At 68.8% G+C, this 111,173-nt stretch carries 113 protein-coding genes and 1 tRNA gene (2 of these 114 running past the window's edge); 53 read left to right on the top strand and 61 right to left on the bottom strand.

Features of this window, described 5'->3' with window-relative positions; genetic code table 11:
• Window positions 1–740 carry the 5' portion of a copper-containing nitrite reductase gene (gene nirK / locus AT699_RS10815; RefSeq protein WP_006384283.1) on the bottom strand. It extends 343 nt beyond the left edge of the window, so the window shows 740 of its 1,083 coding nt (coding positions 1–740); its start codon is at window positions 738–740; its stop codon lies off the left edge, out of view.
• Window positions 741–922: 182 nt separating this feature from the next.
• On the opposite strand from nirK, the gene AT699_RS10810 reads away from it, so the two are divergent.
• Complete coding sequence (locus AT699_RS10810; RefSeq protein WP_024068471.1) at window positions 923–1,771, top strand: Crp/Fnr family transcriptional regulator; 849 nt, start codon at window positions 923–925, stop codon at window positions 1,769–1,771.
• Here AT699_RS10810 and AT699_RS10805 read toward each other — a convergent pair.
• Window positions 1,666–2,493 (bottom strand): formylglycine-generating enzyme family protein, encoded by an 828-nt coding sequence (locus AT699_RS10805; RefSeq protein WP_054444158.1) that lies wholly within the window; start codon window positions 2,491–2,493, stop codon window positions 1,666–1,668. The two genes, AT699_RS10810 and AT699_RS10805, sit on opposite strands and share 106 nt — an antisense overlap.
• A 175-nt stretch (window positions 2,494–2,668) precedes the next feature.
• On the bottom strand, window positions 2,669–4,954 hold the full coding sequence (locus AT699_RS10800; RefSeq protein ID WP_006384280.1) for a nitric-oxide reductase large subunit: 2,286 nt from the start codon (window positions 4,952–4,954) through the stop codon (window positions 2,669–2,671).
• Window positions 4,955–5,179: 225 nt separating this feature from the next.
• Between AT699_RS10800 and AT699_RS10795 the strand changes: the two genes are divergently transcribed.
• Window positions 5,180–5,635: a MarR family winged helix-turn-helix transcriptional regulator gene (locus AT699_RS10795; protein ID WP_006384279.1), complete on the top strand. Its 456-nt coding sequence runs from the start codon at window positions 5,180–5,182 to the stop codon at window positions 5,633–5,635.
• 21 nt (window positions 5,636–5,656) lie between these two features.
• Window positions 5,657–6,385 (top strand): aspartate/glutamate racemase family protein, encoded by a 729-nt coding sequence (locus AT699_RS10790; RefSeq protein WP_024068469.1) that lies wholly within the window; start codon window positions 5,657–5,659, stop codon window positions 6,383–6,385.
• A gap of 9 nt (window positions 6,386–6,394) precedes the next feature.
• On the opposite strand, the gene AT699_RS10785 is transcribed toward AT699_RS10790, so the two are convergent.
• On the bottom strand, window positions 6,395–7,105 hold the full coding sequence (locus AT699_RS10785; protein ID WP_024068468.1) for a Crp/Fnr family transcriptional regulator: 711 nt from the start codon (window positions 7,103–7,105) through the stop codon (window positions 6,395–6,397).
• A gap of 195 nt (window positions 7,106–7,300) precedes the next feature.
• Here AT699_RS10785 and AT699_RS10780 point away from each other — a divergent pair, with 195 nt between their 5' ends.
• The 5 genes from AT699_RS10780 (at window position 7,301) to AT699_RS10760 (ending at window position 13,516) form a co-directional block, all read left to right on the top strand.
• Window positions 7,301–8,938, top strand: coding sequence for an acyl-CoA synthetase (locus tag AT699_RS10780; protein WP_024068467.1), 1,638 nt, complete (start codon window positions 7,301–7,303; stop codon window positions 8,936–8,938).
• A 34-nt stretch (window positions 8,939–8,972) separates the two neighbouring features.
• The gene (locus tag AT699_RS10775) at window positions 8,973–10,742 is read left to right on the top strand and encodes an acyl-CoA dehydrogenase (protein ID WP_006384275.1); all 1,770 of its coding nucleotides are present in this window, start codon (window positions 8,973–8,975) and stop codon (window positions 10,740–10,742) included.
• 217 nt (window positions 10,743–10,959) lie between these two features.
• On the top strand, window positions 10,960–11,973 hold the full coding sequence (locus tag AT699_RS10770; RefSeq protein WP_024068465.1) for an ABC transporter substrate-binding protein: 1,014 nt from the start codon (window positions 10,960–10,962) through the stop codon (window positions 11,971–11,973).
• A complete protein-coding gene (locus AT699_RS10765) occupies window positions 11,970–12,788 on the top strand; it encodes an ABC transporter permease (RefSeq protein ID WP_024068464.1) in 819 nt (272 codons plus the stop codon). The genes AT699_RS10770 and AT699_RS10765 overlap by 4 nt, the downstream gene beginning before the upstream one ends.
• Window positions 12,776–13,516: an ABC transporter ATP-binding protein gene (locus AT699_RS10760; RefSeq protein WP_024068463.1), complete on the top strand. Its 741-nt coding sequence runs from the start codon at window positions 12,776–12,778 to the stop codon at window positions 13,514–13,516. Before AT699_RS10765 ends, AT699_RS10760 begins: the two co-directional genes overlap by 13 nt.
• 19 nt (window positions 13,517–13,535) lie before the next feature.
• Here the strand turns inward: AT699_RS10760 and AT699_RS10755 are convergent, their stop codons facing one another.
• Complete coding sequence (locus tag AT699_RS10755; RefSeq protein ID WP_024068462.1) at window positions 13,536–14,795, bottom strand: MFS transporter; 1,260 nt, start codon at window positions 14,793–14,795, stop codon at window positions 13,536–13,538.
• Between the two features lie 116 nt (window positions 14,796–14,911).
• On the opposite strand from AT699_RS10755, the gene AT699_RS10750 reads away from it, so the two are divergent.
• Window positions 14,912–15,370, top strand: a complete 459-nt coding sequence (locus tag AT699_RS10750) for a winged helix-turn-helix transcriptional regulator (RefSeq protein WP_006384392.1) — start codon at window positions 14,912–14,914, stop codon at window positions 15,368–15,370.
• 52 nt (window positions 15,371–15,422) lie between these two features.
• Here AT699_RS10750 and AT699_RS10745 read toward each other — a convergent pair whose 3' ends face one another.
• From AT699_RS10745 to AT699_RS10730, 4 genes are all read right to left on the bottom strand, one after another.
• Window positions 15,423–16,415, bottom strand: a complete 993-nt coding sequence (locus AT699_RS10745; RefSeq protein WP_006384391.1) for a pyridoxamine 5'-phosphate oxidase family protein — start codon at window positions 16,413–16,415, stop codon at window positions 15,423–15,425.
• A 35-nt stretch (window positions 16,416–16,450) separates the two neighbouring features.
• Window positions 16,451–17,080, bottom strand: coding sequence for a glutathione S-transferase family protein (locus AT699_RS10740; protein WP_024068461.1), 630 nt, complete (start codon window positions 17,078–17,080; stop codon window positions 16,451–16,453).
• Between the two features lie 102 nt (window positions 17,081–17,182).
• On the bottom strand, window positions 17,183–18,070 hold the full coding sequence (locus tag AT699_RS10735; protein WP_081004625.1) for a LysR family transcriptional regulator: 888 nt from the start codon (window positions 18,068–18,070) through the stop codon (window positions 17,183–17,185).
• A 76-nt stretch (window positions 18,071–18,146) separates the two neighbouring features.
• Window positions 18,147–19,028, bottom strand: coding sequence for a LysR substrate-binding domain-containing protein (locus AT699_RS10730; RefSeq protein ID WP_024068458.1), 882 nt, complete (start codon window positions 19,026–19,028; stop codon window positions 18,147–18,149).
• 123 nt (window positions 19,029–19,151) lie between these two features.
• Between AT699_RS10730 and AT699_RS10725 the strand changes: the two genes are divergently transcribed.
• Window positions 19,152–19,814, top strand: coding sequence for a flavodoxin family protein (locus tag AT699_RS10725; RefSeq protein ID WP_006384388.1), 663 nt, complete (start codon window positions 19,152–19,154; stop codon window positions 19,812–19,814).
• Here AT699_RS10725 and AT699_RS10720 read toward each other — a convergent pair.
• The 8 genes from AT699_RS10720 to AT699_RS10685 all read right to left on the bottom strand — a co-directional run bounded on the left by AT699_RS10720 (window position 19,723) and on the right by AT699_RS10685 (window position 27,721).
• Window positions 19,723–20,661, bottom strand: coding sequence for an alpha/beta hydrolase family protein (locus AT699_RS10720; RefSeq protein ID WP_024068457.1), 939 nt, complete (start codon window positions 20,659–20,661; stop codon window positions 19,723–19,725). The genes AT699_RS10725 and AT699_RS10720 overlap by 92 nt on opposite strands.
• Window positions 20,662–20,781: 120 nt before the next feature.
• Window positions 20,782–21,660: an AraC family transcriptional regulator gene (locus tag AT699_RS10715; RefSeq protein WP_024068456.1), complete on the bottom strand. Its 879-nt coding sequence runs from the start codon at window positions 21,658–21,660 to the stop codon at window positions 20,782–20,784.
• A 63-nt stretch (window positions 21,661–21,723) separates the two neighbouring features.
• Window positions 21,724–22,683 (bottom strand): proline dehydrogenase family protein, encoded by a 960-nt coding sequence (locus AT699_RS10710; protein ID WP_024068455.1) that lies wholly within the window; start codon window positions 22,681–22,683, stop codon window positions 21,724–21,726.
• A gap of 80 nt (window positions 22,684–22,763) precedes the next feature.
• Window positions 22,764–23,678, bottom strand: a complete 915-nt coding sequence (locus AT699_RS10705; protein ID WP_006384384.1) for a DMT family transporter — start codon at window positions 23,676–23,678, stop codon at window positions 22,764–22,766.
• A 141-nt stretch (window positions 23,679–23,819) separates the two neighbouring features.
• Window positions 23,820–25,067, bottom strand: coding sequence for a D-amino acid dehydrogenase (locus AT699_RS10700; protein ID WP_058207284.1), 1,248 nt, complete (start codon window positions 25,065–25,067; stop codon window positions 23,820–23,822).
• Window positions 25,068–25,248: 181 nt separating this feature from the next.
• A complete protein-coding gene (locus AT699_RS10695; RefSeq protein WP_020927101.1) occupies window positions 25,249–25,686 on the bottom strand; it encodes an Rrf2 family transcriptional regulator in 438 nt (145 codons plus the stop codon).
• A gap of 19 nt (window positions 25,687–25,705) precedes the next feature.
• Window positions 25,706–26,923, bottom strand: coding sequence for an NO-inducible flavohemoprotein (gene hmpA, locus AT699_RS10690; protein WP_024068453.1), 1,218 nt, complete (start codon window positions 26,921–26,923; stop codon window positions 25,706–25,708).
• Between the two features lie 99 nt (window positions 26,924–27,022).
• A complete protein-coding gene (locus AT699_RS10685; protein ID WP_024068452.1) occupies window positions 27,023–27,721 on the bottom strand; it encodes a 4'-phosphopantetheinyl transferase family protein in 699 nt (232 codons plus the stop codon).
• Window positions 27,722–27,844: 123 nt separating this feature from the next.
• Between AT699_RS10685 and AT699_RS10680 the strand changes: the two genes are divergently transcribed.
• From AT699_RS10680 to AT699_RS10605, 16 genes are all read left to right on the top strand, one after another.
• Entirely contained in the window at window positions 27,845–28,543 is a 699-nt protein-coding gene (locus tag AT699_RS10680) for a beta-ketoacyl synthase chain length factor (protein WP_227739908.1), read from the top strand.
• The gene (locus AT699_RS10675) at window positions 28,540–29,427 is read left to right on the top strand and encodes a lysophospholipid acyltransferase family protein (protein WP_024068451.1); all 888 of its coding nucleotides are present in this window, start codon (window positions 28,540–28,542) and stop codon (window positions 29,425–29,427) included. The genes AT699_RS10680 and AT699_RS10675 overlap by 4 nt, the downstream gene beginning before the upstream one ends.
• Window positions 29,408–29,668: a phosphopantetheine-binding protein gene (locus AT699_RS10670; protein ID WP_006384538.1), complete on the top strand. Its 261-nt coding sequence runs from the start codon at window positions 29,408–29,410 to the stop codon at window positions 29,666–29,668. The genes AT699_RS10675 and AT699_RS10670 overlap by 20 nt, the downstream gene beginning before the upstream one ends.
• A gap of 16 nt (window positions 29,669–29,684) precedes the next feature.
• Window positions 29,685–29,945, top strand: coding sequence for an acyl carrier protein (locus AT699_RS10665; protein WP_006384537.1), 261 nt, complete (start codon window positions 29,685–29,687; stop codon window positions 29,943–29,945).
• A complete protein-coding gene (locus tag AT699_RS10660) occupies window positions 29,942–30,493 on the top strand; it encodes a COG4648 family protein (RefSeq protein WP_024068450.1) in 552 nt (183 codons plus the stop codon). Before AT699_RS10665 ends, AT699_RS10660 begins: the two co-directional genes overlap by 4 nt.
• A gap of 3 nt (window positions 30,494–30,496) precedes the next feature.
• Window positions 30,497–32,191 carry an AMP-binding protein gene (locus tag AT699_RS10655; RefSeq protein ID WP_024068449.1) on the top strand — a complete coding sequence of 565 codons (1,695 nt, stop codon included), beginning with the start codon at window positions 30,497–30,499 and terminating at the stop codon, window positions 32,189–32,191.
• On the top strand, window positions 32,178–32,930 hold the full coding sequence (locus AT699_RS10650; protein ID WP_024068448.1) for a glycosyltransferase family 2 protein: 753 nt from the start codon (window positions 32,178–32,180) through the stop codon (window positions 32,928–32,930). Before AT699_RS10655 ends, AT699_RS10650 begins: the two co-directional genes overlap by 14 nt.
• Window positions 32,927–33,850, top strand: coding sequence for an LpxL/LpxP family acyltransferase (locus AT699_RS10645; protein WP_024068447.1), 924 nt, complete (start codon window positions 32,927–32,929; stop codon window positions 33,848–33,850). Before AT699_RS10650 ends, AT699_RS10645 begins: the two co-directional genes overlap by 4 nt.
• 33 nt (window positions 33,851–33,883) lie before the next feature.
• On the top strand, window positions 33,884–34,480 hold the full coding sequence (locus AT699_RS10640) for a LolA family protein (protein WP_024068446.1): 597 nt from the start codon (window positions 33,884–33,886) through the stop codon (window positions 34,478–34,480).
• Window positions 34,464–36,803 (top strand): MMPL family transporter, encoded by a 2,340-nt coding sequence (locus tag AT699_RS10635; RefSeq protein WP_024068445.1) that lies wholly within the window; start codon window positions 34,464–34,466, stop codon window positions 36,801–36,803. Before AT699_RS10640 ends, AT699_RS10635 begins: the two co-directional genes overlap by 17 nt.
• A 157-nt stretch (window positions 36,804–36,960) precedes the next feature.
• Complete coding sequence (locus AT699_RS10630) at window positions 36,961–37,521, top strand: hypothetical protein (protein WP_080747543.1); 561 nt, start codon at window positions 36,961–36,963, stop codon at window positions 37,519–37,521.
• Window positions 37,518–38,720 carry a beta-ketoacyl-ACP synthase gene (locus tag AT699_RS10625; RefSeq protein ID WP_024068443.1) on the top strand — a complete coding sequence of 401 codons (1,203 nt, stop codon included), beginning with the start codon at window positions 37,518–37,520 and terminating at the stop codon, window positions 38,718–38,720. Before AT699_RS10630 ends, AT699_RS10625 begins: the two co-directional genes overlap by 4 nt.
• Complete coding sequence (locus tag AT699_RS10620) at window positions 38,717–39,172, top strand: ApeP family dehydratase (protein ID WP_020927089.1); 456 nt, start codon at window positions 38,717–38,719, stop codon at window positions 39,170–39,172. The genes AT699_RS10625 and AT699_RS10620 overlap by 4 nt, the downstream gene beginning before the upstream one ends.
• Window positions 39,169–39,900, top strand: coding sequence for a 3-oxoacyl-ACP reductase FabG (gene fabG / locus AT699_RS10615; RefSeq protein ID WP_024068442.1), 732 nt, complete (start codon window positions 39,169–39,171; stop codon window positions 39,898–39,900). The genes AT699_RS10620 and fabG overlap by 4 nt, the downstream gene beginning before the upstream one ends.
• Complete coding sequence (locus AT699_RS10610; protein WP_024068441.1) at window positions 39,900–41,123, top strand: beta-ketoacyl-ACP synthase; 1,224 nt, start codon at window positions 39,900–39,902, stop codon at window positions 41,121–41,123. The genes fabG and AT699_RS10610 overlap by 1 nt, the downstream gene beginning before the upstream one ends.
• A 93-nt stretch (window positions 41,124–41,216) precedes the next feature.
• The gene (locus tag AT699_RS10605; protein WP_006386619.1) at window positions 41,217–41,678 is read left to right on the top strand and encodes a GatB/YqeY domain-containing protein; all 462 of its coding nucleotides are present in this window, start codon (window positions 41,217–41,219) and stop codon (window positions 41,676–41,678) included.
• 2 nt (window positions 41,679–41,680) lie between these two features.
• Here the strand turns inward: AT699_RS10605 and dinB are convergent, their stop codons facing one another.
• The gene (gene dinB / locus AT699_RS10600; RefSeq protein WP_006386618.1) at window positions 41,681–42,763 is read right to left on the bottom strand and encodes a DNA polymerase IV; all 1,083 of its coding nucleotides are present in this window, start codon (window positions 42,761–42,763) and stop codon (window positions 41,681–41,683) included.
• Between the two features lie 170 nt (window positions 42,764–42,933).
• Here dinB and AT699_RS10595 point away from each other — a divergent pair, with 170 nt between their 5' ends.
• The gene (locus tag AT699_RS10595) at window positions 42,934–43,359 is read left to right on the top strand and encodes a PaaI family thioesterase (protein WP_006386617.1); all 426 of its coding nucleotides are present in this window, start codon (window positions 42,934–42,936) and stop codon (window positions 43,357–43,359) included.
• A 68-nt stretch (window positions 43,360–43,427) separates the two neighbouring features.
• Here the strand turns inward: AT699_RS10595 and AT699_RS10590 are convergent, their stop codons facing one another.
• Window positions 43,428–43,883, bottom strand: coding sequence for a BPTD_2524 family lipoprotein (locus tag AT699_RS10590; RefSeq protein ID WP_006386616.1), 456 nt, complete (start codon window positions 43,881–43,883; stop codon window positions 43,428–43,430).
• A gap of 163 nt (window positions 43,884–44,046) precedes the next feature.
• On the opposite strand from AT699_RS10590, the gene AT699_RS10585 reads away from it, so the two are divergent.
• Complete coding sequence (locus tag AT699_RS10585) at window positions 44,047–45,954, top strand: S9 family peptidase (RefSeq protein WP_370445616.1); 1,908 nt, start codon at window positions 44,047–44,049, stop codon at window positions 45,952–45,954.
• On the opposite strand, the gene AT699_RS10580 is transcribed toward AT699_RS10585, so the two are convergent.
• Complete coding sequence (locus AT699_RS10580) at window positions 45,944–47,173, bottom strand: sensor domain-containing diguanylate cyclase (protein ID WP_024068439.1); 1,230 nt, start codon at window positions 47,171–47,173, stop codon at window positions 45,944–45,946. The genes AT699_RS10585 and AT699_RS10580 overlap by 11 nt on opposite strands.
• A 605-nt stretch (window positions 47,174–47,778) precedes the next feature.
• Here AT699_RS10580 and pgaA point away from each other — a divergent pair.
• Genes pgaA through pgaD form a run of 4 tightly spaced genes read left to right on the top strand, consistent with a single transcriptional unit; the run spans window position 47,779 to window position 54,059 of the window.
• Window positions 47,779–50,241, top strand: a complete 2,463-nt coding sequence (pgaA, locus tag AT699_RS10575) for a poly-beta-1,6 N-acetyl-D-glucosamine export porin PgaA (protein WP_058207283.1) — start codon at window positions 47,779–47,781, stop codon at window positions 50,239–50,241.
• A gap of 7 nt (window positions 50,242–50,248) precedes the next feature.
• Entirely contained in the window at window positions 50,249–52,282 is a 2,034-nt protein-coding gene (gene pgaB / locus AT699_RS10570; RefSeq protein WP_024068437.1) for a poly-beta-1,6-N-acetyl-D-glucosamine N-deacetylase PgaB, read from the top strand.
• Window positions 52,279–53,616, top strand: coding sequence for a poly-beta-1,6-N-acetyl-D-glucosamine synthase (gene pgaC, locus AT699_RS10565; protein WP_024068436.1), 1,338 nt, complete (start codon window positions 52,279–52,281; stop codon window positions 53,614–53,616). Before pgaB ends, pgaC begins: the two co-directional genes overlap by 4 nt.
• On the top strand, window positions 53,613–54,059 hold the full coding sequence (gene pgaD / locus AT699_RS10560) for a poly-beta-1,6-N-acetyl-D-glucosamine biosynthesis protein PgaD (protein ID WP_024068435.1): 447 nt from the start codon (window positions 53,613–53,615) through the stop codon (window positions 54,057–54,059). Before pgaC ends, pgaD begins: the two co-directional genes overlap by 4 nt.
• Before the next feature lie 60 nt (window positions 54,060–54,119).
• Here pgaD and AT699_RS10555 read toward each other — a convergent pair whose 3' ends face one another.
• Window positions 54,120–55,370 carry an MFS transporter gene (locus tag AT699_RS10555; RefSeq protein WP_024068434.1) on the bottom strand — a complete coding sequence of 417 codons (1,251 nt, stop codon included), beginning with the start codon at window positions 55,368–55,370 and terminating at the stop codon, window positions 54,120–54,122.
• A gap of 165 nt (window positions 55,371–55,535) precedes the next feature.
• Here AT699_RS10555 and AT699_RS10550 point away from each other — a divergent pair, with 165 nt between their 5' ends.
• Window positions 55,536–56,342, top strand: a complete 807-nt coding sequence (locus tag AT699_RS10550; protein ID WP_024068433.1) for an AraC family transcriptional regulator — start codon at window positions 55,536–55,538, stop codon at window positions 56,340–56,342.
• 215 nt (window positions 56,343–56,557) lie between these two features.
• Window positions 56,558–59,242 carry a penicillin-binding protein 1A gene (locus AT699_RS10545; RefSeq protein WP_024068432.1) on the top strand — a complete coding sequence of 895 codons (2,685 nt, stop codon included), beginning with the start codon at window positions 56,558–56,560 and terminating at the stop codon, window positions 59,240–59,242.
• Window positions 59,243–59,370: 128 nt separating this feature from the next.
• Here AT699_RS10545 and AT699_RS10540 read toward each other — a convergent pair whose 3' ends face one another.
• Window positions 59,371–60,090: a metallophosphoesterase gene (locus AT699_RS10540; RefSeq protein WP_024068431.1), complete on the bottom strand. Its 720-nt coding sequence runs from the start codon at window positions 60,088–60,090 to the stop codon at window positions 59,371–59,373.
• Window positions 60,091–60,275: 185 nt separating this feature from the next.
• Between AT699_RS10540 and AT699_RS10535 the strand changes: the two genes are divergently transcribed.
• Together AT699_RS10535 and AT699_RS10530 are read left to right on the top strand one after the other, a co-directional pair.
• Window positions 60,276–61,451 carry a PepSY-associated TM helix domain-containing protein gene (locus AT699_RS10535; protein ID WP_020927075.1) on the top strand — a complete coding sequence of 392 codons (1,176 nt, stop codon included), beginning with the start codon at window positions 60,276–60,278 and terminating at the stop codon, window positions 61,449–61,451.
• Window positions 61,448–61,648 carry a hypothetical protein gene (locus AT699_RS10530; protein WP_006386604.1) on the top strand — a complete coding sequence of 67 codons (201 nt, stop codon included), beginning with the start codon at window positions 61,448–61,450 and terminating at the stop codon, window positions 61,646–61,648. Before AT699_RS10535 ends, AT699_RS10530 begins: the two co-directional genes overlap by 4 nt.
• A gap of 73 nt (window positions 61,649–61,721) precedes the next feature.
• On the opposite strand, the gene AT699_RS10525 is transcribed toward AT699_RS10530, so the two are convergent.
• Window positions 61,722–62,549 (bottom strand): aldo/keto reductase, encoded by an 828-nt coding sequence (locus AT699_RS10525; protein WP_045953102.1) that lies wholly within the window; start codon window positions 62,547–62,549, stop codon window positions 61,722–61,724.
• A 293-nt stretch (window positions 62,550–62,842) separates the two neighbouring features.
• Between AT699_RS10525 and AT699_RS10520 the strand changes: the two genes are divergently transcribed.
• Both AT699_RS10520 and AT699_RS10515 read left to right on the top strand, forming a co-directional pair.
• A complete protein-coding gene (locus AT699_RS10520) occupies window positions 62,843–64,645 on the top strand; it encodes an ABCB family ABC transporter ATP-binding protein/permease (RefSeq protein WP_024068430.1) in 1,803 nt (600 codons plus the stop codon).
• A 51-nt stretch (window positions 64,646–64,696) separates the two neighbouring features.
• Window positions 64,697–65,083, top strand: a complete 387-nt coding sequence (locus AT699_RS10515; protein WP_006386601.1) for a Rieske (2Fe-2S) protein — start codon at window positions 64,697–64,699, stop codon at window positions 65,081–65,083.
• A 4-nt stretch (window positions 65,084–65,087) separates the two neighbouring features.
• On the opposite strand, the gene AT699_RS10510 is transcribed toward AT699_RS10515, so the two are convergent.
• Window positions 65,088–66,074, bottom strand: a complete 987-nt coding sequence (locus tag AT699_RS10510) for a bile acid:sodium symporter family protein (RefSeq protein WP_024068429.1) — start codon at window positions 66,072–66,074, stop codon at window positions 65,088–65,090.
• 108 nt (window positions 66,075–66,182) lie between these two features.
• Here AT699_RS10510 and AT699_RS10505 point away from each other — a divergent pair, with 108 nt between their 5' ends.
• The gene (locus tag AT699_RS10505; RefSeq protein ID WP_024068428.1) at window positions 66,183–67,025 is read left to right on the top strand and encodes a LysR family transcriptional regulator; all 843 of its coding nucleotides are present in this window, start codon (window positions 66,183–66,185) and stop codon (window positions 67,023–67,025) included.
• Between the two features lie 42 nt (window positions 67,026–67,067).
• Here AT699_RS10505 and AT699_RS10500 read toward each other — a convergent pair whose 3' ends face one another.
• The 8 genes from AT699_RS10500 to AT699_RS10465 form a co-directional block, all read right to left on the bottom strand.
• Entirely contained in the window at window positions 67,068–67,598 is a 531-nt protein-coding gene (locus AT699_RS10500) for an OsmC family protein (RefSeq protein WP_006384667.1), read from the bottom strand.
• 76 nt (window positions 67,599–67,674) lie between these two features.
• Window positions 67,675–69,165 carry a c-type cytochrome gene (locus tag AT699_RS10495; protein ID WP_223308644.1) on the bottom strand — a complete coding sequence of 497 codons (1,491 nt, stop codon included), beginning with the start codon at window positions 69,163–69,165 and terminating at the stop codon, window positions 67,675–67,677.
• Entirely contained in the window at window positions 69,159–69,944 is a 786-nt protein-coding gene (locus AT699_RS10490; protein WP_006388029.1) for an ABC transporter ATP-binding protein, read from the bottom strand. The genes AT699_RS10495 and AT699_RS10490 overlap by 7 nt, the downstream gene beginning before the upstream one ends.
• On the bottom strand, window positions 69,938–70,957 hold the full coding sequence (locus AT699_RS10485; RefSeq protein ID WP_006388028.1) for an ABC transporter permease: 1,020 nt from the start codon (window positions 70,955–70,957) through the stop codon (window positions 69,938–69,940). The genes AT699_RS10490 and AT699_RS10485 overlap by 7 nt, the downstream gene beginning before the upstream one ends.
• Complete coding sequence (locus AT699_RS10480) at window positions 70,944–71,975, bottom strand: ABC transporter substrate-binding protein (protein ID WP_020927069.1); 1,032 nt, start codon at window positions 71,973–71,975, stop codon at window positions 70,944–70,946. Before AT699_RS10480 ends, AT699_RS10485 begins: the two co-directional genes overlap by 14 nt.
• 149 nt (window positions 71,976–72,124) lie before the next feature.
• Entirely contained in the window at window positions 72,125–72,445 is a 321-nt protein-coding gene (locus AT699_RS10475; RefSeq protein WP_024068426.1) for a hypothetical protein, read from the bottom strand.
• 146 nt (window positions 72,446–72,591) lie between these two features.
• A complete protein-coding gene (locus tag AT699_RS10470; protein WP_024068425.1) occupies window positions 72,592–73,470 on the bottom strand; it encodes an N-formylglutamate amidohydrolase in 879 nt (292 codons plus the stop codon).
• Between the two features lie 2 nt (window positions 73,471–73,472).
• Window positions 73,473–74,462 carry a Bug family tripartite tricarboxylate transporter substrate binding protein gene (locus AT699_RS10465; RefSeq protein WP_006388024.1) on the bottom strand — a complete coding sequence of 330 codons (990 nt, stop codon included), beginning with the start codon at window positions 74,460–74,462 and terminating at the stop codon, window positions 73,473–73,475.
• Between the two features lie 149 nt (window positions 74,463–74,611).
• On the opposite strand from AT699_RS10465, the gene AT699_RS10460 reads away from it, so the two are divergent.
• Window positions 74,612–75,553, top strand: a complete 942-nt coding sequence (locus AT699_RS10460) for a LysR substrate-binding domain-containing protein (RefSeq protein WP_024068424.1) — start codon at window positions 74,612–74,614, stop codon at window positions 75,551–75,553.
• 89 nt (window positions 75,554–75,642) lie between these two features.
• Here AT699_RS10460 and AT699_RS10455 read toward each other — a convergent pair whose 3' ends face one another.
• The 5 genes from AT699_RS10455 to AT699_RS10435 form a co-directional block, all read right to left on the bottom strand.
• Window positions 75,643–75,858 carry a hypothetical protein gene (locus AT699_RS10455; RefSeq protein ID WP_006388022.1) on the bottom strand — a complete coding sequence of 72 codons (216 nt, stop codon included), beginning with the start codon at window positions 75,856–75,858 and terminating at the stop codon, window positions 75,643–75,645.
• Window positions 75,859–75,960: 102 nt separating this feature from the next.
• Window positions 75,961–77,067 (bottom strand): AGE family epimerase/isomerase, encoded by a 1,107-nt coding sequence (locus AT699_RS10450; RefSeq protein WP_024068422.1) that lies wholly within the window; start codon window positions 77,065–77,067, stop codon window positions 75,961–75,963.
• A gap of 149 nt (window positions 77,068–77,216) precedes the next feature.
• Complete coding sequence (locus tag AT699_RS10445; RefSeq protein ID WP_006218759.1) at window positions 77,217–77,429, bottom strand: hypothetical protein; 213 nt, start codon at window positions 77,427–77,429, stop codon at window positions 77,217–77,219.
• A 364-nt stretch (window positions 77,430–77,793) separates the two neighbouring features.
• Entirely contained in the window at window positions 77,794–78,018 is a 225-nt protein-coding gene (locus AT699_RS10440; protein WP_006388020.1) for a hypothetical protein, read from the bottom strand.
• 42 nt (window positions 78,019–78,060) lie between these two features.
• Complete coding sequence (locus AT699_RS10435; protein ID WP_026385316.1) at window positions 78,061–78,966, bottom strand: DMT family transporter; 906 nt, start codon at window positions 78,964–78,966, stop codon at window positions 78,061–78,063.
• A 160-nt stretch (window positions 78,967–79,126) separates the two neighbouring features.
• Here AT699_RS10435 and AT699_RS10430 point away from each other — a divergent pair, with 160 nt between their 5' ends.
• Window positions 79,127–79,597 carry an Lrp/AsnC family transcriptional regulator gene (locus AT699_RS10430; RefSeq protein WP_006388018.1) on the top strand — a complete coding sequence of 157 codons (471 nt, stop codon included), beginning with the start codon at window positions 79,127–79,129 and terminating at the stop codon, window positions 79,595–79,597.
• A 112-nt stretch (window positions 79,598–79,709) separates the two neighbouring features.
• A complete protein-coding gene (locus tag AT699_RS10425) occupies window positions 79,710–79,943 on the top strand; it encodes a hypothetical protein (RefSeq protein ID WP_020927062.1) in 234 nt (77 codons plus the stop codon).
• 87 nt (window positions 79,944–80,030) lie between these two features.
• Here the strand turns inward: AT699_RS10425 and AT699_RS10420 are convergent, their stop codons facing one another.
• The 3 genes from AT699_RS10420 to AT699_RS10410 all read right to left on the bottom strand — a co-directional run bounded on the left by AT699_RS10420 (window position 80,031) and on the right by AT699_RS10410 (window position 82,208).
• Window positions 80,031–80,624 carry a BPSL1445 family SYLF domain-containing lipoprotein gene (locus AT699_RS10420; RefSeq protein ID WP_006388016.1) on the bottom strand — a complete coding sequence of 198 codons (594 nt, stop codon included), beginning with the start codon at window positions 80,622–80,624 and terminating at the stop codon, window positions 80,031–80,033.
• Window positions 80,625–80,870: 246 nt separating this feature from the next.
• A complete protein-coding gene (locus AT699_RS10415) occupies window positions 80,871–81,125 on the bottom strand; it encodes a hypothetical protein (RefSeq protein ID WP_006388015.1) in 255 nt (84 codons plus the stop codon).
• 219 nt (window positions 81,126–81,344) lie between these two features.
• A complete protein-coding gene (locus tag AT699_RS10410) occupies window positions 81,345–82,208 on the bottom strand; it encodes a MurR/RpiR family transcriptional regulator (protein WP_026385315.1) in 864 nt (287 codons plus the stop codon).
• 150 nt (window positions 82,209–82,358) lie between these two features.
• On the opposite strand from AT699_RS10410, the gene AT699_RS10405 reads away from it, so the two are divergent.
• Window positions 82,359–83,360 (top strand): Bug family tripartite tricarboxylate transporter substrate binding protein, encoded by a 1,002-nt coding sequence (locus tag AT699_RS10405; protein WP_024068419.1) that lies wholly within the window; start codon window positions 82,359–82,361, stop codon window positions 83,358–83,360.
• Between the two features lie 9 nt (window positions 83,361–83,369).
• The gene (locus tag AT699_RS10400; RefSeq protein WP_006388012.1) at window positions 83,370–84,323 is read left to right on the top strand and encodes a M14 family metallopeptidase; all 954 of its coding nucleotides are present in this window, start codon (window positions 83,370–83,372) and stop codon (window positions 84,321–84,323) included.
• Between the two features lie 89 nt (window positions 84,324–84,412).
• Here AT699_RS10400 and AT699_RS10395 read toward each other — a convergent pair whose 3' ends face one another.
• From AT699_RS10395 to AT699_RS10385, 3 genes are all read right to left on the bottom strand, one after another.
• Window positions 84,413–84,847 carry a GNAT family acetyltransferase gene (locus tag AT699_RS10395; RefSeq protein WP_006388011.1) on the bottom strand — a complete coding sequence of 145 codons (435 nt, stop codon included), beginning with the start codon at window positions 84,845–84,847 and terminating at the stop codon, window positions 84,413–84,415.
• 290 nt (window positions 84,848–85,137) lie between these two features.
• On the bottom strand, window positions 85,138–86,055 hold the full coding sequence (locus AT699_RS10390; RefSeq protein ID WP_024068418.1) for a PhzF family phenazine biosynthesis protein: 918 nt from the start codon (window positions 86,053–86,055) through the stop codon (window positions 85,138–85,140).
• 135 nt (window positions 86,056–86,190) lie between these two features.
• Window positions 86,191–86,496, bottom strand: a complete 306-nt coding sequence (locus AT699_RS10385; protein ID WP_006388009.1) for an NIPSNAP family protein — start codon at window positions 86,494–86,496, stop codon at window positions 86,191–86,193.
• A gap of 172 nt (window positions 86,497–86,668) precedes the next feature.
• On the opposite strand from AT699_RS10385, the gene AT699_RS10380 reads away from it, so the two are divergent.
• From AT699_RS10380 to AT699_RS10355, 6 genes are all read left to right on the top strand, one after another.
• Window positions 86,669–87,067: a VOC family protein gene (locus tag AT699_RS10380; RefSeq protein ID WP_024068417.1), complete on the top strand. Its 399-nt coding sequence runs from the start codon at window positions 86,669–86,671 to the stop codon at window positions 87,065–87,067.
• 59 nt (window positions 87,068–87,126) lie between these two features.
• Complete coding sequence (locus AT699_RS10375; protein ID WP_024068416.1) at window positions 87,127–87,402, top strand: hypothetical protein; 276 nt, start codon at window positions 87,127–87,129, stop codon at window positions 87,400–87,402.
• A 64-nt stretch (window positions 87,403–87,466) separates the two neighbouring features.
• Window positions 87,467–88,144: an NUDIX hydrolase gene (locus AT699_RS10370; RefSeq protein ID WP_024068415.1), complete on the top strand. Its 678-nt coding sequence runs from the start codon at window positions 87,467–87,469 to the stop codon at window positions 88,142–88,144.
• Window positions 88,145–88,160: 16 nt separating this feature from the next.
• Window positions 88,161–89,555, top strand: a complete 1,395-nt coding sequence (locus tag AT699_RS10365; protein ID WP_024068414.1) for an MFS transporter — start codon at window positions 88,161–88,163, stop codon at window positions 89,553–89,555.
• Window positions 89,556–89,834: 279 nt separating this feature from the next.
• On the top strand, window positions 89,835–89,993 hold the full coding sequence (locus tag AT699_RS10360; protein WP_006388004.1) for a DUF6726 family protein: 159 nt from the start codon (window positions 89,835–89,837) through the stop codon (window positions 89,991–89,993).
• A 209-nt stretch (window positions 89,994–90,202) separates the two neighbouring features.
• Window positions 90,203–90,640, top strand: a complete 438-nt coding sequence (locus AT699_RS10355; RefSeq protein WP_024068413.1) for a hypothetical protein — start codon at window positions 90,203–90,205, stop codon at window positions 90,638–90,640.
• Between the two features lie 93 nt (window positions 90,641–90,733).
• On the opposite strand, the gene AT699_RS10350 is transcribed toward AT699_RS10355, so the two are convergent.
• From AT699_RS10350 to AT699_RS10305, 10 genes are all read right to left on the bottom strand, one after another.
• Window positions 90,734–90,810: transfer RNA gene (locus tag AT699_RS10350), tRNA-Pro, on the bottom strand.
• 291 nt (window positions 90,811–91,101) lie between these two features.
• Window positions 91,102–91,533, bottom strand: coding sequence for a MerR family transcriptional regulator (locus AT699_RS10345; protein ID WP_006388002.1), 432 nt, complete (start codon window positions 91,531–91,533; stop codon window positions 91,102–91,104).
• 57 nt (window positions 91,534–91,590) lie between these two features.
• Complete coding sequence (locus AT699_RS10340; RefSeq protein WP_006388001.1) at window positions 91,591–91,929, bottom strand: integration host factor subunit alpha; 339 nt, start codon at window positions 91,927–91,929, stop codon at window positions 91,591–91,593.
• Window positions 91,930–91,932: 3 nt separating this feature from the next.
• Window positions 91,933–94,350 carry a phenylalanine--tRNA ligase subunit beta gene (gene pheT, locus AT699_RS10335; protein ID WP_006388000.1) on the bottom strand — a complete coding sequence of 806 codons (2,418 nt, stop codon included), beginning with the start codon at window positions 94,348–94,350 and terminating at the stop codon, window positions 91,933–91,935.
• Between the two features lie 13 nt (window positions 94,351–94,363).
• Window positions 94,364–95,386, bottom strand: coding sequence for a phenylalanine--tRNA ligase subunit alpha (gene pheS, locus AT699_RS10330; RefSeq protein WP_006387999.1), 1,023 nt, complete (start codon window positions 95,384–95,386; stop codon window positions 94,364–94,366).
• 77 nt (window positions 95,387–95,463) lie between these two features.
• Entirely contained in the window at window positions 95,464–95,823 is a 360-nt protein-coding gene (gene rplT / locus AT699_RS10325) for a 50S ribosomal protein L20 (RefSeq protein ID WP_024068411.1), read from the bottom strand.
• 17 nt (window positions 95,824–95,840) lie between these two features.
• Window positions 95,841–96,038 (bottom strand): 50S ribosomal protein L35, encoded by a 198-nt coding sequence (gene rpmI / locus AT699_RS10320; RefSeq protein WP_006387997.1) that lies wholly within the window; start codon window positions 96,036–96,038, stop codon window positions 95,841–95,843.
• Between the two features lie 456 nt (window positions 96,039–96,494).
• Window positions 96,495–98,057: a YifB family Mg chelatase-like AAA ATPase gene (locus AT699_RS10315; RefSeq protein WP_049051311.1), complete on the bottom strand. Its 1,563-nt coding sequence runs from the start codon at window positions 98,055–98,057 to the stop codon at window positions 96,495–96,497.
• Window positions 98,058–98,142: 85 nt separating this feature from the next.
• Entirely contained in the window at window positions 98,143–98,394 is a 252-nt protein-coding gene (locus AT699_RS10310) for an accessory factor UbiK family protein (protein ID WP_024068408.1), read from the bottom strand.
• A gap of 289 nt (window positions 98,395–98,683) precedes the next feature.
• Entirely contained in the window at window positions 98,684–99,118 is a 435-nt protein-coding gene (locus AT699_RS10305) for a DUF5339 family protein (protein WP_024068407.1), read from the bottom strand.
• Window positions 99,119–99,661: 543 nt separating this feature from the next.
• Here AT699_RS10305 and AT699_RS10300 point away from each other — a divergent pair.
• Window positions 99,662–100,000: a P-II family nitrogen regulator gene (locus AT699_RS10300; protein ID WP_006218735.1), complete on the top strand. Its 339-nt coding sequence runs from the start codon at window positions 99,662–99,664 to the stop codon at window positions 99,998–100,000.
• A 31-nt stretch (window positions 100,001–100,031) separates the two neighbouring features.
• Window positions 100,032–101,270: an ammonium transporter gene (gene amt / locus AT699_RS10295; RefSeq protein WP_006387995.1), complete on the top strand. Its 1,239-nt coding sequence runs from the start codon at window positions 100,032–100,034 to the stop codon at window positions 101,268–101,270.
• A gap of 219 nt (window positions 101,271–101,489) precedes the next feature.
• Here amt and ptsP read toward each other — a convergent pair whose 3' ends face one another.
• The 7 genes from ptsP to rfbD form a co-directional block, all read right to left on the bottom strand.
• Entirely contained in the window at window positions 101,490–103,184 is a 1,695-nt protein-coding gene (gene ptsP / locus AT699_RS10290) for a phosphoenolpyruvate--protein phosphotransferase (protein ID WP_026385254.1), read from the bottom strand.
• A 124-nt stretch (window positions 103,185–103,308) separates the two neighbouring features.
• Window positions 103,309–103,578 carry an HPr family phosphocarrier protein gene (locus AT699_RS10285; protein WP_006387993.1) on the bottom strand — a complete coding sequence of 90 codons (270 nt, stop codon included), beginning with the start codon at window positions 103,576–103,578 and terminating at the stop codon, window positions 103,309–103,311.
• A 110-nt stretch (window positions 103,579–103,688) separates the two neighbouring features.
• The gene (locus tag AT699_RS10280) at window positions 103,689–104,090 is read right to left on the bottom strand and encodes a PTS sugar transporter subunit IIA (RefSeq protein WP_006387992.1); all 402 of its coding nucleotides are present in this window, start codon (window positions 104,088–104,090) and stop codon (window positions 103,689–103,691) included.
• Window positions 104,091–104,107: 17 nt separating this feature from the next.
• Window positions 104,108–105,085, bottom strand: a complete 978-nt coding sequence (gene gshB / locus AT699_RS10275; protein WP_026385253.1) for a glutathione synthase — start codon at window positions 105,083–105,085, stop codon at window positions 104,108–104,110.
• A 163-nt stretch (window positions 105,086–105,248) separates the two neighbouring features.
• Window positions 105,249–105,800 carry a translation initiation factor IF-3 gene (infC, locus tag AT699_RS10270; RefSeq protein ID WP_076410237.1) on the bottom strand — a complete coding sequence of 184 codons (552 nt, stop codon included), beginning with the start codon at window positions 105,798–105,800 and terminating at the stop codon, window positions 105,249–105,251.
• Between the two features lie 20 nt (window positions 105,801–105,820).
• Window positions 105,821–107,773 carry a threonine--tRNA ligase gene (gene thrS, locus AT699_RS10265; protein ID WP_006387989.1) on the bottom strand — a complete coding sequence of 651 codons (1,953 nt, stop codon included), beginning with the start codon at window positions 107,771–107,773 and terminating at the stop codon, window positions 105,821–105,823.
• A gap of 342 nt (window positions 107,774–108,115) precedes the next feature.
• Entirely contained in the window at window positions 108,116–109,030 is a 915-nt protein-coding gene (gene rfbD / locus AT699_RS10260) for a dTDP-4-dehydrorhamnose reductase (RefSeq protein WP_006387988.1), read from the bottom strand.
• Window positions 109,031–109,322: 292 nt separating this feature from the next.
• Here rfbD and AT699_RS10255 point away from each other — a divergent pair, with 292 nt between their 5' ends.
• Window positions 109,323–110,057, top strand: coding sequence for a response regulator transcription factor (locus tag AT699_RS10255; RefSeq protein ID WP_006387987.1), 735 nt, complete (start codon window positions 109,323–109,325; stop codon window positions 110,055–110,057).
• A 54-nt stretch (window positions 110,058–110,111) separates the two neighbouring features.
• Here the strand turns inward: AT699_RS10255 and hemN are convergent, their stop codons facing one another.
• Window positions 110,112–111,173: the 3' portion of an oxygen-independent coproporphyrinogen III oxidase gene (hemN, locus tag AT699_RS10250; RefSeq protein WP_006387986.1), read on the bottom strand. It continues 366 nt past the right edge of the window; only the last 1,062 of its 1,428 coding nucleotides appear in the window; the start codon falls outside the window, past its right edge; its stop codon occupies window positions 110,112–110,114.

The raw sequence follows: 111,173 nt of genomic DNA, 5'->3' as shown, positions 1-111,173 counted from the left end.
CCGGTCAGCGCGCCGACCTTGCCATTGAAGACGATGTGCGACGGCGTCAGCGTGCGCATCACCTGCACCGTGTCGCCATAGCTTTCGGCCAGCGTGGCGTAGTCCTTGTACTTGCCGTCCGGGCCCTTGGGGATGTACAGGTCGAACTCGCCGATGGTGTAGGCGCGGTCGTAATGCAGCGGCTTGCCCTGCGGATCCTTCAGGCCGTCTCGCGGCAGCACCATCAGCGTGCCGCTCATGCCCGACACCACGTGCCAGGGCACCATGCCTTCGGGCGCGCAGTGGTAGACGAAGGTGCCGCTGCGGTCGGCCTTGAAGCGCAGCGTGGCCTGCTCGCCAGGGTTGACGTTGGTGAGCTTGGCGCCGCCCAGCGCGCCGGTGGCGCCGTGGAAGTCGACGTTGTGCGGCATGGCGTTGGTGGCCGGGTTGACCAGCGTCAGCTGGACGTAGTCGCCCTCGTGCACCACCAGCGTGGGGCCGGGCATGGAGCCGTTGAACGTCATGGCCTGCAGCGTCGTGCCCTTGTCGTCGATCACCATCTTCTTTTCCTCGATGGTCATGGTGAATTCGACGACTTTGGGGCCCGACTTGGTCGCCTGCTCGTGCGGATGCACCTGGGGCGGAGCGACCAGCGTGACCTTGGTATGGGGCAGCTTGTCGGCGTCCTGCGCCCAGGCGGTCCCGGCGGCCATCGTAAAAGCCAGCGCCGCCGCCAGCAAAGTGGGCCGTAATGCGTTCATGTCCAGCTCCTTATCGGGTTTTCAACTGCCGTGTAGGTCGGCAACCCTATTGAATGGCGCATGCCCTTCCCGTTCTTTGCTGTAGCGCAAACTCGGCGCCAGCCTGGCGCCGCGCGCGCATTGCCACGGCCGGGTGGCGGTGCCACCATGAAAGCGCAATCCCCCCATGCCAGGAGCCCGTGATGCCGTCGCCCCTTTGTCATGCCCTGCTGCGCAATCTGGATCTCTTCAAGCCCTTGTCCGATGCGCAGCTGGAATCCGCGCTGCGCGGCGCGCAGCCCTGCCGGCTCGAAGTTGGCGCCGTGGTCTACCACCAGGGCGCCAGCGCCGCGCATTTCTTCGTGCTGCTCAGCGGCTGCCTGAAAGTGGCGCAGGTCACGCCCGAAGGCGGCCAGGTGGTGGTGCGCTACGTCAATCCCGGCGATCTTTTCGGCCTGGCGTGCGCCATGCGCCAGCCGCGTTATCCCGCCACCGTGCTGGCGGTGCAGGAAAGCGTCTGCCTGGCCTGGCCCGATGCGCTCTGGGAGCATTTCACCAATCACCACCCGCAGCTGGCCGCGCAGGCCCTGCAGACGATGGGCCGGCGGCTGCAGGACGCGCACCTGCGCATCCAGGAACTGTCCAACGACGAGGTCGAGCAGCGCGTGGCCCGCGCCCTCCTGCGGCTGGTGGACAGTGCCGGCGAACCCACGGCCGACGGCATCGGCATCGCCTTTCCCATCACGCGCCAGGACATCGCCGAGATGACCGGCACCACCCTGCACACCGTCAGCCGCCTGCTCAGCGGCTGGAAACAGCGCGGCATCGTCGACAGCGGCCGCAAGCGCATCGTGCTGCGCTCGCCCGCCGCGCTGGCGCGGGTGGGCGCGCACGCGGCGGCGCCGACCTGTGCGGGCTGCACATCCTGTATCGACGGGCCGCCGCCTCAGGCCGGGCCGTCCTCCCGCACCAGCCTCAGCCCCAGGTTGGCCGGCGGCACGCCGACCGAGCAGGCGCCGCCCTTGGGGTCGCGGATGAAGTCGGGCAGATAGGCGATGTGCCGCCCCGCCGCGACGCGGATGCCGCAGTTGCGGTCGGCGCCGTCGTCAGGGCCGGCTGTCCCCGCCTCGCCGCCCTGCGTGAGCGCCAGGATGCGCCGCGTGTAGCAGTCATCGGTCCATTCCCACACGCTGCCCGCCATGTCCATCAGCCCGGTGGCATTGGTGCCATAGGCGCCGAACGGGCGCACCTCGGTGGCTTCCTGGCCGCGCCGGGTCTGCGCGTCGTACTCGGCCAGCCAGCGCTGCGCCGGATCGGCGTCCGAGGCGGGCAGCGGCGTTTCCTCGCGGTAGGCCTCGCCGGCCGCATAGACCCATTCGGCATACGTCGGCAGGCGCCAGTGCTGCCCGCTGCGGTCCGACAGCCAGGCGGCGTAGGCCGAGGCGTCGCTCCAGCTCAGGCCGATCGCGGGCAGGTCCGGCGCATCCAGGTCCCGGAAGCCGGGATCCAGCGGCTTGCAGGCGCCGGCGCGGACACAGGCCGCATACTCGGCCTGGCTGACCTGGCGCGTCATGATGACGACGCCGCGAGCCAGCTCCGCGCGCAGCGGCGCCGGCGACACCGGATAGCCGTTGCGCAGCGTCTCGCCCGGCGGCAGGTAGGCTACCTGCCCCGGCGGCAGCCGCGACACGTCGGGGGAAAGGGAACGGGCCCGCTCGGCGGGCCCGCAGGCGGTCAACAGGACCAGGAAGACAGCGGCCAGCGGGCGGCGCATGGATGGCGCTCCGGTTGCGCCCGGGGTCACGATGCCCCGGGATCCGCTGTCATTGGAACGCCGCCCGGCCTGGTCCTCTTTGCGCTGGCGCAATGAGCGCAATGGACCGGGCTCAAACAGCAGGCCGCCGCCCCGTGGATGCGCCTGCCGCGCGCATCCACGCCGGACCCGCAAGCTAGCGGCGCGCGGGCTCGGCCCGCAGCACCGGCTCGGCCGCGGCGGGTTTGCCGCTGAGCAGGCCCAGGATGACCTGCACCACCATCGCCAGCGCCCCCAGCAGGAACACCACGTCGCCGAATGTGCGGCCCCAGCGCAGGGTCTTGAGGATGTCCTGCTGCATGAAGGCCTCGCTGCGCGCGTACCACATGCCTTCGCTGACGCTGGCATGGAACTGGATCAGGCCGATCGGCAGCAGGCTGGTGAAGATCATCAGCGCCAGGCCCAGGTTCAAGCCCCAGAAGGCCAGCTTCATCAGGCCGGGGCTGAGCGCGTACTGCGGCCGGATGTAGCGCAGCACCAGCAGCGTGAAGCCCAGCGCCAGGAAGCCGTAGACCCCGAACAGCGCGGCGTGCGCGTGCACCGGCGTGGTGTTCAGGCCCTGGATGTAGTACAGCGACACCGGCGGGTTGATCATGAAGCCGAACACGCCCGCGCCCAGCATGTTCCAGAAGGCCACCGCCACGAAGCACATCAGCGGCCACTTCAGGTTTTCCATCCACGGCGCGCGCGTCTTCAGGCGCCAGTTCTCCCAGGCTTCGTGGCCCAGCACGATCAGCGGCACCACTTCCAGCGCCGAGAAGCTGGCGCCCACCGCCATCACCGGCGTGGTGGTGCCGGCGAAATACAGGTGGTGGAAGGTGCCGGGAATGCCGCCCAGCATGAACAGCGAGGCCGAGGCCAGGCTGGCGGTGGTGGCCATGCGGCGCGACACCAGGCCCAGCGTCGAGAAGATGAAGGCCAGCGCGGTGGTGGCGAACACTTCGAAGAAGCCTTCGACCCACAGGTGCACGATCCACCAGCGCCAGTACTCCATCACGGTCAGGTGGGTGCGCTCGCCGTAGAAGAAGCCGGCGCCGTAGAACAGGCCGATGGCGCCGACCGACGCGGTCAGCAGCGCCAGCAGGTTCTTGTCGCCGCCCGGCGTGCGCAGCGCCGGCACGATGCCGCGCAGCATCAGCACCAGCCAGAAGCAGATGCCGGCGAACTTGCCGATCTGCCACAAGCGGCCCAGGTCGACGTATTCATAACCCTGGTGGCCCAGCCAGAAATTCAGGTCCGGCGGCATGATCTGCGCGATCGCCAGGTAGTTGCCGGCGAACGAACCGACCACCACCAGCACCAGCGCCCAGAACAGGATGTCGACCCCGGCCTTCTGGTACTTCGGATCGCGCCCGCCATTGATCAGCGGCGCCAGGAACAGGCCAGCGGCCAGGAAGCCGGTGGCGATCCAGAACAACGCGCTCTGGATGTGCCAGGTGCGCACCAGCGAATAAGGGAACCACTGCGACAGGTCGATGCCATAGAACTTCTGCCCCTCGACCGTGTAGTGCGCGGTGAAGCCGCCCAGCAGCACCTGAAAGCCGAACAGCGCCACCACCAGAAACAGGTATTTGCCCAGCGCCCGCTGCGAAGGCGTGAGCGCGAAGGTGGTGAGCGGGTCGCGCGCGGGGGCCGGCGGCTCGTCCTCTTCCTTGCCGCGCAGGAAGGCCCAGGCCCAGATCAGCAGGCCGATGCCGGCCAGCAGCACCACCACGCTGATGATCGACCACATCACGTTTTCACTGCTGGGGTGGTTGCCGATCAGCGGTTCGTGCGGCCAGTTGTTGGTGTAGGTGACCGAGGTGCCCTCGCGCTCGGTGGCGGCGGCCCAGGCGGTCCAGAAGAAGAAGTGCGTCATCTGCCGGCGACGGTTGGCGTCCGGCAGGGTGTTCTCCTTCATGGCGTAGTTTTCGCGGCTGCGATGCAGCGCCGGCGCGTCCGAGAACAACTGGTCGTAGTAGGCCTCGGTCTGCGCCACGGCCTGCGCCCGGCGCGGGCTGAGCGTGAGCTTGCCGCCGGCCGCGTCCGCGCGGTTGGCGCGGTACTCGGCCTTGAGCTGCTCGCGCAGCGCGGCCTGGGCCGGCGCGTCGAGCTGGCCGTAGTCGCGGCCGTGCGCATCGCGCGCCGCCAGATCGAGCCAGGCCATCAGCTCGCGGTGCAGCCAATCGGCGGTCCAGTCGGGCGCCTGGTAGGCGCCATGGCCCCAGATCGAGCCCAGCTGCATGCCGCCGATGGACTGCCAGGCGGTCTGGCCATCGAGAATGTCGTCGCGGCCGAACAGGCGCGTGCCGTCGGCGCTGGCGACCTCCTCTGGAATGGGCGGCGCCTGTCGGTAGACTTCACCGCCATAGAAGCCGAGCAATGCGAACGTGACCGCCAACACGGCGATCAACGTGAACCATAACCTTCGATACGGGCCCATGATGGGAACACCCTCCTGTGTTGCGTTGTGGGGTATGCCCTCCCATGCGAAATTCGTGCCAGGGAAAAAACCAGGAAAATCAGCAACTTGAAACAGGGCCGGTGCTTTCTACCCGAACCTGGCAGGGTATAAAGAACCGGCATGCGGTGATTTCCACCCTGCCAGCGGCGGTCCGGGCCTCTACAATCCGGGCTGCGAAATCTCTAGACAAAAGGAAGCGACCGCATGGCCACGGGCAAGCCCGACGCGTGGAGCCTCTTCCTGACCGCGCATGCGCTGGTGGTGGAAGAGATCGAGAAACGACTGTCCGCCGCCGGCCTGCCGCCGCTGGCGTGGTATGACGCGCTGTGGGCACTGGAGCGCGCGCCGCAAGGCACCGCGCGCATGTTCGAGGTGGCCGAGCGCATGGTCATCGCGCGCTACAACCTGACGCGCCTGATGGACCGCATCGAGGCCGCCGGGCTGGTCGAGCGCTTCCGTTCCGACGAGGACCGCCGCGCCACCTATGCCCGCATCACGCCGGACGGCCTGGCGCTGCGGCGCAAGATGTGGAAGGTCTACGGCCCGGCCATCGACGAATTGTTCCTGTCGCAACTGCCGCAAGCGCAGCAGGACGCCATGGCCGAACAATTCCGCCAGATCGCCCGCCATGCGCGGGCCTTGTCCAAACCTGCCGCCTGACCCGGCCGCCACGGAGTCCGCATGTCCGCCCGTCCGCCCCTGCACATCGGCATCGTCGCCTGCTCGGCGGAAGGCGCCGCGCTCTGCTACCGCACGATCTGCGCCGAGGGCGCCCAACGCCTGGGGCCGCACGCGCACCCCGAGGTGTCGTTGCACAGCCTGTCGCTGGCGGACTACGTGGCGTGCCTGGAACGCAATGACCTGGCCGGCGTGGGCGCGCTGATGCTGACCTCCGCGAACCGGTTGGCGCGCGCCGGCGCGGATTTCCTGGTCTGCCCCGACAACACCATCCACCAGGCGCTGGACCACGTGCTGCCGCGCTCGCCCCTGCCCTGGCTGCACATCGCCGAGGAAGTCGCCGCCGTGGCGGCCGCGCGCGGCCTGCGCCGCATCGGCCTGCTCGGCACTCGCTGGCTGGTCGACAGCGCGGTCTACCCCGACAAGCTGCGGGCGCGCGGGCTGGACTACGTGCGCCCGGCGCCAGACGACCGCGACCTGCTGGCGCGCGTCATCATGGACGAACTGGTCTACGGCGTCTTCAAGCCCGAATCGGTGGCCTTGCTGCAAGGCGTGGTGGCGCGGCTGCGCCACGCCGGTTGCGACGCGGTGGTGCTGGGCTGCACCGAATTGCCGCTGGTGCTGGACGACGCCAACTGCGCGCTGCCGACGCTGGACTCCACCCGCATCCTGGCGCGCGCGGCCCTGGATCGCGCCCTGAACGCGCCTACGCCGCCGCGCGCGGCGGCCTGAGGCGCGCGTTCAGAGCTGGTCCAGCCCGTACTGGCGCAGACGATCCAGCGCCAGCACCTTGATCTGGTTGTACGACAGCGCCAGCACGCCCTGGTCCGCCAGCGTCTGCAAGGCCTGGTTGACGCGCTGGCGCGACAGGCCCGTCAGGTAGCCCAATTCTTCCTGTGAAATCGCCAGCGTCAGGTCGGTGGACGGATACAGCTGCGGGTTGAACAACTGCGCCAGCGACTGCGCCACGCGCGCATCGGCGTCCAGCAGGCGATGGTTCTGGATCGAGGCGATGAACTCGCCCATGCGGTCGTTCAGCTGGCCGATGACGAAATGCGAGAACGGCAGGCTGGCCGCCAGCAGCGCATGAAAGGTGGCGGCCGGCACCAGCAGCACCAGCGACGGCTGGATCGCCACCACGTCGTACTTGCGCAGCTCGCGCTTGATGACGCTGCCCTCGCCGAACCAGCCGCCCGGCGGCACCCCCGAGAACGTGCAGCTGCGCCCCGACTCGTTGTAGATCGCCAGTTTCAGCAGGCCGCTATGCACCCCCAGCCAGTAATCCGACGGCGCATTGCGGCGCGCGATCCAGGCGCCGCTGACCACGTGTTCGGCGCGCGCCGTGGCCAGCACCAGGTCCTGGTGCGGCGCGTCCAGCGCGGCGAACCAGGCGCAGCCGCGTAGCAGTTCGGCCAGCTCGGTCTGGGAAACAATGTTTGAAACATCGGACATGGAAAGAACCGTGTAAAACTGCGGGTTGGACGCCCGAAAAAAGGTCTGTCATGCAGGCGACAGACACCATTTTCCGGCGGCCGATAAGCTCTAGCAAGCAGCGGGATCCCTGCCAACGATCAACCCCGGCGATCCAGATCAAGTTTCCCGCACAAAAGCATATCCGGGCGCACTCGCGCCCCACAGGAGACAAGCATGAGCAGCCTGTTCGACCATGGCCTGGCACGCCGTGACGCCAACTACGAACCCCTCACCCCGGTCGACTTCATCGCCCGCGCCGCGCAGGTCTATGGCGACCGCCTGGCCGTGGTGCACGGCGCCGTGCGCCGCACCTGGGCCCAGACCTACGAACGCGCGCAACGCCTGGCCGGCGCGCTGGCCGCCGCCGGCATCCAGCGCGGCGACACGGTGGCGGTGATGCTGCCGAACATCCCCGCCATGGTCGAGGCGCATTTCGGCGTGCCGATGCTGGGCGCCGTGCTCAACACCCTCAACACCCGCCTGGACACGCCCAGCGTGCTGTTCATGCTGGGCCACGGCGAAGCCCGCGCGCTGATCGTCGACACCGAATACGCCGAGGTCGCGCAACGCGCCCGCGCCGAATTCCCGCACCTGAAAGTGATCTCGGTGCACGACCTGGACGGCGCCCCGGCCACCCTGCCCGGCGCCACCGACTACGAGGCCTTCCTGGCCGCCGCCCCCGCCACCTTCGACTGGCGCCCGCCGGCCGACGAATGGGACGCGATCGCGCTGAACTACACCTCGGGCACCACCGGCGATCCCAAGGGCGTGGTCTACCACTACCGCGGCGCGTACCTGAACGCCGTCAGCAACATCCTCGAATGGGACATGCCCAAGCACCCGGTCTACCTGTGGACGTTGCCGCTGTTCCACTGCAACGGCTGGTGCTTCGCCTGGACCGTGGCGGCGCGCGCCGGCGTCAACGTCTGCCTGCGCAAGTTCGACCCCAAGACCGTGTTCGACCTGATCCGCGCCGAGGGCGTCACCCACTACTGCGGCGCGCCCATCGTGCAGAGCGCGCTGGCCAACGCCCCGGCCGAGCTGCGCGCCGGCATCACCCATACCGTGCGCACCATGGTGGCCGGCGCCGCGCCCGCGCCGGCGGTGATCGCCAAGATGAAGGAAATCGGCTTCGAACTGACCCACGTCTATGGCCTGACCGAGGTCTACGGCCCGGCCGCCGTGTGCGCCCCGCAGGACGCCTGGAACGACCTGGAAGACGAACAGCGCGCCCTGCTGACCGCGCGCCAGGGCGTGCGCTACCACCTGCAGGCCGGCGTCTCGGTGCGCAACCCCGACACCATGGAGGAAGTGCCGGCCGACGAGCAGACCGTGGGCGAAATCATGTTCCGCGGCAACATCTGCATGAAGGGCTACCTGAAGAACGAGCGCGCCACCGACGAGGCCTTCGGCGGCGGCTGGTTCCACACCGGCGACCTGGGCGTGATGACGCCCGACGGCTACATCCGCATCAAGGACCGCAGCAAGGACATCATCATCTCGGGCGGCGAGAACATCTCCAGCATCGAGGTCGAGGATGCCCTCTACCGCCATCCGGCCGTGGCCGCCGTGGCGGTGGTGGCCATGCCCGACCCGAAATGGGGCGAGACGCCCTGCGCCTTCGTCGAACTCAAGCCCGGCCACAGCGCCACCGCCGAAGAGATCATCGCCCACTGCAAGCTGCTGCTGCCCGGCTTCAAGGTGCCGCGCGCGGTGCGCTTCGGCGAACTGCCCAAGACCTCGACCGGCAAGATCCAGAAATTCGAACTGCGCGCCGCGGTGGGTTCCACCCGCGCCATCGACGCCACCTGATTCCCTCTCATCCAGACCTCGGAGCTCCGACGCCATGACGTACCAAGCCCCCGTGAAAGACATGCTGTTCGTGCTGAACCACCTGGCCGGCCTGCCGCAGGTGGCCGCGTTGCCGCAGTTTGCCGAAGCCACGCCCGACACCGCCCAGGCCGTGCTGGAGGAAGCCGCCACCTTCGCCGCCGACGTGCTGGCGCCGCTGAACCACCCCGCCGACCGCGAGCCCAGCGCCTGGCGCGATGGCGCCGTCACCACCTCGCCCGGCTTCAAGCAGGCCTTCCGCCAGTACGCCGAGGCCGGCTGGCAGGGCATGACGCATCCGGCCGAATACGGCGGCCAGGGCCTGCCCGGCCTCCTGGGCGCGCCCTGCTCCGAAATGCTCAACGCCGCCAACCTGTCGTTCGCCCTGTGTCCGCTGCTGACCAACGGCGCCGTCGAGGCGCTGCTGACGGCCGGTTCGCCCGAACTGCGCGAACGCTTCATCGGCCCGATGCTGTCGGGCCAGTGGACCGGCACCATGAACCTGACCGAGCCGCAGGCCGGCTCCGACCTGGCGCTGCTGCGCAGCCGCGCGCAGCCGGTCGGCGACGGCACCTACCGCATCTCGGGCACCAAGATCTTCATCACCTACGGCGAGCACGACCTGGCCGAGAACATCATCCACCTGGTGCTGGCGCGCCTGCCCGACGCGCCCGAGGGCGTCAAGGGCATCTCGCTGTTCCTGGTGCCCAAGTTCCTGGTCAATGACGATGGCTCGCTGGGCGCGCGCAACGACGTTACCTGCGTGTCGATCGAGCACAAGCTGGGCATCAAGGCCAGCCCCACCGCCACGCTGCAGTTCGGCGACGCGGGCGGCGCCATCGGCTACCTGGTGGGCCAGGAAAACCGCGGCCTGGACGCCATGTTCATCATGATGAACGCGGCCCGCTTCGCTGTCGGCGTGCAGGGCATCGCGGTGGCCGACCGCGCCTACCAGCACGCCCTGGCCTATGCCGCCGAACGCGTGCAGAGCCGCCCGGTGGACGGCTCCTCGCGCGACGCCGTGCCCATCATCCAGCACCCGGACGTGCGCCGCATGCTGGGCACCATGCGCGCCCTGACCGAGGCCGGCCGCGCGCTGGCCTACTACACCGCCGGCCACGCCGACCTGGCCCACGCCAGCGCCGACCCGGCGGCGCGCGCCCGCCACCTGGCGGTGCAGGAATTCCTGGTGCCGATCGTCAAGGGCTGGTGCACCGAAGCCTCCATCGACGTCGCCAGCCTGGGCGTGCAGGTGCACGGCGGCATGGGTTTCATCGAAGAGACCGGCGCGGCCCAGTACTACCGCGACGCCCGCATCCTCACCATCTACGAAGGCACCACCGCGATCCAGGCCAACGACCTGGTCGGCCGCAAGACGCTGCGCGACGGCGGCGCGGTGGCGCAGGCGCTGATCGAGGAAATCCGCAAGACCGAGGAAGCGCTGCAGGCGCGCAGCGAGCCGGCCGCGCGCCTGGTGCTGACGCCGCTGCGCCAGGGCCGCCTGGCGCTGGCCAACACGGTCGACTTCGTGGTGGCCAACGCCGCCGCGCATCCCAACGCGGTGTTCGGCTCGGGCGTGCCCTACCTGCTGCTGGCCGGCACGGTGCTGGCCGGCTGGCAGATGGCGCGCGCGCTGCTCGCGTCGCTGGACCGCCTGGACGAAGACCCGGCCTTCCACCAGGCCAAGATCGCCACGGCCCAGACCTACGCGCTGCACAAGCTGACCCAGGCGCCGGGGCTGGCGGCGGTGGTGGCCGGCTCGATCGAGTATGCCGTGCAGCCCTGAAGCCGCGCCGGTCGCCGCGACGGCGACCCTGGCTTCCTTTCTGAAAGACCGCCACGGCGGTCTTTTTTCATGGAACACGGCCCCGTTAAGCATATAACCAGAAAGAATAATGAAAAGACATAAACATATCTAAAATTATTAAGCGGATCCGGGAAACCCGGCCCCGCGGGCAAGCCGCCAGCCGCACCAAGGCGCCGTCGTTCAGGACATTTCCCTCATGCTCCGCAAGCTGTTCACCGCCGCGCTCGTCGCCACCGCCACATCCTTCGCCCCCGTCCACGCCGCGCCGCCCGCGCTCGAAATCGGCTACCTGCCGATCCTGCCGGACGCGCAGTTGTTCGTGGCGCTGGAAGAAGGCACCTTGCAGGCCAAGGGCGCGCCGGCCCCCAAGCTGGTGTCGTTCCAGAGCGGTCCGGCGCTGACCCAGGCGCTGCTGGCCGGGCAACTGGACGTCGCCTACGTCGGCATCGGCCCGGCCCTGGTGGCCAGCGCCAAGGGCGCCGGCATCAAGGTGGTGGCTTCCAACATCGTCGAGCAGGTCAACGTGGTCGCGCTGGGCGCGCTGGCGCCGTATTTCGCCTCGGGCGATCCGGCCACGGCGTTCGCCCGCTTTGCCAAGGACAAGGGCAGGAAACCCGTCATCGCCAGCTACCCCAAGGGCGCCGTGCCCGAGGCCGCGCTGCAATACTGGCTGCGCAACCGCCTGAAGGCGGACCCCGCCAGCCTGGACCTGATCTACCAGGGCGAGGCGCAGATCCAGCAATCGCTGCTGACCGGCGCCATCGACGGCGCCGCCATCCTCGAACCCACCGTCACCACCGTGCTGACCCGCGCCCCCGAATCGCGCGTGGTGGCGCGCGGCTCGCAACTGTTCCCGAACCAGCCCGGCGCCGTGCTGCTGGTGCGCGACAAGCTGATCGCCGAGCACCCCGAGGCCGTGCAGCAACTGGTCGACGCCCAACTGGCTGCCACCGCCCTGCTGCGCGATGACCCGGCGCGCGCCGCGGCGCACGTGCAGAAATACGTCGGCGGCGGCCGTCTGGACCGCGCGCTGGTGGAAAAGGCCATTCGCAATTCGCATGACCAGTTCGTGGCCGACCCGCACGCCATCGTCGACGCCACCGCCGAGCTGCAGACCTTCCAGGCCAGCCTGGGCACGGTCGAGGCCGCCAAGGTCGACGTCAAGCAGCTGTTCGACACCCGTTTCTACGACAAGGCCAAGAAACCATGAGCCAGACCGCCCCGGCCCTGGCCGCCCCCGCGCCGCGCGCGCGCAAGGGCACGCCGCCCTGGTTCGCCGCCGCGCGCCGGGCGGCGTACGGCATCGGCGGGCTGGCCATCTTCATCGCCATCTGGAAGGCCGCGTTGATCTGGCAATGGGCGCCCCCGGGCACCCTGCCCGACCCATTCGCGCTGCCCGCCACGCTGGTCCAGGAATGGCAATCGGGCCGCCTGCTGCCGGCCATCGGCTCGAGCCTCGTGCATTACTTCTGGGGCCTGGCCGCCGGCACCGCGCTGGGTTTTGCCGCCGGCCTGGCGGCCGCCACGCTGCCGCGCTTCGACCTGGCGCAAGCCTACCTGGCGCGCATCCTGCGGCCGATCCCGCCGCTGGCCTGGGTGGTGTTCGCCATCGCCTGGTTCAAGGTCAGCCACGCCGGCGCCGCCTTCGTCATCGCCATCGGCGTGTTCTGGGTCAACTATTTCGCCACCTACGGCGCGGTGCGCAACGTCGACCCGCGCTACTACGAACTGGCGCGCGCCTTCGGCCATGGCGGCTACCTGGCGCGCGCGCTGGGCGTGACGCTGCCGGCCATCGCCCCCGGCGCGCTGGCGGGCGTGCGCACCGGCATCGGCCAGGCCTGGATGACGCTGATCGCGGCCGAACTGCTGGGCGTGCCGGGCATGGGCCAGGAAATGAACGCCGCCGCCGGCGTCGGCGCCTACGACGCGGTGGTGGTCTACATGCTGATCATCTCGCTGGTCTACACGCTCTGCGACCTGGCGTTCTCGGCGGTCGAAAGCAAGGTGCTGCAATGGCGTCCGTGATCGAATTCTCGAAACTCTCGTACCGGCATCCGGGCGCCGACGCGCCCGTGATCCAGGGCCTGTCGCTGGCGATCGAGGCGGGCAGCTTCGTGGCCGTGGTGGGCGGTTCGGGCGTGGGCAAATCCACGCTGCTGCGCGCGGCGGCCGGCCTGGCCGATCCCGCCGGCGGCGAGGTCCGCTTCCAGGCGCCCGCGCGCCCCGGCCGCCGCAGCCGCGCCGTGGTGTTCCAGGACAGCCGCCTGATGCCGTGGCGCACGGTCGGCGGCAACGTCGGCTACGGCCTCGAAGGCCTGGGCCTGGATCGGCAGGAACGGCAGCAGCGCATCGACGCCGCGCTGCAATTGACCGGCCTGGGCGACTACGGCCGCCGCTGGCCGCACCAGTTGTCCGGCGGCCAGGCGCAACGCGTCGGCATCGCCCGCGCGCTGGCGGTCAAGCCCGACCTGCTGCTGATGGACGAGCCCTTCAGCGCGGTCGATGCCATCACGCGGCGCAACCTGCAACAGGAACTGATCCGCGTCTGGCAGGCATCGGGCGCGGCGGTGCTGTTCGTCACCCACGACATCGAGGAAGCCGTGTTCCTGGCCGACAAGGTGGTGGTGCTGGGGGGCCGCCCGGCCAATATCGCCGGCAACTACGACATCGACCTGCCGCGCCCGCGCGACCGGGCGGACCCGGCCTTCGCGCGGCAAGTGGCGGCAATCGCCCACACGCTGGAACATCACTGAACCCGGGAGACGCGCCGGCTCAGGCCCGGCGCGGCGCCACGCCGCCCGGCGCCGTCCTGCGCGGCAGCGTCAAGGCCCAGAACGCCGCCGCCACCAGGCTCAGGCCGGCGCCCAGCGCGCACACGCCCAACCAGCCGGCCCGCGCATACACGAACGTCGAGGCAATCGACCCGAGACCGCTGCCGGCCGCGTAGAACATCATGTAGCCGCCCACCAGCCGGCTGTGCGCCTGCGCGCCGATGGCGAAAATCATGGTCTGGTTGGTGACGTGCAGCGCCTGCGCGGCGATGTCCAGCAGCAGCACGCCCAGCGCCAGCGCCCACAGGCTCTGGTCCAGGAAGGCGATCGGCACCCAGGCCAGGCACAGCAGCGCCAGCCCCGCCCCCGTGGTGCGCTGGCCATGGCCGCGGTCGGCCAGGCTCCCGGCGCGCGCGGCCACCAGCACCCCCGCCACCCCCACCAGGCCGAAGGCCCCCACCGCCGTATGCGTCAGCGAATGCGGCGGCGCGCTCAGCGGCAGCACCAGCGCGGTCCAGAAGGCGCTGAAGACGGCGAACATCAACAGCGCGATCATGCCGCGCACCTGCAATACCCGTTCGGTCGCCAGCAGCGTGAACAGCGAACGCAGCAGCGCGCCATAGCGCAGGTTGGCCGTCGGCAACGCGCGGCGCGGCAGCCACAGGTTCAGCGCCAGCGCCAGCGCCGCCGCCAGGCCGGCGGACACCAGGTAGACCGCGCGCCAGCCCCACAGGTCGGCCACGGCGCCGGCCAGCGTGCGCGCCAGCAGCAGGCCGATCACCACCCCGCCCTGCGCCGCGCCCACCACGCGCCCGCGTTCGGCCGGGGCCGCCAGCGCCGCCGACAGGGCCAGCAAGCCCTGCGTCATGGCGGTGCCGAGCAGGCCCAGCCCCAGCATGCCGGCCAACAGCCAGGGCGCGGCGGACGCCGCCGCCACCACCACCAGCGCCATGACCAGCAGCCCCAACTGCGCCAGCATCAGGCGGCGGCGGTCCAGCAGGTCGCCCAGCGGCACCACCAGCAACAGCGCCAGCGCGCTGCCGAGCTGGGTGGCGGTGACGATGATGCCCACCGCGGCCTCGTCCAGGCCGAACTCGCGCCCCATGGCGTCGAGCAGGGGCTGCGCGTAGTACACGTTGGCCACGCTCACCGCGCAGGCCACGGCCAGCAGCAGCACCACGGCGGTGGGCAGGGGCGCGGCGGATTCGGTTGGAGCAATGGCGGCGGCAGGCGCCGCGGATGAATCGGATCGGTCAGGCATGACGGCCTCAAATGGTTTTATAACGAAACCAGAATGCTAGGCGCACAGGTTTTATAATGCAACCACAAATTCGCAATTTCCCCCCCGCCGCGAACGTCGGCAAAGGTCAGGACGATATGGTCAAACGCACCAGTCTCGAAGGCGCCGCCTGCCCGGTGGCGCGCGCCCTGGACGCCATCGGCGACTGGTGGTCGCTATTGATCGTGCGCGACGCGTTCGACGGCGTGCGCCGCTTCGGTGAATTCCAGAAAAGCCTCGGCGTGGCCAAGAACATCCTCAGCGACCGCCTGCGCACCCTGGTGGCGCACGACATCCTGGCGGCCGTGCCGGCGTCCGACGGCAGCGCCTATCAGGAATACGTGCTGACGCAAAAGGGCCAGGCGCTGTTTCCCGTCATCGTCGGCCTGCGCCAGTGGGGCGAAGACCACTACTACGGCCCCGCCGAGCCGCACTCCACGCTCATCGACCGCAAGCGCGGGCAAGCGGTGCAACGCCTGGAAATCCGGGCGCAGGACGGCCGCGTGCTGGCGCCGGACGACACGGTCGTGCGCCGCGTCGGCGGCGACCGCGCCTAGCCCGGCGCCCTATTGCGCGCCTGGGCGCGGCGTCTTTGAATGCCGCTTCGTCCTAGGAACGCCCCTGCCCCGAAGCGCCCGGCCATTGCCCCGTGGCCAGCGCGGTCGGCGCATAGTTGCCGAAGCGCCAGCGCAGGGCCAGCGCCCCCGGCCGCGACCGCACTCGCCGCACGTGCACCCGCCACAGGCGTTCGGCCCCGGCGAACGTCTCGATCTCCGGGCTGTCCAGCACCACTTCGGCGCGGCCCGACACCTGCAGCACGTCGCCGCGCTCGAAGTCGATGAACAGCAGCCCCGCGCGCGGATTGAGCACCATGTTGCCGAGCGTGTTGAAAAAGCGGTTGCCGGAAAAATCCGGGATCGTCAGCGTGTCGCCGTCGATGCGCACGAACCCCGGCATGCCGCCCCGGTGCGAGACGTCGACGCGACGCCCGGCCGCCTCCGTGTCGGCATACGTCGCCACGAACAGCGTATCGGCGCGCGCGATCAACGCCCTGTCGGCCTCGCCCAGCCCCGTGCGCTCGCGCGGCGGCCCGGGAAAACGCAACGCCGGCGATCGCGAAAAATGGAAGTCGCGCGCCTGGATGTACTGCGGACAGTTGCCGAACGATTCCGCCACCGCCACGTCGAAACGCTTGCCATCCCAGGCGGCGATGCGTCCGTTCATGCGGTTGCGCCGGCGCGTGTGCAGTTCGATTCCCAGCAGGCCCAGCGGCCGGTCCGGCCCCAGGCCATCGGCCAGCGGATCGTCGGCGTCCGGCATGGCGGCCACGCGCAGCGTCACGGGGTCCGGCGACAGGGCGAAACCGGGTTCGCCTTCCAGCGCCCCGGCCCAGGGATCGCCGCGCCCGTCGACGGCGCCGACCACCAGGAACGGCAGTTGCGCGAAAAAGAGGCGATGCTGGTCCGGCATGTAGTCGCGGATCACCTTGGCGCCGACCTGCGCCATGCGCTCGGCCATGCCGATGTGCGCCTGCAACTGGCGTTCGCCCGCGTGCCAGGGCGCGGCCGGGGCCGCGGGGGTGTCGAGAGGGGGAAGGCTCATGGCCGGCTCCTTGCGCAGCGTGGCGCCGCGGGCATTCAGGCGGCGCGCAGGCCGACCGGCGACTGGACCATCGGCACGAAGCGCGGCCAGGCCTCGATCCGTGCCAGCCATTCGCGCACTTGCGGATACGCCGCCAGCGACACATTGCCCTCCGGCGCGTGCGCCACGTAGGTGTAGCAGGCCACGTCGGCGATGGTCGGCGCCGCGCCGGCCAGGTAAGCGGCGGCGGCCAGTTCGCGCTCCATCACCGCCAGCAGGGCATGGGCGCGCGCCAGCGTGGCGGGCACGTCGTACGGAGCGCCGAACAGCGTCACCAGCCGCGCCGCGGCCGGGCCGCCGGCCAGCGGACCGGACGCGGCCGACAGCCAGCGCTGCACCGCCGCCGCGCCAACCGCGTCCTCGGGCAGCCAGGCCTGGCCACCGTAACGCTTGCACAGGTACACCAGGATGGCGGTCGAGTCGGCCACCACCACGCCGTTGTCGTCGATGACGGGCACCTGGCCGAAGGCGTTCAGCGCCAGGAATTCAGGCCGCTTCTGCGCGCCGCCGCGCAGGTCGACCTCGACATGGCGGTGCGGCACGTCCAGCAGGGACAGCATCAGGGCCACGCGGTGCGAATGGCCGGACAGGGGAAAACCGTAGAACGTCAGGGGAGCGGCGGACATGGCGGCATCTCGGAAGCGGAAACAGGCCCTCATGTTGGACCCTCGCCGCGCGCCCGTGAACAGCCACGCCGCGCAAGACACCATTGCCGCCGGTGAAAGAATTCACGCCGGCAGCGCGGCCAGGTCGCGGCGCAGCGCCTGGACGCAGAAATCGACGAAGCTGCGCACCTTGGCCGAGCTTTTGCGCCCCTCCGGGAACACCACGTGCACCGGCAGCGGCGGGGTTTCATAGTCGCGCAGCACCACCCGCAGGGCGCCGCTGGCCAGGTCGCGCGCCACCTGGTACGACACCACCTGGGTCAGGCCCCAGCCTTCGCACGCCGCCGCCACCGCGGCCTGGAACGACGTCACGGTCAATTGCGATTCCAGCGGCAGGCGCCGCAACTGGCCGTCCTGCAGGAAACGCCATTGGGAGCCGCGCCCCTCCATCGCCGCGGTGATGGTGCAAAAACGGGCCAGGGCGTCAGGGTTGTCGGGCGTGCCGTGGCGCCGCAGGAACTCGGGCGAGGCGCACACCACGCGCCGCACCTGCCCCACCGGCACCGCCGTCAGCGAGGAATCGGGCAGCGCGCCGATGCGCACCGCCACGTCCACGCCTTCGTCCAGCAGGTTCACCACGCGGTCCACCAGCAAGGCGCGCACCGACACCTCGCGATGCTGGCGCAGGTAGCCCAGCACCGCCGGCATCACATGCAGTTCACCAAAGCGCGCCGGCGCGGTAATGTGCAGCGACCCGCGCGGCGCGGCCATCGCGCCGGCGGCGGCATCATCGGCCTGCTCCACGGCCTCGAGGATGCGGCGGCAATCGGCCGCGTAGCGCTCGCCGGCTTCGGTCAGGCGCAGGCTGCGGGTGGTGCGCACCAGCAGCAGCGTGCCCAGCCGCCGCTCCAGCGCCGCGACGCTGCGCGTCACCGTGGGGGCCGACATCGCCAGCCGGCGGGCGGCGGCGGCAAACCCTTGCGCCTCGGCCACCGCCAGGAAAACGCTCATTTCATGGAACCGGTTCACGATGCGCGTCCCTCCGTGTCGCGTATGCCCGCCACGCTCTTCCACATGTCGATACCCCCTATTTGAATTCCTGCCGCAGCCATGCCAGGAACGCCTTGACCGGAGGATGGCGCTCGCGCCCCGGCGCGCACAGGGCAGTGTAGGCCGCGCCCGCCACGCTGACCTCGGGGCGCAGCGGCACCAGCGTGCCGGCCGCGACGCTGTCGGAGACCATCACGGAGCTGGCCAGCACCAGCCCCTGCCCCGCGATGGCCGCCTGCAAGGCGTAGTGTTCTTCCGCATAGGCGTGCACCGCCGCCGGCTTGCGCCAGGCCGGCAACGCGGCCGCCGCGCACCACTGCTGCCAGCCCTCGTCGTAGAGCGCCGAATCGCGCCAGCGCACGGTCACCAGCGCGGGCCGGGCGCGCCGCGCCTGCGCCACCACGGCGGGCGCCCCGTAGACGCCGAAACGCTCGTGCAGGGTGCAGGCCGCGTGCAGCATGGGATAGCGCTGGCGGCTGTAGCGGATCGCCACGTCGACGCTGGCGTCCTGCAACAGGTCGATCGTCTCGGCCTGCGCCTGCAGGCGCAACTGGTACTGCGGATACGCCTGGTAGAAGCGGCCGAGCCGCGGCACCAGCCACAGCGCCGCGAAGGAATGGGTGGTGGACAGGGTCAGGGCCCCGGCCGCGCTGGCCGGCCGCAACGCGTCCAGCGTCTGGGCGATGTCGAGCAAGGCGCCGTGCGCGCTGGCGAACAGCCGGGCGCCGGCGTCGGTCAGGCGCACGCCCTGCGGCACGCGATCGAACAGCGCCACGCCGGCGTGGCGCTCCAGCGCCTTGATCTGGTGCGAAACGGCGGTCGGCGTCACCGACAGTTCGGCCGCGGCCGCCTTGAAGCTGCGCAAGCGCGCGGCAGCCTCGAAGGCGCGCAAGGCGGTAACCGGCAGGGAGGCGAACATGGCAGGCCATCCAGATGAATTGAACTCATCTTAGCCAAGAAATCATCGTTTGTCCCGATGCCTATGGGTGCGTAAATTTTCCTTTGTTCGTTCCACATGTTCCACCCACCGAGGCATTCATACATGAATTCAGATCATCAATCCAAGCGCCTGCTGATCCTGGCCGGCAGCCCCCGCCGCGACGGCAACAGCGCCGCGCTCGGCGCGGCGGCCCAACGCGGCGCGCAGGCCGCCGGCAGCAACGCCACCCTGCTGTTCCTGGACGACTACATCAAGGGATTCCTGCCCGACCTGCGCCATGCGTCCGCGCCGGACGACCGCTACGCCGAGCTGTTCCTGGAACACTTCCTGCCGGCCGACGGCGTGCTGTTCTGCACCCCGCTCTACTGGTACGGCATGTCGGCGCAGACCAAGGCGTTCTTCGATCGCTCGTTCACGCATTACGCCGGCAGCGGCCCCGAGCCCGAGGCGGTCAAGGCCCGCATGGCCGGCAAGCGGCTGGCCCTGGCCGTGGCCTCCGAAGAAACCTATCCCGGCGCGATCCTGGGCGTGGTGCACCAGGTGCAGGAATTCGCCCGCTACACCCACGCCGATTTCGTCGGCGTGGTCCATGGCGCCGGCAACAGCCGCGGCGAAATCGCGGCGGATCCGCGCAACCCGCTGCGGGCGGCCGAGACGCTGGGCGCCGAGTTCTTCACGCGGAAATACTCGGACTATCGGCTAGAGACGCCACGCAGTCACAACGTATGGGCGTCGCCCCCGCCAGACGATGCTCGCCGCGACTGAGCCAGCCCAGCGCGATCGGCCACAGCGTGTCGCGAAAACGCTCGTGGAAAAAAGCGAAGTGGCCGATCCCGTCCAATCCCAGCGCAGCCGGCGCCAGGCGCAGATGGGTGCGGGCGCTGCCGGTGAAGTACGCCAGCAGCCGGCCGACCGCGGCCTCGGTGCCGAATTCGTCATCGGTGACGCTGAGCGCCAGGATCGGCGCCGTCACCGCCGCCATGGCGGCCACGCGGTGATCCGGCCCGCCCCGGCCCTCGAAGCGCGGGCCCATGAAGCTCCAGTCGCGCACCACGCCGCGCGGCGTGTCTTCCAGCCACCCCAGCCGGCGCCCCGGAAAATAACCCAGGCACGCCGCCAGCAGCGGCATCACGACATGCCATTTGGCCAGCATGCGCAGGCGCTGCCCGGCGGCGTAGTCGCGCCAGTAGGCGTATTGGGCGCCCATGGTGAAAATGCGGCGCAGCCCGCGCGCCGAGGGCGCCAGGCCGGTGACGAAACCGCCGATGCTGTGCGCCACCACGTCCACCGGCTGGCCGGGGAAATGGCTGCGCACATAACCCAGCACCGCCTCGAAGTCCTTTTCTCCCCAGTCCATCCACGATGCCTGGAAACCGCGCAGGGACGCGGGACGCGATTCGCCGATGCCACGGTAGTCGTAGGTCAGCACGTCGAAGCCGTGCTGGTGCAGGTAGGCCGCGAAACGCGCGTAGTAGCGGCAGCGCACCGACGTGGCGGCGTTGATGACCACCACGGGCCGCGGCCCGGCCGGATCGGGAGCGGCGTGCCGCCATGCATATCCCCCCAGCGCCACCCCGTCCGCGGCGCGCAGCGCGATGCGTTGCGAATCCATTTCACATTCCTCCCAATCAATCAACATGGCGCGAACAGCCACCGCATGAGTCGATTAAATCCCGCCAAATCGGCCGATTCAACCGATCATTCATCGCCCATTACATGATCCACAGGAATGTCATTGCGCCCGCTTGCGGGCCGCGGACCGGCGCAGCACGCCGGGCGGGCTGCCATACACCTGCTTGAATACCCGCGTCAGGTGGGCCTGGTCGGCAAAGCCTACGGCCAGCGCCGCCTCGGCCAGCGGCAGGCCGCCGCGCAGCAGCGCGCGGGCGCGCGCCACCCGCCAGTTGCGCAGCCACGCCTGCGGCGGCAGGCCATAGCGGCGCGCGAACTGCTTGACCAGCGTGCTGCGATGGCGGCCATCGGCCCGCGCCAGCGCCTCAAGATCAGGCGCGCAGGCGGGATCGGCGCGCATGCGCTGCAGCAACAGCTCGCAGACGTCGGCAACGGCCCCGGCCGGCGGGGCCGCGGGATCGGAGCCGCTCGAGCGGGCCGGCATCGGCCCGGCATCATCGGCTGCTTCGGCCGCCCCGCCCGCCGGCGCGCCATGCGCCGCCAGCAGCCGGAACAGGGCCGCCGACAACTGGGCGCGGCGCACCGCATCATCGGTGTCGTCGGGGGCCAGCGCCGCCAGCCATTGCGCGCACAAGGCCGCGTCGCCGATGACCGGCCCTGGCAGGCCCAGCCCGTCCTCGCGCAGGGCCCGCGCATGCTGCTGGAACCAGGCCGGCTCGATATATGCCATGCGGTAGGCGAGCAGGCCGGCCGAGGTGCCGCCGGTGTGCACCTGACCCGGGGCGATCACCACCAGGTCGCCCTCTCCCGCCTCGAACGGACGGCCGTGCACCGTGAAGGCGCAGCGCCCGCGCGCGATCGCGCCGATCGACCAGGCGTCGTGGAAATGCGCGTCGTACCGGTAGGCGCGCAGGTCGGCGATCAGCACGTCGCCGGGCAGCTCCGCGCCGCAATGCCAGATATGTTGGGAAACCGCCATGGAAAAACCGCCCGTCCGGAACGCTCGGGGTGCCGCCTCGGCACGCCCGGCCAATACGACAGGCTACCCGAAATACTCGCCGTCCGCGGCCAGCGAGCGCGCCAGCAACCAGGCGTTGCGTGGATTTTCGCCCACGCGGCGGACCGCGTAGGGCCACCAGTCGGCCCCGAACGGCAGGTACACCCTGACCGCGTAGCCCAGGCGCCGCAGCGCCAGCTGCCAATCGGGCCGCACGCCGTAAAGCATCTCGAATTCGAACTCATCGGGGGCCCAACCCTGCTCGCGCGCCAGCGCCATCACGGCACCGGCCAGGCGGTCGTCATGGGTGCCGAACACCGGCAGGAAGCCGGCGTCGCGCGCCCGCGGCGTCAGCATGAGGGTGGCCGCGTCCAGGTAGGCCTGGTCGATACGGGCCCGGCCCGCGTGATCCAGCGCGCGTTCCGGGAACGCCCCCTTGACCAGCCGCAACGAGGTGCGCTGGCCGACGACCTGGGCCAGGTCGACCAGGGTGCGGCGGCGGCGCGCCTGTAGCGTCAGGCCGGCCGGCAGCCCGTCCCGCAGCAGTTCGGCGTGCAGCGCGCAGGTGCGCTCGCGCAGGCCCGAATCCTCCATGTCCAGCACCACCCAGTCACGCCCGCCGCCCGCGGCCTGGCGCGCCGCCGCCGCGATGCGCCGGGCGTTCTCGCGCCCCAGCGCATCGTCGCGCATGTAGCCGATGGCGGTAGGGTCGATCGAGACATGCACGTCCAGCCCCGCGCCGCCCAGCGCGGCGCAGGCCTGCATCGCCTGCCGCGTGTTGTGCTCGATGGCCTCGGGGTCCGCCACGTACTCGCCCAGGTAGAACAGCGACGCGCGGATGCCGTGGACCTCGCGCAGCCGGGTGGCGGTGCGCACCGCCTCGGCGATATCCGCGCCGCCGACGAAGCGGCGCGCCAGCGAGCTGCGCGTGGCCAGGGCGCGCATGGCGCGGCCCGCGCCCGGACTGCGCGCCAGCGCAATGGCGGTTTTCTGGAAAAGGCTCATGGGCTCTCCGCTCAAAGAGAGCCACTATGCGGCGCCGCCCCCGCCCCGTCTTGAACGGGAGTGAACCGCGCCGGCGCCCGTCACGCCTTGCCGCAGGCCTGCGCGGCGGCGCGGCCATGGCCGAACAGCGGCCGCTGCACCGTCTGCGCCAACAGCACGCCCGCCAGTGTCACGGCGCCGCCCAGCAGGTGATACGAACGCAGCTGCTCGCGCAGCAGCACGAACGCGGCCAGCGCGGTGAACAGCGGCAGCAGGTTGATGAAGATGCTGCAGCGGTTCGGCCCCAGGCGATGCACGCCCTCGATCCACAGGAACGACAACAGCACCGACGAGAAAATGCCGGCGTACAGGATCAGCGGAATCGTCTTCATGTCGAGCGCCGCCTGCGCGGCCGGCACCCGCAGGTACAACGGCAGCATGTACAGCAGCGCGAAGATCGACTGCACGAAGGTCGATTGCCAGGCCGGCACCGGCACCTTCCAGTGGCGCAGCAGCACGCCATAGAGCGCGTAGGAGAAGGCCGCCATCAGCATCAGGCCGTCGCCGACGTGGATGCCATGCTGGAAGACGCTCAGCATGTTGCCCTGCCCCACCAGATACAGCAGGCCCAGGAACGACAGCGCGCCGCCGGCCGCCATGCCCAGGGTCAGCGGATCGCGCAGGATGACCACGCTCAGCAGCATGCTGAGCAGCGGGATCAGCGCGGTCAGGATGGCCATGTTGGTGGCGGTGGTGGTTTCGGCGGCGCGGTACGACAGCGCCTGGAACACCGCCGACGACAGGGCGCCATACAGCGCCAGCTTGGGCCAGTGGCGCAGGATGGTCTTGCGGTTGCGCCACACCGGCACGGCCGTGAACAGCCCCATGATCGCCAGCGCCAGGATCAGGCGGTAGAACGTGATGGCGGTGGGCGAGATGGCGCTGGCCGCCATCTTGGAAACGATGACATTGCCCGCCCAGAACAGAATGGCGAACAATGGAAACAGGTAGGACATGATGGGGTCACTCGCGGAAATGGGAATCGGCCACCGCCCGCGCGCGGGGCGCAGGGGCGGATGGCCGATATCCTATTGAGCGGTGAAGCGCCCGTCTGCCGATGAACAGGCAGCGACTATCGCAAAAGGGACAGCCCGCGATCAGGGCCGGAAGGGCAGCGCGTCCAGCGGCGCATCCAGCCCGTCCATCTGCGCGGTCAGGAGCGCGGCGCTGCCGCAGGCCAGCGTGAATCCCAGCGCGCCCTGGCCGATATTGAGCCACAGGTTGTCGGCCGCCGGGCTGCGCCCGATCAGCGGCTTGCCGGTGGGCGTGGCCGGGCGCAGTCCGGCCCAGGGAATGGCCTGCTCCAGGTCCAGCGCCGGAAAGGCCTCGCGCACCTGGCGCTTGAGCAGCGCGATGCGGGCCGGATCGATCTGCGCGCCTTCGCTGCCGATGTCCACCATGGCGGCAATGCGCAACACGCCGCCGACCCGCGCGTAGACGATGCGGCGTTCGTAGTCGGTGACGCTGATGCGCGGCGCCACGGCATCGTCATCGGCCAGCGGCACGGTCAGGCTGTAGCCCTTGAGCGGATAGAGCGGCACATCGTGTCCCAGCGGCCGCAGCAGCGCGCGCGTGCCGATGCCGGTGGCCAGCACCACGGCGTCGGCGCCGATATCGCCCTCTTGCGTGCGCACGGCGACGATGCGGCGGCCTTCGCGTTGCAGGCCGGCGACGGGGTTGGACATGGCGCACTGCACGTTGGACAGGCCGCGCAGCCGCTCGAACAGCGCCTGCGTGAACTGGCGGCAGTCGCCCGCCTCTTCGCTGGGGGTGTAGATGGCGCCGGCCAGGCTGGCGCCCATGCCGGCAAGCGCCGGCTCGCGCGCCAGCGTCTGGGCGGCGTCCAGCACCTGTTGTTCGGCGCCATGGGCGGCCTGGTACGCCACCAGCGCGCGCGCCTTGTCCAGCCAGGCCGGGCTGCGGTAGGCGATCAGCTTGCCGTTCCTGAGATGGCCGAATTCCAGGTTTTCCTGCTCCAGCAACGCATGCATGGCATCGCGGCTGAGGAACGACAGCGCCTGCAATTGCGCGGTGGACTCGCGCGCCACCGATGCGCGGCAGGCCAGCGCGAAACTCAGGCACCAGCGCCATTGGTGGGGATCGAGCCGCGGCCGGAAGCGCAGCGGCGAATCCTCGCGCAGCAGCCAGCCTGGCACGCTGGGCAGCACGCCCGGCCCGGCCAGCGGCGCGACATAGCTGTAGCTGAGCTGGCCGCCATTGGCGTAGCTGGACACCTCGGCCGGATGGGCGTGGCTGTCGACCAGCACGACGTCATGGCCCTGGCGCGCCAGGAAATACGCGGAGGTGACGCCCACGACTCCGGCACCGATTACGCAAACGCGCATACCCTGCATCCAAATAAGAAAATGGCAACGGTCTTATTCTGAGGCGGGGGACGGATGATCGCAAATCACCAAAGGCCCAGCACCCATAACCCGCCCTCATGGTCCGGCGTCATGGCCCCGACCCTCGGGGGCTGGCGTCACGGCCGGGCTACGCCGGCCGGCGCCGCAGTCGGCGCGGCCGTCAAGCGGCGCGGTGCAGCTTGATGATGGCGGCGGCGGTCGGATCGCGCACCAGGTCGGCCAGGGAATAGCCGTTGAGCGCCTCGTAGAACGCCTGCAGGGTCTGCGCCAGCACGCCCGACAGGCGGCAGGCGCCGTCCAGCGCACAGGGCGGTTCGCGGCAGTCGATCAGCGGCCCCTGCTGCTCCAGTTCACGCACCAGGTCGCCCAGGCGGTAATCACCGGCCGGGCGCGCCAGCGCCAGCCCGCCGCCCTTGCCGCGCGCCGTGCTGACCCAGCCGCGCTGCGACATGAAGTGCACCACCTTGACCAGGTGGTTGCGCGACAGGTCGAAGCGCGCGGCGATCTCCGGGATGGTGACCGCCGCGGGCCGGTCGCGGCACTGCGTCAGGTACATCAGTACCCGCAGGCCGAAGTCGGTGAATCGGGTCAGTTGCATGGCCGCCAGGATACACCGGTCAGGCCGGCGCGCCACCGCTGCCGAAGGCCTCGGCGTGGATCCGCTCGGGCGCCACGCCCAGCGCCAGCAGCGTTTCGCGCTGCGCCCGCATGAAGCCCGACGGACCGCACAGGTAGTAGTCGGCGCCCGGCACGATGGCCTCGTCGCGGATGGCGTTCAGGTCGACGCGACCGCTGTGGTCGTAATCGCGGCCCTTGCGGTCGCCGCTGCCGACCTCTTCGTAGAACACCGCCTTGCGCACGTTGCCGCGGCTCGCGGCGATGGCGTTGACGTGGTCTTTCATGGCATGCACCGCGTTGTTGCGACAGCCGTGCACGAAGCGGATCTGGCGGGGATCGTCGGTTGCCACCAGGTGGTTCAGGATGGAAACCATGGGGGTCAGCCCCACTCCGCCGCTGAGCAGCACCACGGGCGCGTCACTGTCCTCGCGCAGGTGGAAATCGCCCTGCGGCGGCGCCACGTCCAGCACCCCGCCTTCCTGCAGATGGTCGTGCAGCGCGTTGGACACGCGCCCGGCCGGGTTCTGCGCGCCGCCCGCCTCGCGCTTGACGGAAATCCGCAGCCGGCCCTGGCCGGGCGCGTCCGACAGGCTGTACTGGCGCGGCTGCATCAGGCCCAGTTCGGGCACGTAGACCCGCACCGACACATATTGGCCGGGGCGATACGCCGGGACCTCGCCGCCATCGGCGGGCGCCAGGTAGAACGAGGTGATCTCGGCGCTTTCGGGCTGCTTGCCGACCACGCGAAACGCGCGCCAGCCGGTCCAGCCACCCGGCTTGGTGGCCGACTCCACATACAGGCGCGCTTCTTCGGCGATCAACATGTCGGCCAGCTGTCCATAAGCGGCGGCCCAGGCGTCGACCAGCTCATCGGTGGCGGCCTCGCCCAGCACCTCGCGGATCGACGCCAGCAGGTGCTTGCCCACGATCGGATAGTGTTCGGGCCGGATGCCCAGGCTGACATGCTTGTGGACGATGCGCGTCACCACCGGCGCCAGCACCGAGGGATCGTCGATGTGCTCGGCGTAGGCCGCGACCGCGCCGGCCAGCGCCTGCTGCTGCTCGCCGCCCGCCTGGTGGCCCTGGTTGAAGACGTGCTTGAGTTCCGGATTGTGCTGGAACATGCGGGCATAGAAATGGCGGGTCAGCGCCACGCCATGGGTTTTCAGGACCGGGGCCGTGGCTTTGACCAGGGCGCGGATTTGCGGGCTCAACATCGACTGCTCCTTGCGCTGCGGATGGCGCCGAAGCCACCCTTTTTAAACATGCATTAATAATACATGTTTAAGTGCGGCGCACAAAATCCGCCCGTGCGCTCAAGCGCCGCGCCCCGCCCAGCGGCCCAATTCGCGCCGTTCGGGCCAAGCGCAGGAGAGCGCCGCGCGCCACTCGATGCGCGCCGCCCCGCCGCTGTCGGCGCGCCACACGGCCGCCGCCATCCAGTCTGCGCCAAGACGCCAGGCCGCCGCGTTCCAGTGGCCGGGCGGGGGACGCAGCTCCACCTGCCCCGACGCGTCCGGCGCCAGGCCGGCAGCTGCCATGTCCGCCGGAAAATCCAGGCCGGCCGCTTTCACAAAGGCTTCCTTGAGGGTCCACATCAGGTAGAAGCGCTCGAGCCGGACGGCGCCATCCGCCTGCCGCAACCAGGCCCGTTCGGGCTCGTCGCAGATCCAGTCGGCCAGGGCGGCCGTGGCGCGCGGCCGCATCCGTTCCAGGTCGACCCCCACGGCCCAGTCCGCCGGCGCCCGCGCGCACAGGGCGCGGCCGCCGCTGTGGCTGAGCGACAGCGTATGCGGCGCCGGCATCGCCTCCCGCACGCACTGCAGCAATGCGCGGCTGACCCGCCAGTCGCGGGTTGCCTTGGGCGAGCGTATGGCCGCGGCGCGCGCGGCATCCTCGGGCGAGAGGGCCTGGGTCCGATACGCGCCGACGGCGCCTTCGTCGGCCCACCACAAGGAAAGGGAGAGCCGGCTGGCGTCAATGCGGTCGGGCTGCACGTCGATCAGGAAAAACAAAAATAAGGGACAAATTAAGTTTTTTAGTGACGTTTTTGAATAATTTCAGGGTTTGCGATCGGTGTAAGATCGCGCGCTATGTTGACCTTCTCCATCGCGCAATGGCAGGGTTGGACATCGGGTATGCAAGACGCGGGCAGCTGGCTGCACTGGGCTGAACATCCTTATTGTCCCGTTGGTGAACCCAGCCCGCCGCGCCTCGAATTCCTGCCGCCGATGCAGCGCCGCCGGCTCAGCCCGATGGCGCGCGCGGTATTCGAGTGCGCCTGGCCGGTGGCCGCCGGCCAGCCGCCCATGCCGCTGGTATTCGCATCGCGGCACGGCGAGACCACCCGCAGTTTCGGCCTGCTGCAGGCGCTGGCGGCCGGCGAGCCGTTGTCGCCCACCGCATTCGGCCTGTCGGTGCACAACGCCATCGCCGGACAGTGGTCCATCATACGCCGCGAAACCGACGAGTCGGTCGCGCTGTCGGCCGAGGAAGACGGGCTGGAACTCGCGTTCCTGGAGGCCGGCCTGCTGCTGGCCGAAGGCCACGACAACGTGCTGGTGGTGCTGGCCGAAGAACGCCCGCCAGCGCCCTATTCGCCATGGATCGATGACGTGCCCTTTTCCTACGCGGCGGCCTTTCGCCTGCGCGCGGGGTGCGACTGGCGGCTCGAAAACAGCGCCGACCCGGCCTCCCGCCCGGACGGCACGGCCGCGGACAGCGCGGCGCCCGGCTGGCCCAACGCGCTGAACCTGCTGCGCCACCTGGCGCTGCGCACGCCGCGCTGGCTGCACGCCAACCGCGGCCGCCACTGGCTCTGGACCCGCTCGGCATGACGCCCGCCCCCCCCCAAGCGCGCCAGGATTTCTGGCTGTGGCGCCTGTTCGCCACCGGCATGGCCTTTACGTTGTTCGGCGTGGGCGGATTGCTGCTGCGGCTGCTGGTGTTTCCGCCGCAACGGCTGATTCCCGGCAGCGCCGCCGATCGCCAGCGCCGCGCGCGCCGGGCGCTCAACGGCACCTTCCGCTGCTTCATCCGCTTCATGGTGCGGGTCGGCATCCTGACGGTCGAATTCAAGGGCGCCGAGCGCCTGGGCCGTCCCGGCCAGATGATCCTGGCCAACCACCCGTCCCTGCTGGACGTGGTGTTCCTGGTGGGGCACGTCGGCAACGCCAATTGCATCGTCAAGCACGGCCTGGCGCGCAATCCGTTCATGCGCGGCCCCATCCGCAGCGCCGGCTATATCACCAACGACGAGAGCTTCGACATGTTCGACCGCGCCGCCGCCGTGCTGCGCGCCGGCGAGACCCTGATCGTATTCCCGGAAGGCACCCGCACCCCGCCCGACAGCCTGCCGCGCTTTCATCGCGGCGCCTGCGCCATCGCGCTGCGCGGCGCGCGCGTGGTGACGCCGGTGGTGATCCGCATGAATCCGCGCAGCCTGACCAAGGGCGAACCCTGGTATCGCATCCCGCCCTGCCGCATGCGATACACCATCCAGGTGGGCGAGGACCTCGATCCGGCCACCTGGTCCGATGCGCATCCACTGCCGATCGCAGGACGCAGGATGAACGATTATCTACATGCCTATTTCGAAGCCGAGCTGACGCGCCCCGCCGCGGCGGCCGGCGCCCCTGGGCCCGCCGCCGGGCCCGACAACGAACACGCGCAACAAGCGCCGCAAGTGGAGCCCGAACGGGATGAATCAACTGGAAACTGAGCTCAAGACGCTCGTCATCGAATCGCTGGGGCTGGAGGATATCGGCCCCGACGACATCGATCGCGAGGCCAACCTGTTCGGCGACGGACTGGGCCTGGACTCGGTGGACGCGCTGGAACTGGGATTGGCGCTGCAAAAGCGCTACGGCATCAGCATCGACCCCGAAACGCGCAATATGCGCGAGCACTTCGCCAGCATCGCCAACCTGGCCGAATTCGTCGCGGCGCAGCGCCGCAACTGAGGCAATGGAATTGACTATGCAGACCCGCGAGGAAATCTACAACACGCTGCGCGATACGCTCAACGAGTTGTTCGAGGTCGAGCTCGAACGCATCACACCGCAGGCCAACCTGTACACCGACCTCCAGATCGACAGCATCGACGCCATCGACCTGATCGACCAGGTGCGCCGCAAGACCGGCCGCAAGCTCGACGCCAACGATTTTCGCAGCGTCCGTACCGTTGACGACGTGGTGCAGGCCATGTACCAGAAGCAGCAACAGGACGCCGACGCATGAAACGCGGGGTGGCGTGCGTGCTGGCCGTGGCGGGCCTGGCCTATCCCTTCGTCGTGTATGCGACGCTGGGGCGGGTCAGCGCGGCCTGGCTGGCGCTGCCGTTGGCCCTGCTGTGGCTGGCGCGAGGCCTGGCGGCCGGACGCGGGGGCGAACCGGGCGGGCGCCTGCTGCCGCTGGCCGCGGTCGCGTTCTGCGTGGTGCTGGCGGCGACCAATTCGCCGGACTGGCTGCGCTGGTATCCGGTCATGGTCAACGGCATGCTGCTGGTCCTCTTTGGCGCCAGCCTGCATCGCGGGCGCCCCGTGGTCGAACGCCTGGCGCGCCTGCGCCACCCCGACCTGCCCCCCGCCGGGGTGCGCTACACGCGCGCGGTCACCCGGGTCTGGTGCGGCTTTTTCGCCATCAACGGCACGGTCGCGGCGATGCTCGCCGCCTGGGGCCCATGGAGCTGGTGGACCGCCTACAACGGCGCCATCAGCTACGTGCTGATGGGCCTGTTGATGGGCGCGGAATGGCTGCTGCGTCCCGCCGCGGCCAAGGCGGCCTGAACCGTGGCCTGGACCGCGCTCACACACCTGCTGCTGCCGCAGGCCGCGCCCGCCGGCGACGCGCGGGTCGCGGACGAGCCGGCGCTGTCGCGGCGGGAATTCGCCGCGCAATGCCTGGCCGTGGCCGGCGCCTTGCAGGCGCGCGGCGCGCGGCGCGCCGCGCTCTGGTTCGAAGATGCCGTCGCGCTCGCCATCGCCCTGTTCGCCTGCGGGCGGGCCGGCATCACCGCCGTGCTGCCGGCCGACGTACGGCCGGACACCTGCGCCGCGCTCGATGCCGACATCTGGTTGAGCGACGCCGCGGCGCTGCCTCCGGCGTGCCAGGCATGGCGCCTGGAGCAATTGCAGCACGCGCTGGCCCTGCCGCCCGCCGTCCTCGATCCGGCGCAGCGGCTGGTGTTGTGGACGTCCGGCTCCAGCGGCGCGCCCAAGGCCGTCGGCAAGAGCTGGGACCAGCTCATGCGCGAGGTCGAGGCGCTGCGGCAACAGTGGCCCGACGACGGCGGCCCGGTACTCGGCAGCGTGTCGGCGCAGCACATGTACGGCCTGCCCTATCGCGTACTGTGGCCGCTGTGCGCCGGCCGCCTCATCGACCGCCCGCAACGGCTCTATCCCGAAGAACTGCAACAGGCCAGCCTGCGCCATGCCACTTTCACCTGGATCGCCAGCCCGGCGTTGCTGCGCCGGCTGGGCGAGCGGCTCGACGGATCGCGCCTGCGCGGCCGGCTGGTCCGCCTGTACTGCGCGGGCGGGGTGCTGCCGCCGGACGTGGCCGAGCATATCGGCCGCCAGCTGGGCCAGCGCCCCATCGACATCTACGGCAGTTCCGAAACCGGATCGATCGCCTGGCGCTGCGGCGCGGACCCGTGGCAGCCCCTGGCCGGCGTCGAAGTCGGCCTGGACCCGCGCGGCGCGTTGCGCGTGGCGTCGCCATGGATCGATGCCGCCGACACCCTGACCGCCGACGCCGCGGAGATGGTCGAAGGCGGTTTCCAGCTGCTGGGCCGGCTGGACCGCATCGTCAAGATCGAGGAAAAGCGCGTCGCCCTGCCCATGCTCGAACAGGCGCTGGCCCGACATGCCTGGGTGACCGAGGCGCGCGTGGGCCAGGTCGCGGGCAATCCGCGCCTGACGGCGCTGGTGGCGCTGAGCGCGGCGGGCCTGCACATCCTGCGCAACCAGGGCCGGCGCGCGCTGGTGGACGCCCTGCGCCGCCACCTCGCCACGGGTTTCGAATCGCTGGCCATTCCGCGCGGCTGGCGGCTGTTGCGCCAGTTGCCGTACAACAGCCAGGGCAAGCTGACCCAATCCGATTTCGAGGCCGCGGCCGGCCCGCGTCCGCGCCAACCGGCGGCCACGCCGCTGCCGGCCGACGGGCCCGGCGAATGTCGCTACCGTATCGATGTTCCTTATGACCTGGCGCACTTCAGCGGCCACTTTCCCAGCGCGCCGGTGGTGCCGGGCGTGGCCCAGATCGGCTGGGCCATGGCGCTGGCGCAGCGCGACCTGCAGCCGGCCTTGCGCTTTGCCGGCATGGAGGCGCTCAAGTTCCAGCGCCTGCTGCGGCCTGGCGACACGGCCGAACTCACCCTGCGCTGGGACGCCGGCAAGCAAAAGCTGTACTTCACCTACACATTGGGCGACCAGCCCTGCTCGTCGGGCCGCGTGCTGCACGGAGACCGCCATGGCGCCGCATAGGCTGTGCGCGGTGATCCCGGTCTACGACCATGGCGCCACCGTGGCGGCGGTGCACGCGCAACTGGCGGCGCACGGATTGCCGTGCGTGCTGGTGGACGACGGGTCGGCCCCCGACTGCGCCGCCGTGCTCGATGCGCTGGCGCCCCTGCCAGGCACGCACCTGCTGCGGCGCGCGGGCAACGGCGGCAAGGGCGCGGCAGTGCAGGACGGGCTGCGCGCCGCGCGGCGCCTGGGCTATACCCACGCGCTGCAGGTGGACGCCGATGGCCAGCATGCGCTGGACGATGTGCCTGCCTTCGCCGAGGCGGCGCGGGCGCGGCCCGCGGCCGTCATCTGCGGCGCGCCGCGCTATGGCAGCGACGTCCCTCGCAGCCGGTTGTACGGCCGTTGGCTGACCCGCGTCTGGGTCTGGATCAATACCCTGTCGCTCGACATCCCGGACGCCATGTGCGGCTTCCGTATCTACCCGCTCGAATCCGTGCTGCGAGTGATCGACGGCGCGCAGGTGGGCCGCCGCATGGACTTCGACATCGCCATCCTGGTGCGCCTGCACTGGCGCGGCGTGCCCATGACCTGGCTGCCCACGCGCGTCGTCTACCCGGTTGGCGGCGTTTCGCACTTCAAGGCGCTGCGCGACAACCTGCTGATCAGCCGCATGCACGCGCGCCTGTTCTTCGGCATGCTGGCGCGATCGCCGGCGCTGCTGCTGCGCCGCCTGACCGCGGGACCGCGTCCATGACAGCCGCCGATCCGCACTGGGCCGGCCAACGCGAACGGGGCAACCCCGCGCTGCTGCGCCTGACCGCGTGGGCCGCGCGCCGCATCGGCCGGCGCGCGGTGGCGCCGGTGATATGGCTGGTGGTGCTGTATTTCTATGTCTTCGGACCGCGCGCCCGGCGCGCCATCGGCGCCTACCAGCGGCGCCTGGCGCGCGGCGGCGCGCTGGCCGCGCCGCTGCCCACGCCCTTCCCGGTCTATCGCCAGTACCTGGCCTTCGCGCAGGCGCTGCTCGACAAGCTCGACGTGTGGCAAGGCAGAATCACCCTGGCGGACCTGGACATCGACGACCCCGACGGCCTGCAGGCGCAGATGGGCGCCGGCCGCGGCCAGATCCTGGTGGGTTCGCACCTGGGCAACATCGAGGTCTGCCGCGCGCTGGCCGAGCAGTCCGGCCGGCTCCATTTGAACGTGCTGGTGCATACGCGGCACGCGGTGAACTTCGGCCGGCTGCTGGAAGAAGCCGGCGGCGGCCTGCGCATGATCCAGGTCAGCGAACTGGATGCCGGCGTCATGCTCGATCTGGCTCAACGCCTGGAACGCGGCGAATGGCTGGCAATCGCCGGCGACCGCGTGCCGCTCAAGGGCGATCGCAGCGCCCAGGTCGAACTGCTGGGCGATGCCGCCTTGCTGCCGCAGGGCCCCTGGCTGCTGGCCGGGCTGCTGCGTTGCCCCGTGAACCTGCTGTTCTGCACCCGCCATGGCGCGCGCCACCGCATGTCGATGGAGCGCCTGGCGGACGCCGTCGAATGGACCCGCGCCACGCGCCAGGCCGAGATCGCCCGCTGGGCCCAGCGCTATGCCGATCGCCTCGGCGCGCAGTGCCGCCAGGCGCCGCTGCAATGGTTCAATTTCTATCCCTTCTGGAAAAACGATGCGTGACCACCCCGTCCGCAACGCGCTGGAGTTGCCTGCATGAAACGCCTGCTTATCTGCCTGGCGCTGGCCGTCCTGCCCTGGAGCGCGCGGGCTTTCGATCTCGACGACCTGCAACGGCAATTGCGCGCCACCCCGGTGGTGCGCGGCCATTTCGTGCAGCAGAAGTTCCTGCGCTCGCTGCCACAACCCCTGACCAGCCGCGGCGATTTCACCCTGGCCGCCGGCCGCGGCCTGCTGTGGCTGCTGCGCAGCCCCATCGCCCAGGACCTGCGCATCAGCGCCGACGGCATCGCGCGCCGCGGCCCCGACGGCGCCTGGCAGGCGCTGCCGCAGCATGCCGGCGCCGGCCGTGAAAACCGCCTGTTCCTGGCGGTGCTGGCCGGCGACACCCGCGGCCTGCGCGAGAACTTCGACCTGACGCTGACGGGCGGCGCCGACGCCTGGCAGCTGGTGCTGCTGCCGCGTTCGGCGCTGCTGCGGCAGATCTTCGAGAACATCCAGATCAACGGCGGCAAGCTGGTCGACCGCATCGAACTGCGCGAAGTCCAGGGCGACCGCAGCGTGCTGCAGATGACCGACGCGTCCGCCGCCGACGCCCTGACGCCAGAGGAACAGCGTGCCTTCGCCGATTGAACGCTGGCTGCCACGGCTGTTCAAGCTGGGGCTGCTGCTGGTGCTGGCCCTGGGCGCCTGGCAGTGCCGCCACGGCTGGCCGGTATCGGCCAACCTGATGGAACTGGTGCCGCGGGCCCCGGCCGACGCCACCCGCGATCTGGCCGAAGCCCGCGTCCAGCAGCCGCTCAGCCGTGAATTGATCGCGCTGGTGGCGGCCCGCGACGACGGCGACAGCGCCGCGGCCGCGCGCCAATTGGCGCAACGCTGGCAGGGCAGCGGCCTGTTCGCGACCGTGCAAGTGGACATCGACGTCGACCTGCCCGATCTGCGGGCGCGCCTGCTGGCCAATCGCCTGGCGCTGCTGCCGCCGGCGCAACGCGAACAACTGCTGGCCGACCCGGCCGGTTACGCGCGCCAGCGCGCGCGCGAACTGGTCGACCCGTTCGCCGCCTCCAGCGCGGTATCGGTCGACCAGGATCTGTTCGGCCTGGCGCGGCGCGCCGAACAGGCGCTGCGTCCCGGCGGCGCGGTGCAATACGATGTGGCCACGGGTACGTTGCAGGCCGAAAGCGGCGGCCGCGCCTGGGTCCTGGTGCGCGCCAGCACCCGGGACGACGCCTTCGACGGCGCCGATCCCGGCCGCATCGCAGCGCAGATCGCGCAGGATCGCCAGGCCCTGGCCGGCGCCGACCTGCTGGTGGCCGGCGGCCCGCTCTATGCCGCCGCCGGCCGCGCCCAGGCCGCCGCCGAAAGTGGCTGGATCGGCGCCATCGCCATGGCCGGCATCGTGCTGGTATTGCTGTTGGCGTTGCGCCGCTGGCTGGCCCTGCTGGCGCTGGTCCCGGTGGCGGTCGGCCTGCTGGCCGGCACGGTCGCCTGTGTCGCGGTGTTCGGTTCCATTCACGCGCTGACGCTGGTGATCGGCGCCAGCCTGATCGGCGTTGCCGTCGACTTCCCGATGCACTGGCTGGGCAAGAGCTACGGCATGCCCGACTGGCGCGCCTGGCCGGCCTTGCGGCGGGTGCTGCCGGGCCTGACCATCAGCCTGGCGGCCAGCCTGGTCGGCTATGTCGCGCTGGCCTTCACGCCGTTTCCGGCGCTGACCCAGACCGCGGTGTTCTCCGCCGCCGGCCTGCTCGGCGCCTATGCCTGCACGGTGTGCCAGCTGCCCGCGTGGCTGGCGCGCTTCAAGCCCCGTCCCTGGCCACCGCTGCTGCGTTTCGCGCAGGCCGCGCTGCGCGCGCGGACCCGCCTGGCCGGGCGCCGCGCCGTGCTGTGGAGCGGCGCGCTGCTGCTGGCCACGGTCACCGCCGGCGGCATCGGCCGCCTGGACATCCGCGACGACCTGCGCCAATGGCTGAGCCTGCCCGCGCCGCTGCTGCAACAGGCGCGCCAGATCGGCGAAATCACCGGCTTCGTGCCGACCAGCCAGTTCTTCCTGGTGCGCGCGCCGGACGCCGACGAACTGCTGCGGCGGCAGGCGCGTGTCAGCCAGGCGCTGGATGCGCTGGTCGCCGCCGGCGGGCTGCGGGCCTACACCGCCTTGAGCCAGCGGGTGGCGCCGCAGGCCGACCAGCAGGCTTTCGCCGATGCGCTGGGGAACCTGGCGGACCGGCCCGAGGCCTGGCGCGCGCTGACCGATATCGGCGTGCCGGAAGCGGCCTTGCGACAGGAACTGCGGGCGCTGGCGGCGCTGCCGCCCATCCCGATCGAAAGCGCGCTGCAAGGCCAGATCGGCGAACGCTGGCGCACGCTCTGGCTGGGCCGGCATGACGGCGAAGTGGCTGGCATGATCACCCTGCTGGGCCTGCGCGATGCCGCCGCGCTCACGGCCATCGCGCAGGCCGCGCCCGGCGTCACGCTGGTGGACCGCAGCGGCGAATTGAACCGCATGTTCAGCGCCACCCGCGTCGAGGCCGCCGAACTCAAATTGCTCTCGTACCTGGTGGCGGCGGCGCTGCTGTGCCTGACGCTTGGACGCGCGGCCGCCTGGCGCATCCTGGCGGTGCCGCTGGCCGCCACCGCCTGCAGCCTGGCGGCGCTGGGTTATCTGGGCCAGCCGCTGACGCTCTTCAGCCTGTTTGGCTTGCTGCTGGTGTCGGCGATCGGGGTGGACTACGCCATTTTCATGTTCGAGCGCGTCGCCGGCGCGGCCGCCAGCCTGGTCGGCATCATGCTGGGCGCCCTCACCACCCTGCTGTCGTTCGGGCTGCTGGCCGTGAGCCGGACGCCGGCGATCGCCAATTTCGGCCTGGCGGTGGCGTTGGGCGTGGGATTCTCGCTGCTGTGGGCGCCCTGGGTGCAGCCGCGGCGCGGATCCGGCGCCGGGGACGCGACGTGAAGCCGGCGCACCGACTGCCGGCCTGCGCCCCGCGACCCGCGCAGCCTGGTCCGCGGCGGGTACACTGGGCACGCCGACCGCGCCCCCTTTGCCGGCGCCCGCGCTTGCCGGACCACGGCGCCGCGTGCGCGCCGCCCCGTGGTCGGCCAACCCTGCCATGATTCCTGCCCGCCTTTCCCTTCCGCCCGCCTTCGGGATCTCGCGCGCCGCGTTGGCGCTGGCCTTCCTGCTGGCCGGCTGCGCCGGGGCGCCGCCGACGCCCTCGGCGGCGCCCGCGTTCGCGTTGCCGCGCCAGTTGCACGTGGCCCAGTCGCGCCCCGGCCAGCCCGCGCAGGACACACTGCTGGTGGTGCAGCGCGAAGCCGCCGCCACGCGCTGGTCGTTGTTCGACCCCCTGGGCATACCGCAGGCACGGCAGATACTGGAACACGGCCGCTGGCGCAATGATGGCTTCCTGCGCCCCAACGGCCAGGCGCGCGACCTGTTCGCCGCGCTGGTGTTCGCCTGGACGCCCCTGGACGACCTGGACGCGGCCTATGGCGCCGGCGCCTGGCGCGCCACGGCCGCCGCCGACGGCAGCCCGCAACGCGAACTGCTGCGCCAGGGCGAACCGCGGTGGCGCGTCCGCTGGCCGCGAGACGCCGCGGCCGGCACGCTCGAGATCGAGTCCGGTGACGGCACCGTATGGCGGGTGGCGCCGCTCGGAGAGCGGCCATGACGACCACCTGGCTGAGCCCGCCTGGGGTGGTCTGCGCACTCGGGTCCGGCATCGAGGCCGTGGCCCGCGCCGCGTTCGCCGGCGACACCCGCGGCATGCGCCGCCAGGCCGGCTGGCTGGCCGACCGCGCGCTCACGCTGGGTGGCGTGGACGGGCCGCTGCCACGCATCGCCGACACGCTGCCCGCGCATCACCACAGCCGCAACAACCAGCTGCTGCTGGCCGCCGCCCTGCAGATCGAGGCGCGCCTGCGCGACGCGGTCGCGCGGCACGGCGCCCATCGCGTGGCGGTGATCGTGGGCACCAGCACTTCGGGCGTGAACGACAATGCGCCGGCATTCCAGGCCCTGGCGGCCAATGGCGCGTGGCCGCGCGACTACGACTACCGCCGCCAGGCGCTGTCGTCCCCGGCCGCGTTCCTGGCCGACTGGCTGGGCGCGACCGGCCCCGCCTACACCCTGTCCACCGCCTGCACCTCCAGCGCCCGCGCGCTGCTGTCGGCGCGCCGGCTGCTGGCCCTGGGCCTGTGCGACGCGGTGGTCTGCGGCGGCGCCGACACCCTGTGCCGGCTGACCATCAACGGCTTCGCCAGCCTCGACGCGGTGGACGAGGCCCTGTGCCTGCCGTTTTCGGCCAACCGCCGCGGCATCAACATTGGCGAGGCCGGCGCGCTGTTCCTGATGCAGCGCGAAGCCGCCGCCGACGACGCCGTGGCCCTGCTGGGCGGCGGCGCCAGTTCCGACGCCTGGCACATGTCGGCGCCGGAGCCCGGCGGCGCGGGCGCCCTGCGCGCCATGCGCGCCGCCCTGGACGCCGCCGGGGTGGCGCCCGCCGACATCGGCTGGATCAACCTGCACGGCACTGGCACCGCCCACAACGACGCGATGGAAAGCCTGGCCGTGCATACGCTGTTTCCCCAGGGCGTGCCGTGCGCCTCCACCAAGCCGCTGACGGGCCATGCGCTGGGCGCGGCCGGGGCGCTGGAAGCGGCGCTGGCCTGGATCACCCTGTCGCCCGCCAATACCGCGGGCCGGCTGCCGCCGCACGTCTGGGACGGCCAGCCCGACCCGGCGCTGCCGCGGCTGGATTTCAGCACCACCGGACATTGCTACGCGCCAGGCCGCCGGCGCCTGGCGATGAGCAACTCATTCGCCTTCGGCGGCAACAACACCTGCCTGGTCCTGGGAGCGGCGGCATGACGACCTGGCCCATCGCCAGCCTGCTGCCGCACGCCGGCGACATGATCCTGATCGACGAGGTGCTGGCCCACGACGCCGACAGCCTGCGGGCGCGCGCCGTGATCCGCCCGGGCCCCTACTCGCTGCCCGACGGTTCGCTGCCGCCGTGGCTCGGCCTGGAACTGATGGCGCAGGCCATCGGCGCCTGGGCCGGCTGCCAGGCCCGGCTGGCCGGCGCGCCGGTCAAGCTCGGCTTCCTGCTGGGCACGCGCCGCTACGATTGCCAGGTCGACGCCCTGCCGGCCGGCGCCACGCTGACCATCCAGGTGCAGCGCGGGTTCATGGACGACAGCGGCATGAGCGTCTTCGAATGCGAGCTGCGCGACGACGCCGGCCCGCTGGCCAGCGCCCGGCTCAACGTCTACCAGCCCGACGATCCCAACGTTTTCATCCAGGAACAGCCTCCCCTATGAGCGCCGCCCCGATTCTCGTCACCGGTTCCAGCCGCGGCATCGGCCGCGCCATCGCCCTGGCCCTGGCCGAAGCCGGCCATGACCTGGTGCTGCATTGCCGCCAGCAACGCGCCCAGGCCGAGGCGGTCCAGGCCGAAATCGCGGCCCGCGGCCGCCAGGCGCGCGTGTTGCAGTTCGACGTGGCCGACCGGGCGCAATGCGCCGCCGTGCTGCAGGCCGACGTCGACGCCCACGGCGCCTACTATGGCGTCGTGCTCAACGCCGGCCTGACCCGCGACGGCGCCTTCCCCGCCCTCACGGGCGACGACTGGGACCAGGTGCTGCGCACCAACCTGGACGGCTTCTACAACGTCCTCGGCCCGCTGGCGATGCCGATGATCCGCCGCCGCGCGCCCGGCCGCGTGGTCTGCATGGCCTCCGTCTCGGGACTGATCGGCAACCGCGGCCAGGTCAACTACAGCGCGTCCAAGGCCGGCCTGATCGGCGCCGCCAAGGCCCTGGCGGTGGAACTGGCCAAGCGCCAGATCACGGTCAACTGCGTGGCGCCCGGCCTGATCGACACCGACATGATCGACGCCCACGTGCCGGTCGAGGAAATCCTGAAGGCCGTGCCCGCGCAACGCATGGGCCGTCCCGAGGAAGTCGCGGCCACCGTCGCGTTCCTGATGTCGCCGGGGGCCGCCTACATCACGCGCCAGGTCATCGCCGTCAACGGAGGACTGTGCTGATGCATCGCGTCGTCGTCACCGGCATGGCCGGCATCAGCGCGCTGGGATCCGACTGGGTCGGCATCCGGCGCGCCTTCGAGGATGGCCGCAGCGCCATCCGCGCCATGCCTGAATGGTCGCGCTACCAGGAGTTGAACACCCGCCTGGCCGGACCGATCGAGGACTTCCAGGCGCCCGCGCACTGGACCCGCAAGCAATTGCGCAGCATGGGCCGGGTCTCGCAACTGAGCGTGCGCGCGGCGGAACAGGCGCTGGACGACGCCGGTCTGCTGGGCGATCCGTGCATTGCCGACGGCCGCATGGGCGTGGCCTGCGGCTCGTCGATCGGCAGCACCGCCGAAATCCGCGCCTTCGGCAACATGCTGCTCAACGGCGTCACCGACGACCTGAACGCCAACTCCTACGTCCGCATGATGCCGCACACCACCGCGGCCAATATCGGCATTTTCTTCGAACTCAAGGGCCGCATCATTCCGACCTCCAGCGCCTGCACCTCGGGCAGCCAGGGCATCGGCTACGCCTACGAGGCGGTCCGCTACGGCCGCCAGGCGCTGATGCTGGCCGGCGGCGCCGAAGAACTCTGCCCCAGCGAAGCCATGGTGTTCGACGCCCTGTACGCCACCAGCCAGAAGAACGACACGCCCGGCCTCACGCCGCGTCCCTACGACCGCGACCGCGACGGCCTGGTGATCGGCGAAGGCGGCGGCATGCTGGTGCTGGAATCGCTGGAACATGCGCAGGCGCGCGGCGCGCGCATCCACGCCGAAATCGTCGGCTTCGGCAGCAACTCGGACGGCACCCACATCACCCGTCCCGACGCCCGCACCATGCGCATCGCCATGGAACTGGCTCTGGCCGACGCCGGCCTGCCGCCGCAGGCGATCGGCTACGTCAATGGCCACGGCACCGCCACCGAACAGGGCGACATCGCCGAGACCGAGGCCACCCACGGCCTGTTCGGCAACCGCATGCCCATCAGCTCGCAAAAGAGCTATCTGGGCCACACGCTGGGCGCCTGTGGCGCGCTGGAATCGTGGTTCAGCATCGAAATGCTGCGCAGCGACTGGTACGCCCCGACCCTCAACCTGCGGCACGTCGATCCGCGCTGCGGCGAGCTGGACTACCTGGTCGAGGGCCGCCACATGAGCCACGAATACGTCATGAACAACAATTTCGCCTTCGGCGGCATCAACACCTCGCTGATATTCCGCCGCTGGCCCTGACGGCCGCCCGCCCGACCCGGCCCGGATGCCATCGCGGGAAGGCCCGGCCACGGTTACACTGCCGTTTTGACGCAACAACACAAAGGTTTCCCCATGAGCACCGCTACGCTCAAGACCCGCCTCTCCGACGCCGTCAAGGACGCCATGCGCGCCAAGGCCACCGAGCGTCTCGCCACCCTGCGCTTCCTGCTGGCCGCGGTCAAGCAGAAGGAAGTGGACGAGCGCCGCGACCTGAGCGACGCCGAGATCACCGCCATCATCGAAAAGCAGGTCAAGCAACGCCGCGAGTCCATCGCCGCGTTCGAACAGGCCGGCCGCACCGAAACCGCGGAACAGGAAAAGGCCGAACTGGTGGTGTTGCAGGAGTTCCTGCCGCAGGCCGCCACGCCCGAGGAAGTGGCCGCCGCCATCGACGCGGCGCTGGCCGAAGTGGCCGCCCAGGGCGTCACCGGCGCGCCCGCGATGGGCAAGGTCATGGCCTTGCTCAAGCAGTCGCTGGCCGGCCGCGCCGACATGACCGCGCTGTCGCAGCAGGTCAAGGCCAGGCTCGCCTGAAGTCAGAACGCCCCGCCGAACAGGTCCGGCTGGCGTGATTGTTCCTGGGGATCGGCGAAATTGCTCATGCCGACCCCCGCCAGCCGGTACAGCGTCTGCGCCGGCAGGTCGACCCGCTCGCACAGCAGCCGGGCCATGGTCGCCAGCTCGGCGGCCGAGGCCGGCGGATTGGGATTGGTCTGGCTGCGCGTCAGGATGCGGAAGCGGTCGGTCTTGAGTTTGAGCACCACCGTGCGGCCCAGCGCGCCCTTCTTCAAGGCCTGGCTCCAGACCTTGTCGGCCATGCGGTCCAGGGCCTCGCCGACCGCCTCCAGCCGCACATCTTCCGAAAACGTGGTTTCCGCCGACACCTGCTGCAACGGCTGGTCGGTCTGCACCTCGCGGTCGTCGATGCCGCGCGCCAGCTCGTACAGGCGCCGGCCGTAACGGCCGAAGTAATGCTCCAGTTCCTGCGCGGCGTGCGTGGCCAGGTCGCCCACCGTATGGATACCCAACTGCTCCAGGCGCGCCTGCATCACCTTGCCCACGCCGGGCACCTTGCGCACGGGCAGCGGCTGCAGGAACTCCAGCACCCGTGACGGGCGGATCACATATTGCCCGTCGGGCTTGTTCCAGTCGGACGCGATCTTGGCCAGGAACTTGTTGGGCGCCACGCCGGCCGAGGCGGTCAGGCCGGTTTCGGCGCGGATCTGCTGGCGGATCACCTGCGCCACTTCGGTGGCCGACGGCAGCCCGAGCTTGTTGACGGTCACGTCCAGGTAGGCCTCGTCCAGCGACAGCGGCTCGATCAGGTCCGTATGGCGGCCGAAGATCTGGCGGATCTGGCGCGAAACCTCGCGGTAGCGGTTGAAGTCGGGCGGCACGTAGACCGCCTGCGGACAGAGGCGCTGGGCGCGCACCGCCGACATGGCCGAATGCACGCCGAAGCGGCGCGCCTCGTACGACGCCGCGCACACCACCGAGCGCGGCCCGGTCCACGCCACCACCACCGGCTTGCCGCGCAGCTCGGGGTTGTCGCGCTGTTCCACGGATGCATAGAAGGCATCCATGTCGATGTGTACGATCTTGCGGCTGGCGTCGCTCATGGCGGTGGAAAACGGGTGCCCGGATGGCGCATCGGCGCGCAAGCGGGTGCGAAATGTACGGTCACCGGAAAAATCGCCCCGGCGCGGGGGCCGGGCCCGGCGAACGGCGTAAAAGTGGATATTATGACCGGCAAATCCCCATCTTTCCCCTTCCCCGCGTGACCGCTTCCATGACTGCAACCGCAACTCCCGCTCCGGGCGAGTATTTCGGCCTGGCGATTCCCTTCATGAGTTTCCTGGGCCTGGTGCCCGAACAGATCGCGCCGGCCTATGCCCGCACGTCGCTGCCGTGGCGCCAGGACCTGACCAACAGCCGCGGCGACGTCCACGGCGGCACCCTGATGAGCGTGCTGGACTTCACCCTGAGCGCCGCGGCGCGCGGCTCGGCCGATGCCACCGAGGGCATGGCCACCATCGACATGAACACCACCTTCCTGTCGCCCGGCACCGGCGACCTGGTGATCGAGGCGCGCTGCCTGCGCCGCGGCGCGTCGATCGCCTTCTGTGAAGGCGACATCCGCCGCGCCGACGGCGAACTGGTGGCCCGCGCCACCGCCACCTTCAAGATCATCCGCCGCCGTCCGGGCGGCGACTGAACGGGCGGCGGGCCTTGCGGCCGCCGTCGCCCGATGCGGCCGCAAGGCCCGCCATTGCCCTTACGCCCTTACTTGGGCAGATCGCGCGACGGCTTGACCGGCGGCCGCGGGTCCAGCGGCATGTAGCTGGAGCACGAACTCATGCCATAGACGATCGCGTCCTGCATGGCGCGCATCGCCGCCGCGTCCCAGGTGCCCTTGCCCCACATCACGATGCGGGTGTCGGTGGCCTTGGGACCGGCCGCCTTCAGGTCGACCCGGGTCATTTCGCTGTCGCTGTACGGCGCCAGCACCCGCACCACGGCGGACTGGGCGCTTTCGTCCAGGCTCGACACCACGCGATAGGCGTCGTCGGTGCTGCGCAGGCAGGCGTTGGCCTGGCGCAGCGTGGTGGCGTAGGCGTCCTTGAACGCGACGGGCGCCTTGAATTCGCTGTGCGGCGACGAGCCGTTCTGCGAAATACCCAGCGAGCAGCCCGCCAGGCCCAGGGCCAGCGCCGAGGCCGCGACCAGATTCCGAACCATGTGTTTCTCCAGATTGATAGCCGCGATTATCCCGCAAACGGACTACCGGCATAAGTGGCCCGGCCGGTTCGACACCCCGGCCGCGGCTATGGCATTATCGACCGGTAGTCCGGCGGCGCCCGCGGCCGGGTGGAATCGTCGGAGGTATGCCTTGCTCTCATTCATGAAACACACCATCCTGGCCGCCGGTATCGTCGGCGCCTCGCTGGGCGCCAGCGCCGCGGCGCAGCCGCCCCGGGCCTACCCCCTGAAGGACTTTTTCCGCAATCCGGAACGCGGTTTCTTCCGCCTGGCCGACGACGGCAAGACCCTCGGCTTCATGCAGCCCACCAGCGTCGACGGCAAGCCGCCGCGCATGAACATCTACGTCCAGCCCCTGGAAGGCAGCAAGCCGGTGGGCGAACCGCGCAAGCTGACCAGCGAGTCGGCCCGCGACATCAGCAATTTCTTCTGGAAGGGCGCCGACGTGGTGCTCTACCAGAAGGACTTCGGCGGCGACGAGAACTTCCACGTGCTGGCGGTGGACGCCAAGACCGGCAAGGTCACCGACCTGACCCCGTACGACGGCGTGCGCGCCAGCATCGAGGACGACCTCGAAGACGACCCCGACCACATCCTCATCAGCCACAACCAGCGCGACCCGCAGGTGTTCGACGTCTACCGCGTCAACGTGCACACCGGCGCCGGCGTGCTGGTGGCGCAGAACCCCGGCAACATCGTCGGCTGGCAGACCGACCACGCCGGCAAGGTGCGCGCCGCCGTCACCAGCGACGGCCTGAACACCACCCTGCTCTACCGCGACGACGAAGCCTCGGAATTCCGTCCGCTCTTCACCACCGACTACCGCACCAGCGTCAGCCCGGCCTTCTTCACCTTCGACGACAAGAAGTTCTACGCCCTGTCCAACCGCGGCCGCGACAAGCTCGCGCTGGTGGTGATCGACCCGGCCAGCCCCGACAAGGAAGACGAGATCTTCACCCCGGACACGGTCGACCTGGACGCCGCCGGCTTCTCGCGCAAGCGCCGCGTGCTGACGGTGGCCTCGTACCAGACCGACAAGCCGCAATACAAGTTCTTCGACGCCGAGACCGAAACCCTGTTCAAGAAACTGTCAGCCCAGCTCGAGGGCTACCAGTTCGCAATCCAGGGCGCCAACCGTGATGAAGACAAGTTCATCGTCGCCGCCTACAACGACCGCACGCCGGGCTCGCGCTACATCTACGACGCGCGCGCCGACACCCTCAGCAAGCTGGCCGACATCAACCCGGCCATTCCCGAGGCCGACATGTCGCGCGTGCAGCCCATCAGCTACCAGAGCCGCGACGGCCTGACCATCCATGGCTACCTGACGCTGCCGGCCGGGCGCGATCCCAAGAACCTGGCGTGCATCGTCAACCCGCACGGCGGCCCGTGGGCGCGCGACGGCTGGGGCTACAACCCCGAGGTGCAGTTCCTGGCCAACCGCGGCTTCTGCGTGCTGCAGATGAATTTCCGCGGCTCCACCGGCTACGGCCGCGCCTTCTGGGAAGCCAGCTTCGGCCAATGGGGCCTGAAAATGCAGGACGACATCACCGACGGCGTCCAGTGGCTGGTCAAGCAGGGCATCGCCGACCCCAAGCGCATCGGCATCTACGGCGCCAGCTACGGCGGCTACGCCACGCTGGCCGGCGTGACCTTCACGCCCGACCTGTACGCGGCCGCGGTCGACTACGTCGGCGTGTCCAACCTGTTCACGTTCATGAAGTCGATTCCGCCCTACTGGAAGCCGATGCTGGACAAGATGCAGGACATGGTCGGCGACCCGGTGCGCGACAAGGACCGCCTGGCGGCGACCTCGCCGGCCCTGCACGCCGACAGGATCAAGACGCCGCTGTTCATCGCCCAGGGCGCCAAGGACCCGCGCGTCAACAAGGACGAGAGCGACCAGATGGTCAAGGCGTTGAAGGCCCGCGGCGTCGAGGTGGAATACATGGTCAAGGACAACGAAGGCCACGGCTTCCACAACGACGAGAACAAATTCGAGTTCTACGCGGCCATGGAAAAGTTCTTCATCGAACATCTCAAGCCGTAAGCTTGGCGGGTTCGGCGGCCTCGGCGGCCGCCTCTTCCTCCCGGGCCGCCTGCGGGCGGCCCGACGCACGCGCGCTCCAGGCCATTTCGACCCGGTCGCGCCCCAGCTCCTTGGCCTTGTAGAGTGCCAGGTCGGCGCGAGCCAGGATGCCATCTGCCGAATCGCCCGGCTGCAGCGTGGCCACGCCGCCGCTGGTGGTCATGCGCAATTCCTGCCCCTGCAGGTACAGCGGCGAATCGCGCAGGGCGTCGCAGACCCGCTGCGCCTGCACCAGCGCGTGCGCGGCATCACAGCCGTACATCAGCAAGACGAACTCCTCGCCCCCCAGGCGGCCAAAGCTATCGCTGGCCCGCACGGCCTTGGGCACCACCTGCGCGAAATGGCGCAAGGCGGCATCGCCGGCCGCGTGGCCGTGGCGGTCATTGATGGACTTGAAATGGTCGATGTCCAGCACCAGCACCGCCAGCCTGCCGCCGCTGCGCGCGCAGCGCTGCAGCTCGTGCTCCAGTTCATCCAGGATGCTGCGGCGCGAATAGGCGCCGGTGAGGCTGTCGAAGGTCAGCGCGGCCTGCATCTGTTCGGACAGCGACGTCTGGATCAGCAGCAGCAATGCCAGGAACAGCGCCGGCACCGTCACCGAGCCGCAGACGATGAAGAACAGGCCCCACGGCGCCGGTTCCAGCAACGACGCGGCCTGCGCCCAGCCGCTGCCATAGACGCCGGCGCGCAAGGCATGCAGCACCACCAGGGCGGACAGCGACAACAGCACATACAGGATCACGCCAGGCGTGCGGATACCGCGGCGCTGGCGGAACACCACGGCGCCGGTGGCCGCCATCAGCACACCGGTGTAGCCCGAAAACAGCATCATGCGGCCCACCAGGTCATGCGTGACGTACAGCATCAGCGCCATCGCCGCGATGCCGACCGCGGCCGCGGCGCCCACGCGCAGGACCTGCGGCCGCAAGCCGAAGAACTGCCGCACGCCCACGTACACCAGGCTCACCGCGACCAGCCACGACGTATTCGACACCATCACGTAGACGGCCGGCGGCAGGATCTCGGCCGAGGCGTAGGCCAGCAGCGACAGCACCGCCAACGCGTTGGCGATGGTGAACGCGCGCACGCCCGGCACCCGGCGCGCATTGAACGGCAGCAGCAGGGGCAGCGCCAGGGCCGTGGCCAGGCCCCACACCAGGAAAAATAGTGAAGTCGTCATGTTTTTGCCGGCTTGCGCCCTCCTGGGCGGTCGCCGTCGCTTGGAACAACTGTTGCACCGGATGCGGGCCCGAGGACGCGTTACAGACCCGCACTTTTGACGTTTTTTGTTACCTGCACGGCGCACCATCGCGCCATTTCCGTCGCGCGCACAACGTTCCGTACCGGGATCCGTCCCAATGCCGGCCATACCGCCACGACGGTTGTGCGGTACGCCCGCAGAGAATACGCCAAGGCCTGCGGCCGCGGTCCCTCCTTTGCACTAATTGACAGTTGATTTCGCCGAAAAGCCATAAAGTTCGGCCTGTTGACGGTGCCATCAGAAGTGCCGCAACCACGCCCCACGGGCGTGGCGCGTACTAGCCATGCACTCCCTCGCGCGAGTGCGAAGGTCCCCGCAGCGGGCGCCGCGCAGTGAATACCCAAACGCTCTCCCCTTCGCCGCCGGCGCCTTCCCGCGTCCGCGCCGCGCCTTCGGCAACGCCCACCCGCGTCCGGCCGGCGGAGCCACGAGCGCCCTCATCGCAACTGCGGAAGTATTTACAGATGCTGAAAAGAACAACGCCCCCCAGGGGCCGGGCAGGCCGCCAGGCGCCGCCCGCCTTGATGACGGACCCGCGACGGCGGATCACCGGGCCGAGACTGCAGGCCCTCACCGCGTGCGCGCTGCTCGCTCCCGTCCTGGCGCTGGCGGCGCCGGGCGCCGACTATGACGCGCTGATCACGCGCGCCCGCGCCGGCGACTACGAACCGGCGCTGGCCATGCTGCGCCAGCAAGGCGCGGCGGCCGGCCGCCAGGCGGTGTACGACCACATCGTGATCGCCAGCTGGGCCGGCCGCCCCGCCGAAGCCGTGGGCGCCTACGAAACGCTGTCGCCCTCCCTCGCCCTGCCCGCCGATATCCAGCTGGCGGTGGCGCGCGCCTATCGCGACCTGCGCCGCTGGCCCGAGGCCCTGTCGGCCTATCGCGCCGGCCTGCGGCGCCATCCCGACCAGTCCGCCTTTGCCGCGGGCGAAATCATGACCCTGGCCGACGCCGGCCAGACCGAAGCCGCCCTGGCCGCCGGCAGGGCCTGGAGCAGGCGCGCGCCGCGCGATGCCGATGCCCGCCTGGCGCTGAGCTACGTCCACGTCCGCCTGCGCCAGCCCTACGAGGCGTTGCACCAGGCCGACCAGGCGCTGGCGATCGCGCCCGGCACGCCCTACGTGCTGCGCGAATACATCGCCGCGCTGAGCCGCGCCCGGCTGGCGCAGCCGGCGCTGGATCTGGCCCGCCAGCATCCGGACCTGTTCGACGCCGCGCAGTTGCGCCGCCTGGAAGGCGACGCGCTGGCCCAGCAGGTGCGGCTGGCGGCCATGCCGACGCGGACCGAGGCCGAGCGCTTCGTCATCGCCGACCGCGCGCTGGCGCGCTACGAGGCGCTGATCCCGGCCTGGGAAGCCCTGGGCGATGCCGCCCGCGACGACGTGCTGCGCGCCCGCATCGACCGCCTGCATGCGCTGCACGCCCGCGCCCGCATGGCCGACGTGGTCAGCGAATACGAGGCCTTGCGGGCGCGCGACGTCACGGTGCCGCGCTACGCGCTCAATGACGTCGCCTCCGCCTATCTGTATCTGCGCCAGCCCGAGAAGGCGCGCGACCTGTATCGCCAGGTCGGCGCCGATGGCGCCAACCGCGACGACGACGCGCAAGACCGCCTCAGCACCGAGACCGGCCTGTACTACGCGCTGGCCGAGGCCGAGGAATTCGACCAGACCGGCGCGGTCACCGACGCCATCGACGCCGGCTACAGCCCCTGGCTGTATTTCAAGGGGCAGGCCACCCGCAACCCCAACGACCTGAAGCTGGAAGGCGCGCAGACGGTGGCGGCCGCGCGCCTGCAGGCCGACGACACCGCCGCCGCCGAGCAGCAACTGCGCGGCATGGTCGAAAACGCCCCCAACAATTCCTCCCTGCGCGCCGACCTGGCCTCGGTCTACCGCCGCCGCGACCTGCCGCGCGCCGCGGAACGCGAACTGAAGATGGCCGAAACCCTGGCGCCGCGCGCGCTGCAGGTCGAAAACGGCCAGGGCTTCACCGCCATGGACCTGCAGGAATGGCGCCAGGCCGAGGCGCTGTCGGCCGACACCCTGGCGCGCGCGCCCGAGAACCTCACCAGCCGCCGCCTGGCGCGCGAATGGGAGGTCCACAACAAGGCCGAGCTGCGCATCAGCGGCTACCGCGGCCTGGCCTCGGACAGCCCGGTCAACGGCAACGGCGACTTCGGCATCGACGCGGTGCTGTATTCGCCGCCCATCGACTACAACTGGCGCGCCTTCGGCGGCGGCGGCTACGCCACCGGCGACTTCGAGGAGGGGCGCGGCAACTACCGCTGGCTGCGCACCGGCGTGCAATGGCGCGGCCGCGACCTGACGGTCGAAGGCGAAGTCTCGACCCACAGCTACGGCCACGGCGTCAAGCCCGGCCTGCGGCTGTCGGCCGCCTATGACATCGACGACCACTGGCAGGTGGGCGGTTCGGGCGAAGTGCTGTCGCGCGAAACCCCGCTGCGGGCGCTGACCAACGACATCAAGGCCAACCGCCTGACCGGCTTCGTGCGCTGGCGCGCCAACGAGCGGCGCGAATGGACCCTGTCGCTGTCGCCGTCGCGCTTTTCCGACGGCAACCAGCGCTGGGAACTGGGGCTGGACGGGCGCGAGCGCGTCTACACCGCGCCGCACCTGAAGGCCGACCTGACGCTGGACCTGTCGACCCAGCGCAACAGCCGCGACGACGCGCCCTACTACAACCCGCGCTCGGACCTGATGGTGCTGCCCGGCGCGCGCGTCACGCACACGCTGTACCGCCGCTACGAAACCGCCTGGGAACAGATCGGCACGATCGGCGCCGGCACCTACACCCAGCAGGGCTACGGCACCGGCGGCGTCATCGCCCTGGGCTATGGCCAGCGCTACCGCGCCAACGACGTGCTGGACATGGGCGCGATGGTCACCGGCATCAGCCGCCCGTACGACGGCCAGCGCGAGCGCGAACTGCGCATCGTGTTCGACCTTGCCTACCGCTTCTGAGACCGCCATGTTGCTCAAGCTACCCATCCGACTCCTGCTGGCTGCCCTGCTGCTGCTGGCCATCCTGGCGCTGACCGCCTGCGCCAAGGACATCCCGGTCTACACGCCGCCGTCCGAACGGCCCGTGGCGCCCGCCGAACAACCCTGGGCACAGGGAAATTTCCTGGCCCTGGCCTACCACGACGTCGAAGACGAAGACCCCGACCAGGCCTTTCTGAGCGTGCGCACCGACCGCCTGGTCGACCAACTGGCCTGGCTGCGCGAAAACGGCTACCAGGCCGTCTCGGTCGACCAGATCCTGGCCGCGCGCCAGGGCGGCAAGCCGCTGCCCGAACGCGCCGTGCTGCTGTCCTTCGACGACGGCTACCGCAGCTTCTACACCCGCGTACTGCCGATCCTGAAGGCCTATCGCTGGCCGGCGCTGCTGGCGCCGGTGGGCACCTGGATGGACACCCCCGCCGACAAGCAGGTGGATTTCGGCGGCAGCCCGCAGCCGCGCCAACGCTTCCTGAACTGGGCTGAAGTACGCGCGATTTCGCAGTCCGGCCTGGTCGAGATCGCCGCGCACACCGACGCCTCGCACTACGGCGCGCTGGCCAACCCGCAAGGCAATACCGAACCGGCCGCGGCGATCCGCGCCTACGACGCCAAGACCGGCCGCTACGAGAGCGAAGCGCAGTTCGAAGCCCGCATGGGCGGCGACGTGCGCGCCATCAGCCGCAAGATCGAACAGGTCACCGGTAAAAAGCCGCGCGTCTGGGTCTGGCCCTATGGCGCCGAGGGCGGCAGCACCTTGCGCATCGCCGCCGACAACGGCTACCAGCTGGCGCTCACGCTGGAGGACGGCCCTGGCCGGCTGGCGCGCCTGATGTCCACGCCGCGCATGCTGCTGGCCAGCGATCCGCCGCTCAAGCCGTTCGCCAACAGCGTCGTCGGCATGGAGGCCACGCCCTTCATGCGGATCGCCCACATCGACCTGGACTACGTCTACGACCCCGATCCGGCGCAGACCGACCGCAACCTGGGCGAGCTGGTGCAGCGCATCCTGGACATGCAGATCAACACCGTGTTCCTGCAGGCGTATTCGGATCCCACCGGCGACGGGCTGGTGCGTTCGGTGTACTTCCCCAACCGCTGGCTGCCGGTGCGCGCCGACCTGTTCAACCGCGCCGCCTGGCAGTTGCACAACCGCGCCAACGTCATGGTGTATGCCTGGATGCCGGTGCTGGCCTATGACCTGGACGCCTCGATCCCGCGCGTCACGCGCTGGCAGCCCGGCCAGGCCCAGGCGCGGCCCGATCCGGACCAGTACCGCCGCCTGTCGCCGTTCGACGCCACCGCGCGCGCCCGCATCGGCGACCTGTACGAGGACCTGGCGCGCCATGCCATCTTCGATGGCATCCTGTTCCACGATGACGCCGTGCTGTCCGACTTCGAGGACGCCAGCCCCGGCGCGCTGGCCGCCTACCGCGCCGCCGGCCTGCCCGGCGATATCGGCCAGTTGCGCGCCGACCCGGACACGCTGCAGCGCTGGACGCGCTTGAAGAGCCGCGCCCTGGTCGATTTCACGGCCGAACTGACCGAGCGCGTGCGCGCCGTGCGCGGGCCCCAGATCAAGACCGCCCGCAACATCTTCGCCATGCCGATCCTGGAGCCGCAGTCTGAGACCTGGTTCGCGCAGAACCTGGACGACTTCCTGGCCGCCTACGACTGGACCGCCCCCATGGCCATGCCGCTGATGGAGAACGTGCCCAAGGGCCAGGAAAACGCCTGGCTCGACCGGTTGGTCGACGCCGTGGCGCGGCGCCCCGGCGCGCTCGACCGGACTGTATTCGAACTGCAGGCGCGCGACTGGCGCACCGGCCCCGGCCGCCCCGAGGCCACGCCCGTCGACACCGCGGTACTGGCCGGCTGGATGCAACGCCTGCAACTGCGCGGCGCCCGCAGCTTCGGCTACTACCCCGACGACTTCTCGCAAGACCAGCCCCGGTTGCAAGGCATCCGGCCCGCCATCTCCGAAGCCTGGTATCCCCTCCGATGATCGACCGTCTGATTGCCCTGATTATCCTGCTGGCGGTGCTGGGCGCGCCGTTCGGCTTCACCATGATGCTGACCGGCCAGGCGCTGCTGGGCTTCGTCTTCTTCTACCCGCTGTTCATGTCCGGCATGTGGATGGCCGGCGGCCTGTACTTCTGGTGGCATTGGGAACGGCGCTGGCAGTGGGGCCCCGGATCGGCGCCGCCGGCGCTGGCCGGCGATCCGCTGGTGTCGATCCTGGTGCCCTGCTACAACGAGGCCGACAACGGCGAAGAGACCCTGCTGGCCGCGCTCAACCAGCGCTATCCGAACATCGAGGTCATCGCCATCAACGACGGCTCCAGCGACGGCACCGGACCGATGCTGGACCGCCTGGCCGAACAGCACCCGCGCCTGCGCGTGGTGCACCTGGCGCAGAACCAGGGCAAGGCGATGGCGCTGCGCATGGGCGCGCTGGCCGCGCGCAGCGAATACCTGGTCTGCATCGACGGCGACGCGGTGCTCGACCCGGACGCCGCCGCCTACCTGGTGGCGCCGCTGATCGACAACCCGCGCGTGGGCGCCGTCACCGGCAACCCGCGCATCCGCACCCGCTCGACCCTGATCGGCCGCATCCAGGTGGGCGAATTCTCGTCCATCATCGGCCTGATCAAGCGCACCCAGCGCGTCTACGGCCAGGTCTTCACCGTGTCGGGCGTGGTCGCCGCCTTCCGCCGCGCCGCGCTCGACCGGGTCGGTTACTGGAGCCTGGACATGATCACGGAAGACATCGACATCAGCTGGAAGCTGCAGCGCGACCACTGGTCGATCTTCTACGAGCCGCGCGGCCTGTGCTGGATCCTGATGCCCGAGACGCTGCGCGGCATCTGGAAGCAGCGCCTGCGCTGGGCGCAGGGCGGCGCCGAGGTGTTCCTGAAGAACCTGCGCTCGATCTGGAGCTGGCGCCATCGCCGCCTGTGGCCGCTGATGCTGGAGTTCTGCCTGTCCACCGCCTGGGCCTTCGCCTTCGGCGTGTCGGTGCTGTTGTGGGTGATCAGCCAGTTCGTCACGCTGCCCAACAACATGCACATCGCCAGCCTGATGCCGCCCGCCTTCACCGGCATGATGCTGGCGATGGTGTGCCTGCTGCAGTTCGCCATCAGCATCCTGATCGACCGCCGCTACGAGCCGGGCCTGTGGCGCGCGCTCTACTGGGTCATCTGGTATCCCCTGGCCTACTGGATGGTGAGCCTGCTCACCACCCTGGTCAGTTTCCCCAAAGTCATGCTGCGCAAGCAGGCCGAGCGCGCGCGCTGGACCAGCCCCGACCGTGGCATCAAATCACCGGACGCATCATGATCATCACGACCAAACGCTCGCGCGCGGGCTATCTGTTCGACCTGCTGCTGACCGCGGTCGGCTGGCTCGCCTTCGTCTACCTGTTCGGCGCCGGCATCGTCGCCATCCTGCGCGGCGCGGCCAGCGGGCCGCAGGCGCCGCTCTGGCCGACCTTCCTGCCGACGCTGCAGACGCTCGGCAGCTACGCCGTGCTGGCCCTGCTGAATGCGGCGGTGCTGGTGCTGTGGGCGGCCTACAACCACCTGCGCTTCGGCGGCAAGGACCGACGCCAGCCCATCGCGCCGCTGGACGATCACCGGCTGGCGCTGAGCTTCGCCGTCACGCCGCGCCAGATCGCCCAACTGCGCGCCGCCCGCGTCGCCGTCATCCATCATGGCGGCGACGGCGAGATCCAGGCCATCGAGGCGGCCCGCCCGCGCCTGGCCGCCGTGCCGGCGGCCTGAGGGCGGATTGCGCCCGGAGCGCGCGGGCGGCCGTCACGGGCCGTCGCGCGCCCCCGCTCCTCAGGCGCGCTTGCGCTCCACGTCCGGCAGCAGCACCGCCACGATGCCCAGCAGCGGCAGATAGGCGCAGACCTGGTACACGTAGCCGATGCTGGTGGCATCGGCCAGCTTGCCAAGCGCGGCCGCGCCCAGCCCGCCCATGCCGAAGGCGAAACCGAAGAACAGGCCGGCGATCATGCCGACCTTGCCCGGCACCAGTTCCTGCGCATACACCACGATGGCCGAAAACGCGGACGCCAGCACCACACCGATGACCACCACCAGCACGCCGGTCCAGAACAGGTTGGCGTACGGCAACAGCAGCGTGAACGGCGCCACGCCCAGGATCGACACCCAGATCACGATCTTGCGGCCGATGCGGTCGCCCACCGGGCCGCCCACCACCGTGCCCACCGCCACCGCGGCCAGGAACAGGAACAGGTACAACTGCGCCTCGCGCACCGACAGCGCGAACTTGTCGATCAGGTAGAAGGTGAAATAGCTGTTCAGGCTGGCCAGGTAGAAGTACTTGGAAAACACCAGCAGCCCCAGCACGCCCAACGCGCCCAGCACCTGGTTGCGCGTCAGCCCGTTGCCGGCGCCTTCGCGCCTCGCGCGGGGCTTGAGGCGCGCGCGGTTGGCGGCGTACCAGCGGCCGATGCCGGTCAGCACCACCATGCCGAACAGCGCCGCCAGCGAAAACCACGCCACGCTGCGCTGGCCGTGCGGAATGATGAACAGCGCCGCCAGCAGCGGCCCCAGCGCCGAGCCCACGTTGCCGCCCACCTGGAACAGCGACTGCGCCAGCCCATGGCGCCCGCCCGAGGCCATGCGCGCCACCCGCGACGACTCGGGGTGGAACACCGACGATCCCGTGCCCACCAGCACCGCCGCCACCAGCAGCCAGCCGAACGACGGCGCCACCGACAGCAGCAACAGGCCGGCCAGCGTGAAGCCCATGCCCACCGGCAGCGAATACGGCTTGGGGTTGCGGTCGGTGTAGAAACCGATGAACGGTTGCAGCAGCGAGGCCGCCAGCTGGTACACCAGCGTGATCAGGCCGATCTGCGCGAACGACAGGCTGAACGAATCCTTCAGCATGGGATAGATGGCCAACAGGATCGACTGAATCATGTCGTTCATCAGGTGCGCCACGCTGATGGCGCCCAATACCGCGAACGCGGTCGAAGGGTCGGCAACGGCGGGCTGCGGCGCGGCGGCCGGCGCGGCGTCATCGGGCAGCGCGGCAGCGGGGGTCTGGGATGGGTTCATGGCTTGGACGGGACGGGGGAAACAAAGAAAAGCCCGGCGCAGCGCCGGACCTTGCCAGTGTAGGAAGCATGCCCGCCCTCCGACTGACAATTTTCGTCGGGAAAGTGACAAAATAGGGCCATTCCCCCATGAATTCGGCCTCCTCCATTTGTCGGAAGTGACAACATGCCCACCCGGCCCGCGCGCCTCGACCCGGCCCGCAGCATCGACGCCCAGGACTATCAACACCGTCCCCGCGGCGTGACCGCGATGGCCAAGGAATTTCCCGCCGGCGCGCGCACCGGCGCCCACTCGCATCCGCGCGCCCAGCTCATCTATGCCATCGAAGGCGTAATGCGCGTCACCACGCCCAGCGGCTTCTGGGCGCTGCCGCCGCTGCGTGCGCTATGGGTCCCGGCGGGCGTGTCGCATGGCGTCGACATGGTCGGCGCGGTCTCGATGCGCTCGCTCTACATCCAGGCCGACGCCGCGCAAGCGTACTGGCCGCAATGCCAGGTGATCGAGGTCAGCGGCCTGTTGCGCGAGCTGATCCTGGCCCTGACCGCCGAGCCCATCGACTATCCGTTGGGCGGCCGCGCCGAACAGGTGGCCGCGCTGATCCTGTCCGAACTGGCCGCCGCGCGGGTCGTGCCCATCCAGATCCCATGGCCGCGCGACCGCCGCCTGCAGATCATCTGCGAGGCGATTCTCGACCGGCCCGGGCTGCAGCGCGGCATCGAGGACTGGGGCAGCGAGGTCGGCGCCAGCGCGCGCACGCTCATCCGTCTGTTCCAGGCTGAATTGGGACTGAATTACCGGCAGTGGGTGCAACAGGTGCGCCTGGCCGACGCCGTCTGCCGCCTGTCGCTGGGCGTGCCGGTGGCGCGCATCGCCGCCGACCTCGGCTACCGCAGCGCCAGCGCCTTCAGCGCCATGTTTCACCGTGCCCTGGGCGCGCCGCCGCAACGGTATCTGCACCGACAGGCCGCATGACACCTGCAACCGGCCTTGCCGTTTGTCACGGCGCGCAATACATTTCAGCGCGCGCTTGCCACGCGGCGCTGCGCGAAACCCGCGTGGCGCGTATCCTCAACCCCGTCCCTAAATCCCCTGCCGCCGATCCGAACCGTCCCTGCGGGCAAGTTTGGTTACTGAAACCTTCCGGCGCGGTGGCCGGTCTATAGCGTTCTGCCCTAGAATCGCCAGCAATGAGCACCCCCCAGCAATCCTCCGCCACCCCGGGCGGCAAATCGGGCTTTCCCTGGAAACGACTCCTGATCAAGGCCGGCGTCGCCGTCGCCGGCCTCGGTGTCTGCGGGGCGCTGTTGGTCGGCCTGGCGCTGGCGATCGCCTGGCCCAGCCTGCCCGACCTGCACGCCATGACCGACTACCGGCCGCGGGTGCCGCTGCGCATCTATACCGCCGACAAGGTCCTCATCGGCGAATACGGCGAAGAACACCGCAACGTGCTGCGCTTCGACGAGATCCCGGCGGTGATGCGCCAGGCGGTGCTGGCGGCCGAGGACGACCGCTTCTACCAGCATGGCGGCGTCGACTGGATGGGCATGGTGCGCGCCGTGCTCGTGAACCTCGTCAAGCAATCCAAGACCCAGGGCGGCAGCACGATCACCATGCAGGTGGCGCGCAACTTCTACCTGTCGTCCGAAAAGACCTATTCGCGCAAGTTCTACGAACTGCTGCTGACCTACAAGATTGAATCCGAGCTCACCAAGGACCAGATCCTCGAGCTCTACATGAACCAGATCTACCTGGGTCACCGCGCCTATGGCTTCGCCGCCGCCTCGCGCACCTACCTGGGCAAGCCGCTGTCCGAAGTCACGCCGGCCGAGGCCGCGATGCTGGCCGGCATTCCCAAGGCGCCTTCGCGCTTCAACCCCATCACCAATTTCCCGCGCGCCGAGATCCGCCAGCACTACGTGCTGGGCCGCATGAAGACGCTGGGCTACCTGACGCCGGAACAGACCGAAGAAGCCCTCAAGCAGCACGTAGTGATCCGCGGCGCCGACGGCGCCAGCCTGCGCGGCTTCGCCATCCACGGCGAATACCCGGCCGAACTGGCGCGCCAGCTGATGTACGGCGTGTTCCAGGAGCAGACCTACTCCAAGGGCATCGACGTCTACACCACGATCGACTCCAAGGACCAGGAAGCGGCCTACCGCGCCGTGCGCGACGGCGTGCTGGACTACACCCGGCGCGCGCCCTACCCCGGCCCGGAAGACCAGATCGACCTGCCCGACGGCGTCGAAAAGGACGCCGCGGCGTTCGACGACATCCTCGACGGCGTGCAGGAAAAGACGCCCGACAGCGAAGACCTGCTGACCGCCGTGGTGCTGGCCGCCAGCCCGCAGGAAGTGACCGTGGCGCGCAGCGCGCGCGAGATCATCACCATCTCCGACAAGAAGGCGCTGGCGGTGGTGGCGCGCGCCCTCAACCCCAAGGCCAGTGACAGCCAGCGCATCCAGCGCGGCTCGGTGGTCTACATCCACAAGAACGGCGACGGCTGGGAAATCATCAACATGCCGGCGCTGCAGGCGGCGCTGGTGTCGATGGTGCCGCAGGACGGCGCCATCCGCGCCATGATCGGCGGCTTCGACTACAACCGCGGCACCTTCAACCGCGTCACGCAGGCCTGGCGCCAGCCGGGCTCGAACATCAAGCCGTTCGTGTACGCCGCGGCCCTCGAACGCGGCCTGACGCCGGCCACCCAGGTGTCCGACCAGCCCTTCATGCTGACCGCCGCGCAGACCGGCTCGAAGGACTGGCAGCCCAAGAACGACGGCAACCGCTATGAACCCATGCTGACCCTGCGGCAGGGCCTGTACAAGTCCAAGAACATGGTCACCATCCGCATCCTGCAGGCCATCGGCCCGCAGTACGCGCAGGACTACCTGACCCGCTTCGGCTTCGACAAGGCCCGCTGGCCGGCGGTGCTGCCGCTGGGCCTGGGCGCCGGCGGCGCCACGCCGCTGCAGGTGGTCAACGGCTACAGCGTGTTCGCCAACGGCGGCTACCGCGTCACGCCCTACCTGATCGACAAGGTCACCGACCGCTCGGGCAACGTGCTGATGCAGGCGCAGCCGGTGGTGGCGGGCGACGCCGCCGCGCGCGCCATCGACCCGCGCACCGCCTGGGTCATGGATGACATCCTGCGCGGCGTCACCACCAGCGGCACCGCGGCGCGTGCGCACCAGGTGCTCAAGCGCAACGACATCGGCGGCAAGACCGGCACCACCAACGAGGCGGTCGACGTCTGGTTCTCCGGCTTCACCCCCAGCCTGGCCACCACGGTCTGGATGGGCTTTGACCAGCCCAAGTCGCTGGGCACCAACGAATTCGGCAGCGGCCTGGCCCTGACCACCTGGCTCGACTACATGCAGCCGGCGCTCAAGGGCGTGCCCGAGGCCAAGCCGGCGCCGCGTCCCGACGGCCTGCTGGTGGACAACGGCGAATACTATTTCAACGAATTCCCGCCGGGCCAGGCGGTGGCCTCGCTCGACCTGTCCAGCGGCGACCCGCTGACCGACTTCCTCAACAACAACCGCTCCACCGACGGCGTCGACAACTCGGTCCGGCCCCTGCCCGTGCCCGGCGCGGCGCAGCCGCCGGCCACCCCACCGCAGGCGGGCGCGCCGCAACCGGCCCGGCAGGTGCCGACGCAACAGGTGCCGGCCCAGCAGGCGCCGGTGGCGCAGCCGATTCCCGTGCCGGCCGCCGGCGGCGGCGCGCTGGGAGGCACGCTGGGCGGCGGCGCCGGCAATGCCCCCCCGATCCCGCCGATTCCGGTGCCACGCGTCGAGGCCGACCCGGTGGCCGGCCCCCGCGCCAGCGTCGTCAGCGGCGGCGACGGGCCGCTGGCGGCGCGGCCGCTCTAGCGTGCTGTCCGGCCGATACCCCCCGCGCGAAATCCACGGAACGGCACTAGCGGCCTGGCACCGCAATGCAGACGGGGCGCCCATGGGCGCCCCGTTTCATTTTCCCGCTCCGGTCCCGGCCAGCCCGGCTAACCCGGCTCGACCACCGGGGGCTCGGTCACCACCGCGCGCGGCCAGGCCTGCAGCGTTTCCAGGTCGAGGAAGGTGAAGTAGCCATCCTTCCAGCCCTCGGTATCGATGTGATAGACGTTGCCCAGCGCCAGCGGCTCGGCCACCGGGGTGTGGCCCGCCACCACCGCGCGCACCCCGCGCACGCCGGTGCGGTCCAGTTGCCGCAGTCGGTCGCGCGACCACTGGCAGGCGGCGCTGGTGCGCTTGTAGCGGTCCTGCAACGCCGATTCCAGGCGCGGCCAGAACAACACCGGGCAATCGGCATGCAGCAATCCCACCGCGCCCGACGAGGTCTCGACCTCGATCGCGATAGGCAATTGCCCGAAGGCCTCGGCGTAGACCTGCTGGCGCTCGGCCGGCAGGTCCAGGAACCAGCCGCCGCCGTAGCCGCGCCAGTTCACCACGTCCACCTGGCCGGTGCGGACATGGCGCACCGCATAGTCCTCGTGGTTGCCCTGCACCGCGTAGAACCAGGGCTGCGCCAGCCACTCCAGCGCGGCCTCGCTCTCCGGCCCCCGGTCGACCAGGTCGCCGACGGAAAACAGCCGGTCGCGGCTGGCGTCGAAGCCCATCCGCGCCAGGCTGTCGCGCAGGCGCGTAAAACAGCCATGCACGTCGCCCACCGCGAAATCGCGGCCCAGCTCGTTGCGCGGCACTTTCAGAAAACGTTGCTGCATGATGATCCAGCCCGCCCAATCGGGCCCAGGCTTCCTTTTAACCCGCTTTCATCTGCCCCCAATTACACCTCGCTTGCAAGACGCAACACAAATTGCGTGACGAGAATAGCTATTATTCGTGATAATGTTCCGTCCTTTCCCGAATCTCCATTGAAGGGGGCCGCGCGAGCCGCCCCGCCGTCGCCATGACCGCCGCCTCCACCATCAAAACCTGGTACCTGGTCCACAAGTGGACCAGCCTGGTCTGTACGATCTTCCTGCTCATCATCTGCCTGACCGGCCTGCCGCTGGTGTTCCACCACGAGATCGAGCACTGGCTGGACGACGCCAAGCCCCTGTCCGACGTGCCCGCCTCGACCCCGCCGGCCAACCTCGACAAGCTGGTCGAAAGCGCCAAGTCCATGTACCCCGGCGAAGTGGTCGACTACCTGTTCTTCGACCCCGACGAGCCCCAGGTCTACGTCGGCATGGCCAAGAAGCCCGGCGACGGCATGGTGTCCGGCCACGCGGTGCGCATGGACGGCCGCACCGGCGACGTGCTGCTCGACGGCCCGCTCTACACCGAAGACAAGTTCTCTTTCATGGGCATCATGCTGGCCCTGCACGTGGACCTGTTCGCCGGCCTGCCGGGCGAGCTGTTCCTGGGCTTCATGGGCCTGCTGTTCTGCGTCGCCATCGTCTCCGGGGTGGTGCTGTACGGGCCCTTCATGAAGAAGCTGGAATTTGGCACCGTGCGCGCCGGCCGCTCCACCCGCCTCAAGTGGTTGGACCTGCACAACCTGCTCGGCATCGTGACGCTGGTGTGGGCCTTCGTGGTGGGCGTGACCGGCGTCATCAACGAGCTGTCCACGCCGCTGTTCCGCCTGTGGCAATCGACCGAGCTGGTGCGCATCCTCGAACCCTACAAGGGCCAGGGCGTGCCCGCCGAACTGTCTTCGGCCCAGTCCGCCGCCGACACCGCGCGCAAGGCCCTGCCGGGCAACGAAGTGTCGTTCATCGCCTTCCCCGGCAACGCCTTCGGCAGCCCCCACCACTACATCACCTGGATGCGCGGCGCCACGCCGTTGACCTCCAAGATGAACACGCCCGTCCTGATCGACGGCCGCAGCGGCGAACTGACCACGATCGCGAAAATGCCGTGGTACCTGACCGCGCTGGAATTGTCGCGTCCGCTGCACTTCGGCGACTACGCCGGCCTGCCCCTGAAGATCATCTGGGCCGTGCTCGATCTGATCACCATCGTGGTGCTGGTCAGCGGCCTCTACCTGTGGCTGGCGCGGCGCCGCGCCACCGAAGCCCGCATCGCCGAACTGGTGCGCAAGCACCAGGCCGCCGCCACCCCGCAACGGAGTCCCGCATGAGCAAGCAGAAATCCTCGCGCGGCTTCCTGTTCGTCTGGGGCGTGCCGACCCTGCTGGGCGTGCTCAGCATCTTCGGCCTGCTGGCGGCGCTGCTGGGCACCGGCGCCTGGCACTGGGCCTCATGGACGGCGCTGACCATCCTGCTGGTGGTCATCGCGCGCTACTGGTTCTTCCCGCCCAGGCAACCCGAGGCCTAGAGCCCGGCTGGCACTGAAAGAAGCCCCGCGCAGGCCCTGGGCACGCCGGCGGCGCCCGCCGCTCGCGGGCGCCCTACTTGCCGAACTTTTCCGGATCGGGTCCCAGGCGGGGCCCTTCCTCGATGGCGTCGATCGCCGCCATCTCCGCGCCCGACAGCTCGAAATCGAACACGTCGATGTTCTCGCGGATGCGCGCCGGCGTCACGGACTTCGGGATCACGATCAGGCCATGCTGCAAGTGCCAGCGCAGCGTCACCTGGGCCGGCGACTTGCCATGCTTGCGCGCCAGTTCCAGGATGGTCTTGTCCTGGGTGATCTTGCCCTGCGCCAGCGGACTCCAAGATTCGGTGGCGATGCCGTGCTTATCGTGAAAAGCGCGCAGTTCGCGCTGCGCGAAGCCCGGATGCAGCTCGATCTGGTTGACCGCCGGCGTGACGCCGGTGGCATCGATCAGGCGCTCCAGGTTGGCCTGGGTGAAATTGGACACACCGATCGAGCGGGCACGGCCGTCTTCCTTCATCTCGATCATGGCGCGCCAGGCGTCGACGAACTTCTCGCTGCCCGCCACCGGCCAGTGGATCAGGTACAGATCCACGTAGGCCAGGCCGAGCTTTTCCAGGCTTTCGTCCATCGCCTGGTGGGCCTGGTCGAAACCGTGCCTGTCATTCCACAGCTTGGTGGTGATGAACAGATCCTTGCGCGCCACCCCTGCCGCGCGCAGCCCGGCGCCCACGCCGGATTCATTGCCGTAGATCGCGGCGGTGTCCACCGAACGGTAGCCGGCCGCCAGCGCTTCCTTGACGCTGGCCGCGGCCTGCTCGTCCGGCACCTGCCACACGCCCAGGCCCAATTGCGGAATCTTGCCGCCGTCGTTCAGTTTCACTGTGGGAACCTTCGCCATAACACCCTCCCAAGCTTGCGACGCGACGCTCGCATGGCGAAATCGCGCCAGGTCGCGCAGCCAGGGATGTTGCCGGGCGGTACCCCCTGGCCTACCGTTGATGACGGGCCCGCCCCGCTGCGCCCGTATGGAAAAACAATGCGAAAACCGGATGGAAAACCCCCGGGAGTGGTGCTTTCATCCCAGGGGTTTTCAACTAGATCATAGCGCTGGTGCCGGATAATGGGCCTTTTCGGGGCCTTTCACCCCCGTGGAACCCTGGGCCGCCCCCCGCCTGAACAACTTCCGTCCCCATGACCGCACCAGATTCCCGCCCCGCCGGACGCGGTGGTTTCGCCACCCTGCGCACCCTCTTTCCCTACCTCTGGCCGCCCGGCCAGGCGGGGTTGAAGGCCCGGGTGGTGGCCGCCCTGCTGTGCCTGTTCGCCGCCAAGGCGGCCACCGTCTACGTGCCGGTGCTGTACAAGCACGCCATCGACGCCCTGGGCGAAGGCGCGCCGGGCGCCGTGACCGTGCCGCTGGGCCTGATCCTGGCCTACGGCGGCGCGCGCGTGCTGTCGCTGCTGTTCTCGGAACTGCGCGACGCCCTCTTCGCCCGCGTCGGCCAGCACGTCATCCGCTCGGTCGGCCTGCGGATCTTCCGCCACCTGCACGGCCTGGCCCTGCGTTTCCACTTGACGCGCCAGACCGGCGGCCTGACCCGCGCCATCGAGCGCGGCACCAAGGGCATCCAGACGCTGCTATCGTTCCTGTTGTTCAACATCCTGCCGACCTTCTTCGAGATCGGCCTGGTCTGCATCGTGCTGTGGCGCATGTTCGACGCCTGGCTGGCGCTGGCCACCGGCGCCACGGTGATCCTGTACATGGCCTACACGCTGGCCGTCACCGAATGGCGCGCCAAGTTCCGCCGGCTCATGAACGAAACCGATTCCGAGGCCAACACCAAGGCCATCGAGAGCCTGCTGAACTACGAAACGGTCAAGTACTTCGGCAACGAAGAACACGAAGCGCGCCGCTACGACGCCTCGCTCACCCGCTACGAACGCGCGGCGGTGCGCAGCCAGGTCAGCCTGTCGATCCTCAACGTCGGCCAGGCCGTCATCATCTCCGCGGGCCTGACGCTGGTGATGTGGATGGCCGCCCGCGGCATCGCCGCGGGCCGCTACACCCTGGGCGACTTCGTGCTGGTCAACACCTACCTGCTGCAGCTGTACTCGCCGCTCAGCTTCTTCGGTTTCATCTACCGCGAGATCAAGCAGGCCATGATCGACATGGAGCGCATGTTCGAGCTGCTCGGCCAGGACCGCGAAGTGGCCGACCGCCCCGAGGCGCTACCGCTGCGCGTGGCCGGCGGCGCGGTCGAGTTCCGCGACGTGCGCTTCGGCTACGACGAACGCCGGCCCATCCTCAAGGGCGTGAACTTCACCCTGCCGGCCGGCAAGACCCTGGCCGTGGTGGGCACCTCGGGCGCGGGCAAGTCCACCATCGCGCGGCTGCTGTTCCGCTTCTACGATGCCGACGCCGGCGCCATCCTGGTCGACGGCCAGGACATCCGCGACGTCACCCAGGCCAGCCTGCGCGCCGCCATCGGCGTAGTGCCGCAGGACACCGTGCTGTTCAACGACACCATCCGCTACAACATCGGCTACGGCCGTCCCGGCGCCTCGGATGCCGAGATCGAGCACGCGGCCCGGCTGGCGCACATCCACGACCTGATCATGGCCATGCCCGACGGCTACCAGACCATGGTGGGCGAGCGCGGGCTCAAGCTGTCCGGCGGCGAAAAGCAGCGCGTGGCCATCGCCCGCACCCTGCTCAAGGACCCGGCCATCTTCCTGTTCGACGAAGCCACCAGCGCGCTCGACACCCGCACCGAACGGGAGATCCAGGCCAACCTGCGCGAAGTCAGCCGCGGCCGCAGCACACTCATCATCGCCCACCGCCTGTCCACCGTGGCCGATGCCGACGAGATCCTGGTGCTCGAGGACGGCCGCGTGGCCGAGCGCGGGCGCCACGCGCAGCTGCTGGCCGCGGGCGGCCTGTATGCCGCCATGTGGGCGCGGCAGCAGGAAAACACCGCCGCGCCGGCGGATTGACAAGCCCCGCCCCCTGTCCGAAGATCGCACCCTTTGCTTCCAAGGCCATCCATGCAGGATTCCCGCATCGCCCCCGAAGTCCGCGTCTGCGCCGCCACCGACCTGGTCAACGGCGGGCTCGGCGTCAAACTGCCGGTCACCGACAGCGCGGGCCGCACCACCGCCTTCTTCGTGCGCTACCAGGACCGGGTGCACGGCTACCTGAACCGCTGCGCCCACGTCGGCGTCGAACTCGACTGGGAAGGCAGCTTCTTCACCCGCGCGGGCGACCTGATCATGTGCGCCCGCCACGGCGCCACCTACCAGCCCGACACCGGCCTGTGCGTGGGCGGCCCCTGTAAGAACGGCCGTCTCACCGTGCTGGCGGTCGAGGAACGCGACGGCGCCGTCTACTGGCAGCCCAGCGGCAAGATCCAGCCGCTGGCCGCCGAAGGCTGAGGCCTCAGGCGCGGGCCGGCTCGGCCGCCTGCGTCGGCTCGGCCCGGTCGGCGTAGCGGCGCGCCAGCACCGCGCAGACCATCAGCTGCATCTGGTGGAAGATCATCAGCGGCAGCACCACGATGCCCATCTGCGAGGTGCCGAACAGCACCGTGGCCAACGGAATGCCGGATGCCAGCGACTTCTTCGACCCGCAGAACACCAGCGTGATCTCGTTCTCCTTGGACAGCCCGAGCTTGCGGCTGCCCCAGGTCGTGACCAGCAGCACCGACCCCAGCAGCAACGCATTGACCAGCACCATGGTCGCCAGGTCGATCGCCGGGAACGCATGCCAGATGCCCTGCGCCACCGCCTCGCTGAACGCGGTGTAGACCGCCAGCAGGATCGAACTGCGATCCACCTTCGACAGCACCCGGCTGTTGCGCTGCGCCCAGGCGCCGATCCACGGCCGCAACAGGCTGCCCACCGCGAACGGCAGCAGCAGCTGCAGCAGGATGCGGCCGGCGTCGGCCAGGCCGTGGCCGCCGCCCTGGCGATGCAGCAGCACCGCCACCAGCAGCGGCGTCAGCACGGTGCCCAGCAGGTTGGACGCGGTCGCCGCGCAGATCGCGCCCGGCACATTGCCGCGCGCCATCGACGTGAAGGCGATCGACGACTGCACCGTCGACGACAACGTGCACACGAAGATCACGCCCAGCCACAGCGACGGCGTCAGCAGCCCGGGAAACACGGCCCGCAACGCCAGCCCCAGCGCCGGGAACAGGATGAAGGTGCACCCGAGGATCAGCGCATGCAGCCGCACGTCCTTGACCCCCGCCACGATCGCGTCCGTGGACAAACGCGCGCCGTGCAGGAAGAACAACAGCGAAATCGCCACATTGCTGGCCACCATCATGAACGACGCGCCCTTGCCCACGGCCGGGAAAAAGCTGGCGAACGCCACGGTGGCGATCAGGATGAGGGTGAACTGGTCGGGCAGGAAGCGGCGCATGGCGGGGGGTTTCCAGGAAGGTTGCGGAAACTATAGGCGCGCGGCTTGCTATCGTGAAGGCCACTGGTTACTGTAACTGCTATCGAACTTTCCTATAGGCAGGCCGCCATGCTCAACCCGCTCTGGCTCAAGACCTTCGCCACCGCCGCGGGCGCGCCCAGCTTCAGCGAGGCGGCGCGCCGCCTCGGCCTGACCCAGCCCACCGTCAGCGAACACATCCGCCAGCTGGAGCTGGCACTGGAGCGCCGCCTGTTCCTGCGCGACACCCACTCACTGGCCCTGACCAGCGACGGCCGCAGCCTGCTGGTGCACGCCGAAATCATCCTCGACGCGCACGAACGCGCCGAGCGGCTGTTCGACGCCCCGCGCCTGCGCGGGCGCGTGCGGCTCGGCACCTCCGACGACCTGGCGATGGGCCCGCTGCCCGACGTGCTGGCCGCGTTCCGCCAGGCGCATCCCGAAGTCGAGCTGGACATCACCATCGGCGTCACCAGCGACCTCTACCGGCTGCTCGACGACAACGGGCTGGACGTCATGATCGGCAAGCGCCGCCGCGGCGACCGCCGCGGCCAGACCCTGCACAAGGAAGCGCTCCTGTGGCGCGTCCGCGAAGGCCTGCGCCTGGCGCCCGACGCGCCGCTGCCGCTGATCCTGCTGCGCGAGCCCAGCGTCACCCGGACCCTGGCGCTGGATGCGCTGGCGCGCGCCGGCCGCAGCTGGCAGATCGTCTGTACCAGCACCAGCTACGCCGGCTGCCAGGCGGCCGCCCGCGCCGGCCTGGGCATCACGGTGCAGCCCTCGCACCTGTCCACCGCCGGCCTGGCGGCGCCCGCCGGCGCACTGGCCCTGCCGGCGCTGCCGCAGGTGGAATTCATCGTGATTTCGGCGCCCGCGCCCAACCAGCCGACCCGCGCGCTCACCGAAATCCTGATGCGCAGCTCGTTGACCTGAGACTTTCAACCGGACGACCGCGCGGGCGGGGGCCCCGGCCGCTCAGGCCCGTGACCGCGTGTGCCGCACGCTGCCTTCCAGCGGCTGCGGCTGCTTGAGCAGGTTCAGGATCGGGCACCACTGCTCCACCGCCTCATGCACGGCCCGCACCGCGTCCTCGTCGGCCGGCGACACGATGTGCGCGGTGTAGCGGATGTTGTGCGGAAAGAACGGCACCTGCTCGTAGCCCGGCTTGCCGCCGCGCGGATCCAGGTCGCCTTCGATCTCCACCTGCAGCGATTCCAGCGGCAGTTCCAGCTCGGCCGCCTTGATCAGGAAGATGTGCGTCAGGCAGCTGCCCAGCGATCCCAACAGCAGTTCCGGCGAACTCGGCCCAAGGTCATAACCGGCGAAATCCGCCGGGCTGTCGCTCACCACCTGGTGATCGCGGATGCGGATGCGGCGCACGCCGCTGCGACCTTCCGCGCTGACCTGCGCGCGCAGCTTCACCGGCGTCACCGTGCGCGGGTCTCGCGCATTGCGCGCCAGCACCGCCTCGCGCTTCTGGCCCAGGTATTCATTCAACGTGCTCATCTTGCCTGCCTCGCGTATGTGAAAAGTGGAAGGGAAATGTGCCCGGATGGCGAGTCGCCATGCCGCCTGAAGTGCGCTACTGCCTGCGGCGCGTATCCGGAATCCCGATGGGGGCACGATCCATCGCCAGCAGCAGCGCGCCCAAGCCCTGCGCCGTGGTGTTCTCCATGCGGCCGCCCGGCCCGCAGACGTTGTCCGCGCTGGTCCAGGCCGGCGCCGCGCCCGGCAGGCGCCGCGCCCGCAGCCAGCCGCGGCGATCGACCATGAACTGCGCGCCCGCCAGCCCCTGCGGCGCCAGCCCGGCGGCCAGCGCATAGGCATTCCAGGCGTCCTCGTCCACCGCCGCGCAATCGGCATCCCCGGGCAGCGGACCGCCGCGCGTCAACGCCACGGTCAACAGGCGCGGATCCTGCGGTTCCGGCGGCGCGCCCGGCATCGCCGCCACCACGCGTAGCGGCAGGCCGCGCAGGCCGGCCAGCGTGACCGCGCGCCCGTCGCGGCACGACAACGCCACCACCGGCGCGGGAACCGCCGGCATGCCCGCGCCACCGTTGACGCCATAGGCGTGCACGCGCAGGTAGTCCAGCACCTGCCAGATCTCGTCGGCCGTCAAGGCCTGCGGCGGACCGGCAACGCGCGCCGCGGCGGCCGGCCTGTCGCCAGGCAGTCCGCTGCCGGAGCGACCGTCCCCGCCCTGCGCGCCAACGGCATGCCCGTGGCCGCCTTGCGCCAGGCGCCAGTGCAACTCCCCTTCGAGCCGATTCTCGAACAACGCCGCGCCCAGCACGCTCGGCCAGGTCGGCAGCCCCGGCGCGAGCGGCCCCCGGCCATCCGCCCGCTCGCCATGGCAGGCCGCGCAGTGGCTCTGGTACAGGCGCGCGCCTTGCAGCAGATTGCGATCCGAAAACACCAGGGGCGAACGCTGGTACGACGTGGCCGTCGCTTCCGTCAGCAGCATGCGCGGCGCGGGCCAGCTGGCGCTGGCCAGCAGGCCCGCGGCGGCCGTCAGCCATACCAGCCGGCCCCGCCGCGCAAACAGCGCGCCCACCAGCAGGGCCAGCGCCGCCGCCGTCAATCCCGCCGCCAGTCCCAGGCGCCGCCAGGTATGCGTGCCGACCGGCAGATCCGGGTCGTAGCGCCAGGTGAACGGCCAGTGCGCGATTGCCAGCGCCTCCGCCGGCTGCCAGGCAATCGCCAACGCCAGCAACGTCGCCAACAGCGCCAAGGCTGCCAATACCGTGGCGCCGGCGCGGCGCCACGCCTGCCCCGCCCGTTCCGGCGCGCGGCTGTGCAGCCAGCAAGCCACCAGCGCCGCCAGCAGCAACACAGCGGCGACGGCCAGGGCCAGGTGCCCCAGCCGCGATCCCAGCAGGCCGGGCGCGCCCTGCACCCGTTGCCAGCCCAGCGCAAGCACGCCGCCCACCGCCGCCAACGCCAGCGCCGCCAGCCACGGCAGCGGCAGGCCGGCCGTGATCGCATCGCCCCGCCGGCGCGCGGCGGCCAGGCACGCCAGCATGCCCGCCGGCGCCACCAGGGCCGCCAGCGCCAATGCCGCGTTGCTCACCACGTTGCATCCAGCCCCAGCAAGGCCAGCGCCTGGCGCCGCAACTCGGCCAGGCGCGGGTCGCCGCGATGGCGCGGATACGGCAGGTCGTTGACGATCTCATCCTTGATCCGCGCCGGCCGTTCGCTCAACACAATGATGCGCGAGGCCATGAACAGGGCCTCCTCGACGTCGTGCGTCACCAGCAAGGCGGTGAAGCCGCTGCGCTGCCACAGCTCCACCAGCTCGGACTGCATCGCGATCCGCGTCAGCGAATCGAGCTTGCCGAGCGGCTCGTCCAGGATCAGGATGCGCGGATCGTTCACCAGCGCGCGTGCCAGCGCGGCGCGCTGCGCCATGCCGCCGGACAGCTGGTGCGGATAGGCCTGGCCAAAGGCCGCCAGCCCCACGCGCTGCAACGCGTCGTCGACCCGGGCGCGCTGCGTCTTCAACAGTCCGCGCGCCTGCAGGCCCAGCGCCACGTTGTGCCATACGGTCCGCCACGGATACAGCGTCGGATCCTGGAACACCACGATGCGCGATGGCGATGGTCCGTCGATCGGTTCGTCGTCGGCCAGCAGGTCGCCCTGGGCCGGCGGCTCCAGCCCCGCCACCAGCCGCAGCAAAGTCGACTTGCCGCAACCGCTCGGGCCCAGCAGCGCCACGAACTCGCCGGGCCGCACCTCCAGGTCGATATCGTCCAGCACCGGCAACGCCGCGCCGTCCAGCTCGAAGCGGTGGTTCACGCCCCGCACCGCCAGCGCCGCGCCGCGCGCCGCCGCTTCCTGTGCCGCCGCTACCATTTCACCACCCCCTTCTGCCAGGCCAGCAAGCGATCACGCCCCGCGAACAGCAGCGTGATCAGCCCCGAGAACACCAGCGCCATCACGATCAGCGCGCCGTACATATTGGCGTACGACGCCCAGCCCTGCGCCCACGACAGATACCAGCCCAGTCCCGATTTCACGCCCATCATCTCGGCCGCCACCAGCACCGAAAACGATGCGCCCAGGCCCATGAACAGGCCCACGAACACCTGCGGCAAGGCCGCCGGTATCGCCACCCGCAGCACCAGGAACCACTCGCTCGCCCCCATCGTCCGCGCCACGTCGTAGTAGGCGCGGTTCACGCCCGCCACGCCCGACCAGGTCAGCACCGTGACCGGGAACCAGGTCGCCAGCGCGATCAGGAACACCGCCGCCGACCAGCTCGACGGGAAAAAGAAGAACGCCATCGGCAGCAGCGCCGTCGACGGCACCGGCCCCAGGAAGCGCAGCACCGGATGCACCCAGTAGCCCAGGCCGCGCGACCAGCCGATCGCCACGCCGGTCAGGAAACCCGCCGCCGCGCCCAGGCCGAAGCCATTGGCCAGCAGCCAGAGCGAGTTGGCCAGGCTGTCGGCCAACCGCTTGTAGTCGCTGACGTAGACCTCGATCAGCGACTGCGGCGGCGCGAAGAACGGGCTGGGCAGCAGAGCCAGCTTGGCCGTGGCGACCTCCCACAGGCCCACCGCCACGGCCAATGCCAGCAGCCACGGCCCGGCCCGGTGCAGTGCCCGCACCGGACGGCGGTGGGCGGCGCCGGCCACCGCCGCCAGCAGCAGCAAGGCCGCCAGCACCAACGCCGCCACGCCGAATTCACGCGTGTAGCCCCATGACGTGAAGCCCACCTCCACGTTGGGCCAGCGCAGGGTCACCGCGCCCACCGCCGCCCACAGGGCGGCGGCGGCCACGCCGGTCTTCCACAGGCGCCAGGGTTGCGCCGCGGCCGGCGCGCCGCGCAACGCGCCAACCGCCAGCGTGTCAGCCGAGGACATTGGGCACCACCGCTTGCGCGTACTTGTTGATATCGAGATTGGCGCTGAGCACCTTGATGGTCTTCAGATCCTTGGCATAGCCCACGATCTCTTCGCGCAGCGCCCCGCCGGTCGACGCGTGGCCATGGCTGTGGCTGCGCAGGATCGCCGCCACGCGCTCGGCCGGCACCTTGCCCGGCACGTAGGGCGCGAAGATGCGGGCGGTCTCGTCGGGATTGGACGCGGTCCAGCGCTGCGCGTCGATCACCGCCCGGGTGATGGCCGCGGCCGACTCGGGATCGTTGCGCACCAGGTCGCCGCGCAGCCCGAGCACGCAGCAGGTGCGGTTCTCGTAATCGCCTTCGATGTTGGTGGCGATCTCGCGCAGCTTGTTGTCCTCGCGCAGCGTGTAGATCAGCGGATCGTCGCCGGCGATGGCATCGACCTCGCCCTTTCTCAGCACTTCGCCGAACAGGTCCTGCGGATACTGGCGCCAGTCCACCGACTCCGGATCGATGCCCAGCTGAGCCACGCGGATCGCGAAGAAGTTCTTCACCGGGCTGGCCTGGTCGGACACCGCCACGCGGCGGCCCTTCAGGTCCTGCACGCTCTTGATCGGCGAGTCCGCCGCGGTCAGCAGGCGCATGCAGCCACCGTGCGTGCCCACCGCCAGCTTCACGTCAAAGCCCTGCTCCAGCGGCTTGAGCCAGCGCAGCGCCATGCCGATGCCGCCATCGGCATGGCCGGTGGCGATGGCTTCGAGCAACTGGTCGGTCGAGCCGCTGAAATTGATGCGCTCGACCTTGAGGTTGTACTTGTCGAAAAAGCCGCGCTCCAGCGCCACCGACACCGGCGACTGGCACACCGCGGTCTGGCTCCACGCGATCTTGTAGGTGCGAGGCGCGCCATTGGCCGCCAGCACGCGCGAACCGAGCATGCCCAGCGGCGCCGCAAGGCCCGCCGCGGTTGCCGCGCGCAGCAATGCGCGTCGCGAAATGCCGCGCGCCGCATGGGCGCGCGTTTGGACGTTCGTATTCATCAACCTTCCTTTTGAGCAGACTGTGAATGGCGATGCTTGCCATGCGGCATCATCGGCCCGCGCTCAGGCGTTCGACAAATACAAAGTGGGGATAACAATATGTGGGCGGCGGCCGCGCCGCCGGGTCCCGCGGCAGGCGGCGCGCGGCCCTAGTCCGGCAGGTGGTCGGGAACGCCGTGCTCGTCGACGGACTTGACGCGGTCCAGCGCGTTGCGCGCGGCCGACATCGCTTCGACCGTGCCGCGGAAACGACGCGTCACGAAGATCTCGAACGCCAGGCTTTCGGCTTCTTCCTCGACATCGGGCGTCTCACAGGGCGGCTGCGCGTCCGGGGCGCCGGGGGCCTTGGCCGCCGCATCCGCTTTCACCGGCAGGCGCCGCGTTTCCAGAAAGGCGCGCGCCGGAATGCGCCCCTCGGGTTGCGTCGCGTACGCCACGACGGAAAAACCATTGATGATCTTCTCGGCCATACCGGTTCCCTGTAGGCCGCGCCAATGATCGACGCAGCACGTTGTTAGCGACAACGGCCGCCCGCCGGGAAACTTAAGCGCAAGCACGACGGCCCCGATTGGCTTGCGTCAACCGGGGCCGCGGGATCGCGACGATGCACGCGCGTCTATTTTGTCGACGATATCGCCGACATGCGCGCGCGCACGTATTGCGCCACCTGCGCCAGCACCTGCGACAGGTCGGCGCGCAGCGATTCGAAGCCCGCGTTGCGCTCGCGGGTCGCCTCGTCCATGTACAGCGGACGCCGGATCTCCACCTGCAGACTGTGCCGGTTCAATGCCGGCTGGCCGATCTGCGCGATCAGCTGCACGCCCTTGTAGGGATCGTTGCGCGCCACGGCATAGCCGCGGTCGCGCAGCGCCGTCTCGATCAGGGCGATGAACTCCGGCTCACAGGTGGTGCCGTCACGGTCGCCCAGCACGAAATCGGCCAGCGGATGCGCGCTCTCGCGGCCCAGCCGCTCATAGGCATCGTTCGGCATCGAGTGCAGGTTCAAGTGCCAGACCGCGCCGAAATCGCGTTGCGCGCTTTCGATGGCCTGCGCCAGCGCCGCGTGATACGGCTCGTAGTACGCCTGGATGCGATGGCGCACTTCGGCCAGCGACAGCTTGCGGTCATAGATCGGCGTGGCCTTGTCCATGCGGCGCCAGATCAGGCCCTTGCCCAGCCGGGTCTTCTCGCCGGGATCGAGCGGTTCCGGCCAGGGTTCGGCCAGCAACTCCGGATCCAGATCGCGCAGCGTGCGGTTGGGATCGATGTAGACGCGCGGAAAGTGCGCCGCCACCAGCGTGGCGCCCAATGCCGGCGCCGCCGACCACAAGGCGTCCACGTGCGTGTCCTCGCCCTGGCGCAACTGCGCCAGGCTGGCCGCGGCGCCGAAATCGGCGGGGTATTGCTCGCCACTGTGCGGCGAGTCACACACCAGCGGCAGGGCCGGCGCGGTCGGGGCATGCACGGAAACGGCTTGGAAGTCGGCGTTCGTCATCGTCAGTCAGCCTGGATGTTGGCGGCCTTGGCGACTTTGGCGTAGCGCGCCAGGGCCTGTTCGATCTGCGTCTTGAATTCCTGCGGCGTGGTCGGCATCAGCGTACCACCGACGTCCTCGGCCTTCTTGCGGAACTCCGGATCCTGCATCGCCGCGCGCACCGCCTGGTTCAGGCGCTCGATCACCGCCGGCGGCGTGCCGGCCGGCGCCACCAGGCCGAACCAGCCGCCCGTGCCCATGTCGGGGTAGCCCAGTTCGATATAGGTCGGCACGTCCGGCAGCAGCGGCGAGCGTTCGGCGCCCAGCACCGCCAGCGGCCGCAGCTTGCCGCCCAGCACCTGCGGCAGGGTCGAGGACAGGTTGTCGGTGATGGCGTCCACCTGCCCGCCCATCACGTCATTGAGCGCCGGACCGGCGCCGCGGTACGGCACGTGCAGCAGCTTGATGCCGGCCAGCATCATGAAGTTCTCGATGTTCACGTGGCCCAGCGAGCCCACGCCCGGCGAGGCAAAGCTGTACTTGTCCGCCTGCCCCTTGGCCAGCGCGACGAACTCGGCCATGTTCTTGGCGGGGACCTGCGGATTGATCGCGAAGATACTGGGCACGGCCAGCACGTTGGCCACCGGCTCGAAGTCCTTGAGCGGGTCATAGTTCATCTTGCGATAGACCGCCGGATTCGACCCGTGCGTGCTCATCGTCGCCATGCCGATGGTGTAGCCGTCGGGGGTCGAGCGCGCCACCTGTTCCATGCCAAGCGAACCGCCCGCGCCGGCCTTGTTCTCGACCACGATGGTCTGCTTCAGGTCGCGGCCGGCGTACTCGGCCACCAGGCGCGCCACGATGTCGGTCGAACCGCCCGCGGCGAACGGCACCACCAGCTTGATGGGGCGGGAGGGATAGTCGGCGGCTTGCGCCGGACCGGCAAAGGACAGCGCGGCGCAGACGCCGGCGAGCGCGATGCGCGCGGAACAGCCGAAAAAGCGGCGGGACATGGAGCGACTCCGGAAAAAGGTGCAGGTCTTGCTGCGAGGCCGCCAGTGTCCGAACTTTACGATCCCCTTTCAAACGACTATATTGCACGCCTTCATTACCAACGCTCATGCTAAGGGGCCTGTCGCCTGGCCCCGGGGACCGCCGCGCCATGCGCCTGCACTCGCCGTCCATGTCCGAGCTGCACGCCTTCATGACGGCCGCGCGGCTGGGCAGTTTCACCCTGGCGGCCGAGACCCTGTGCGTGACCCAGGGCGCCGTCAGCCGCGCCATCGCGCGGCTCGAAGCGCATTTCGGCCAGCCGCTGATGCGCCGCAACGCCCACGGCCTGACCCTGACCGAGACCGGCCGCAAGCTCTATGAAGGCGGCCAGGCGCCGCTTCAGGCCATCGAGGCGCTCAGCGCCGAACTGCGCGCCGATGACCGCCGCCTGCGGTTGACCCTGTCCAGCGTGCCGACCCTGGCCAGCGCCTGGCTGGTGCCGCGCCTGCCCGACTTCCACCGACGCCATCCCGACATCCAGCTGGGCTTCGCGGCCTATCGCCGCAACGAGGATTTTTCCGGCGCCACGCCCGACGCCAGCATCCTTTCCGGAGAAACCGGCCAATGGCCCGGTTGGCAGGCGGACTACGTGATCGGCCGGGAAATGATCGCCATCTGCAGCCCCGCCCGGCTGGCGGCGCGGCGCGCTGCCGGCCTGTGGGACACCCCCGCGGGGCTGCTCGGCGAACCATTGCTGTACCACTCCAACGGCATGGACAACTGGACCCGCTGGTTCGAGGCCGCCGACGTGCGCCGCGACGGCCTCAAGCTGGCCGGCGGTTTCGACCAGGTCAGCATCCTGGTCCGCGCCGTCATGGCCGACATGGGCATCGCCGTGCTGCAGCGCTGCCTGCTGCAGGACGACCTGCAGAGCGGCCGCGTCGCCGCGCCCTTCCCCGACCTGCGCATCGCCATCTCGCGCGGCTACCATCTGTGCGCGCCGCCCCAGCGTCGCGACCACTACGCACTGGCCTGTTTCCGGCAATGGTTGCTGGACACCGCCCGCCAGGATCCCGACAACACCGCGCCGGCCGCCGGCACAGCCGTGTAACGGCCAGGAAACAAAACGGGCCCCGAAACGGGGCCCGACAGTAACAAGCAATTGCAGCGACCTTGCGGCGCCACCCTATATCGACGCCCTCAGGGCGCCAATTTGAAGCCCAGGTCCACGCCCCACTTGTCCGTTTCGCGCAGCCACTTGGCGCCGCAGTTCAAGCAACGGAAATGGTCTTCGCGGCTTTCCTCGCGGCCTTTCTGTGTCGGGTTGGTGAATCCCTGGTGCCCCAGATGCGAATGCGGCGCGACGCCTGCAAGCCCGGGGTTGATGCGTTGGCAAGCCAAGCACATAACGCTCATTGATGCTTCCCCACAAACATAGTTACTAAATTGTAAGGGATTTCACCAATGTTTTTCTATTAAAACCTATCCTCGATTAAACAAAAATTGTTAACGGCGCAATTAAACAACGCCTGGCAGCGCCGCCAGGCAGGTCGCCAGGTGGTACGGCGAAGTCGACGGCATGTCCGGACGCACCACCGCCCCGGCGGCGTCCAGGCATTCATACCAACCGCCGGGATGCAGGAAACGGGCACGGAACGCCGCCAACGCCTGGTTCAGGGCCGCCTGCTCGCCCAACACCGCCAGCATCCGCAGATGCTCCGTCTGCGCCCATATGCGGCGGGTATCGTCCAGCACCGCGCCCTGCTCGTCCAGCGCCGCCGCCACGCCGCCCGCATCGACGCCATGGCCTCGGGCCCAATGCACGCCGCGTGGCAGGGACTCGGCCAGGTCCAGCCCATCGAACACCTCGGCCGACTCGCGCACCAGAGACAACCACTCGAATTGATGGCCCGGTTCGATACGATTGCCCGGCGTGCCCTGCGGCAGCTCCGCAATGCACTGCGTCGACGCGCTCAGGAACGATTGGGTCATGACCTGCGCCAACCCGCGCAACCGCTTGGCGAACAACGCCGGTTCCGCCACCTGGGCGGCGGCCAGATAGGCCTCGGTCAGATGCATCATGGGGTTCTGCGCGGGGCCGCGCAGCACCTGCTTCCAGTCCGCGCTCAAGGCGGCGTGATAAAGGCCGTCGGCCGATTTGAAGCGCGACTCGATGACCTCCGCCGTGGCCAGCATCAGTTTGCGCGCTTGCGCGTTGCGCGAGCGCCGGAAATGCGCGGCGCAGGCAAACACGATGAAAGCGTGGGTGTACAGATCCTGCGTCAGGTCCAGCGGGCGTCCCTGAGCGTCGACGCTGTAGTGCCAGCCGCCATGCGCCTCGTCGCGAAACACGCGCACCAGCGAATCGAACAGGCGATCGGCGTGCGCGCCCGCCGCGGCGCCCGGCGCCGCGGCATAGACGTACAGCTGGCGCGCGCACGCCATGGCGCGATAACGCTCGGCCGGCAACGGCGCGCCGCTGGCGGCATCCAGGGATTCAAAGGGCAGACCCAGGGTGTCATTGAAGCCCGGCCCCATCCACAGGGGCAGGATGACGGAGTCGAAATGCTCGCGAAATGCGGTGATGTGCTCCGCCAGCGCGGAGTTGGTCTGTGCGGCAGTCATCTTGGAACGACGCAAACCCGATAAGGGCCGCTTGTTATGGAGCAGCGACGATAACCGAAATTTTCGTCGCCATCTCCGGAACGCCATTCTGAGCGTCATGCGCACACAGACCCGTACAGCCGTTCAGCTTCCGTACAGCGCGCGAGCGCCTAGCGGAAGATGTTTTCCTCGACCCAGTTCTGCGCGAATATCTCCGCGCGATCGCGTGCCTCGTCCAACGAAGCGCAGTTGCCCAAGTGGGAAAACGCGGCATCCACTTCGGTGCCGCCCTCGGCCGTTACCGTCAGCAATACGCCATATCCGCCGGTATCCATGGCCGCTGTGGAAACGTCGATCAGTACTTCCTGGTCACGATGCTGCATGTGCTACCTCCCAGTCGGTTACCTAAACGCGTGAACCACGCGTGACGCATGCGGGTGCAGAATTCCCGCGCTATGAATAGACCTGAATCCGTCACGCAAGTTCATCTTACCGGCGGCGCGCGCGCCGCGATACGTCCGGACGCAGCCAAATCGAACAAACCGTCTCAGGAGATTCCCGTAGCCCGCCCGGACAAGCGCGGACATCGTGAAATATCACATGAACATTCGCAAGAAATGGACGGAATCCCCCGCGTCGACGCGTACGTCATGAACCTGTAGCGGAATCGGAGGGGACGAATCATGAGGACGGCCGGAATCGGCCTGGAGATGAACAGCGGCGCCGGCCGGCGCCGCTCCATCCGCCCTAGCGCAAATGGATGGCGCCGGGTTCTTCCATGCGCAGCGCCAGCTTGCCTTTTTCGGTGATCACCCAGGCGCCCCCGGGGCCGGCATCGATGCAACGTAAAGTCTGCAACGCTTCGGCCACGTGCGCGGGCACGCTGGTCTGCACGGCGCCCGGTTCCGAATTGTCGGCAACGATGCGCAGCCAATGTCCCAGTTCGCCTTTCTCGAAACGATGCAATGCCATGCGTGACTCTCAGTTCAATACTGCAACGATAGCATGCCGGCCCTACGACGGCCGCAGCGCCAGGGGACGGCGCGACGCCAGCGCCGACCCCGCCACGCTCAATGCGATCAGCCCCAGCCCCAGGGCCAGGTCCGGCGAAATGCGCTCATGGAACACCAGCGACGATACGATCAGGCCGATGACGGGCACGCACAGCATCGCGATCGAGGTCGCCACCGGCGGCAGTTTCTGCGTCATGCCCAGCACCACGATGAAAGTCAGCGCGGTGGCCAGCGGTCCGGTATACAGGATCACCGGCCAGGCATCGGGCACGGCCAGGAACAGCGGGGCGCCATCGCGCAGCCATGCCAGGGCCGCCAGCGGCACGGTGGCGATCGCCGTCTGCCACGGGATCATGTCGGCCCCCAGCCGCACATGGCGGTTGCCACGCAACTGGATGATGTTGCAGGCCCAGGCGAAAGACGCGCCAAGCAGCATCACCAGGCCGATCACGGTATGCGCCTGCCAGGGGCTGAACGCCGGCGCCACGATCACGCCGATGCCGGCATAACTGAGCGCGGTGGCCAGCCATTGCGCCGCCGACAATCGCTCCTTGAGGACCAGCGAGGACAGCGGAATGACCCAGATCGAGGTGGCGTATGCGATCACCGATGCGCGTCCCGGCGCCACGTATTGCAATGCCCACAGCGCCAGCGCCGTGAACGCGCCCATCTGCAGCAGCGCCACGCCGGCCACCAGCGGCCACTCCTGGCGCGTCGGCCATCGCAGCCGCCGCAGCGCCGCCAGCACCACCACGCTGATCAGCGCCGCCGAGCCAAAGCGGCTGGCCGCCAGCCAGAGCGGACTCATGTGCGCCAGCCCCAGTTTCATGACGGGCCAATTGCCGCCCCAGATCATGACCGCCCCCGCCAGGGGCCAGAACTTGCGCAACGTGCTCTGCTGAATCATTACCGCCACATCTACCGCTTGAATATTCCGCACCTTGGCCAATTCGCCAAATAAAGGAATAGTCTATAGGGTAAACCCCAGCATATTTCACCTCAATTCACCGCAGGAACGGGCATACTCGGCACAAATGCATTGCCCATCCACGAACGACAGGTCTGTTATGCCGGATATCAACCTGGATGCCACCGACATCCGCATTCTCAACGAACTCCAGCGCGACGCGCGCCTGACCAACGTCGAGCTGGCCGCGCGCGTCAATCTCTCGGCATCGCCTTGCCTGGCGCGCGTGCGCCGCCTGGAAACCGAAGGCCTGATCGACCGCCGCGTCACGCTGCTCAACGCGCGCAAGCTCGGCCTGAAGGTCAATGTGTTCATCCAGATCTCGCTGGACAAGCAGCGCAAGGCGGCGCTCGATGTGTTCGAACGCGAGATCGCCGTGCTGCCGGAAATCATGGAGTGTTACCTGATGTCCGGCGACGCCGACTACCTGATCCGCGCCCTGGTGCCCGACGTCGACGCGCTCGAGCGCCTGATCGTCGAACACATCACGCGCATTCCCGGGGTGGCCAGCATCCGTTCCAGCTTCGCGCTCAAGCAGGTGCTCTACACCACCGCCGTCCCGCTGGGCTAGGCGCCGCGCAAGGCCCGCGCGCTTGCGGGATCGGGCTGCCAGCCCCACAATGAAAAGCGTCCGGCCCCGGAGCGAGGCCGGCGCCCCTTCATCGCTTAGCAAGGAGTCCACCATGCCTGAAACCGACTGGTACCCCGGCAGCACGCTACCCGATCGTCAGGGCTACTTCGAAGTGGCATTCGACACCGGAGAAACCGAAATCACGCGCTACGGCATCCTGGGCTGGGAACCCGCCGAGGAACGCGGCCGCATCCTGCGCTGGCGCGGCCTGGATCCGAAGATCGAAGCCGCCGAAATCGAACGTGAAAGCGCGGTGCGCAACCACGGCGACGACATCCTGCGCTGAAGCGCGCCTTCTCAACGCAAAACGCCGCGGCCTGCGCCGCGGCGTTCTTGTTTGCGTCGTCGGCCGCAGGGCCGGCCGCGACGGTCTTTACATATCGATCTTCGCGATCTTGGTGCCTTCCAGCGACACGCCCGCCATCAGGCCGCCGTTGTTGAGCACGAAACCCACCACCGGTTGCTGCGCCGTATTGGTATCGATACGGCCGTTGGCGCCGATGTTGACCACCGCCACGGTGGCATCGGCGCCCACCGTCCAACCGTTGCTGTTGCGGAATTTGTTCAGGGCTTCATCCGTCATGAACAGCACGAACATCGCCTTGGACTGCGCGCCGGCCTGGAAGCCGATCGAACCCGCCGTGGTGCTGTAGTAACCGGCGTTGGCGCCGCCGACACGCAGCACGCCCTTGCCGTGTTGCGCACCGATGAAGAAGCTGCCGCTCAACACGTCAGGGAAGATCAGCACGCCCTTGGCGCGCGCGACCAGGTCCTTCGATTGCGGCGCGGCTTCGTACAGCTTGCCCAGAGACGCGTTGGCCGCGCTGTTGATCGACTGCCGCTGCTCCGTGGCGGAAGCATTCGATTGCGGCGAAGTCGTGGTGCAACCGGCAAACAACAGGCCGGCCACGCTGATGGTCGCGGCGGCCAGACCGACGCGGCGCAGGACAGGAAAAGTGTCGAACATGGAACTCTCCTTTTTTGTTGTCATCCGTTATCCACTCTACCGGCCTCGAGCATGGGCGCAAGGCACATGATGTGATAAACGAAACAAAACCTACCGGGCCGGCGTTCCACGGAACCCATGCCGGACCATGGGTGGCGCAAGGCGCCATGCCCGCTTGCGCGGCCCGCCGGAGCAACATTTGGTAGGGCAATCCGCGTCTCGATACCAGCCTGCAAGCCGAGCGAAACCCGGCCGAAAATGGCATTTTCAGAGAATGCCGTAGCGCGGTTCACCAGTAGCCAGATCCACCGAGACGATGCCGGACAACACCAGTTCGGCATGCCGCCGCGCCACGCCCTCATCGGCGAAGGTCACGAAACGCGGCAGCGACCAACGCCGCCGGAAGGCCGCATCGCCCGCCCGCGCCACGCTGATCTCTATCGCCAACACACCGGCGTCGAGACTGACGACTTCGCACTGCACCTCGAAGCCATCGATGCGACGCTGTGGCCACACATCCATATCCTCCTCTCCTGAAATCCGCTTGATCCGCCCGCAATATGCCAACAAAAAGCGGGCTTGAAAAGCAATGTTTTCAGGGGGTTATGGAGTACTAGGACGCATGGTGCCGACGTATCTGGACAAGCGCGATAAAGCCCTGAATCCAGGCCGTTTCCGCGGCACCGGCGCGCACACGCGGGGGCGCGCCGGACACGCCTGCGCGCCCTGCTCCGCCGCCACTCAACGCGCCGGCGGATGGATCCATTGCGCGTCCCACAAGGCCTCGCCGCGTTCGAGCGTCGCGGCCAGTTCCTTCTTGCGGCGCAGCGCCACCGCCGCCAGCAAGGCATTGCAGATCGACAATGCCGCCACGTGCGAATCGAATGGCGACGCGCTGGAGGTGCGCGCCAACAGCACATGGTGTGCCTGGGCCGCGGCCGGCGCCGCGGCCGAGTCGGTCACCAGCACCACCTTGCCGCCACGCTCCCTGAAGACCTTGACCGCATTGGCCGCGGCCACCGAGTAGCGCCGGAACGTGAACGCCAGCAGCACATCCTGCTCGTCCAGCCACAACAGCTGGTCTTCCAGGAACAACGGCCCCGATGCCGTCATGGCGCGCACGCCCGGCAGGCACAGGTTCAGGTACAGCGCCATGTGGCTGGCCAGCGGCGCGGCCTGGCGCAGCCCCAGCACGTGCACGCGCGCGCGGCGCTGTGTCAACAACCGCACCGCGGCCTCGAACGCCGCCACGTCGATGGCGGCAAAGGTCGTTTCCAGGTTGTGCTGGTCGTGCAGCAAGGCGTTGCGCAGGCAGGCCTGCGCCGATGGATTGTCGACGCTGACCGCGTCGGCCCGCTCTCCCGGCGAGGCCAGCCGCGCCGTGAGTTCGGCGCGCGCCTGCATCTGCGCCTGGGCGTAGCTGTCATAGCCAAGCTTGGCCAGCAGCCGCACCACGGTTGACGCGCTGGTGCCCACGTTGCGCGCCAGCGCCGTGGCGGACTCGAGCAGGCCCTGGGGATAGCGCGCCTGCATGTCCTCGACCAGGCGCCGTTCGGTCTTGGTCAGTTTCTTGTCGTAGGCGGCGATGCGCTGGTGCAGATTCACGATGCGGGCGGACTCCAAGGTGCCGGGCTCCGGCCGGATCACGGCCTAGGTGATAACCCCAAATTCAACAACGTTCATTGCAGACTATATTTCGTTTTGCAATGCATATTGCAGAATAGATCGAACCGTTATTCCCCACAAGAGAGCTTCATGAAGCACCCGTCCGAGGCCTTGTCGCCCGCCCGCCGCCAACTGCTGATCGCGGGCCTGGCCGCCGCCTTGCTGCCCCTGTCGGCCCGCGCCGACGCCGCCTATCCCTCGCGTCCCATCACCCTGGTGGTGCCCTTTCCCGCCGGCGGTTCCGTCGACCTGGCCGGCCGGCTCTATGCCGAAGTGCTGGGCAAGATCCTCGGCGTCACCATCGTGGTCGAGAACCGCGATGGCGCCGGCGGCGCCATCGGCAGCCAGCGCGTGGCGCGCGCCAAGCCCGACGGCTACACGCTGGTGGCCTCGTCGCAAAGCTCGCACCTGGCCAACCCGCTGATGCATCCCAACCTGGGCTATGACCCGATCAAGGATTTCGCCTCGATCTCGCAGCTGGCGCGTTCGCCCAACGTGCTGGTGACCAGCGCCGCCCTGCCCGTCAAGGATTTCGCCGGATTCATCGCCCACCTGAAGGCGCACCCGGACGATGTCCACTTCGCCACCGCCGGCGTCGGCAGCATGGGGCAGCTCAACGCCGAACTGCTCAAGCACACCCTGCAGGTCGGCGCGGTGCACGTGCCTTATCGCGGCGGCGCGCCGCTGCTCAACGCGTTGCTGTCCAACGAGGCCCAGTTCGCGCTGGATAACCTGGCGCCCTTCCTGCCCCACATCCAGGCCGGCAAGATGCGCGCGCTGGCCGTGGCCGCGCCCAATCGCCTTCCCTCGCTGCCCGACGTGCCCACCTTCGCCGAGCTGGGCTACCCCGTGCTCAATTCAATGTCGTGGATCGGACTCGCCGCGCCCGCCGGCACGCCGCCCGTCGTCCTGCAGAAACTGCTGGAGGCGGTGCAGACCGCCGCCCGCCAGGAAGCCACGGCGCAGTCGCTGGAAAAGAGCGGCGCCCTGCCGCCCGAATTGCAGTCCCCCCAACAATTCACCGACATGATGTCGCAGCGCCTGGCCTTGTACAAAGACCTGATCGACCGCGCCGGCATCCGTCCGGAATAGGTTCCCGCCATGTCCAATCCCGCTTTCGCTCCCGACACCGCGCCGCTCGAGGTCCTGCCGCGCGACCTGTCCGCCTATCGCCAGGGCAACACCGGCATCGACTACGTGCACCGCTTTGAATCGGGCAAGCCCGGCCCGCACGTGCTGATCAACGCCCTGACCCACGGCAATGAAATCTGCGGCATGGTGGCCGCCACCCACCTGCTCGATACGGGCGTGCGCCCCAAGGTCGGCACGCTTACCGTCAGCTTCGCCAACATGGAGGCGTACAACGCCTTCGACATCGACAACCCTTACGAAAACCGCCAGCTGGTCCACAACCTGAACCGTATCTGGTCGCCCGAATGGCTCGACGGCAACGAACAGAGCCCGGAACTGCGGCGCGCGCGCGAACTGCGCCCGGTGCTGGATGCCGCCGATTACGTGCTGGACATCCATTCGACGCGGGCGCCGGTGCAGCCGTTCTGGGTCTATCCCGAAATGGCGCGCAACGCCGCGCTGGCCGCCGCCGTCGGCGCCCCCGCGGTGCAACTGGTGATGCCGGCCGGCCGCTTCCCCGGCACCGGCGTGCTGAACTACGGCCGTCATGGCGACCCCGCTTCGGACAGCGGCGGCGCGCTGGTGGTCGAATGCGGCCAGCATTTCGCGCAATCGGCCGCCACGCTCGCCACCGACGTCACGCTGCGCTTCCTGGCGCACCTGGGCCTGGTCGACACGCCGGCCGGCAACGCGCCGTCCACGCCAGCCCAGCCCTTCCGGCTGCTCGAAGTCCATATGGTCAAGTCGGAAGACTTCACCTTCACCCGGCCGGTGCTCGGCTTCGAGGTCTTCGACAAGGGCGACCTCATCGCCATCAACGCCGGCGAGGAAATCCGCTCGCCGTGCGACAACTGCACGATCTTCATGCCCACCCGCATGCCCATCGTCGGCCGCGAGGCGGTATACCTGACCGAGCCGATGTGAAGGCCAGGCTTGCGCAATCCGCAAGCCCGGCCGGCGCGTCGCCTGGCGGTCAGTCCGGGCGCGAGGCGGCCGCGCCCCCCCTCCCCGCATCACAGGTCTGGAATCAGGCGCTTGCCCAGGCTGATGACCTCGTCCTGCTGGAACCCCAGGCTGGCGTAGAAGTCCTTCACCGCCAGATTGCCCGAACGGATCAACAGGTTGATCTTGGGGCAGCCCATCTCCAGGAACTTGCGTTCCAGCGCCCGCATCAGCGCCGACGCGTAGCCACGGCGCTGATGGGCCGGCGACACCGCCAGGTAGTTGACCCAGCCGCGGTGGCCGTCATAGCCGCCCATCAACGTGCCGACGATGGCGCCGTCCGCCTCGCCGACCAGGAACAGGTCGGATTGCACGGTCAACTTGCGCGCCACGTCCTTGCGCGGATCGTTCCAGGGCCGCGTCAATCCGCAGTCGGTCCACAGCTGGATGATGGCGGCTTCGTCCGCCGGATGGAAAGACCGGATGGCCAGTTCGGGATGCTTCATGCTTCGTTCCTCTCGATGGGAAAAACGAAGGCCGGGCGCTACGCCTCGATGGCAGGAAAGCAAAGCGCGCATGCCGCGCAAACAAAAAGGCCACGAGGGGTATCGTGGCCTTCTGGATGGAACGCCGGGAGAATCCGGCGCTCGAACACGGCTTGCCACTCAACGCAGGCGTCGAGTGATTCGTCGGTTGTCCGCCCGGGCCGGCACGGCCGGCGGGGCATGATGGGTGCGGTGCATGGCGGCCAGCATACACGACCGCGATGCGCCGCGACAAGCTCGCGCCGGCGCATTCAGGCCGCGGCGGGCGCGGGCAGCGTGCCCTCCATCACCACCACCGCCTGGCCGGCCACGCCAGCCCACACGCCGTCCGGGCGCACCTCGGCGTGCGCCAGCAACAGGCTGGCGCGTCCCATGTCCACCCCCTGGCCCACCCGCAGACGCAGCGCGCCCGCGCCCCGCAGCGCCGCCCGCAATGCCGTCGCCGCGCCCGTCGCGCTGCCCGTGGCAGGGTCTTCGGTCATGCGGCCGGTGAACATGCGCGCCTGGATATCCGTGGGTCCCAGCGCCGTATCGGCGCCGCAATCGGTGGTGTAGGCATAGATGGAGCGGGCGCCATCCAGCGGCAGCAAGGCCGCATAGCCCGCCGGATCCGGCCGGGCGCGACGCAGTGCGTCGCGGCTGGCCAGTTGCACCACCAGGAAGACCAGCCCCACCGACACCACCTGCGGCGCATGTTCGGCCAGCAGGATATCGGCGGGCGCAAGGCCCAATGCGCGCGCCGCGGCCTCGGCCGTCACCTGGCTGGCGAGGGTCAAAGGCTGCGGCGCGGCCAGTTCGGCGCCCAGCAGGCGGCCGTCCTCGCCATACCGCAGATCGATGCGCACCAGGCCCGCCTCCTCCTCGAACACAAAGCGCGCCGGCGCCGGCTGGCCGGCCGCGATCATCTCGCGCGCCAGCACTACCGCCGTCCCCACATTCGGATGGCCCGCGAACGGCACCTCGCGGTCGGGCGTGAAGATGCGCACCCAGGCCGTGTGCCCGGCATCGCGCGGCGGCAGCACGAAGCTGGTTTCGGAATAATTGAATTCGCGGGCGATGCGCTGCATCTGCGCGGTGTCGAGGCCGTCGGCCTCCAGCACCACCGCCAGCGGGTTGCCCTGATAGGCGTGCTCGGTGAAGACATCGGCGGTGACGTAGCGGTAGCGCATGCTGGTTCCTTCAAAGGGATGGCGGATGCGGAAAATTATCCGCACCGCCCGCGCCGCGCGACAGACACAGAGCCGCCGAAATCCGGGCATAACAGGCGCGCGGTCGGATCAGGCCCGCCCCGCGCCGCGCGATGCTCAGTCGAACACGGGGCGGAAGAAGCTGCGCTCGTAGCTCAGGATGCAGCGCGTGTCCTCGGCGTACTTGAACGCCGCCTGGCATTGCGCGTCCTGCATCGACTGCTGGCGATAGCGCTCGTACTCGGCCAGGCTCGGGAACGTGAACAAGGCCAGCGCGATGTTGTTGGCGCCTTCGGACGGCAGGAAATAGCCATGGTGCGTGCCGCCGAACTTCTCCACCAGCGGAATCCACATCTTGCCGTAGGCTTCGAATTCCTTGAGGCGGCTGGGGTCGATGACGTAACGCAGATAGCAGGTAACCATGAAGACTCCATGAGGGTAGAAGGGAAAGCGGATGCCGATCCGGCGCCGTCGCCTGCATGGCTTCCCAAAGGGCACGCGCAGGCCCTAGGCAGTGCAGCGACGGCCTGGGACAATCCCACAACCCGCCCCGCGCGTCAACGCGGCCCGCCCCTCGCATCCCACCGTCCGCCCCATGAACCTGATCTCGCACGTGGAAATCCCCGCCGCCGACCTCGAACGCGCCATGCATTTCTATGGCGAAGTCTTCGGCATCGCGTTCGACGGCATCGTCGACCTGCACGACAGCAGGATGGCCTATTTCCCGTTCCAGGAAGGCCGCGACGGCGCCAGCGGCGCCCTGGCCGAAGGCCCCGTCTACCTGCCGACCGAGGCCGGCGCCGTGGTCTACTTCGCCGTTCCCGACATCGACGCGGCGCTGCGCCGCGCCGCCGCCCTCGGCGGCGCCGTGCTGTTCCCCAAGACCCCGGCGGGCGAGTGGCTGGTGGCCGAGATCCGCGATAGTGAAGGCAACCGCATCGCGCTGCAGGCCAGGATCGCCCCCGCCCCGCCCAAAACGGCCGGATTGGGTTAAAACTACCGCTTTGTGCCCGGCCCCGTCGCGACACATCCCGTCCATCCGGAGACGCCTCGTTGGCTTACTTTCTCACCCAGGTCCTGGAACCGCGCCTGTGGATCCTGACCCTCGCCGTGCTGCTAGCGCTGCGCTGCGTGCCGCTGCGCGGCTGGCGCGGCATCGCCGCCACCGGCTTCACCGCCGGCATGGTGTTCGACACCATCCAGTTCCGCGTCGGCCCGCCGCGGCTGTGGGACAACATGGTGCTGGACTCGATGCTGGCGGCACTGTGCATCGCCGTGGTCCTGCAGCTCGCCCTGTCGGCGGCCGCCAGGCTGCGAACGCGCGGCTGATCCCGGCCCGGACGTTCCCCCCTCAATCGAAGCGCGGATCTCCCACCCCGACAAGGAGCGCGACATGGCCCCCCTGGACAGCGATGACGGCGCGACGCGACCGCCCGCCATCCTCGCGCCCCGTCAAGCCATCCTCGACACGATCCTGGACGGCGTGCGGGCCCAGCGGATTCCCGCCGCCATCGATTGGCCCGCCGCCCGACTGCACTTTCCCGACAACGACGGGCAATGGAAATTCTCCGCCGTGCTGGTTGCGATCGTGCCGCGCAGCGATCCCACGATCCTGCTCACGCGGCGCGCCTCGAGCCTGAAGGAATACTCGTCCCACGTCAGCTTTCCCGGCGGACGGCCCGAAGACGGCGATGCCAGCGTCGGCGCCACCGCCCTGCGCGAAGCCTGCGAAGAGATCCTGCTCGATCCCGGCGCCGTCGAGCTGGTGGGCTGCCTGCCGCTGCACAAGACGCGCAAGCGCAATCACGCCATCTTCCCCGTCATCGGCCTGGCCTCGCCCGCCGCCGCGTGGCAGGCGGCGCCCGCCGAGGTCGACGAGATTTTCGAGTTCCCCTTCTCGGCGCTGCTGGACCCGGACCTGCCAAGACAATACGCGGACGGCGAACGCGCCGGCGCCTGGTACTGGGCCGGACAAGAGCACGACATCTGGGGCGTCACCGCCCTCATCCTGAAATCGCTGGCGGCCCTGGCATCCTGTCCGGCCGGCGCGCCCGCCTCACCCTCACGCTAGGTCCACCGCCACCGACATGACCCATGACGCCGATGATGCAGGCTTCGAGCTCCCCAGGCGCTATTTCGCCGCGGCCGCCATCCTGATCGGCGTATTCATGTCGGCGCTGGACAGCTCCATCGTCAACATCGCCCTGCCGACCATCGCCAACGATCTCGACGTCAGCGCGGCCGCCGTCATCTGGGTGGCGAACGGCTACCAGGTGGCCAGCGCGGCCACCATGCTCATCTGCGCATCGCTCGGTTCCAGGATCGGCGAACGGCGCTTCTACACGCTCGGACTGGTGCTGTTCACGCTCGCGTCGCTCGGCTGCGCACTGGCGTCCAGCTTCCACGCGCTGGTGGCGCTGCGCGTGCTCCAGGGCATCAGCTACGCCGTGCTCATCAGCGTCGGCTACGGCCTGTACCGGGTCATCTTCCCGGCCAGCTCACTGGGCACCGTGTTTGGCCTGAACGCCCTGGTATTCGCCGTCGGCACGGCGCTCGGCCCGACACTGGGCGGGCTCATCGTCTCCTATGCCTCCTGGCCCTGGCTGTTCTACATCAACCTGCCGCTCGGCCTGGCCGCGATCGCCTGCTGCTACCACGCGCTGGGCCGGGACACGCACCAGGAACGCGGCTTCGACCTGCCCGGCGCGATCACCTCCGCCGCCGGCTTCGGCCTGCTGGCGCTGGCCGTCGACCAGATCGGCCGCTGGGACAACCGCACCGTGCTGCTGCTCGCCGGCGCCGCGCTGGCGCTGATCGCCCTGTTCGCCTTCGGCCAGACCCGCGCGCGGCATCCGCTGCTGCCCCTGGACATCTTCAAGTCGCGCCGTTACTCCTTCGCGGTGCTGACGTCCCTGACCATGTTCATCTCGCAAGGCATCGCGCTGGTCGCGCTGCCGTTCGTGCTGCAGGACGCCTACGGCTACACCGCCCTGGAATCCGCGCTGGTCTTCACCCCGTGGCCCATCGCGGTCGCCGTCTGCGCGCCGTTCGCCGGGAGGCTCGCGAACCGCTTCAACGCCACCCAGGTCTCCAGCATCGGCGTCTTCACCTTCTGCCTGGGACTCGGCTCACTCGTGCTGCTGCCCGCCGATCCGGGCACCGGCGATTTCCTGTGGCGCGTGGCGCTGTGCGGCATGGGCTACGGCTTCTTCCTGCCGCCCAACAACAAGGAAATGTTCGCCAACGCCGCCAGGAACCGCACCGCCACCGCCTCCGGCGTCCTGTCTACCGCGCGCACCACGGGCCAATCGCTGGGCGCGGCGCTGGTGGCCGTGGTGATCGCCCTGGTCGGCAAGGAAACCGGCGCCGCCTCGGGGCATTTCTCGCGCTATGTCTTCGCCCTGGCCTGCTGCATCGCCGCGCTGTCGTTCTTCGCCAGCCTGGCACGCGTGTACCGCCAGCGCGGCCAGGCGCCGCTGTGAGCGGCGTCGCCGATGGCGGATGCAAGCTGAAAAGGCTGAACGCTGAAAAGGCGGAACGCTCGATAGGCTGAACGTTCACGGCGGGTTGAGCATGATGGGGATGGCGTGACCAGCACCTTCACTCGTATTGCCCTGCCACGTTACATCCTGAGCGCCCTCGCGCAAACGTCATTACATTCGCCGCTCAATTCCCCACTATTCATGACCGGCCCGCGGCGCAGAATCCAGGCATTGCGCCACGGCCACGCCCGCGGCGCCCATCCCTCGCCGACGAATCCCATGAAGTGGTTGCTGATTTCCCTGCTCTGCCTGTCCTGTACGGGCTGCGGCCTCGCCGCCGCGCCCTGCCGCGTCACCTCCGCGGTCATCAAGATCGTGCCGGTGGTGGGCGGCGTCGCCGCCGCGCCGACCGATGCCTGCGCGGAAGTCATCGACTGACCGCGACCCGCGTCAACCGGGTTGGAAAAACGCGCGGCGCTTGCCCGCGCGATGCGGACAAACGCAAAAGAATATCCGCCTCCAGCTGACGGCCTTCGACTATTGGAACGAAACTTTACCGATGCGCTCATCTGGTTTTTTTGCCTTCTCAAAGGCAAAAGGCGCTGACTATACTCGCGCACCCAACGTGTTCGACCGGAGGCTTCCAAATGCTAAAAAGCATCTGCCGCATTGCTCCCGCCGTCATCCTGCCGCTCACGCTATCCGCCTGCATGGGCCTGTCCGTCTACTCGCCCACGCGCAACAAGCTCAATGCGCAGGTCGGCAAGAACATCAATGAAATGCTGCCCGCCTGGCCGCCCGAGACCGGCGCCAAGCCGTTCGTGAACAAAGTCGATGACCAGACCACGAGCTACACGTATGTCTATGGCTACCATCCGGGCCACTACGAAGGCCGCGGCTATTCCACCAACGGCCCGATGGGCACGACGTATGGGTCCTACTGCGCCTACGTGCCCGAATACACCGACTGCGCGGTGATCTTCTACACCGACAAGGCCGGCACCGTGCTGCGCTACGACATGAAGACGAATGGGAAGATCAGCTACAACTCGTGCGGGGAGTACATCAGCGGGTTCAGGTTCTGAGCTGAAGACGCCATCGGCACATCGCATGCGATGTGCGCCCGGAAATGAGAAAGGGGGTTAGTGATTTTCATCACTAACCCCCTAGGGTATTGCTGGTCGGGACGGCGGGATTCGAACTCGCGACCCCTTGCACCCCATGCAAGTGCGCTACCAGGCTGCGCTACGCCCCGAAAGAAAAAGAGTATAGCAGACCTAAAAAATGTTTGCACGCATTGGTGCAAAAAAAGTGCCGAATACTCAAAAAAAATTTGCGTGCCCTACGCAATGCCCGCAACACTCACAGGCAAGGCTCGCGCATGGCACGCAAGGTACTGAATGGCGGACTAAACCACAGGATGAGCTGCACTATGCGACAGAGTGAACTACAGGTCTCAGCGCTCCATGCACGCCGCGTTCAACGACAACGCGCATGGCGCGGGGCCATCAACTCGGATAGACGGCGGTGCAATGCACCGCCATGCTCAGGCCGTGGCGTTGGCGCTCACCGCATTGCCGCTCGAAGCCGTAGCGGCCGAGCCGAGCGCCTCGCCCAGCATCGTCGACACATTGCCCAGCTCGTTGCGCAGGGCCTGCATCTCCGCGCCGCTCAGGCGCACCGCGGCATCCTGGTCGTGTGGCGTGTCGCGCGCATCGCCCAGACGGTTGCGCGCGCCGCTGATGGTGAAGCCTTGCTCGTACAGCAGGGAACGGATGCGGCGGATCAGCAGCACTTCATGGTGCTGGTAATAGCGACGGTTACCGCGCCGCTTCACCGGCTTGAGCTGCGTGAATTCCTGTTCCCAATACCGCAGGACATGAGGCTTGACGCCACACAGGTCGCTGACTTCACCGATGGTGAAGTAACGCTTGGCGGGAATGGGCGGTAAGGTAACGGTGGATTCGGTACGTGTCATAAGAGAATTCTATGCCGCGATGCGTCGAGAGCCGATAACAATTACCGACAAAGCGTATCACTCCTCGGCGTCTGGCGCCGCGGGCGTGGCCTGTTCGACGACGCTCTTGAGTTTCTGACTCGCGTGGAACGTGACCACGCGGCGCGCGGCGATGGGGATGGTTTCGCCGGTCTTGGGGTTGCGCCCCGGGCGCGGCGGCTTGTCGCGCACCTGGAAATTCCCGAAGCCCGAAAGCTTGACGGAGTCACCGCGCGCCAGGGCGTCGCGGATTTCCTCGAAGAACGTATCGACGATGTCCTTGGCTTCGCGTTTGTTCAGGCCGACCCGCTCGAAGAGCAGTTCGGCCAGCTCGGCCTTGGTCAGGGTGCGCGGCTCGGCAAGCATACTGTTCCCCATGGTTCAAGCGCGCTGGCGCGCGCCGTGGGCACTGACCAAAGCGTCTTTGATGCGTGCCAGGCAGGCGGCCACCCGGGCTTCGTCCAGTGTGACCTCAGTGTCCTGTAGCCAGAAACGGAACGCAAGGCTTTTCTCGGCCACGGGCTGGTCGCCCTGGGGCTTTTCGCGCCAGACGTCGAACAGGCGCACGTCCTGCACCACGGCCAGCTGCGGGTCGGCCTTGACGGTCGCCGCCACCGTGTCCAGCATGGACTGGACGGTCACGGGCGCATCGACCCACAGGGCCAGGTCGCGCACCACCACGGGCTGGCGCGACAGCTCGCGCACCTGCGGCAGCTCGCCTTCGGAGAGCGCCTGCACGTCCAGCTCGAACACCACCGGCGCGTGCGCCAGGTCGGCCTGCTGCGCCCAGCGCGGATGCAGCTCACCGAGCCAGCCAACCTGCGTGCCGTCCAGCGTGATGCGGGCGCTGCGGCCGGGATGCAGCGCGGGGTGGGCGGCGGCCTCGAAACGCAGACGGGCGCCACGCGCGCCGAACAGCGCCTCGACATCCATCTTTACGTCGTAGAAATCGACCTGGCGCGCCGGCACGCCCCACTGCTCTTCCACCGACGGTCCCCATGCGGCGCCCGCCAGCTTGAGCGGCTGGCGCACGCCGGCCACTTCCAGCGGACCGTCCTTGGCGGCATCGTCGCGCGCGAACACACGACCCAGTTCGAACAGGCGCACGCGGGTCTGCTTGCGGTTGGCGTTGTGGCGGATGTTGGCCACCAGGCCGGCGATCAGGCTCGAACGCATCACCGACAGATGGCTGGCGATCGGGTTGACCAGCTTGACCGGCGTGTCGTTGCCGGCGTAGTCGCGCTCCCACTCGGCTTCGACGAAGCTGTAGTTGACGACTTCCTGGTAGTCCTGCGCCGCGGCCAGGCGGCGCAGCGCATGCGGGCCGCGGCGCACTTCGGGCTGCGAGAACATCTTGGCGCGCGCCAGCGGCGGCACGGTGGGGATGTTCTCGAAACCGTAGATGCGGGCCACTTCCTCGATCAGGTCTTCCTCAATCTCGAGGTCGAAGCGATACGACGGCGGGGTGACGACGAAGTCGTCGCCATCGAGCGTGAATTCCAGGCCCAGGCTGCCGAAGATCTTTGCGACTTCGGCCTGCGTGACCGGCACGCCCAGCACGCGATGGCAGCGCGCCAGGCGCATGCGCACCGGCTCGCGCTTGGGCAGGTTGACGATCTGGTCGTCCAGCGGACCGGCCTGGCCGCCGCAGATGTCGACGATCAGGCGCGTGATGAATTCGATGTGCTGCGGAATCGTGGCGAAGTCCACGCCGCGCTCGCCGCGGTGGCTGGCCTCGGAGCTGAACTTGTAGCGGCGCGCGCGGCCGGCCAGCGACTGCGGCCACCAGAACGCGGCTTCCAGATAGATGTTCTGCGTGTCGAGGGTGACCGCCGTGGCCTCGCCCCCCATGATGCCGGCCAGGCTTTCGACCTGGTCGCCTGCCACCACCACGCCGACCTTCGAATCCAGCGTGACGGTCTGGCCGTTCAGCAGTTCGAGCGTCTCGCCTTCGCGGGCCCAGCGCACCGACAGGTCGCCGTGGATCTTGTCCAGGTCGAACACGTGCGAGGGCCGGCCCAGTTCCAGCATGACGTAGTTGGAGATGTCCACCAGCGCCGACACCGAACGCTGGCCGGCGCGCTCCAGGCGCGTCTTCATCCAGGCGGGGGTCTGCGCGCGCGCATTCACGCCGCGGATCACGCGGCCGCCAAAGCGGCCACACAGGTCCGGCGCCTCGATCCTGACAGGACGCAGCTCGTCCAAAGTCACGGGCACGGCCTTGGCGGTCGGCACCGACAGCGGCGCGCCGGTCAGCGCGGCCACTTCGCGCGCCACGCCCAGGATCGACAGGCAGTCGGCGCGGTTGGGCGTCATCTTCAGCGTGAAGAGCGTGTCGTCCAGGTCCAGCGCTTCGCGGATCGACTGGCCCGGCGCCATATCGGCCGGCAGCTCCAGCAGGCCGGCATGGTCCTGCGACAGGCCCAGTTCGCGCGCCGAGCACAGCATGCCCGACGATTGCACGCCGCGCATCTTGGCCACGCCGATCTTCATGCCGCCGGGCAGTTCCGCGCCGACGCGGGCCAGCGGCACCTTCAGGCCGGCGGCCGCGTTGGGCGCGCCGCAGACGATCTGCAGCAGCGCGCCGGAGCCATCATCGACTTGGCAGACGCGCAGCTTGTCGGCGTCCGGGTGCGGGGCGATCTCGACGATGTGCGCGACCACCACGCCCGTGAACGCGGGCGCGGCCGGCACGGTGTCTTCGACTTCCAGGCCGGCCATGGTGAGCCGGTGCGCGAGTTCGTCGGTTGCGATCGGAGGATTGACCAGCGTACGCAGCCAGGATTCGGGAAATTGCATGATCAGCCGTCTGTTATTCGTTGAACTGGCGCAGGAAGCGCAAATCGCCTTCGTAGAACTGGCGCAGGTCGTTGACGCCGTAGCGCAGCATCGTCAGGCGCTCCAGGCCGGAACCGAAGGCAAAGCCGATATAACGTTCAGGGTCAAGGCCGAAGTTGCGCACCACCTGTGGGTGCACCTGGCCCGAGCCGGAAATTTCCAGCCAGCGGCCGCGGTTGGGACCCGACGTGAACATCATGTCGATTTCGGCCGACGGTTCGGTGAACGGGAAGAACGACGGGCGGAAACGCACGACGAGATCGTCGCTTTCGAAGAAGCAACGCAGGAAATCGGTATACACGCCCTTCAGGTCGGCGAACGAGATGTCCTCGGCGATCCAGAGCCCTTCCACCTGGTGGAACATGGGCGAGTGCGTGGCGTCGCTGTCGACGCGATAGGTGCGCCCCGGCGCGATGACCTTGATGGGCGGCTTGTGCATGCGGGCGTAACGCACCTGCATGGGGCTGGTGTGCGTGCGCAGCAGCAGCGGCAGGCCGTCGGCATCTTTCATGTCGACGTAGAACGTGTCCTGCATGGAACGCGCCGGATGGTCCAGCGGGTTGTTGAGGGCGGTGAAATTGGTCCAGTCGTTCTCGACTTCGGGGCCGTCGGCCACGTCGAAGCCGATGGAGCGGAAGATTTCTTCGACCCGCTCCCAGGTCCGGATGACCGGATGAATGCCACCCGGCACGCGACCGCGGCCCGGCAACGATACGTCAATGGTTTCGGAGGCCAGGCGGGCATCCAGCTCCGCTTGCGCCAAGGCGGCGCGGCGCAGATTCAAAAGCTCTTCGACCTTCTGCTTGGCCTGATTGATCCGGGCGCCCATGTCGCGCTTCTGCTCGGGATCGAGCTTGCCCAGCCCCTTGAGCAGGACCGTCAGCGCGCCGTCCTTGCCCAGGAAACGGGCCTTTGCGTTTTCGAGCGCGGCGGCGTCGGTGGCCGCGGCGAACCGTTCTTGCGCCTGGGAAACCAGGTCGTCAACCGATTGAGTCATGAAATCCAGCCTTCAAAACGCAAACGGGGCCATTACAGCCCCGTTTGCAGCGATGCGCGATGAGTTAAAGCGCGCGATCAGGCAGCCAAGGCAGCCTTGGCTTGCTGCACGATGGCGGCAAAGCCGGCCTTGTCGCGCACGGCCAGATCGGCCAGGACCTTGCGGTCGAGTTCGATCGCAGCCTTCTTCAGGCCGGCGATGAACACGCTGTAGCTGACGCCATGTTCGCGGACGGCGGCGTTGATACGCGTGATCCACAGCGCGCGGAACGTGCGCTTCTTGTTGCGGCGGTCGCGGTAGGCGTATTGGCCAGCGCGCATGACCGCTTGCTTGGCGATACGGAACACATTACCGCGGCGGCCACGGTAACCCTTGGCGGCGGCAATGACTTTCTTGTGACGTGCGCGGGCGGTAACGCCGCGTTTGACGCGAGGCATAGTAGATCTCCCTTATATCAAGCGAAAGGCATCATGGCTTTCACGGAAGCCACGTTGGTCTCGTGAACCGCCGCCGAACCGCGCAGCTGGCGCTTGTTCTTGGTGGTCTTCTTGGTCAGGATGTGACGCTTGAACGCCTGACCACGCTTGATGGATCCGCTGCCGCGAACCTGAAAGCGCTTTGCGGCGCTTTTCTTGGTTTTCATCTTGGGCATGATGATTCCCTAAACTGAACGCATTGTTGATTTACATGACGCGAGGTGCTTGTCGCAAGGCGGTTGGCGACGCCCCAAGCCACGAAGGCGGAAACGTTCGACCTACACCATTGCGGCAAAACTTGAGGACCTCTTGCCACTTCTTGGGGGTACTGCTGGGGTACTTCTGAGGTACTACTGAGGTACTTCTGGGGTATTACTCGAATACCCCCAGGGCCATGAATCCCGGCTTGCGCCATTCGGCTGCCGCCAGGGCATTTGGCCCGGCCTTCCCCGCACCGCCGGCAAAAAAGTAGCCTGGATCCGGGAAAGCCTTTGATTATATGGTGATTTCCCTGGTTTTGTCGAGCCGGGACACGGCGCCGGACAACATGGCAGCACAACCAGGGACGGACCAGGGGAAACAGAACCACGCACCGAGGCGGACGCCCCAGCCCCGGGGCAGACGATCCGCCATCATACCCCCGGCCGTCGATACTGCACCGCCTGGGCCACATGGCTGGCCTGCAGCGTATCCGCCCCGTCAAGGTCGGCGATGGTCCGCGCCACCCGCAGGGCGCGATGCAGCGCCCGCCCGGATCCCGCCAATCGCCGCATCGCCTGCAACAACAGCGCCTGGGCGGACGGGTCCATGGGGCAATGACGCTCCAGTTCGGCGCCGGCCAGGCCGGCATTGGACTTGCCCTGCCGTGCCAGCTGGCGCTCGCGGCAACGCGCCACTCGCGCCCGCACTGGCGCCGACGCCTCGCCGGGCGGTCCCTGCAGGCTTTCCAGATCGGGCGGCGGCAGGGTCACATACAGGTCGATCCGGTCGAGCAGCGGCCCCGAAACCTTGCCGGCATAACGCGCCACCTGGTCCGGCGTGCACTGGCAGGCCCGGCGCGGGTGGCCGCGCCAGCCGCAGGGGCACGGATTCATCGCCGCCACCAGCTGGAAGCGGGCGGGGAACTGGGCGGTGTGCAGGGCGCGGGCGATCACCACCCTGCCCGTTTCCAGCGGCTCGCGCAGCGCCTCGAGCGTGCGCCGGCTGAACTCGGGCAGCTCGTCCAGGAACAGCACGCCGTGATGGGCCAGGCTGATCTCCCCGGGACGCGGGCGGCCGCCGCCGCCCACCAGCGCGAACGGGGACGCGGAATGATGCGGGGCGCGGAACGGCGGCGTGCCCATGCGCGCGTCCGGCGCGCCGGCCAGCGCGGCAATGGCCGCGACCTCGAGCGCCTGCGTGCGCGCCAGCGGCGGCAGCAGGCCGGGCAGGCGCGCGGCCAGCATGCTCTTGCCGGCCCCGGGCGGCCCCACCATCAAGAGACTGTGGCCGCCCGCGGCCGCCACTTCAAGGGCGCGCCGCGCACCGGGCTGGCCGCGCACGTCCGACAGGCACGGCGCCGGCGGCGCGGCCGGCCAGCTCGCCGCAATGGCGTCCGGCAAGCGGCAGACGCCCGCCACATGAGCCGCCACATCCGCCAGGCTGCGGGCCGACAGCACCCGCAGGCCCTCGACCCAGGCCGCCTGTTCGGCGCTGCCGGCGGGCAGGATGAGCGTGGCGCCGGGCGACTCCCGCGCCACGCTCAGCGCGATCACCAGGGCTGCCGAGACGGGTACCAGCGCGCCCGTCAACGACAATTCGCCCGCCAGCACCAGGCCGGCCAACAGCGGATCGGGCGCGGCGGCATCCGCCGCGCCCGCGCCCCCTTCCCGCGCACCCTCTTCCCGCGCCCCCTCCTCCCGAGGCGCCAATTGTCCGGCGGCCAGCAGCAGGCCCAGCGCGATGGGCAGGTCGAAGCGGCCAGACTCCTTCGGAATGTCGGCCGGCGACAGATTGACCGTGATGCGGCCGGCGGGAAAATTGAAGCCGCTGTTGAGGATCGCCGCGCGCACGCGTTCACGGCTTTCGCGGACTTCGGTGTCGGGCAGGCCGACCACGTTGAAACTCGGCAGGCCCGGCCCCAGGTGCGTCTCGACGCGCACCGCATGGGCGTGCAGGCCACTGAGCGTGCGGCTGGCGATTACGGCAAGGGTCAAGGCGGTCTCCGAGGGCGATCGAAGGCCAGTATGCCGAAAACGAAAACGGCCGCGGATGCGGCCGTGGCAGAAATGTCCGCGCGGATTACTTGTCCAGGGCCGCCAGGCGCGACTCCAGCTGTTCAACCGTGGCGGACAACTGATCGACGCGCGCCCGCGTGCGCGCCAGCAGATCGGCCTGCACGTCGAACTCTTCGCGGGTGACCAGATCGAGCTTGGAGAACGCCTGCGTCATCAGGGCGCGCACGTTGCGCTCGACATCCGCCGCCGGGCTGCGGGCGATCAGGTCGGAGATGTTCTTCTGGATGTCTTCCATCCACTGGGTGCGATTGTTCATAGCGGCCTCACGATATTCTTGGTGCCTCAAGTGTAGTGCTTTCCGGCCCCACGCTCCGCCGCTGCGCGGGTCGCTGCCCCCCGAGGGGGCGTTTTTGCCTTGGGGCGGCCCGGCGGCAAAAAAAGGCCCCCACGCTCCGCCGCTGCGCGGGTCGCTGCCCCCCCGAGGGGGCGTTTTTGCCTTGGGGCGGCCCAGCGGCAAAAAAAGAGGGCGGGCCGCATGCGGTGACCGCCCATCAAAGCACAGGAGAAAACCGGGCCGCCTTGGGGGCAGCCCCCTACCAACATCGTTACTTGCAGCCCATCTGCGAAGCGGACTGCGCAAACAGGTCGGCCGACTGTTTGCATTGGGAGGCCAGCTGCGTCTTGTCGCTGATCGTGGCCCATTGAGTCTTGGCGGCGTCGAGCTGCTGCTTGAAGCTGGCCGCGGCGGGATTGGAGGCGCCCAGCTTGTCCATGCACGCGCTGACCTGGGTCAGGTAGGCATCGCACTCGGCAGGCAGGCCGGCGGTGGCGCCGGCGGGGGCGCCCGAGCCGGACGGCGCGGTCGTGGCCGGCGGCGTGGTGGCCGCGGGCGGCGTGCCCGGCGTGGTGGTGGACGGGGCCGGCGTGGTCGAAGCCGCGGGCGGGGCGGCCTTCTCGTCGCTCTTGTTGCAGCCAGCCAGGGCGGCCAGCGCGGCGGCCAGCGCCAGCACGGCAAAGGTCTTGCGTTGGGTATTCATCATTCCTCTTTCCTTTATTGCTTTTCGTATTCAGAGAGCCGCAACGCCGGAACCTCTTGTCGCGGCCCGATCAGGCCCTGCCATCGCAATGAGCCGGACTTGATTCTTCTTCAGCCTACCTTTGGCAACAAGCTTATGCGTGTAAACCCTCGTATCACGGCCCCGCCCCCTTTTTAGGCGTGAGCGTGCTCCGCTTTCAAGCTCCTGAAACCGCTTTCACGGACGCGCGAAGCCCGCCCCGCAAGGCTCGGCGGCCAGGCGCGCACGGCCATGGGCGATACGCATCACGCACCGCGAGCGCAACAGAGCGCGATCACACCGGCATCAACTGGCAACAAATGGCGGCGCCAGAACATATTCCGTTGCATTCCTCACCTTGGGGGCGGGATGCACCGGATTGAGGCTGGCAGATGGTGCATGACGCACCATGTTGGTGCGGTTCGGCACAACAAACGCGCCTGCCTCTATGCTTTCCAGGCATCGCCCCACATGGCATGGAATTTGCTTGATTGTCGATGCCAACGTGCAACCATGAGAGGAAATGCCATGAAACTCATCATCGCCATCATCAAGCCCTTCAAGCTCGACGAAGTGCGGGTGGCTCTATCCGGAATCGGCGTCCAGGGCCTCACCGTTACCGAAGTGAAGGGATTCGGGCGCCAGAAGGGCCATACCGAGCTGTACCGCGGCGCGGAATACGCCGTCGACTTCCTGCCCAAGCTGCGGGTCGAGGCCGCCGTGCCCGACCATCTGGTGGACCAGGTCATCGAAGCGATCGAACAGGCCGCCCGCACCGGCAAGATCGGCGACGGCAAGATCTTCGCCGCCCCCCTCGAACAAGTGATCCGCATCCGGACGGGTGAAGCCGGCGAAGCTGCGCTGTAGACAAATAAGAAAGACTCATTGGAGCCTGAAAATGGATAAAGCAGATATCTCCTGGTTGCTCGTCTCTACCCTCCTCGTATTGATGATGGCCGTACCCGGTCTGGCGATGTTCTATGGCGGCCTGGTACGCAGCAAGAACGTGCTGTCGGTGCTGCTGCAAGTGATGTGCACGTTCGTGCTGGGCCTGGTCCTCTGGTTCATCTACGGTTATTCCCTCGCCTTCACCGAAGGCAACGCATTCTTCGGCGGCCTTTCGCGCGCCTTCTTCTCCGGCATGTTCACGCCAGCCGACGGCAAGTACGCCATGTCGAACTCGCTGACCGAGCTGCTGTTCGCCTCCTTCCAGGCCACGTTCGCCGGCATCACCTGCGCGCTGATCGTCGGCAGCTTCGCCGAACGCGCCCGCTTTTCGGCGGTGCTGGTGTTCACGGTGATCTGGTTCACCTTCGCCTACATCCCCATTGCGCACATGGTCTGGTTCGCCTCGGAAACGGCGCCGGGCCTGCTCAATGCCAAGGGCGCGCTGGATTTCGCCGGCGGCACGGTGGTGCACATCAACGCCGGCGTGGCCGGCCTGGTGGGCGCGTATGTGGTCGGCAAGCGCGTCGGCTATGGCCGCGAAGCCATGCAGCCGCACAACCTGCCGATGACCTTCGTGGGCGCCGCGCTGCTGTGGGTGGGCTGGTTCGGCTTTAACGCCGGCTCTGCCCTGGCCGCCAACGAGAACGCCACCCTGGCCTTCTTCAACACCATGATCGCCACCGCTGGCGCCGTGCTGGCCTGGCTGTTCACGGAATGGGCCATCAAGGGCAAGCCTTCGATGCTGGGCGCCGCCTCGGGCGCCGTCGCCGGCCTGGTCGGCATCACCCCGGCCGCCGGCCTGGTGGGCCCGGTGGGCGCGCTGATCATCGGCGTGGTTGCTGGCGTGGTCTGCGTGTGGGGTGTCAATGGCCTGAAGCGCCTGCTGCGCGCCGATGATGCGCTGGACGTGTTCGGCGTGCACGGCGTGGGCGGCATCGTCGGCGCCCTGTTGACCGGCATCTTCAACGCCCAGGCCCTGGGCGGCCCGGGCCTGGCCGAGCCTGGCATGATCCTGGGCCAGCTCTGGGTGCAGCTCGAAGGCGTGCTGCTGACCATCGTCTGGTCGGGCGTGGTCGCCTGGATCGCCTACAAGATCGCCAACGCCCTGTGCGGCCTGCGCGTGCCGGAAGACCAGGAACGCGAAGGGCTGGACGTCACCAGCCACGGCGAATCGGCCTATCACAGCTGATCGTCACCCCCGCCCGCTGCCGGGCGGAGCCACGGGAAGCCCCCTCTTTGCAGGGGGCTTTTTTTCGTCCGGGCGATCCCGTTTCGAAGGCCGGGCCAGACGCAAGCGGCCTGCCCCCCCCCAAGGTGCCCCTCCCCCCGCGCCCGCCGGCGCAAAAAAAGCCCGGCGCATGCGCCGGGCTTTCCGTTCGTTGGGGCGAGGCTCCGGCGTCAGCGGCTCTCAGGCCAGGTCGAGCGTATCCAGATCCACCGGCAAGGCCCGGTTCAAGGCGCTGGCCACCTTCACGCGCAGCGCGTTGGTGTGCGCCCGCCGCACTTCCCGCTTCACGTCCAGCAGTTGCTGCGGATGCATGGAAAATTCGGTCAACCCCAGCCCCAGCAGCAGCCGCGTCATGCGCGAATCGCCGGCCATTTCGCCGCACACCGCCACCGGCTTGCCGGCCCGCTCGCCGGCATTGATGGTGTGGGCCACCAGCCGCAACACCGCCGGATGCAAGGGATCGTAGAGCGACGCCACGTCGTGGTCGCCGCGGTCGATGGCCAGCGTGTACTGGATCAGGTCGTTGGTGCCGATCGACAGGAAATCCAGCGCCTGCGCGAAGGGCTCGATCGCGATGGCGATGGCCGGCACTTCGACCATGGCGCCCACTTCCATGTGCGCCGCATAGGCCTGGCCGCGCGCATCCAGTTCGCGCCGCGCCGACTCGATGGCGGCCCGCGTCGCCACCACCTCGTGCATGTGGGCGATCATCGGGATCAGCAGCCGCACCGGCCCATGGGCCGAGGCCCGCAGGATGGCGCGCAGCTGCGTCGCGAACATCTCCGGGCGCGCCAGGCAGTAACGGATGGCGCGCTGCCCCAGCGCCGGATTGGTGGCCACCGTGGCTTCGCCGTCCAGCGTCTTGTCCGAGCCGATGTCGAGCGTGCGGATGGTGACGGGACGGCCCGCCATCACCTTCACGACGGACGCGTAGGCCTCGTACTGCTCTTCCTCGCCCGGCAGGTCCGGACGCCCCATGAACAGGAATTCGCTGCGGAACAGGCCGATGCCGTGCGCGCCGGAGGCCAGCGCCAGCGCCGCCTCTTCCGGCAGTTCGATGTTGGCGTGCAGGACGATGTCGATGCCATCGAGGGTGACGGACGGCTCGTCGCGCAACAGGCCGAGTTCGGCGCGCTCATCGGCGTAGGCGGCCTGGCGGCGGCGGTATTCCTGCAGGATGCGTTCCGACGGATTGACCACCACCGCGCCGGCGGCGCCGTCGATGATCAGCATGTCGCCGTCGCGCACCAGCTCGCGCACGTTGCCCATGGCCACCACGGCCGGCACGCCCATGCTGCGCGCCACGATGGCGGTATGCGAGGTCGGCCCGCCCAGGTCGGTGACAAAGGCGGCGAAGCGTCCGCCGCGCAGGCGCAGCATGTCGGCCGGCGAGATGTCGTGCGCCACCACCACCAGCGCCTCGTCGCCGCCCATGTGCGACATGTCCGGCAGGATGGCCGAGGTGCCGGACAGCACGTGCAGCACCCGCTCGATCACCTGGCGCACGTCCGCGCCGCGTTCGCGCAGGTATTCGTCTTCCATGGCGTCGAACTGCTGGCCCAGGATCTGGCCCTGCGTGGTCAGCGCCCATTCGGCGTTGTAGTGCCGCTCGGCGATCAGCGCCAGCGTCTGCTCGGCCAGCAGCGGGTCGCCCAGCAACAGGCTGTGCACATTGAGCATCGCGCCCAGCTCGCGCGGCGCATCGGCCGGCAGGGTGTCGGCCAGTTGCCGCAATTCCTGCTGGGCCGAGGCCAGCGCCTCGGTCAGGCGGCTGCTCTCGGCCGGCACGTCCTCGGGCGCGATGCGGTAGTGGGCGACTTCCAGCGCCGCCGCCCCCATGACCACCGCGCGGCCGATGGCGTAACCGCGCGCCACGCCCTTGCCGTACAAACAAATAACGGGGCTGGCTGAGCCATCCCCGTCATGTGCAAGAACCGCGGTACCGGCCGCGGACATGCCGGCCCGGACGTCGTCCGGGCCGGCGGATTCGGAAGCGCTGCTATTCCTGTTCACCGAATTTGCTGTCGAACAGAGTTTCAATTTCGGAGAGGGCCTGCTCGGCATCGCTGCCCGAAGCCTCCAGCTTGACGGTCACGCCCAGGCCGGCGGCCAGCATCATGACCCCCATGATGCTCTTGGCATTGACCCGCTGCGCGCCCCGCGAGATGAAGATCTCGCTGGAGAACTTGCTCGCCAGTTGCGTCAACTTGGCGGCCGCCCGCGCATGCAAACCCAGTTTATTGCTGATGACAATGTCTGTATTAGGCATAGGAGATATTATGACCACGGCATCACGCCGCAGTTGGTGATTGCAGCAAATTGTCGAACCGCTCATCGGCTTGAAATATTAGCCGAAATAATAGGACAAGTTCCTGCCCGTCAGTCTACCCGCAACACGCCCTGCACCCCGCCGGCCAGCGCCTTTTCGCGCGTCTCCGCCAGGGAGAGGTTACGGTAGGTCAAGGCGCGCAGCAGCATGGGGGTATTCAGGCCCGCCAGCACACAGCACTGGATGCCCTGCGCCTGGGCATCGGCCACGGCGCGCTTGGAGATATTGGCGGGCGTGGCGCCGATCAGGTCGGTCAGCACCAACACCCCGCCGCCGTGGTCCTGCTCCAGGATATCCTTGAGCACCGCGGGCGCCAGGTCGTCCGGCAAGTCCTCGGGCTGAATGTCGTGGATCGCCAGCATGCCGTCAAGGTTGCCCATGACATGGCTGGCGCATTCGCGCATGGCGGCGCCCAGCGGCGCGTGCACGACGATGACGATACCCGTGGTCATGGCGGATTCCGGCGCGCTCAGGCGGCAGCGGCCACGGCACCCGTCGCCACGGCCTTTTCCAGCGCCTCGACGAACATGCCCGCGACGTCGAAACCGGTCTGCTCGGCGATTTCCACGAAACAGGTGGGGCTGGTGACGTTGACCTCGGTGACGTAGTCGCCGATGACATCCAGGCCGACCAGCAGCAGGCCGCGCGCGGCCAGCCTGGGGGCCACCGCCTCGGCGATCTCGCGGTCGCGCGGCGACAGCGGCTGCGCCACGCCACGGCCGCCCGCGGCCAAGTTGCCACGGGTTTCGCCGGCCAGCGGAATGCGCGCCAGCGAATACGGCACCGGTTCGCCGCCGATCAGCAGGATGCGCTTGTCGCCCTTGACGATCTCGGGGATGTAACGCTGCGCCATGATGGTGCGCGCGCCGTTGTCGGTCAGCGTTTCCAGGATGGCGTTGAGGTTCGGGTCCTTGGGCTGCAGGCGGAACACGCCGGTGCCGCCCATGCCGTCCAGCGGCTTGACGATGACGTCGTGGTGGGTGTCGTGGAAGGCCTTCAGGCGCGCCATGTTGCGCGTCACCAGCGTCGGTGCGGTGAACTCGCTGATTTCGGTGATGGCCAGCTTCTCGGGATGATTGCGGATCGCCGCGCCACCGTTGAACACCTTGGCGCCTTGCGCCTGGGCGTATTCGAGCAGGTGGGTGGAATACACGTATTCCATGTCGAAAGGCGGGTCTTTGCGCATCACCACCGCGCCGAAATCGGCCAGCGGCAGGTCCTGCGGCGCCGATTCGCGCCACCAGTCATGGCCGTGCAGGTCGGCGCCATCCACCAGCTCGATGGGCGTGGTGACGGCCTTGACCGTGCCGGTCTCGATGTACAGGTCGCCCTGCATGGCCACGCTGAGCGTATGCCCGCGCGCCACCAGGGCACGCATCATGGCGACAGAACTGTCCTTGTACGCCTTCAAGAGCGGCAAGGGATCCAAAACGAACAAAACATGCATCGCGACACCCCGAACGTACACCGCCTTCCCTTTCGGGAAGGCGGCTATCTATGACATCGTAGCGCAGAGCCGCCCAATAAGCGAACCCGCCGAACATGGGCTGGACGGCGGGTCGCGGAGAAGAGCGGCCAGGCCTTCCCGGACGGGAAGGCCGGCAGGAGCTTTATGCCGCCGATTCCGGCTTGCCCGCGGGGGCAGCCTTCTTCTTGGGCGCCAGCACCATGACCATCTGACGGCCTTCGAGCTTCGGCATGGCTTCGACCTGGGCCAATTCCAGCAGATCGTCGCGCACACGCTCAAGTACCCGCATGCCCAGTTCCTGGTGGGCCATTTCACGGCCGCGGAACCGCAGCGTCACCTTGGCCTTGTCGCCTTCCTCGAGGAAGCGGCGCAGGTTGCGCAGCTTGACCTGGTAGTCGCCCTCATCGGTGGCCGGACGGAATTTGACTTCCTTGACCTGGATGACCTTCTGCTTCGAACGAGCTTCGGCCTGACGCTTCTGCTCTTGGTACTTGAACTTACCGTAGTCCATCAAACGGCAGACCGGCGGCTCGGCGTTCGGCGCGATTTCCACCAGATCCACGTCGTTTTGCTCGGAAAGACGGAACGCATCAGCAATCTTGACGATGCCCAGCTGTTCTCCGTCCAGACCTATCAGGCGCACCTCGGGGACGCGGATTTCACCGTTGATGCGATTGGCTTTTTCAGTGGCGATGTTGAAAGCTCCTAGAAATGTTAAGCAGCGCTGCCATCGGGTTGATTGACGTCGCGGCGGGTGGATACGTCTTCGGACAGGCGGGCGACGAAGTCGTCGAACGCAATGGCGCCGAGGTCCAGACCGCCCAATCCGCGTACGGCGACGGTACCGTTTTGCTTCTCCTTGTCGCCGACGACGAGGATGTACGGCACCTTTTGCAGGCTGTGCTCCCGAATTTTACGAGTGATTTTTTCACCGCGCAAATCGGACTCTACTCTAAAGCCTTGTTTTTTCAGGCTTTGCGTGATTTCAGCCGCATAATCGGCCGAAGGTTCGGAAATGCAGCACACCACGGCCTGCACCGGAGCCAGCCAGGGCGGCATCGCGCCGGCGTGGTTTTCGATCAGCATGCCGATGAAACGCTCCAGCGAACCCAGGATGGCGCGGTGCAGCATCACGGGCGGACGGCGCTGGTCGTTCTGGTCCACGTACTCGGCGCCCAGGCGCACGGGCATGGAGAAGTCGACCTGGATCGTGCCGCACTGCCAGTGGCGGCCGATGGCGTCCTTCAGCGTGTATTCGACCTTGGGGCCGTAGAACGCGCCCTCTCCCGGAGAGATCTCGAATTCGCAGCCGGTGCGGCGCAGGCTTTCCATCAGGGCCTGTTCGGCCGTGTCCCAGACCTCGTCCGAGCCGATGCGCTTTTCCGGGCGCGTGGCGACCTTGTACAGCACTTCGGTGAAGCCGAAGTCGCGGTAGACCTTCTGCAGCAGGGCCGTGAAGTCGGCGCATTCGTCCTGGAGCTGTTCTTCGGTACAGAAGATGTGGCCGTCGTCCTGCGTGAAGCCGCGCACGCGCATCATGCCGTGCAGCGAGCCGGACGGTTCGTTGCGGTGGCACTGGCCGAATTCGCCGTAGCGCAGCGGCAGCTCGCGGTACGAGTGCAGGCCGGCGTTGAAGATCTGCACGTGGCCCGGGCAGTTCATGGGCTTGAGGCCATAGACGCGGTTCTCGGACTCCGTCGTGAACATGTTTTCACGGTAGTTGTCCCAATGCCCCGTCTTCTTCCAGAGCGAGATGTCGAGGATCTGCGGCGCCTTCACTTCCTGGTAGCCGTTGTCGCGATAGACGGAGCGCATGTACTGCTCCACCTGCTGCCACAGGGCCCAGCCCTTGGGGTGCCAGAAAATCAGACCAGGCGCTTCGTCCTGGAAGTGGAACAGGTCGAGCTCGCGGCCGATCTTGCGGTGATCGCGGCGCTCGGCCTCTTCCAGCATGTGCAGGTAGGCCTCCTGTTCTTCCTTGGTGGCCCAGGCCGTGCCGTAGATGCGCTGGAGCATCTCGTTCTTGCTGTCGCCGCGCCAGTAGGCGCCGGCCACCTTCATCAGCTTGAAGACCTTCAGCTTGCCCGTGGACGGCACGTGCGGGCCGCGGCACAGGTCGATGAATTCGCCTTCGCGGTACAGGCTGAGCGGTTCGTTCGACGGGATCGAGGCGATGATCTCGGCCTTGTACTTTTCACCGATGCCCTTGAAGAACTCGACGGCGTCGTCGCGCGACCAGACTTCACGCGTCACGACTTCGTCTTTCTTGGCCAGCTCGGCCATCTTCTTCTCGATGGCGGCCAGGTCTTCCGGCGTGAACGGGCGCTTGTACGAGAAGTCGTAGTAGAAGCCGTTGTCGATCACGGGGCCGATGGTGACCTGCGCGTCGGGGAACAGCTCCTTGACGGCATAAGCCAGCAGGTGGGCCGTGGAATGGCGGATCATGTCCAGCCCGTCGGCGTCCTTGGCGGTCACGATGGCCAGGCGGGCGTCGCCCTCGATGCGGTAGCTGGTGTCGACCAGCGTGGAGTCGGCGCCGTCAAAGGTCACGCGGCCGCCCAAGGCGGCTTTGGCCAATCCCGCGCCGATCGACTGCGCCACTTCGGCGACCGTGACCGGCCCCGGGTATTGGCGCTGCGAACCATCGGGCAATGTGATCTGTACCATCGGGAGTGCTTCCTGGGGTTCTTGGGAAAAAGAAACGAAATTCAGAAACGACAAACGCGGCTGGTAGCCGCGTTTATCTGGTTGTCTTGCTGAGTCCTACCGCTGACCTGACACGGTGAAACCCGACGCACGAAAAACTAACGCGACATAGGGCGAAAGTTCCGGGTCGTAGTTCGTGCCAGCGGGAAAAACATGGTATTCGGACCTTGCGGGGTAATTTCAGGACAACCTGGCGATGCGCCGCCAGCGAAACTGACGGGCTTTATCGTTGCCGATTGTAGCACCTTTTGCGCCCCCTTTCGTGACATTGGCACGACAGTGCCGGCAAGAAGCGTGTCCGGATCAGGCCAGATTGCGGCTGTCGGCGATCGCGGCCAGGGCATGGGTCACCCCGTCCTCCCAGTGCGGGGCGCGGATTCCGAAGGTGCGCTCGAGCAGCCGGCTGTCGAGCCGCGAATTCAACGGACGGCGCGCCGTGGTGGGGTATTGATCGGATGGCACTGCCCGGATGTCGGCGGGCGTCAACGTGACCGCCAGGCCGGCGCGCCGGGCCTGCTGGGCGATGAAGCAGGCGTATTCATGCCAACTGGCGTCGCCGGTGGCCGCCAGATGGTACAGGCCGAACGGAAAGGCCTCGTCCGCCGGCCGCGCCAGGTAGCGAGCCAGGACCAGGGCGGTGGCATCGGCGATATAGGCGGCGCCCGTCGGCGCGCCGCGCTGGTCGCTCACCACGCGCAGCGTCTCTGGTTGCCGCAAGGCCATGAGCATGGTCTTCAGGAAACTATTGCCGAACACGCCATAGACCCACGAGGTGCGGAACACCAGATGCGCGGGATTCATGGCGCGCACCGCCTGCTCGCCGGCCAGCTTGCTGCGGCCATAGACGTTCAACGGCGCCGGCGTGTCGCGCTCGTCATAGGCGCCGGGCTTGGCGCCATCGAACACGTAGTCGGACGAATAATGGACGATCAGCGCGCCGCGCTCGGCAGCCAGCGCGGACAGTTCGCCCGCGGCCTCGGCGTTGATGCGCATGGCGCGCACCCCATCCTCTTGCGCCCGTTCGACCGCGGTGAAGGCGGCCGCATTGACGATGACGTCGGGCTTTTCACGCCGCACCAGCCGCGCGATCTGCAGCGGATAGGTCAGGTCGCAATCGGCCCGGCCGACCGCCGTCACCACGCCCAGGGGCGCGAGGCTGCGCCGCAACTCGAAGCCGAGTTGGCCGTCCCTGCCTATCACCAGGATCTTCTTGGGCATCTGCCGTCCATCGCCATGCTTGCCTTGCGCCGCGGTCCGGCCACATGCCGGTCCGGAAAACCAGGGAATTCTATTCCCCGCGGGCGGCACCTCGCGAGCGGGCCAGTAACGTCGCGCTACGTTATTACGAATGTAGTTTCGTCTTATTCGCGTTTAGTTTTTGGCCAGAACGAGCCGTAAGACCATAAGCTTCGCACTCGAATTTCGGACTGGTTACGGCGAGTACGGAGCCGCCGCCCACGGGCGCGCCCTTTTTACCGGACCGTTGCCATTGCCATTCTGTGGAGCCTTGATGAATACTGCCTCAGCGCCGGACGCCGCCTCCTTTTCCGAGCCGCGACCCAACGATGCAGGTGACCGCCCCAATTCTCGCAAGCACCTGCTGCTGTCGCGGCCGCCGCCCGTCATCCGGGTCGCGATCCTGGACGACCATCCGGTCGTCGCGCTGGGCGTCGGCGCCTACCTCGACTCGCGCCCCGGCTTCCGCGTCATCCACCAGGAAACCTCGGCCCGCAGGCTGCTCGAAAAACTCGCGACCTCGCCTTGCGATGTCGCCCTGATCGACTTCTACCTGCCCCAGGAGCCCTGGGACGGCGTCAACTACCTGCGCAGGCTGCGGCGCTATCACCCGTCCATGGCGATCATCACGTTCTCGGCCGGCAACCGCCAGGAGACCCAGTATGCGGCGTTCCGCGCCGGCGCCAACGGCTACCTGGCCAAGCAATGGGGCATGATCCTGCTGCCCGAGATGATCCACGGCGTCCTCAGCCGCAAGGACCCGTTCCTGTCCGTGCAGGAAGGCAAGATCCGCCCCCTGTCCCCCAGGCCGCCGCATGCCCTGCTGACCACTTCCGAGGTCGAAGTCCTGCGTCATATCAGCCAGGGGATGTCGGTCACGCAGATCGCCATGCGCCTGAAGCGCAGCAAGAAGACCGTCAGCACCCACAAGCGCCGCGCCATGCGCAAGCTGCAGCTGTCCGACGATCTGGCGCTGGCCCTGTTCCTGCGCGAAAAATTCGCGGAATGACCCCCACCCGGCGGCCGGCCGTCATCGCACGACGCCGACGCCCACTCCGGCGCCTCAAATGATGCGCGAGTAGCTGGCGCCCGTGCTGGCGCTGCGCAGATAGCCGTCGAACGCCATGGCGACCGCCCGGACGAAATACCAGCCCAGGCCGGTCACGCGCAGTTCGCCAGCGCCCAGGTTCACCAATCCCAGTTCGGCCAGGTTGGCCATCTGCGTCAGCTCCGGTCCGAAATACGTGCCGAACCGCAGGCCATGGCGCGCCTCCACGCGCGCGAAATCCACGCGCCCCTGGCACATGATGTCCATGATGACCTCACGCCGGACCAGGTCGTCCGCATTGAGCGCCAGTCCCTTTTCGACCGCAAACCGGCCAGATTCGATGGCGGCGTAGTATTCGTCGAGGTCCTTGGCGTTCTGGCTGTAGGTATCGCCGATGCGGCCGATGGCCGATACGCCGAGCGCGACCAGGTCACGATCGGGTTGGGTGCTGTAGCCCTGGAAGTTGCGATGCAATTGGCCGCGCTGCTTGGCGATGGCCAGGGCGTCGGTGTTCAAGGCGAAATGGTCCATGCCGATGTAGGCGTAGCCCTGCTTCAGGAACCCTTCGATGGCCGCGCTGAGCAGCCCGACCCGCGTAGCGCGGTCGGGCAGGTCGAGCGGATTGATGCGCCGCTGCGGCTTGAAGCGTTCCGGCAGGTGGGCGTAGGCGTACAGCGCGATGCGGTCGGGCCGCAACGCGCTGACCTGGGCGATGGTGCGCGCGAAGGATTCGGCAGTCTGCAGCGGCAGGCCGTAGATGAGGTCGACGTTGATCGAGGCATAGTCCAGCGCGCGGGCGCTTTGCATCAGGTCGCGCACGTCTTCGAAGGACTGCACTCGATGCACCGCCACTTGCACGCGCGCATCGAAATCCTGCACGCCGAAGCTCAGCCGGTTGAAACCCAGCCGTCGCAATTTCTCCAGCCGCTGCGGGGTGGCCGTGCGGGGATCCACCTCGATGGAGATTTCCGCGTCTGGTTCGAAACGGAATGCGCCGCGCAAGTCCGCCATCAGGCGGTCCAGCTCTTCGTCGGACAGGAAGGTGGGCGTGCCGCCCCCGAAGTGAAGCTGCGAGAC

The organism is Achromobacter xylosoxidans (assembly GCF_001457475.1).
GTDB classification, from domain to species: Bacteria; Pseudomonadota; Gammaproteobacteria; order Burkholderiales; family Burkholderiaceae_B; genus Achromobacter; species Achromobacter xylosoxidans.
This window is presented reverse-complemented; position numbering and strand designations above follow the sequence as displayed.

Bases quoted from the DNA above. Each gene is read 5' to 3' on its own strand.
- AT699_RS10550 (WP_024068433.1), top strand. From the start codon at position 55,536: ATGCCCACCCGGCCCGCGCGCCTCGACCCGGCCCGCAGCATCGACGCC.
- AT699_RS10485 (WP_006388028.1), bottom strand. From the start codon at position 70,957: ATGTCCTCGGCTGACACGCTGGCGGTTGGCGCGTTGCGCGGCGCGCCG.
- AT699_RS10770 (WP_024068465.1), top strand. From the start codon at position 10,960: ATGCTCCGCAAGCTGTTCACCGCCGCGCTCGTCGCCACCGCCACATCC.
- AT699_RS10605 (WP_006386619.1), top strand. From the start codon at position 41,217: ATGAGCACCGCTACGCTCAAGACCCGCCTCTCCGACGCCGTCAAGGAC.
- AT699_RS10500 (WP_006384667.1), bottom strand. From the start codon at position 67,598: ATGAGCACGTTGAATGAATACCTGGGCCAGAAGCGCGAGGCGGTGCTG.
- AT699_RS10735 (WP_081004625.1), bottom strand. From the start codon at position 18,070: ATGAGCGTTTTCCTGGCGGTGGCCGAGGCGCAAGGGTTTGCCGCCGCC.
- AT699_RS10440 (WP_006388020.1), bottom strand. From the start codon at position 78,018: ATGGCATTGCATCGTTTCGAGAAAGGCGAACTGGGACATTGGCTGCGC.
- AT699_RS10620 (WP_020927089.1), top strand. From the start codon at position 38,717: ATGACGACCTGGCCCATCGCCAGCCTGCTGCCGCACGCCGGCGACATG.
- AT699_RS10705 (WP_006384384.1), bottom strand. From the start codon at position 23,678: ATGTCCTACCTGTTTCCATTGTTCGCCATTCTGTTCTGGGCGGGCAAT.
- AT699_RS10405 (WP_024068419.1), top strand. From the start codon at position 82,359: ATGAAGCACCCGTCCGAGGCCTTGTCGCCCGCCCGCCGCCAACTGCTG.
- AT699_RS10470 (WP_024068425.1), bottom strand. From the start codon at position 73,470: ATGACGAACGCCGACTTCCAAGCCGTTTCCGTGCATGCCCCGACCGCG.
- AT699_RS10445 (WP_006218759.1), bottom strand. From the start codon at position 77,429: ATGCAGCATCGTGACCAGGAAGTACTGATCGACGTTTCCACAGCGGCC.
- AT699_RS10810 (WP_024068471.1), top strand. From the start codon at position 923: ATGCCGTCGCCCCTTTGTCATGCCCTGCTGCGCAATCTGGATCTCTTC.
- AT699_RS10535 (WP_020927075.1), top strand. From the start codon at position 60,276: ATGACCGCCGCCTCCACCATCAAAACCTGGTACCTGGTCCACAAGTGG.
- AT699_RS10670 (WP_006384538.1), top strand. From the start codon at position 29,408: ATGAATCAACTGGAAACTGAGCTCAAGACGCTCGTCATCGAATCGCTG.
- AT699_RS10525 (WP_045953102.1), bottom strand. From the start codon at position 62,549: ATGGCGAAGGTTCCCACAGTGAAACTGAACGACGGCGGCAAGATTCCG.
- AT699_RS10595 (WP_006386617.1), top strand. From the start codon at position 42,934: ATGACTGCAACCGCAACTCCCGCTCCGGGCGAGTATTTCGGCCTGGCG.
- AT699_RS10715 (WP_024068456.1), bottom strand. From the start codon at position 21,660: ATGGCGGTTTCCCAACATATCTGGCATTGCGGCGCGGAGCTGCCCGGC.
- AT699_RS10460 (WP_024068424.1), top strand. From the start codon at position 74,612: ATGCGCCTGCACTCGCCGTCCATGTCCGAGCTGCACGCCTTCATGACG.
- amt (WP_006387995.1), top strand. From the start codon at position 100,032: ATGGATAAAGCAGATATCTCCTGGTTGCTCGTCTCTACCCTCCTCGTA.
- dinB (WP_006386618.1), bottom strand. From the start codon at position 42,763: ATGAGCGACGCCAGCCGCAAGATCGTACACATCGACATGGATGCCTTC.
- AT699_RS10665 (WP_006384537.1), top strand. From the start codon at position 29,685: ATGCAGACCCGCGAGGAAATCTACAACACGCTGCGCGATACGCTCAAC.
- AT699_RS10425 (WP_020927062.1), top strand. From the start codon at position 79,710: ATGCCTGAAACCGACTGGTACCCCGGCAGCACGCTACCCGATCGTCAG.
- AT699_RS10775 (WP_006384275.1), top strand. From the start codon at position 8,973: ATGACGTACCAAGCCCCCGTGAAAGACATGCTGTTCGTGCTGAACCAC.
- AT699_RS10255 (WP_006387987.1), top strand. From the start codon at position 109,323: ATGAATACTGCCTCAGCGCCGGACGCCGCCTCCTTTTCCGAGCCGCGA.
- hmpA (WP_024068453.1), bottom strand. From the start codon at position 26,923: ATGTTGAGCCCGCAAATCCGCGCCCTGGTCAAAGCCACGGCCCCGGTC.
- pgaB (WP_024068437.1), top strand. From the start codon at position 50,249: ATGTTGCTCAAGCTACCCATCCGACTCCTGCTGGCTGCCCTGCTGCTG.
- AT699_RS10430 (WP_006388018.1), top strand. From the start codon at position 79,127: ATGCCGGATATCAACCTGGATGCCACCGACATCCGCATTCTCAACGAA.
- pgaA (WP_058207283.1), top strand. From the start codon at position 47,779: ATGACGGACCCGCGACGGCGGATCACCGGGCCGAGACTGCAGGCCCTC.
- AT699_RS10695 (WP_020927101.1), bottom strand. From the start codon at position 25,686: ATGCAACTGACCCGATTCACCGACTTCGGCCTGCGGGTACTGATGTAC.
- AT699_RS10660 (WP_024068450.1), top strand. From the start codon at position 29,942: ATGAAACGCGGGGTGGCGTGCGTGCTGGCCGTGGCGGGCCTGGCCTAT.
- AT699_RS10415 (WP_006388015.1), bottom strand. From the start codon at position 81,125: ATGGATGTGTGGCCACAGCGTCGCATCGATGGCTTCGAGGTGCAGTGC.
- AT699_RS10420 (WP_006388016.1), bottom strand. From the start codon at position 80,624: ATGTTCGACACTTTTCCTGTCCTGCGCCGCGTCGGTCTGGCCGCCGCG.
- AT699_RS10785 (WP_024068468.1), bottom strand. From the start codon at position 7,105: ATGTCCGATGTTTCAAACATTGTTTCCCAGACCGAGCTGGCCGAACTG.
- AT699_RS10395 (WP_006388011.1), bottom strand. From the start codon at position 84,847: ATGAAGCATCCCGAACTGGCCATCCGGTCTTTCCATCCGGCGGACGAA.
- AT699_RS10515 (WP_006386601.1), top strand. From the start codon at position 64,697: ATGCAGGATTCCCGCATCGCCCCCGAAGTCCGCGTCTGCGCCGCCACC.
- AT699_RS10435 (WP_026385316.1), bottom strand. From the start codon at position 78,966: ATGATTCAGCAGAGCACGTTGCGCAAGTTCTGGCCCCTGGCGGGGGCG.
- AT699_RS10725 (WP_006384388.1), top strand. From the start codon at position 19,152: ATGAATTCAGATCATCAATCCAAGCGCCTGCTGATCCTGGCCGGCAGC.
- pgaD (WP_024068435.1), top strand. From the start codon at position 53,613: ATGATCATCACGACCAAACGCTCGCGCGCGGGCTATCTGTTCGACCTG.
- AT699_RS10355 (WP_024068413.1), top strand. From the start codon at position 90,203: ATGCTAAAAAGCATCTGCCGCATTGCTCCCGCCGTCATCCTGCCGCTC.
- AT699_RS10280 (WP_006387992.1), bottom strand. From the start codon at position 104,090: ATGACCACGGGTATCGTCATCGTCGTGCACGCGCCGCTGGGCGCCGCC.
- AT699_RS10345 (WP_006388002.1), bottom strand. From the start codon at position 91,533: ATGACACGTACCGAATCCACCGTTACCTTACCGCCCATTCCCGCCAAG.
- AT699_RS10465 (WP_006388024.1), bottom strand. From the start codon at position 74,462: ATGTCCCGCCGCTTTTTCGGCTGTTCCGCGCGCATCGCGCTCGCCGGC.
- AT699_RS10765 (WP_024068464.1), top strand. From the start codon at position 11,970: ATGAGCCAGACCGCCCCGGCCCTGGCCGCCCCCGCGCCGCGCGCGCGC.
- AT699_RS10545 (WP_024068432.1), top strand. From the start codon at position 56,558: ATGAGCACCCCCCAGCAATCCTCCGCCACCCCGGGCGGCAAATCGGGC.
- pgaC (WP_024068436.1), top strand. From the start codon at position 52,279: ATGATCGACCGTCTGATTGCCCTGATTATCCTGCTGGCGGTGCTGGGC.
- rfbD (WP_006387988.1), bottom strand. From the start codon at position 109,030: ATGCCCAAGAAGATCCTGGTGATAGGCAGGGACGGCCAACTCGGCTTC.
- AT699_RS10285 (WP_006387993.1), bottom strand. From the start codon at position 103,578: ATGCCTAATACAGACATTGTCATCAGCAATAAACTGGGTTTGCATGCG.
- AT699_RS10400 (WP_006388012.1), top strand. From the start codon at position 83,370: ATGTCCAATCCCGCTTTCGCTCCCGACACCGCGCCGCTCGAGGTCCTG.
- pheS (WP_006387999.1), bottom strand. From the start codon at position 95,386: ATGACTCAATCGGTTGACGACCTGGTTTCCCAGGCGCAAGAACGGTTC.
- AT699_RS10365 (WP_024068414.1), top strand. From the start codon at position 88,161: ATGACCCATGACGCCGATGATGCAGGCTTCGAGCTCCCCAGGCGCTAT.
- AT699_RS10700 (WP_058207284.1), bottom strand. From the start codon at position 25,067: ATGCGCGTTTGCGTAATCGGTGCCGGAGTCGTGGGCGTCACCTCCGCG.
- AT699_RS10640 (WP_024068446.1), top strand. From the start codon at position 33,884: ATGAAACGCCTGCTTATCTGCCTGGCGCTGGCCGTCCTGCCCTGGAGC.
- pheT (WP_006388000.1), bottom strand. From the start codon at position 94,350: ATGCAATTTCCCGAATCCTGGCTGCGTACGCTGGTCAATCCTCCGATC.
- AT699_RS10555 (WP_024068434.1), bottom strand. From the start codon at position 55,370: ATGAACCCATCCCAGACCCCCGCTGCCGCGCTGCCCGATGACGCCGCG.
- AT699_RS10505 (WP_024068428.1), top strand. From the start codon at position 66,183: ATGCTCAACCCGCTCTGGCTCAAGACCTTCGCCACCGCCGCGGGCGCG.
- AT699_RS10590 (WP_006386616.1), bottom strand. From the start codon at position 43,883: ATGGTTCGGAATCTGGTCGCGGCCTCGGCGCTGGCCCTGGGCCTGGCG.
- AT699_RS10805 (WP_054444158.1), bottom strand. From the start codon at position 2,493: ATGCGCCGCCCGCTGGCCGCTGTCTTCCTGGTCCTGTTGACCGCCTGC.
- gshB (WP_026385253.1), bottom strand. From the start codon at position 105,085: ATGCATGTTTTGTTCGTTTTGGATCCCTTGCCGCTCTTGAAGGCGTAC.
- rplT (WP_024068411.1), bottom strand. From the start codon at position 95,823: ATGCCTCGCGTCAAACGCGGCGTTACCGCCCGCGCACGTCACAAGAAA.
- AT699_RS10520 (WP_024068430.1), top strand. From the start codon at position 62,843: ATGACCGCACCAGATTCCCGCCCCGCCGGACGCGGTGGTTTCGCCACC.
- AT699_RS10305 (WP_024068407.1), bottom strand. From the start codon at position 99,118: ATGATGAATACCCAACGCAAGACCTTTGCCGTGCTGGCGCTGGCCGCC.
- fabG (WP_024068442.1), top strand. From the start codon at position 39,169: ATGAGCGCCGCCCCGATTCTCGTCACCGGTTCCAGCCGCGGCATCGGC.
- AT699_RS10780 (WP_024068467.1), top strand. From the start codon at position 7,301: ATGAGCAGCCTGTTCGACCATGGCCTGGCACGCCGTGACGCCAACTAC.
- AT699_RS10540 (WP_024068431.1), bottom strand. From the start codon at position 60,090: ATGCAGCAACGTTTTCTGAAAGTGCCGCGCAACGAGCTGGGCCGCGAT.
- AT699_RS10385 (WP_006388009.1), bottom strand. From the start codon at position 86,496: ATGGTTACCTGCTATCTGCGTTACGTCATCGACCCCAGCCGCCTCAAG.
- AT699_RS10490 (WP_006388029.1), bottom strand. From the start codon at position 69,944: ATGGTAGCGGCGGCACAGGAAGCGGCGGCGCGCGGCGCGGCGCTGGCG.
- AT699_RS10585 (WP_370445616.1), top strand. From the start codon at position 44,047: ATGAAACACACCATCCTGGCCGCCGGTATCGTCGGCGCCTCGCTGGGC.
- AT699_RS10750 (WP_006384392.1), top strand. From the start codon at position 14,912: ATGGTCAAACGCACCAGTCTCGAAGGCGCCGCCTGCCCGGTGGCGCGC.
- AT699_RS10710 (WP_024068455.1), bottom strand. From the start codon at position 22,683: ATGAGCCTTTTCCAGAAAACCGCCATTGCGCTGGCGCGCAGTCCGGGC.
- AT699_RS10530 (WP_006386604.1), top strand. From the start codon at position 61,448: ATGAGCAAGCAGAAATCCTCGCGCGGCTTCCTGTTCGTCTGGGGCGTG.
- AT699_RS10480 (WP_020927069.1), bottom strand. From the start codon at position 71,975: ATGAATACGAACGTCCAAACGCGCGCCCATGCGGCGCGCGGCATTTCG.
- AT699_RS10745 (WP_006384391.1), bottom strand. From the start codon at position 16,415: ATGAGCCTTCCCCCTCTCGACACCCCCGCGGCCCCGGCCGCGCCCTGG.
- AT699_RS10370 (WP_024068415.1), top strand. From the start codon at position 87,467: ATGGCCCCCCTGGACAGCGATGACGGCGCGACGCGACCGCCCGCCATC.
- AT699_RS10645 (WP_024068447.1), top strand. From the start codon at position 32,927: ATGACAGCCGCCGATCCGCACTGGGCCGGCCAACGCGAACGGGGCAAC.
- AT699_RS10755 (WP_024068462.1), bottom strand. From the start codon at position 14,795: ATGCCTGACCGATCCGATTCATCCGCGGCGCCTGCCGCCGCCATTGCT.
- AT699_RS10610 (WP_024068441.1), top strand. From the start codon at position 39,900: ATGCATCGCGTCGTCGTCACCGGCATGGCCGGCATCAGCGCGCTGGGA.
- AT699_RS10720 (WP_024068457.1), bottom strand. From the start codon at position 20,661: ATGGATTCGCAACGCATCGCGCTGCGCGCCGCGGACGGGGTGGCGCTG.
- AT699_RS10730 (WP_024068458.1), bottom strand. From the start codon at position 19,028: ATGTTCGCCTCCCTGCCGGTTACCGCCTTGCGCGCCTTCGAGGCTGCC.
- AT699_RS10475 (WP_024068426.1), bottom strand. From the start codon at position 72,445: ATGGCCGAGAAGATCATCAATGGTTTTTCCGTCGTGGCGTACGCGACG.
- AT699_RS10390 (WP_024068418.1), bottom strand. From the start codon at position 86,055: ATGCGCTACCGCTACGTCACCGCCGATGTCTTCACCGAGCACGCCTAT.
- AT699_RS10740 (WP_024068461.1), bottom strand. From the start codon at position 17,080: ATGTCCGCCGCTCCCCTGACGTTCTACGGTTTTCCCCTGTCCGGCCAT.
- AT699_RS10380 (WP_024068417.1), top strand. From the start codon at position 86,669: ATGAACCTGATCTCGCACGTGGAAATCCCCGCCGCCGACCTCGAACGC.
- AT699_RS10310 (WP_024068408.1), bottom strand. From the start codon at position 98,394: ATGAACAATCGCACCCAGTGGATGGAAGACATCCAGAAGAACATCTCC.
- AT699_RS10630 (WP_080747543.1), top strand. From the start codon at position 36,961: ATGATTCCTGCCCGCCTTTCCCTTCCGCCCGCCTTCGGGATCTCGCGC.
- AT699_RS10340 (WP_006388001.1), bottom strand. From the start codon at position 91,929: ATGGGGAACAGTATGCTTGCCGAGCCGCGCACCCTGACCAAGGCCGAG.
- AT699_RS10650 (WP_024068448.1), top strand. From the start codon at position 32,178: ATGGCGCCGCATAGGCTGTGCGCGGTGATCCCGGTCTACGACCATGGC.
- AT699_RS10510 (WP_024068429.1), bottom strand. From the start codon at position 66,074: ATGCGCCGCTTCCTGCCCGACCAGTTCACCCTCATCCTGATCGCCACC.
- AT699_RS10455 (WP_006388022.1), bottom strand. From the start codon at position 75,858: ATGAGCGTTATGTGCTTGGCTTGCCAACGCATCAACCCCGGGCTTGCA.
- AT699_RS10795 (WP_006384279.1), top strand. From the start codon at position 5,180: ATGGCCACGGGCAAGCCCGACGCGTGGAGCCTCTTCCTGACCGCGCAT.
- AT699_RS10580 (WP_024068439.1), bottom strand. From the start codon at position 47,173: ATGACGACTTCACTATTTTTCCTGGTGTGGGGCCTGGCCACGGCCCTG.
- thrS (WP_006387989.1), bottom strand. From the start codon at position 107,773: ATGGTACAGATCACATTGCCCGATGGTTCGCAGCGCCAATACCCGGGG.
- AT699_RS10450 (WP_024068422.1), bottom strand. From the start codon at position 77,067: ATGACTGCCGCACAGACCAACTCCGCGCTGGCGGAGCACATCACCGCA.
- AT699_RS10760 (WP_024068463.1), top strand. From the start codon at position 12,776: ATGGCGTCCGTGATCGAATTCTCGAAACTCTCGTACCGGCATCCGGGC.
- AT699_RS10675 (WP_024068451.1), top strand. From the start codon at position 28,540: ATGACGCCCGCCCCCCCCCAAGCGCGCCAGGATTTCTGGCTGTGGCGC.
- AT699_RS10300 (WP_006218735.1), top strand. From the start codon at position 99,662: ATGAAACTCATCATCGCCATCATCAAGCCCTTCAAGCTCGACGAAGTG.
- AT699_RS10625 (WP_024068443.1), top strand. From the start codon at position 37,518: ATGACGACCACCTGGCTGAGCCCGCCTGGGGTGGTCTGCGCACTCGGG.
- AT699_RS10360 (WP_006388004.1), top strand. From the start codon at position 89,835: ATGAAGTGGTTGCTGATTTCCCTGCTCTGCCTGTCCTGTACGGGCTGC.
- AT699_RS10680 (WP_227739908.1), top strand. From the start codon at position 27,845: ATGCAAGACGCGGGCAGCTGGCTGCACTGGGCTGAACATCCTTATTGT.
- AT699_RS10800 (WP_006384280.1), bottom strand. From the start codon at position 4,954: ATGGGCCCGTATCGAAGGTTATGGTTCACGTTGATCGCCGTGTTGGCG.
- rpmI (WP_006387997.1), bottom strand. From the start codon at position 96,038: ATGCCCAAGATGAAAACCAAGAAAAGCGCCGCAAAGCGCTTTCAGGTT.
- AT699_RS10790 (WP_024068469.1), top strand. From the start codon at position 5,657: ATGTCCGCCCGTCCGCCCCTGCACATCGGCATCGTCGCCTGCTCGGCG.